The organism is Ghiorsea bivora (assembly GCF_000744415.1).
Classification (GTDB): Bacteria; Pseudomonadota; Zetaproteobacteria; order Mariprofundales; family Mariprofundaceae; genus Ghiorsea; species Ghiorsea bivora.
The window spans coordinates 1-115,343 of the sequence record NZ_JQLW01000007.1 but is presented as its reverse complement, the minus strand read 5'-3'; the positions used below and the strand labels follow the sequence as shown (position 1 = coordinate 115,343).

At 42.1% G+C, this 115,343-nt stretch carries 129 protein-coding genes, 1 tRNA gene, 1 other RNA gene and 1 pseudogene (1 of these 132 running past the window's edge); 52 read left to right on the top strand and 80 right to left on the bottom strand.

Translation table 11 applies throughout. From position 1 onward, the window contains the following. Positions 1-1,068, bottom strand: the 5' portion of a protein-coding gene (locus DM09_RS05020; RefSeq protein ID WP_038248154.1) for an HlyC/CorC family transporter. 225 nt of this gene lie to the left of the window's left edge; only the first 1,068 of its 1,293 coding nucleotides appear in the window; its start codon is at positions 1,066-1,068; its stop codon lies beyond the left edge, outside the window. 13 nt (positions 1,069-1,081) lie between these two features. Then, positions 1,082-1,894 (bottom strand): cytochrome c biogenesis protein CcsA, encoded by an 813-nt coding sequence (gene ccsA, locus DM09_RS05015; protein WP_038248152.1) that lies wholly within the window; start codon positions 1,892-1,894, stop codon positions 1,082-1,084. Positions 1,895-2,001: 107 nt separating this feature from the next. Between ccsA and DM09_RS05010 the strand changes: the two genes are divergently transcribed. The 3 genes from DM09_RS05010 to DM09_RS05000 are packed head-to-tail and all read left to right on the top strand — an operon-like array spanning position 2,002 to position 5,716. After that, positions 2,002-3,321, top strand: coding sequence for a dicarboxylate/amino acid:cation symporter (locus DM09_RS05010; protein ID WP_038248149.1), 1,320 nt, complete (start codon positions 2,002-2,004; stop codon positions 3,319-3,321). A 1-nt stretch (position 3,322) separates the two neighbouring features. Further along, positions 3,323-5,170 (top strand): dihydroxy-acid dehydratase, encoded by a 1,848-nt coding sequence (gene ilvD, locus DM09_RS05005; RefSeq protein ID WP_038248147.1) that lies wholly within the window; start codon positions 3,323-3,325, stop codon positions 5,168-5,170. A 6-nt stretch (positions 5,171-5,176) separates the two neighbouring features. Then, on the top strand, positions 5,177-5,716 hold the full coding sequence (locus tag DM09_RS05000) for a YaeQ family protein (RefSeq protein WP_038248145.1): 540 nt from the start codon (positions 5,177-5,179) through the stop codon (positions 5,714-5,716). Here DM09_RS05000 and DM09_RS04995 read toward each other — a convergent pair. From DM09_RS04995 to recA, 8 genes are all read right to left on the bottom strand, one after another. Further along, a complete protein-coding gene (locus DM09_RS04995; RefSeq protein ID WP_038248143.1) occupies positions 5,713-6,228 on the bottom strand; it encodes a sugar O-acetyltransferase in 516 nt (171 codons plus the stop codon). The genes DM09_RS05000 and DM09_RS04995 overlap by 4 nt on opposite strands. 3 nt (positions 6,229-6,231) lie before the next feature. Beyond that, positions 6,232-7,515, bottom strand: coding sequence for a M18 family aminopeptidase (locus tag DM09_RS04990; protein WP_038248141.1), 1,284 nt, complete (start codon positions 7,513-7,515; stop codon positions 6,232-6,234). Then, entirely contained in the window at positions 7,512-8,447 is a 936-nt protein-coding gene (gene asd / locus DM09_RS04985; protein ID WP_038248139.1) for an archaetidylserine decarboxylase, read from the bottom strand. Before asd ends, DM09_RS04990 begins: the two co-directional genes overlap by 4 nt. A gap of 193 nt (positions 8,448-8,640) precedes the next feature. Beyond that, positions 8,641-9,513, bottom strand: a complete 873-nt coding sequence (locus tag DM09_RS04980) for a hypothetical protein (RefSeq protein ID WP_038248137.1) — start codon at positions 9,511-9,513, stop codon at positions 8,641-8,643. A gap of 2 nt (positions 9,514-9,515) precedes the next feature. Beyond that, positions 9,516-10,769 carry a site-specific DNA-methyltransferase gene (locus DM09_RS04975; RefSeq protein ID WP_232507756.1) on the bottom strand — a complete coding sequence of 418 codons (1,254 nt, stop codon included), beginning with the start codon at positions 10,767-10,769 and terminating at the stop codon, positions 9,516-9,518. Positions 10,770-10,956: 187 nt separating this feature from the next. After that, positions 10,957-13,569 (bottom strand): alanine--tRNA ligase, encoded by a 2,613-nt coding sequence (gene alaS / locus DM09_RS04970; RefSeq protein WP_038248136.1) that lies wholly within the window; start codon positions 13,567-13,569, stop codon positions 10,957-10,959. Continuing rightward, positions 13,566-14,054: a regulatory protein RecX gene (locus tag DM09_RS04965; RefSeq protein WP_232507755.1), complete on the bottom strand. Its 489-nt coding sequence runs from the start codon at positions 14,052-14,054 to the stop codon at positions 13,566-13,568. Before DM09_RS04965 ends, alaS begins: the two co-directional genes overlap by 4 nt. Continuing rightward, the gene (gene recA, locus DM09_RS04960; protein WP_038248134.1) at positions 14,038-15,069 is read right to left on the bottom strand and encodes a recombinase RecA; all 1,032 of its coding nucleotides are present in this window, start codon (positions 15,067-15,069) and stop codon (positions 14,038-14,040) included. The genes DM09_RS04965 and recA overlap by 17 nt, the downstream gene beginning before the upstream one ends. A 169-nt stretch (positions 15,070-15,238) precedes the next feature. Between recA and DM09_RS04955 the strand changes: the two genes are divergently transcribed. Then, positions 15,239-15,673 (top strand): DUF4399 domain-containing protein, encoded by a 435-nt coding sequence (locus DM09_RS04955; protein WP_232507754.1) that lies wholly within the window; start codon positions 15,239-15,241, stop codon positions 15,671-15,673. A 175-nt stretch (positions 15,674-15,848) separates the two neighbouring features. Here DM09_RS04955 and DM09_RS04950 read toward each other — a convergent pair whose 3' ends face one another. The 5 genes from DM09_RS04950 to DM09_RS04930 all read right to left on the bottom strand — a co-directional run bounded on the left by DM09_RS04950 (position 15,849) and on the right by DM09_RS04930 (position 20,208). Continuing rightward, positions 15,849-16,475, bottom strand: a complete 627-nt coding sequence (locus DM09_RS04950; protein WP_038248133.1) for a FecR domain-containing protein — start codon at positions 16,473-16,475, stop codon at positions 15,849-15,851. Beyond that, positions 16,468-17,946, bottom strand: coding sequence for a sensor histidine kinase (locus tag DM09_RS04945; protein ID WP_038248132.1), 1,479 nt, complete (start codon positions 17,944-17,946; stop codon positions 16,468-16,470). Before DM09_RS04945 ends, DM09_RS04950 begins: the two co-directional genes overlap by 8 nt. 7 nt (positions 17,947-17,953) lie before the next feature. After that, on the bottom strand, positions 17,954-18,664 hold the full coding sequence (locus tag DM09_RS04940) for a response regulator transcription factor (RefSeq protein WP_038248129.1): 711 nt from the start codon (positions 18,662-18,664) through the stop codon (positions 17,954-17,956). Between the two features lie 111 nt (positions 18,665-18,775). Continuing rightward, positions 18,776-19,492, bottom strand: coding sequence for a spondin domain-containing protein (locus DM09_RS04935; protein WP_051938167.1), 717 nt, complete (start codon positions 19,490-19,492; stop codon positions 18,776-18,778). 11 nt (positions 19,493-19,503) lie between these two features. Next, complete coding sequence (locus DM09_RS04930) at positions 19,504-20,208, bottom strand: spondin domain-containing protein (protein ID WP_038248126.1); 705 nt, start codon at positions 20,206-20,208, stop codon at positions 19,504-19,506. Positions 20,209-20,607: 399 nt separating this feature from the next. Here DM09_RS04930 and DM09_RS04925 point away from each other — a divergent pair, with 399 nt between their 5' ends. Beyond that, complete coding sequence (locus tag DM09_RS04925) at positions 20,608-21,447, top strand: DUF4396 domain-containing protein (protein WP_038248125.1); 840 nt, start codon at positions 20,608-20,610, stop codon at positions 21,445-21,447. A 59-nt stretch (positions 21,448-21,506) separates the two neighbouring features. On the opposite strand, the gene msrB is transcribed toward DM09_RS04925, so the two are convergent. The 15 genes from msrB to DM09_RS04850 all read right to left on the bottom strand — a co-directional run bounded on the left by msrB (position 21,507) and on the right by DM09_RS04850 (position 34,550). Next, on the bottom strand, positions 21,507-22,586 hold the full coding sequence (gene msrB / locus DM09_RS04920) for a peptide-methionine (R)-S-oxide reductase MsrB (RefSeq protein ID WP_081881102.1): 1,080 nt from the start codon (positions 22,584-22,586) through the stop codon (positions 21,507-21,509). A gap of 94 nt (positions 22,587-22,680) precedes the next feature. Further along, positions 22,681-22,866 carry a hypothetical protein gene (locus DM09_RS04915; protein WP_038248124.1) on the bottom strand — a complete coding sequence of 62 codons (186 nt, stop codon included), beginning with the start codon at positions 22,864-22,866 and terminating at the stop codon, positions 22,681-22,683. Then, entirely contained in the window at positions 22,863-23,240 is a 378-nt protein-coding gene (queD, locus tag DM09_RS04910; protein WP_318024142.1) for a 6-carboxytetrahydropterin synthase QueD, read from the bottom strand. Before queD ends, DM09_RS04915 begins: the two co-directional genes overlap by 4 nt. Before the next feature lie 6 nt (positions 23,241-23,246). Next, positions 23,247-23,636 (bottom strand): Mth938-like domain-containing protein, encoded by a 390-nt coding sequence (locus DM09_RS11350; RefSeq protein WP_081881114.1) that lies wholly within the window; start codon positions 23,634-23,636, stop codon positions 23,247-23,249. A gap of 18 nt (positions 23,637-23,654) precedes the next feature. Beyond that, a complete protein-coding gene (gene secF, locus DM09_RS04900; RefSeq protein ID WP_038248122.1) occupies positions 23,655-24,599 on the bottom strand; it encodes a protein translocase subunit SecF in 945 nt (314 codons plus the stop codon). Positions 24,600-24,608: 9 nt separating this feature from the next. After that, positions 24,609-26,165: a protein translocase subunit SecD gene (secD, locus tag DM09_RS04895; protein WP_038248121.1), complete on the bottom strand. Its 1,557-nt coding sequence runs from the start codon at positions 26,163-26,165 to the stop codon at positions 24,609-24,611. A gap of 29 nt (positions 26,166-26,194) precedes the next feature. Continuing rightward, a complete protein-coding gene (gene yajC / locus DM09_RS04890) occupies positions 26,195-26,602 on the bottom strand; it encodes a preprotein translocase subunit YajC (protein ID WP_232507753.1) in 408 nt (135 codons plus the stop codon). A 36-nt stretch (positions 26,603-26,638) separates the two neighbouring features. Continuing rightward, positions 26,639-27,760, bottom strand: a complete 1,122-nt coding sequence (gene tgt, locus DM09_RS04885; protein WP_038248120.1) for a tRNA guanosine(34) transglycosylase Tgt — start codon at positions 27,758-27,760, stop codon at positions 26,639-26,641. A gap of 9 nt (positions 27,761-27,769) precedes the next feature. Beyond that, positions 27,770-29,638 (bottom strand): molecular chaperone HtpG, encoded by a 1,869-nt coding sequence (gene htpG / locus DM09_RS04880; protein ID WP_038248118.1) that lies wholly within the window; start codon positions 29,636-29,638, stop codon positions 27,770-27,772. A gap of 95 nt (positions 29,639-29,733) precedes the next feature. After that, positions 29,734-29,919, bottom strand: coding sequence for a DUF2065 domain-containing protein (locus DM09_RS04875; protein ID WP_038248116.1), 186 nt, complete (start codon positions 29,917-29,919; stop codon positions 29,734-29,736). A gap of 9 nt (positions 29,920-29,928) precedes the next feature. Beyond that, the gene (gene hflC / locus DM09_RS04870) at positions 29,929-30,804 is read right to left on the bottom strand and encodes a protease modulator HflC (protein ID WP_038248113.1); all 876 of its coding nucleotides are present in this window, start codon (positions 30,802-30,804) and stop codon (positions 29,929-29,931) included. After that, on the bottom strand, positions 30,804-31,910 hold the full coding sequence (hflK, locus tag DM09_RS04865; protein WP_038248112.1) for an FtsH protease activity modulator HflK: 1,107 nt from the start codon (positions 31,908-31,910) through the stop codon (positions 30,804-30,806). Before hflK ends, hflC begins: the two co-directional genes overlap by 1 nt. A gap of 81 nt (positions 31,911-31,991) precedes the next feature. Further along, positions 31,992-32,726: a DUF1573 domain-containing protein gene (locus DM09_RS04860; protein WP_051938165.1), complete on the bottom strand. Its 735-nt coding sequence runs from the start codon at positions 32,724-32,726 to the stop codon at positions 31,992-31,994. Next, positions 32,711-32,965 carry a succinate dehydrogenase assembly factor 2 gene (locus DM09_RS04855; RefSeq protein WP_038248109.1) on the bottom strand — a complete coding sequence of 85 codons (255 nt, stop codon included), beginning with the start codon at positions 32,963-32,965 and terminating at the stop codon, positions 32,711-32,713. The genes DM09_RS04860 and DM09_RS04855 overlap by 16 nt, the downstream gene beginning before the upstream one ends. After that, the gene (locus DM09_RS04850) at positions 32,955-34,550 is read right to left on the bottom strand and encodes an adenylate/guanylate cyclase domain-containing protein (protein WP_269764227.1); all 1,596 of its coding nucleotides are present in this window, start codon (positions 34,548-34,550) and stop codon (positions 32,955-32,957) included. The genes DM09_RS04855 and DM09_RS04850 overlap by 11 nt, the downstream gene beginning before the upstream one ends. Positions 34,551-34,688: 138 nt before the next feature. Between DM09_RS04850 and DM09_RS04845 the strand changes: the two genes are divergently transcribed. Together DM09_RS04845 and DM09_RS04840 are read left to right on the top strand one after the other, a co-directional pair. Beyond that, entirely contained in the window at positions 34,689-35,141 is a 453-nt protein-coding gene (locus tag DM09_RS04845; RefSeq protein ID WP_038248106.1) for a DUF1841 family protein, read from the top strand. Beyond that, positions 35,141-35,476, top strand: a complete 336-nt coding sequence (locus tag DM09_RS04840) for a hypothetical protein (RefSeq protein WP_038248104.1) — start codon at positions 35,141-35,143, stop codon at positions 35,474-35,476. Before DM09_RS04845 ends, DM09_RS04840 begins: the two co-directional genes overlap by 1 nt. 2 nt (positions 35,477-35,478) lie before the next feature. Here the strand turns inward: DM09_RS04840 and DM09_RS11550 are convergent, their stop codons facing one another. After that, positions 35,479-35,628, bottom strand: a complete 150-nt coding sequence (locus DM09_RS11550; protein ID WP_157753602.1) for a hypothetical protein — start codon at positions 35,626-35,628, stop codon at positions 35,479-35,481. Positions 35,629-35,705: 77 nt separating this feature from the next. Here DM09_RS11550 and DM09_RS04835 point away from each other — a divergent pair, with 77 nt between their 5' ends. Further along, the gene (locus DM09_RS04835) at positions 35,706-38,366 is read left to right on the top strand and encodes a PD-(D/E)XK nuclease family protein (protein ID WP_157753601.1); all 2,661 of its coding nucleotides are present in this window, start codon (positions 35,706-35,708) and stop codon (positions 38,364-38,366) included. A 75-nt stretch (positions 38,367-38,441) separates the two neighbouring features. Here the strand turns inward: DM09_RS04835 and DM09_RS04830 are convergent, their stop codons facing one another. From DM09_RS04830 to sixA, 8 genes are all read right to left on the bottom strand, one after another. Beyond that, on the bottom strand, positions 38,442-39,737 hold the full coding sequence (locus DM09_RS04830) for an adenylosuccinate synthase (RefSeq protein ID WP_038248097.1): 1,296 nt from the start codon (positions 39,735-39,737) through the stop codon (positions 38,442-38,444). A 61-nt stretch (positions 39,738-39,798) separates the two neighbouring features. After that, on the bottom strand, positions 39,799-40,770 hold the full coding sequence (locus DM09_RS04825; RefSeq protein WP_038248095.1) for an ATP phosphoribosyltransferase regulatory subunit: 972 nt from the start codon (positions 40,768-40,770) through the stop codon (positions 39,799-39,801). After that, complete coding sequence (gene serA / locus DM09_RS04820) at positions 40,767-42,368, bottom strand: phosphoglycerate dehydrogenase (RefSeq protein WP_038248093.1); 1,602 nt, start codon at positions 42,366-42,368, stop codon at positions 40,767-40,769. Before serA ends, DM09_RS04825 begins: the two co-directional genes overlap by 4 nt. 143 nt (positions 42,369-42,511) lie before the next feature. Continuing rightward, positions 42,512-43,597: a 3-phosphoserine/phosphohydroxythreonine transaminase gene (gene serC, locus DM09_RS04815; protein ID WP_038248091.1), complete on the bottom strand. Its 1,086-nt coding sequence runs from the start codon at positions 43,595-43,597 to the stop codon at positions 42,512-42,514. Positions 43,598-43,687: 90 nt separating this feature from the next. Next, a complete protein-coding gene (locus DM09_RS04810; RefSeq protein ID WP_038248089.1) occupies positions 43,688-44,122 on the bottom strand; it encodes a hypothetical protein in 435 nt (144 codons plus the stop codon). A gap of 259 nt (positions 44,123-44,381) precedes the next feature. Continuing rightward, positions 44,382-44,672 carry a DUF3467 domain-containing protein gene (locus DM09_RS04805; protein WP_038248087.1) on the bottom strand — a complete coding sequence of 97 codons (291 nt, stop codon included), beginning with the start codon at positions 44,670-44,672 and terminating at the stop codon, positions 44,382-44,384. Then, positions 44,669-45,472, bottom strand: a complete 804-nt coding sequence (gene mazG, locus DM09_RS04800; protein ID WP_038248084.1) for a nucleoside triphosphate pyrophosphohydrolase — start codon at positions 45,470-45,472, stop codon at positions 44,669-44,671. The genes DM09_RS04805 and mazG overlap by 4 nt, the downstream gene beginning before the upstream one ends. Next, positions 45,462-45,947 (bottom strand): phosphohistidine phosphatase SixA, encoded by a 486-nt coding sequence (sixA, locus tag DM09_RS04795; protein ID WP_038248479.1) that lies wholly within the window; start codon positions 45,945-45,947, stop codon positions 45,462-45,464. Before sixA ends, mazG begins: the two co-directional genes overlap by 11 nt. 55 nt (positions 45,948-46,002) lie before the next feature. Here sixA and map point away from each other — a divergent pair, with 55 nt between their 5' ends. From map to DM09_RS04725, 14 genes are all read left to right on the top strand, one after another. Then, positions 46,003-46,761, top strand: a complete 759-nt coding sequence (map, locus tag DM09_RS04790) for a type I methionyl aminopeptidase (RefSeq protein WP_038248081.1) — start codon at positions 46,003-46,005, stop codon at positions 46,759-46,761. A 6-nt stretch (positions 46,762-46,767) separates the two neighbouring features. Then, on the top strand, positions 46,768-48,063 hold the full coding sequence (locus tag DM09_RS04785) for a tetratricopeptide repeat protein (RefSeq protein ID WP_038248079.1): 1,296 nt from the start codon (positions 46,768-46,770) through the stop codon (positions 48,061-48,063). A gap of 6 nt (positions 48,064-48,069) precedes the next feature. Next, positions 48,070-49,167, top strand: a complete 1,098-nt coding sequence (locus tag DM09_RS04780) for a 4-phosphoerythronate dehydrogenase (RefSeq protein ID WP_051938161.1) — start codon at positions 48,070-48,072, stop codon at positions 49,165-49,167. Continuing rightward, positions 49,164-49,589: a tRNA (adenosine(37)-N6)-threonylcarbamoyltransferase complex ATPase subunit type 1 TsaE gene (tsaE, locus tag DM09_RS04775; RefSeq protein WP_081881101.1), complete on the top strand. Its 426-nt coding sequence runs from the start codon at positions 49,164-49,166 to the stop codon at positions 49,587-49,589. The genes DM09_RS04780 and tsaE overlap by 4 nt, the downstream gene beginning before the upstream one ends. Beyond that, positions 49,586-49,924, top strand: coding sequence for an arsenate reductase (locus DM09_RS04770; protein ID WP_038248077.1), 339 nt, complete (start codon positions 49,586-49,588; stop codon positions 49,922-49,924). Before tsaE ends, DM09_RS04770 begins: the two co-directional genes overlap by 4 nt. Then, positions 49,921-50,553, top strand: coding sequence for an alpha/beta hydrolase (locus tag DM09_RS04765; protein ID WP_038248075.1), 633 nt, complete (start codon positions 49,921-49,923; stop codon positions 50,551-50,553). Before DM09_RS04770 ends, DM09_RS04765 begins: the two co-directional genes overlap by 4 nt. Further along, positions 50,550-51,134 carry a transglutaminase-like domain-containing protein gene (locus DM09_RS04760; protein WP_038248073.1) on the top strand — a complete coding sequence of 195 codons (585 nt, stop codon included), beginning with the start codon at positions 50,550-50,552 and terminating at the stop codon, positions 51,132-51,134. Before DM09_RS04765 ends, DM09_RS04760 begins: the two co-directional genes overlap by 4 nt. A 53-nt stretch (positions 51,135-51,187) precedes the next feature. Continuing rightward, positions 51,188-51,568: a succinate dehydrogenase, cytochrome b556 subunit gene (gene sdhC / locus DM09_RS04755; RefSeq protein WP_232507751.1), complete on the top strand. Its 381-nt coding sequence runs from the start codon at positions 51,188-51,190 to the stop codon at positions 51,566-51,568. Beyond that, on the top strand, positions 51,565-51,951 hold the full coding sequence (sdhD, locus tag DM09_RS04750; protein WP_051938160.1) for a succinate dehydrogenase, hydrophobic membrane anchor protein: 387 nt from the start codon (positions 51,565-51,567) through the stop codon (positions 51,949-51,951). Before sdhC ends, sdhD begins: the two co-directional genes overlap by 4 nt. A gap of 2 nt (positions 51,952-51,953) precedes the next feature. Then, positions 51,954-53,741, top strand: a complete 1,788-nt coding sequence (gene sdhA, locus DM09_RS04745) for a succinate dehydrogenase flavoprotein subunit (RefSeq protein WP_051938159.1) — start codon at positions 51,954-51,956, stop codon at positions 53,739-53,741. Between the two features lie 76 nt (positions 53,742-53,817). Beyond that, positions 53,818-54,525 (top strand): succinate dehydrogenase iron-sulfur subunit, encoded by a 708-nt coding sequence (locus DM09_RS04740; RefSeq protein ID WP_038248071.1) that lies wholly within the window; start codon positions 53,818-53,820, stop codon positions 54,523-54,525. Between the two features lie 3 nt (positions 54,526-54,528). Further along, a complete protein-coding gene (locus DM09_RS04735; RefSeq protein WP_081881099.1) occupies positions 54,529-54,810 on the top strand; it encodes an HP0495 family protein in 282 nt (93 codons plus the stop codon). 124 nt (positions 54,811-54,934) lie between these two features. Continuing rightward, complete coding sequence (locus DM09_RS04730; RefSeq protein ID WP_038248068.1) at positions 54,935-55,540, top strand: DsbA family protein; 606 nt, start codon at positions 54,935-54,937, stop codon at positions 55,538-55,540. A 70-nt stretch (positions 55,541-55,610) separates the two neighbouring features. Beyond that, entirely contained in the window at positions 55,611-55,832 is a 222-nt protein-coding gene (locus DM09_RS04725; protein WP_038248066.1) for an addiction module protein, read from the top strand. Positions 55,833-56,139: 307 nt separating this feature from the next. Here the strand turns inward: DM09_RS04725 and dinB are convergent, their stop codons facing one another. The 4 genes from dinB to truC are packed head-to-tail and all read right to left on the bottom strand — an operon-like array spanning position 56,140 to position 58,755. Continuing rightward, positions 56,140-57,219: a DNA polymerase IV gene (dinB, locus tag DM09_RS04720; RefSeq protein ID WP_038248064.1), complete on the bottom strand. Its 1,080-nt coding sequence runs from the start codon at positions 57,217-57,219 to the stop codon at positions 56,140-56,142. Positions 57,220-57,256: 37 nt separating this feature from the next. Then, entirely contained in the window at positions 57,257-57,619 is a 363-nt protein-coding gene (locus DM09_RS04715; RefSeq protein ID WP_038248061.1) for a hypothetical protein, read from the bottom strand. A 2-nt stretch (positions 57,620-57,621) separates the two neighbouring features. Further along, the gene (locus DM09_RS04710; protein ID WP_038248058.1) at positions 57,622-57,993 is read right to left on the bottom strand and encodes a peptidoglycan-binding domain-containing protein; all 372 of its coding nucleotides are present in this window, start codon (positions 57,991-57,993) and stop codon (positions 57,622-57,624) included. A gap of 12 nt (positions 57,994-58,005) precedes the next feature. Continuing rightward, a complete protein-coding gene (gene truC / locus DM09_RS04705) occupies positions 58,006-58,755 on the bottom strand; it encodes a tRNA pseudouridine(65) synthase TruC (RefSeq protein WP_038248055.1) in 750 nt (249 codons plus the stop codon). 72 nt (positions 58,756-58,827) lie between these two features. Here truC and DM09_RS11065 point away from each other — a divergent pair, with 72 nt between their 5' ends. From DM09_RS11065 to DM09_RS04690, 3 genes are read left to right on the top strand one after another with little or no spacing between them, the layout of a single operon-like run. Continuing rightward, positions 58,828-59,385, top strand: coding sequence for an acyloxyacyl hydrolase (locus DM09_RS11065; protein ID WP_051938158.1), 558 nt, complete (start codon positions 58,828-58,830; stop codon positions 59,383-59,385). Beyond that, positions 59,382-59,651 carry a VF530 family protein gene (locus DM09_RS04695; protein ID WP_038248051.1) on the top strand — a complete coding sequence of 90 codons (270 nt, stop codon included), beginning with the start codon at positions 59,382-59,384 and terminating at the stop codon, positions 59,649-59,651. Before DM09_RS11065 ends, DM09_RS04695 begins: the two co-directional genes overlap by 4 nt. 12 nt (positions 59,652-59,663) lie before the next feature. After that, positions 59,664-60,335, top strand: coding sequence for a spermine/spermidine synthase domain-containing protein (locus DM09_RS04690; RefSeq protein WP_038248047.1), 672 nt, complete (start codon positions 59,664-59,666; stop codon positions 60,333-60,335). Between the two features lie 170 nt (positions 60,336-60,505). Here the strand turns inward: DM09_RS04690 and secB are convergent, their stop codons facing one another. From secB to DM09_RS04580, 24 genes are all read right to left on the bottom strand, one after another. Continuing rightward, entirely contained in the window at positions 60,506-60,982 is a 477-nt protein-coding gene (secB, locus tag DM09_RS04685; protein WP_038248045.1) for a protein-export chaperone SecB, read from the bottom strand. A gap of 99 nt (positions 60,983-61,081) precedes the next feature. Continuing rightward, entirely contained in the window at positions 61,082-61,303 is a 222-nt protein-coding gene (locus DM09_RS04680) for a hypothetical protein (protein ID WP_038248043.1), read from the bottom strand. Beyond that, positions 61,300-61,905, bottom strand: a complete 606-nt coding sequence (locus DM09_RS04675) for a methyltransferase domain-containing protein (protein ID WP_038248041.1) — start codon at positions 61,903-61,905, stop codon at positions 61,300-61,302. Before DM09_RS04675 ends, DM09_RS04680 begins: the two co-directional genes overlap by 4 nt. Positions 61,906-61,999: 94 nt before the next feature. Beyond that, positions 62,000-62,098 (bottom strand): hypothetical protein, encoded by a 99-nt coding sequence (locus DM09_RS11855; protein WP_232507771.1) that lies wholly within the window; start codon positions 62,096-62,098, stop codon positions 62,000-62,002. Positions 62,099-62,114: 16 nt separating this feature from the next. After that, positions 62,115-62,381: a hypothetical protein gene (locus DM09_RS11545; protein WP_157753600.1), complete on the bottom strand. Its 267-nt coding sequence runs from the start codon at positions 62,379-62,381 to the stop codon at positions 62,115-62,117. Continuing rightward, complete coding sequence (locus DM09_RS04670) at positions 62,378-63,184, bottom strand: hypothetical protein (RefSeq protein WP_157753599.1); 807 nt, start codon at positions 63,182-63,184, stop codon at positions 62,378-62,380. Before DM09_RS04670 ends, DM09_RS11545 begins: the two co-directional genes overlap by 4 nt. Positions 63,185-63,188: 4 nt before the next feature. After that, a complete protein-coding gene (locus DM09_RS04665) occupies positions 63,189-63,980 on the bottom strand; it encodes a sulfite exporter TauE/SafE family protein (protein WP_232507750.1) in 792 nt (263 codons plus the stop codon). Between the two features lie 381 nt (positions 63,981-64,361). Continuing rightward, positions 64,362-65,054 carry an MBL fold metallo-hydrolase gene (locus tag DM09_RS04660; RefSeq protein ID WP_038248035.1) on the bottom strand — a complete coding sequence of 231 codons (693 nt, stop codon included), beginning with the start codon at positions 65,052-65,054 and terminating at the stop codon, positions 64,362-64,364. A 69-nt stretch (positions 65,055-65,123) separates the two neighbouring features. After that, positions 65,124-65,543, bottom strand: coding sequence for a rhodanese-like domain-containing protein (locus DM09_RS04655; RefSeq protein WP_038248033.1), 420 nt, complete (start codon positions 65,541-65,543; stop codon positions 65,124-65,126). A gap of 4 nt (positions 65,544-65,547) precedes the next feature. Beyond that, positions 65,548-65,859, bottom strand: a complete 312-nt coding sequence (locus DM09_RS04650) for a rhodanese-like domain-containing protein (protein WP_038248032.1) — start codon at positions 65,857-65,859, stop codon at positions 65,548-65,550. Between the two features lie 79 nt (positions 65,860-65,938). Next, positions 65,939-66,328, bottom strand: coding sequence for a rhodanese-like domain-containing protein (locus tag DM09_RS04645; protein WP_038248030.1), 390 nt, complete (start codon positions 66,326-66,328; stop codon positions 65,939-65,941). Positions 66,329-66,406: 78 nt separating this feature from the next. Beyond that, positions 66,407-67,051 (bottom strand): Crp/Fnr family transcriptional regulator, encoded by a 645-nt coding sequence (locus DM09_RS04640; protein WP_038248028.1) that lies wholly within the window; start codon positions 67,049-67,051, stop codon positions 66,407-66,409. Between the two features lie 20 nt (positions 67,052-67,071). Continuing rightward, positions 67,072-67,467, bottom strand: coding sequence for a rhodanese-like domain-containing protein (locus tag DM09_RS04635; RefSeq protein ID WP_038248459.1), 396 nt, complete (start codon positions 67,465-67,467; stop codon positions 67,072-67,074). A 3-nt stretch (positions 67,468-67,470) separates the two neighbouring features. Next, positions 67,471-67,686 (bottom strand): YgaP family membrane protein, encoded by a 216-nt coding sequence (locus tag DM09_RS04630; protein ID WP_038248026.1) that lies wholly within the window; start codon positions 67,684-67,686, stop codon positions 67,471-67,473. A 33-nt stretch (positions 67,687-67,719) separates the two neighbouring features. Further along, positions 67,720-68,025 (bottom strand): ArsR/SmtB family transcription factor, encoded by a 306-nt coding sequence (locus DM09_RS04625; RefSeq protein WP_198401652.1) that lies wholly within the window; start codon positions 68,023-68,025, stop codon positions 67,720-67,722. Positions 68,026-68,226: 201 nt separating this feature from the next. Continuing rightward, complete coding sequence (locus DM09_RS04620; RefSeq protein ID WP_038248022.1) at positions 68,227-68,988, bottom strand: methyltransferase domain-containing protein; 762 nt, start codon at positions 68,986-68,988, stop codon at positions 68,227-68,229. After that, on the bottom strand, positions 68,989-69,639 hold the full coding sequence (coq7, locus tag DM09_RS04615) for a 2-polyprenyl-3-methyl-6-methoxy-1,4-benzoquinone monooxygenase (RefSeq protein ID WP_051938156.1): 651 nt from the start codon (positions 69,637-69,639) through the stop codon (positions 68,989-68,991). Between the two features lie 40 nt (positions 69,640-69,679). Beyond that, positions 69,680-70,384, bottom strand: a complete 705-nt coding sequence (locus tag DM09_RS04610; protein WP_038248020.1) for a M48 family metallopeptidase — start codon at positions 70,382-70,384, stop codon at positions 69,680-69,682. Positions 70,385-70,395: 11 nt separating this feature from the next. Further along, complete coding sequence (locus DM09_RS04605) at positions 70,396-71,145, bottom strand: SDR family NAD(P)-dependent oxidoreductase (protein ID WP_038248018.1); 750 nt, start codon at positions 71,143-71,145, stop codon at positions 70,396-70,398. Further along, complete coding sequence (gene hisJ, locus DM09_RS04600; protein WP_038248016.1) at positions 71,142-71,972, bottom strand: histidinol-phosphatase HisJ; 831 nt, start codon at positions 71,970-71,972, stop codon at positions 71,142-71,144. The genes DM09_RS04605 and hisJ overlap by 4 nt, the downstream gene beginning before the upstream one ends. Beyond that, a complete protein-coding gene (locus DM09_RS04595; RefSeq protein ID WP_051938155.1) occupies positions 71,969-74,485 on the bottom strand; it encodes a hybrid sensor histidine kinase/response regulator in 2,517 nt (838 codons plus the stop codon). The genes hisJ and DM09_RS04595 overlap by 4 nt, the downstream gene beginning before the upstream one ends. A 22-nt stretch (positions 74,486-74,507) precedes the next feature. Next, complete coding sequence (locus tag DM09_RS04590) at positions 74,508-76,037, bottom strand: methyl-accepting chemotaxis protein (protein ID WP_081881095.1); 1,530 nt, start codon at positions 76,035-76,037, stop codon at positions 74,508-74,510. A 72-nt stretch (positions 76,038-76,109) separates the two neighbouring features. Beyond that, positions 76,110-76,577: a chemotaxis protein CheW gene (locus DM09_RS11060; RefSeq protein WP_051938153.1), complete on the bottom strand. Its 468-nt coding sequence runs from the start codon at positions 76,575-76,577 to the stop codon at positions 76,110-76,112. Then, positions 76,577-78,784 carry an ATPase, T2SS/T4P/T4SS family gene (locus DM09_RS04580; RefSeq protein ID WP_038248014.1) on the bottom strand — a complete coding sequence of 736 codons (2,208 nt, stop codon included), beginning with the start codon at positions 78,782-78,784 and terminating at the stop codon, positions 76,577-76,579. The genes DM09_RS11060 and DM09_RS04580 overlap by 1 nt, the downstream gene beginning before the upstream one ends. Before the next feature lie 259 nt (positions 78,785-79,043). Here DM09_RS04580 and DM09_RS04575 point away from each other — a divergent pair, with 259 nt between their 5' ends. The 6 genes from DM09_RS04575 to DM09_RS11780 all read left to right on the top strand — a co-directional run bounded on the left by DM09_RS04575 (position 79,044) and on the right by DM09_RS11780 (position 85,050). Next, complete coding sequence (locus tag DM09_RS04575) at positions 79,044-80,237, top strand: lytic transglycosylase domain-containing protein (protein ID WP_051938151.1); 1,194 nt, start codon at positions 79,044-79,046, stop codon at positions 80,235-80,237. Beyond that, entirely contained in the window at positions 80,207-81,877 is a 1,671-nt protein-coding gene (locus DM09_RS04570) for a peptide-binding protein (protein WP_038248013.1), read from the top strand. The genes DM09_RS04575 and DM09_RS04570 overlap by 31 nt, the downstream gene beginning before the upstream one ends. A gap of 8 nt (positions 81,878-81,885) precedes the next feature. Further along, complete coding sequence (xseA, locus tag DM09_RS11055; RefSeq protein ID WP_051938149.1) at positions 81,886-83,220, top strand: exodeoxyribonuclease VII large subunit; 1,335 nt, start codon at positions 81,886-81,888, stop codon at positions 83,218-83,220. After that, a complete protein-coding gene (locus tag DM09_RS04560; RefSeq protein ID WP_038248011.1) occupies positions 83,217-84,047 on the top strand; it encodes a M23 family metallopeptidase in 831 nt (276 codons plus the stop codon). Before xseA ends, DM09_RS04560 begins: the two co-directional genes overlap by 4 nt. Positions 84,048-84,138: 91 nt before the next feature. Further along, positions 84,139-84,534, top strand: coding sequence for a response regulator (locus DM09_RS04555; protein WP_038248009.1), 396 nt, complete (start codon positions 84,139-84,141; stop codon positions 84,532-84,534). Then, entirely contained in the window at positions 84,535-85,050 is a 516-nt protein-coding gene (locus DM09_RS11780) for an SPOR domain-containing protein (RefSeq protein ID WP_081881093.1), read from the top strand. Positions 85,051-85,065: 15 nt separating this feature from the next. On the opposite strand, the gene ffs is transcribed toward DM09_RS11780, so the two are convergent. Beyond that, positions 85,066-85,163, bottom strand: an RNA gene (gene ffs / locus DM09_RS11335) — signal recognition particle sRNA small type. An 89-nt stretch (positions 85,164-85,252) separates the two neighbouring features. Then, a tRNA-Ser gene (locus DM09_RS04545) sits at positions 85,253-85,340 on the bottom strand. Between the two features lie 147 nt (positions 85,341-85,487). Here DM09_RS04545 and DM09_RS04540 point away from each other — a divergent pair. The 7 genes from DM09_RS04540 (at position 85,488) to DM09_RS04510 (ending at position 92,945) form a co-directional block, all read left to right on the top strand. After that, complete coding sequence (locus DM09_RS04540) at positions 85,488-86,144, top strand: adenylate/guanylate cyclase domain-containing protein (protein ID WP_051938147.1); 657 nt, start codon at positions 85,488-85,490, stop codon at positions 86,142-86,144. Positions 86,145-86,149: 5 nt separating this feature from the next. Continuing rightward, complete coding sequence (locus tag DM09_RS04535; protein WP_081881092.1) at positions 86,150-86,980, top strand: YihY family inner membrane protein; 831 nt, start codon at positions 86,150-86,152, stop codon at positions 86,978-86,980. Between the two features lie 20 nt (positions 86,981-87,000). Then, positions 87,001-88,131, top strand: a complete 1,131-nt coding sequence (locus DM09_RS04530) for a THUMP domain-containing class I SAM-dependent RNA methyltransferase (RefSeq protein WP_051938146.1) — start codon at positions 87,001-87,003, stop codon at positions 88,129-88,131. A gap of 20 nt (positions 88,132-88,151) precedes the next feature. Next, a complete protein-coding gene (locus DM09_RS04525) occupies positions 88,152-89,993 on the top strand; it encodes an O-antigen ligase family protein (RefSeq protein WP_038248000.1) in 1,842 nt (613 codons plus the stop codon). Positions 89,994-90,079: 86 nt separating this feature from the next. Further along, on the top strand, positions 90,080-90,700 hold the full coding sequence (locus DM09_RS04520; protein WP_051938145.1) for an OmpA family protein: 621 nt from the start codon (positions 90,080-90,082) through the stop codon (positions 90,698-90,700). A gap of 5 nt (positions 90,701-90,705) precedes the next feature. Beyond that, positions 90,706-91,974 (top strand): O-antigen ligase family protein, encoded by a 1,269-nt coding sequence (locus DM09_RS04515; RefSeq protein WP_038247999.1) that lies wholly within the window; start codon positions 90,706-90,708, stop codon positions 91,972-91,974. Next, a complete protein-coding gene (locus DM09_RS04510; RefSeq protein WP_038247998.1) occupies positions 91,971-92,945 on the top strand; it encodes a glycosyltransferase family 9 protein in 975 nt (324 codons plus the stop codon). The genes DM09_RS04515 and DM09_RS04510 overlap by 4 nt, the downstream gene beginning before the upstream one ends. On the opposite strand, the gene DM09_RS04505 is transcribed toward DM09_RS04510, so the two are convergent. The 8 genes from DM09_RS04505 to DM09_RS04470 are packed head-to-tail and all read right to left on the bottom strand — an operon-like array spanning position 92,935 to position 99,782. Beyond that, positions 92,935-93,684, bottom strand: a complete 750-nt coding sequence (locus DM09_RS04505; RefSeq protein WP_038247997.1) for a glycosyltransferase family 2 protein — start codon at positions 93,682-93,684, stop codon at positions 92,935-92,937. The genes DM09_RS04510 and DM09_RS04505 overlap by 11 nt on opposite strands. Then, on the bottom strand, positions 93,677-94,777 hold the full coding sequence (locus DM09_RS04500) for a glycosyltransferase family 4 protein (protein WP_038247995.1): 1,101 nt from the start codon (positions 94,775-94,777) through the stop codon (positions 93,677-93,679). The genes DM09_RS04505 and DM09_RS04500 overlap by 8 nt, the downstream gene beginning before the upstream one ends. Beyond that, positions 94,774-95,319: a hypothetical protein gene (locus DM09_RS04495; RefSeq protein ID WP_038247993.1), complete on the bottom strand. Its 546-nt coding sequence runs from the start codon at positions 95,317-95,319 to the stop codon at positions 94,774-94,776. Before DM09_RS04495 ends, DM09_RS04500 begins: the two co-directional genes overlap by 4 nt. Next, positions 95,316-96,476 carry a sialidase family protein gene (locus DM09_RS04490; RefSeq protein ID WP_038247991.1) on the bottom strand — a complete coding sequence of 387 codons (1,161 nt, stop codon included), beginning with the start codon at positions 96,474-96,476 and terminating at the stop codon, positions 95,316-95,318. The genes DM09_RS04495 and DM09_RS04490 overlap by 4 nt, the downstream gene beginning before the upstream one ends. Positions 96,477-96,515: 39 nt before the next feature. Continuing rightward, positions 96,516-97,091, bottom strand: a complete 576-nt coding sequence (locus tag DM09_RS04485; protein ID WP_038247989.1) for a methyltransferase family protein — start codon at positions 97,089-97,091, stop codon at positions 96,516-96,518. Beyond that, on the bottom strand, positions 97,088-97,831 hold the full coding sequence (locus tag DM09_RS04480) for a DUF3108 domain-containing protein (protein WP_051938144.1): 744 nt from the start codon (positions 97,829-97,831) through the stop codon (positions 97,088-97,090). Before DM09_RS04480 ends, DM09_RS04485 begins: the two co-directional genes overlap by 4 nt. A gap of 11 nt (positions 97,832-97,842) precedes the next feature. Beyond that, positions 97,843-98,859, bottom strand: coding sequence for a lipopolysaccharide heptosyltransferase I (gene waaC, locus DM09_RS04475; protein ID WP_038247988.1), 1,017 nt, complete (start codon positions 98,857-98,859; stop codon positions 97,843-97,845). Then, positions 98,856-99,782, bottom strand: a complete 927-nt coding sequence (locus DM09_RS04470) for a family 16 glycosylhydrolase (RefSeq protein ID WP_081881090.1) — start codon at positions 99,780-99,782, stop codon at positions 98,856-98,858. Before DM09_RS04470 ends, waaC begins: the two co-directional genes overlap by 4 nt. A gap of 83 nt (positions 99,783-99,865) precedes the next feature. Here DM09_RS04470 and apbC point away from each other — a divergent pair, with 83 nt between their 5' ends. The 8 genes from apbC (at position 99,866) to DM09_RS11655 (ending at position 106,127) form a co-directional block, all read left to right on the top strand. Continuing rightward, positions 99,866-100,717 (top strand): iron-sulfur cluster carrier protein ApbC, encoded by an 852-nt coding sequence (apbC, locus tag DM09_RS04465; protein WP_051938140.1) that lies wholly within the window; start codon positions 99,866-99,868, stop codon positions 100,715-100,717. A 224-nt stretch (positions 100,718-100,941) separates the two neighbouring features. After that, the gene (locus tag DM09_RS04460; protein ID WP_038247986.1) at positions 100,942-101,154 is read left to right on the top strand and encodes a hypothetical protein; all 213 of its coding nucleotides are present in this window, start codon (positions 100,942-100,944) and stop codon (positions 101,152-101,154) included. 198 nt (positions 101,155-101,352) lie between these two features. After that, the gene (locus DM09_RS04455) at positions 101,353-101,685 is read left to right on the top strand and encodes a YnfA family protein (protein WP_038247984.1); all 333 of its coding nucleotides are present in this window, start codon (positions 101,353-101,355) and stop codon (positions 101,683-101,685) included. Between the two features lie 33 nt (positions 101,686-101,718). After that, the gene (locus DM09_RS04450; RefSeq protein WP_038247982.1) at positions 101,719-101,925 is read left to right on the top strand and encodes a hypothetical protein; all 207 of its coding nucleotides are present in this window, start codon (positions 101,719-101,721) and stop codon (positions 101,923-101,925) included. 59 nt (positions 101,926-101,984) lie between these two features. Then, the gene (locus tag DM09_RS04445; protein ID WP_038247980.1) at positions 101,985-102,755 is read left to right on the top strand and encodes a glycosyltransferase family 32 protein; all 771 of its coding nucleotides are present in this window, start codon (positions 101,985-101,987) and stop codon (positions 102,753-102,755) included. Between the two features lie 7 nt (positions 102,756-102,762). Beyond that, entirely contained in the window at positions 102,763-104,064 is a 1,302-nt protein-coding gene (locus DM09_RS04440) for an APC family permease (protein WP_051938136.1), read from the top strand. Positions 104,065-104,464: 400 nt separating this feature from the next. Next, positions 104,465-105,928 (top strand): NAD(P)/FAD-dependent oxidoreductase, encoded by a 1,464-nt coding sequence (locus DM09_RS04435; protein ID WP_038247978.1) that lies wholly within the window; start codon positions 104,465-104,467, stop codon positions 105,926-105,928. Positions 105,929-105,962: 34 nt separating this feature from the next. Continuing rightward, positions 105,963-106,127 carry a hypothetical protein gene (locus DM09_RS11655; RefSeq protein ID WP_198401651.1) on the top strand — a complete coding sequence of 55 codons (165 nt, stop codon included), beginning with the start codon at positions 105,963-105,965 and terminating at the stop codon, positions 106,125-106,127. A gap of 183 nt (positions 106,128-106,310) precedes the next feature. On the opposite strand, the gene DM09_RS04430 is transcribed toward DM09_RS11655, so the two are convergent. Continuing rightward, complete coding sequence (locus DM09_RS04430) at positions 106,311-108,233, bottom strand: M48 family metallopeptidase (protein WP_038247976.1); 1,923 nt, start codon at positions 108,231-108,233, stop codon at positions 106,311-106,313. Positions 108,234-108,244: 11 nt separating this feature from the next. After that, on the bottom strand, positions 108,245-108,841 hold the full coding sequence (locus DM09_RS04425; protein WP_038247974.1) for a LemA family protein: 597 nt from the start codon (positions 108,839-108,841) through the stop codon (positions 108,245-108,247). A 179-nt stretch (positions 108,842-109,020) separates the two neighbouring features. On the opposite strand from DM09_RS04425, the gene DM09_RS04420 reads away from it, so the two are divergent. From DM09_RS04420 to recO, 4 genes are all read left to right on the top strand, one after another. Next, positions 109,021-110,226: an NAD(P)/FAD-dependent oxidoreductase gene (locus DM09_RS04420; RefSeq protein WP_318024146.1), complete on the top strand. Its 1,206-nt coding sequence runs from the start codon at positions 109,021-109,023 to the stop codon at positions 110,224-110,226. Positions 110,227-110,424: 198 nt separating this feature from the next. Next, positions 110,425-111,559, top strand: a protein-coding gene (gene prfB, locus DM09_RS04415) for a peptide chain release factor 2 (protein ID WP_232507749.1) whose coding sequence is annotated in 2 segments (ribosomal slippage) — positions 110,425-110,499 and positions 110,501-111,559 — 1,134 coding nt in all. Because the reading frame shifts where the segments join, the coding sequence is not laid out codon by codon here. Beyond that, positions 111,552-112,496 carry a GTPase Era gene (gene era / locus DM09_RS04410; RefSeq protein ID WP_232507748.1) on the top strand — a complete coding sequence of 315 codons (945 nt, stop codon included), beginning with the start codon at positions 111,552-111,554 and terminating at the stop codon, positions 112,494-112,496. The genes prfB and era overlap by 8 nt, the downstream gene beginning before the upstream one ends. A gap of 6 nt (positions 112,497-112,502) precedes the next feature. Beyond that, positions 112,503-113,183 carry a DNA repair protein RecO gene (gene recO / locus DM09_RS04405; RefSeq protein WP_038247971.1) on the top strand — a complete coding sequence of 227 codons (681 nt, stop codon included), beginning with the start codon at positions 112,503-112,505 and terminating at the stop codon, positions 113,181-113,183. A gap of 113 nt (positions 113,184-113,296) precedes the next feature. On the opposite strand, the gene istB is transcribed toward recO, so the two are convergent. After that, a complete protein-coding gene (gene istB, locus DM09_RS04400) occupies positions 113,297-114,031 on the bottom strand; it encodes an IS21-like element helper ATPase IstB (protein ID WP_038247969.1) in 735 nt (244 codons plus the stop codon). Positions 114,032-114,197: 166 nt separating this feature from the next. Here istB and DM09_RS04390 point away from each other — a divergent pair. Both DM09_RS04390 and DM09_RS04385 read left to right on the top strand, forming a co-directional pair. After that, positions 114,198-115,037, top strand: a pseudogene (locus DM09_RS04390) (IS3 family transposase); the annotation flags it as partial. 63 nt (positions 115,038-115,100) lie between these two features. Next, on the top strand, positions 115,101-115,343 hold a 243-nt coding region (locus tag DM09_RS04385), incomplete at its 3' end, for a transposase (protein ID WP_038247531.1).

Genomic DNA, 115,343 nt, shown 5'->3' with positions numbered 1-115,343 from the left:
GATATTTGCCGTGCTACCCACCACCCAAGAGCCATCAGGTTGCACCCAAACATCAGTAGGCGGTGCCACATCGGATTCATCCACAATTTCGCCAACAATTTCTTCAACAATATCTTCTAAGGTAATCACGCCTTCAATATCACCAAACTCATCCACCACGATTGCCATGTGCAAATGTTTGCTTTGAAATTCAAATAGTTGAGCCAAAGCATTACGGTTTGTTGGGGCATAAGGTGGATTGGTCCAAATCAAAGCGCGGGATAAGGGTGTTTGAGACTGGCGTATTTTAAGTAAATCACGCAGGTGAACCACACCCAACAAATTATCTTGATCACCATGATACACAGGGTAACGTGAATGCGGATGACGAATCGCATCTTCCACACAAGCTTCTACTGTTTTTTCAGCATCCAACATAATCACATCTTTACGCGGGGTCATCAAAGACTTAATCGGAATATCATGCAGTTGCAGCGCACTCATCAACATTTGTTCACGGGCTTTATCCAGCACACCACTTTCTGCACTCATATCAATCATGGCAGCAAGCTCTTGATGATTAAATGCCAATTCTTGGTGTTCTTTCACTTTAAGGGCGCGTTGTAAGAACTTGATACCTAACATTAATAAGGATACCACAGGTGAAAACAAACGTTGGAACCATGTGAGTAACATTGCCACCTTACAAGCAATGGTTTCAGCATGAGCAACAGCAATGGTTTTGGGTAATACTTCGGCAAAAACAAGCACAATAATGGTCATGGCGATGGTAGCATACAAAATACCAGCCTCACCAAAATAGGTTAGGAAAACAGCTGTCGCAAGACTAGAGGCTGCAATATTAACAAAGTTGTTTCCAAGCAGGATAGACGCAAGCATACGTTCTGGCTTTTCCAGTAAGTGCTCAGCATATTTTGCACCTTTGCTACCTTTTTTTCGCATAATACGCAGTCGAACACGTCTTGCCCGCGTTAGTGCTGTTTCAGAGCCTGAAAAAAATGCGGAAAGCAAAAGTAATAAAAAAAGTACCCCTAAAATATAGGGTAAAGCATGTTCAGAAAATGTCATAATGCGTTAATGTTCAAAGCATATCTTTAATGATTTTAACACCAAAGTATGCTAAAATAAGGGTAACATAAGCAAACAGCACCATTTTACTGCCCCGATTATGATGCCAAGCGCCTTTTTTACGCAGATGATATAAAGTCATCAAGGTTAACCAAGCAAAAATAGCCAATAAAACTTTATGATTGACCAGTGCGAAATGGTGAAGTTCAACCCATTGCCATGCTAAACCCGTTAAAATACTAAGTCCTAGTAACCAAATAGCCCAACGAACATGGGCAAACAAATAGTTGTTAATATCCATCAATGAAGGCATAGCTTGCACAAAAAAACCAATCTTTTTCTGGGTTAAAGCTCTGTCTAAGAGCAGTTGCATCACTGCATATAAGGCAGCCATGGTCAACATGGCATAAGCGACCACAGACAACAAAAGATGCCCTGTTTCTAGGAATGAATAAGCTTCCACCCATTGTTCTGATGCAGATTCATGTGTAACAGCGAGTAAAAATAATGAGATGGCTGTAAGCGGAAGTAATAATAGCCCTAAACCGCGGACTTCATGTTTCCACATACCAAGTAAATATAAGTTTTGCACCAGCAAAATGGTAAAACCAGTCACCGTTGTTAACGTTAGTACTAACCCTGTCTGTGCAATAAAACCAAGCTCTAAAATAGCAATAAGCGTGCAAACAATTGAGGCTCCTACAAGTAGGCTTATATTCCGTTGCGTCATCACGCCACTGCCGCCAGCACGCATACACACCAGAATCAACCAAGTTGCCAGCAAAGATAAAATACCCGCAGAAATAAACATTACATTAGAAATCATAAGCGACTTCTAACCAAAATCAGGTGTCATATCAATGCCTTGTGATACACCTTGCATCTTACACTTTATCTTATCATCGTTTGTGTTCATTTTTGTAGGTGGTAATCATGGGTAATAAAACAAGTATGACCAAAAAGATATTGCGTGGCATGTTGCTGGGGCTTGTTCTTGGCAGCCTTATCAATATCTTTGCTCACGATATTACTTGGGTTCAAGATTATTTGGTGATGGGTGTATTCCATGTTTTGGGTGCGATGTTTATCAGTATGCTCAAAATGTTGGTCGTGCCACTGGTCACCTTCTCATTGATTTGCGGCGTAGTTGGTATTGGTGACATTGGTAAACTCGGTCGCGTAGGCGGCAAAGCCTTCGCTTATTATATGCTCACCACCGCTTTAGCGATTACGCTCGCCATTGCCTTGGCAAGCTTCTTTGCCCCAGGAGAAGGGTTTGAGTTAGCAGGTGCAGCAAGTTCATCGTTTACGGCTCCCGAAGCCCCACCTTTTACCCAAGTCTTGATTGATTTAATTCCATCTAACCCAGTGGCGGCTTATGCCGAAGGAAATATGTTACAAATCATCTTTTTCACGATTCTTTTCGCTTCATGCATGCTTATGGTGGGCAAAGCTGCTAAGCCGCTGATGGACTTATCCGAGCGCATGAATGAAGTGATGATGCAAGTGGTGAATGTGGTGATGTATTTGGCACCGCTTGGTGTGTTTGCACTGATGGCAAAAACATTTGCCCAACAAGGCATTGATTTGATTATCCCTATGCTGGGTTATTTTGGTGTATTGGTGCTTGCCCTGCTTCTGCATGTTTCAGGCACTTTAATGCTACTATTAAAACTATTTGGCAAGGTCAACCCCATCACCTTTATGAAAAAAATGAGCACAGCTCAAGTTTTCGCTTTTAGTACATCAAGCTCCAATGCCACCATCCCTGTCACCCTGCAAACCGTTGAAAAACGTTTGGGTGTGGATGAATCCATTGCATCGTTTACCGTACCCTTTGGCGCAACCATCAACATGGACGGCACTGCCATCATGCAAGGTGTCGCCACAGTGTTCATCGCTAATGTGTATGGTGTTGATTTAGGGTTAACGGGTTATCTCACCGTGATTGGCATGTCTGTATTGGCATCCATTGGCACAGCAGGTGTACCTGGTGTAGGTTTGATTATGCTTGCCATGGTATTCAATCAAGTGGGTTTGCCCGTGGAAGGTATTGCGCTCATCATCGGTGTGGATAGATTGCTGGATATGATTCGCACGGCTGTGAATGTCACAGGTGATGCAGCCGTGAGCACGATTATCGCAAGAAGCGAAAAAGGCTTGGATATGTATGTGTTTAACGACCCAAAAGCGGGAATCATCACGGATATTGATGTTCCACATGCAGTAACAAAAGAAAAAGAGGTGTATTAAAATGCCAGTTTACCGTTCGAGAACAACCACAGCAGGCAGAAATATGGCAGGTGCGCGCGCACTTTGGCGTGCCACAGGTATGAAAGATGGTGATTTTGAAAAGCCCATCATTGCTGTGGTCAATTCATTCACCCAGTTCGTGCCTGGACATGTGCATTTGAAAGACTTGGGGCAAATGGTTGCCCACGAAATTGAAGCTGCAGGTGGCGTTGCCAAAGAATTTAATACCATTGCTGTGGATGATGGTATTGCCATGGGTCATGGCGGTATGCTGTATTCGCTTCCTAGCCGTGAAATCATTGCCGATTCTGTGGAATATATGGTCAATGCCCATTGCGCTGATGCCATGGTGTGCATCTCCAACTGCGATAAAATCACACCCGGTATGTTGATGGCGGCATTGCGCTTAAACATTCCCGTGGTATTTGTATCGGGTGGCCCTATGGAAGCAGGTAAAGTGACCATCAATAACCGTGAAAAACATCTCGATTTGGTCGATGCCATGGTTATGGCAGCCGATGATACAGAATCCGATGAAGATGTGGCTGCTGTTGAGCGCTCTGCATGCCCAACATGCGGCTCATGCTCAGGTATGTTTACCGCCAACTCCATGAACTGCCTTGCAGAAGCTTTGGGTTTGGCATTGCCAGGCAATGGTTCGTTGCTGGCAACACACAGCGACCGCCAAGCGTTATTCTTGCAAGCTGGGCGAACCATTGTGGACATCACTAAACGTTATTACGAACAAGATGATGCTTCAGTTCTCCCCCGCTCTATTGCTACGTTTGAAGCCTTTGAAAATGCTATGGCATTGGATATTGCCATGGGCGGTAGCACCAACACAGTGCTTCATTTATTGGCAATTGCCCAAGAAGGCGAAGTTGATTTCACCATGAAAGATATTGACCGCATGAGTCGCAAAGTACCTAACTTATGTAAAGTTGCGCCTGCGGTACAACATTATCATATGGAAGATGTACACAGGGCTGGCGGTGTGATTTCTATTCTTGCTGAATTGGATAGGGGCGGTTTGATTCATCGTGACATCCCCACTGTTCACAGCAAAACCTTGGGTGAAGGTTTGGATGCCAACGATATTGTGAATGAAGCCAACACTTCTGCCCGTGAAATGTATCGCGCAGCACCCGGTGGTATTCCAACCCAAGTCGCATTCTCCCAATCGGAACGCTGGAAACATTTAGACACCGACCGCGAAAATGGTTGTATTCGGAGCATGGAACATGCCTACTCCAAAGAAGGCGGGCTTGCCGTGTTGTTTGGTAATATTGCCGAGCGTGGTTGCATTGTAAAAACCGCAGGTGTGGATGAATCCATTTGGAAGTTTAATGGCACAGCCCGCGTTTTTGTGTCCCAAGATGATGCAGTATCAGCCATTTTAAATGATAAAATCAAAGCAGGAGACATCGTGATTATCACCTACGAAGGCCCCAAAGGTGGTCCTGGTATGCAGGAAATGCTCTATCCTACCTCTTACCTTAAATCCAAAGGTATGGGCAAGGTTTGTGCGCTTTTAACTGATGGTCGCTTTTCAGGTGGCACATCAGGTTTATCCATTGGTCATGTCAGCCCAGAAGCTGCCGAAGGTGGTGCCATTGGTTTGATTGAAGATGGTGATACCATTGAAATTGATATTCCAAATCGCTCGATTAATTTGGCTATTTCTGATGATGAGTTGAAGCAACGCCGCAAAACCATGGATGCCAAAGGTGCTGACGCATGGAAACCTGTGGGTCGCAAACGCCAAGTATCCAAGGCACTTAAAGCTTATGCGGCTTTAACCACATCAGCCGATAAAGGTGCTGTGCGCAACTTAGAGCAGTTAAAATAATCATAGGTGGCAATCAAATCAACGATTTATAAAGCTGATATTCAGGTGTCCAATATGGACACCTATTATTTTGAAGAGCACAGCTTAACCCTAGCCAAACACCCTTCTGAACATGAATCACGCATGATGACGCGGCTTTTAGCCTTTGCCTTGAATGCCCATGAATATATGGCATTCACCAAAGGTTTATGTGCAGAAGATGAGCCTGATTTATGGCAAAAAAGCCTAAGTGATGAGATTGAAGTATGGATTGATTTGGGGCAACCTGATGAAAAGCGCATTCGCAAAGCATGTGGTCGCGCCAAACAAGTTATCATCTACAACTACAACTACCGCAGTGCTTTAACATGGTGGGAGCAAACCAAGGATAAGCTCACCCGCTTTGATAATTTGAAGGTGTTTGTGCTCACCGATGAGGTTGTGGCAACTATGGGTGAAATGACAAAACGGAATATGCAGTTGCAATATACCATCCAAGATGGGGAGACGCTGCTCAGCGATGGTGAACATTCATTGGTGATTGAGCCTGAAAAACTTCATATTTAATAGTAGGTTGTAAACGCTGAAATATCCTTGCTCACCACAGCATTGGCACCCACAATAACACCTTCGCCAATGTTTACACCTGAAAGTATTTTCGCCCCGCCACCTATCCAAACATTGTCACCAATATGTACAGCTTTGGCGAAACAAATGCCCTTTTTTCGTTGCTCGGCATCTTTGGGGTGGTCAGATGTATAAATATGCACATTCGGACCCAACAACACATCATCACCAATGATAATGGGTGCTGCATCAAGCAAAATACAATTAAAATTGGCGTAAAAGTTGCGCCCGACTTCAATATTCACCCCGTAATCACACTGAAACCCAGGCTCCAGCACAGCACTGCCCACAGCTTTAAATAACCGTGTAATATGCTTCATATTTCCAGCGCTGGGATGTGCATTGTATTTCGCGCAAGCCAATCGCGCAGATGCTCTTAATGTTCTTAAATCCGAATCTAAACAATCATAGTTTAGCCCTGCGACCATGTTCTCAAATTCAGACACACTCATGCTTTAGGCTGCAAAGTATTGCCGCAACACTTGATACAAATAAGCCGCATCTTTTGTGCCCCCAAGTTCACGAATCGAGTGCATGGCAAAGGTTGGCACACCTACATCCACAGTGCGCACGCCCAAGTTGTTGGCAGTGATTGGACCAATGGTGCTGCCGCAACCCATATCCGAGCGCACCACAAAGGATTGCACAGGCACATCCGCTTGTTCGCACCATTGTTTAAACATGGCAGAAGTCTCGCTGTTGCTGGCATAACGTTGATTGGCATTGATTTTAATCACAGGGCCATCATTGATGATTGGGCCATGGTTGGCATCATGTTTATCGGCAAAATTGGGGTGAACAGCATGAGCATTATCCACAGAAATCATTACACTGGCTGCCATCAAACGTGCAAAAGCCTCGTTATCCCCAGTTAAGCGTTGCAACACCGACTCCAAGAAATTGCCTTGCGCTCCCGCCGCCGACACACTGCCCACTTCTTCATGGTCATTGCATACAAGAAGCGTGTTCTGGCTGTTATCGTCATGTATCAAAGCCATCAGCCCCGTATAACAGCTTAATAGGTTATCCAAACGCGCACTGGCGATAAAATCATCATTCAAGCCCACAATGGCTGGCGGTTGAACATCATAAAAGCTTAATTCATAGTCCAATATTGATACTGCTTTGCTGGATTCTTTGTTTAATTGTTCAAGCAATAGGTCATTCAAGCTTGTTTTGTTATCCGATACCCGCATCAACACAGGCGGTAAATGCTGTTGTTTATTGATGCTGCGCTTATCGTTGGCTTCCCTATCCAAATGAATGGCAAGGCTTGGAATCACCGCAATGGCTTTGTTCCAATTCACCAATTCATGAGCCATGTTGCCCGCTTCATCCACATAACTCACCCTGCCCGCCAATGATAAATCGCGGTCAAACCAAGGGTTGAGCAACACCCCGCCATAAGTTTCAACACCAAGCTGCAAATAGCCTTGTTTGATGATTTCAGGATTGGGTTTCACCTTTAAACACGGGCTGTCTGTATGCGCCCCCACCATGCGAATCCCCTGCTCCAGCAATGGCTGCTTGATGTCAAAAGCAACAATGGATGAATCATTGCGGGTGACAAAATAACGCCCTTGCACCTGCTTTTCTTGGACAAACCAAGCTGCTTGCTCATCCAAACGCTGAAAACCCGCATTTTCGAGGGTGTTCACCATATTTTGCACCGCATGAAAGGGTGTGGGTGATTGCTGGATAAAATCCAATAAGCCAGTCGTAAATGCTTTGTGTTTCATGCTTTCCCCTGAGCTATCGCTTCTGCCACCACATCACCAAGCTGGATATAGGTTTCAATGCCTTGTTTGGTGTTGTCTAAAATATCCTGCGAAGGCGACCATTTCCCCTTCTCGCCACACAAGACCACCGTGCTTCCACCAAACAGAAAATAACCTTTTTCATCGCCTTTCTTAAACGGTTTGGATTCATCAAAGGTTTGCACGATTTTACCCACGCAAGTCGCACCCACTTCGATATAGGCAAGCTTACCAAAGTGTTCTGTATCTAAAATCGAGACACGGCGTTCATTTTTGATAAAAATATCTTGCCTGTATTTAAGTGCCAATGGATTCACCGAATGTAAATCACCGGGAACAGTGAATGATTTCAGCGTTTTGCCATCATCAGGATAATGATAGCGGTGATAATCCACAGGGCAAAGCCGCGCAATCATCAGCGGGCCACCGATAAAGTCTTGGGCGAGTTCTGCATCGCCAATGAGGTCAATCGCGCGCAACATCGAACCTTTGACAGGCACAGTTAAATCATCCGTCATGTTTGCATGAGCAAAGTATCGTGCCTCAGCAAATGCACCCATCTCTTGTGGGTTGGTGGTGAAGGTTCGTTGCCCTTCTTTGAACTTGCGAATAAAAAACTCATTGAATGAGCGATACGATGTTTCAATCGGATTATCTTGAAGCGAGCCTTTTTGATATTGCTCAATCGGGATTTCAAAGTTTTGGATAAATGGTGCGACCTTTTGCCCAGACTTCACACTATCTTGTGATTTTCCATAAAACCGACTAAACATTTTACTGGCAATCAAAGGTGCTAAAAGCCGCCCAATGGGATTACCATAAGCAAACTTAACCGCCCCATCGCCATAGACTTTTTCAATCACTATCTTATTTTCATAGCGGCTAAATACTTGAATTTCAAAACCTTGGCTCATTTAGGATAATCCTTTATCAACGCGATACTTCAATGTTGAATCATAGTGTATAATTTATTCAACATAATCCATTTCCTTTGACCTTTTATACAGACCTTGCCCTTGTTCGGAGGTATCAACCTGATCGTGGGTAGCAAAAGCCTTATCCCCTTTCTGCTTAATTACTTAGCTTGGTCAGCCCTAAAAGCAAGAGTTATTTCACAATACTCATTAAAAAATCAGAAGCAAATTCATTTGATGAGAATTCCCCAGAAATATTATCTCCATTAGAGTACCTGACTTGAACAAAAATTTTCATTAGCTCTGCCCCTATAGAGCTCAATTCGGCGTCAAAGTTATCTAAGTAGTTAATAGCATCATCAATCGTAGGGAAAGTATTATTAGCACCATATAGTGGTGCAATAATTATTTGTTGGACTTGTCTATCAAGTGCAGCAATTAGCTTTTCTTTGAAAGAAGAAACTTCCTTATCACTTAACTCAACTATTTTCTGGAAGACTTGTTCATATTGACTGAAAGACAACTTTTCTAATGCTACAACTATTTTCTGTGCTACATCATCTGGAGTCTTTTCCCCATACTTAATATCCACATTTACAGTGGCGAATGCTGAGACTATATCCTCATATTTAAAATAAATTGTTGCAAACCCACATGAATTCAATTGTGTAATTGATGGCTTCGTATAATCACCTGCAATCACCGCACCTAAAAAAGGCTTGTGATACTTGTATTTTTCAGCAATAGGAAGAACTGCACCTTGTATTTCTTGGGCTTTATTTTTGGAATGTTTGGTGTAACGACGCCAAGCAATTTCGATAATAGCTACTGGAACTCCAAGTACAGCATCGGAGCCACCCCTTTCTATAACAAAGTCTAAATCATGTTTATTTCCATAATTATCGTGCCATGATACCTTTTTCCCTCTTCGTGCTGTACGTTCTTTTCCAACCACATCTAAATATAATTGTCGTTGAGTACATATCTGACTAAGTTGAGGTTCAAAATGCTTTTCTATGAATTCACCAATCATTTGTCCCAATTTATGTACAGGAGCTTTTGCCATTGTTAACCCTCCACCCAAAGTCTTCCTTCATGCAAAGGAACTGTATGGGTTCTATTTTTCCATTTAATATTTCTGTCTCGTAGCTTCTCAAATTTAAAACTTTTGAAGCCACTAGCTAAAGCTAATTCACCAAGCCACCTTTCTGCAGGAACATAAACACCATATGGAGCAGAGTCTCCAATCACAAAACATACTCGAGCCCCATCTTCCATAACTGCTCTAGAGTTTTTCCATATTTTGGCAAGGTCAAAGAAGTAAGCTGCTACCATAGTGTGATAAGTTTTCCTACCGCCCTTGGTTAAACGAACTTTTTCTAATTCTCTTGCTACGGGAGCTAACTCATCAATAATTGGTTCCAATAAAGGTTCGCGTAAAATATCATCAAGAACAACTTTATCGCCTGCAGAATGCTGCGAGCATGAACGCATAATTGTTGGTCTCACAGCCGATTTTAAATCACCCCACCCTTCAATTTCACCCCAGAATGTCATTTCTAATCTAGTAGCATCAGCGTAATCATAATTATTTGGGTAAGGTGGAGATGTAATTAAAAGATTGCATAGAGGGATACTTATTTTATCTCTAACATCCTGCTCACATATATGTGCTGAATTTACCCATTTATTATCTTTAGCATATTTCATATCTAATGCCATCAGCTCTGCTTTAGCCAAAAATGCCTCATACACATTTAGCACTTTTGATTTGGTTTTATTAGGTAAAATATATTGCCACTGTGCAGTACCAACGTTACTACATGCTCTCAATATCGAAGTTATGTTTAGGTGTACTAATTCCCAAATGGGGTTTTTAGTTGCTAACTTTTCGTATGCAAGCCTCAAGTTATCTAATAAACTTAGAGTCTCAAAATCATAACACTTCCCAAGAAGCTTTGACTCATCATACCGTTTAGTTTTTATCTTACTTTTACGAGCTTTTTCTATGACAAGTTGACACGCTTCTTTAAACTCCAACTCATTCAAATACCAGAGATTCTTTGTTTGAGCAATTCTAGCAACAAAAGGGTGTCCATCGAACCCAAAGGATTCATTTCCTGTAGCACATGCGGCTAAGGCTGTTGTTCCAGAGCCTACAAAAGGGTCAAAAACTTTTGCTTTTTGGTTAGTATCCTCTTCAAACCTTCTTATTTCGCTCTCTACCCATTCAGCTGAAAAACCTGCTGAATACCGAAACCATCGGTGTATAGGCAACTTCATGTTACCTGAAAATGTTCCAGAACGCGCTTCTTTTTTCAACTATTCAACTCTCTCTTTAAATCAACTTTAGACGGAACCTTAAGCTCCAGTGACACATTGTTCAATTCAACATCAGCTTTGCACATCATTGGCCTTATCAGTAACCCCTCGGATAAGGCACCTAATCCAGCGACAAACCATAAAACCAAACACTTGCACTCTCCTCAAGGCACAAGAAAAAATGCAGTTATTTCAGCAAGTTACAAGCTTCCGACAAGGCTTCTTTGAGTTTAGAAGGTTCAGTACCGCCAGCCATCGCGAGGTCGGGTTTACCGCCGCCTTTACCGCCGCATATTTGAGCGACTTCACGCACGATTTGCCCAGCGTTGTATTTATCCGTTAAATCCTTGGTCACACCTGCGACCAATTGCACTTTTTCGCCTTTGATTTGCCCAAATACAATCACGCCAGACTTGAGCTTACCTTTGGCTTTATCCATAAAGTCGCGCATGTCTGCCACATCTTTGACTTCGGCAGTAAGCAGCTTGATACCATTTACATCTTGGGCTGTGGCAATCAAATCATCCAACTGACCAGTGGAAGCCTTGGCTTTCACCGATTGCAGCTCTTTTTCGGCATCTTTAAGCTTGATTTGCAAGGTTTTGATGGCATCCACCACTTCATTGGGGCGCACTTTGACCAAGTTCGCCGCCCTATTCAGCGCATCGGCATCCGCCACAAAGGATTGATAGGCTGCCTCACCTGTCACCGCTTCAATACGGCGCACACCTGCGGCAATACCTGCTTCGGACACAATACGGAACACACCAATATCACCTGTGCGTTTCACATGTGTGCCACCGCAAAGCTCAGTTGAAAACCCAGCAGAGACCACACGCACTTCATCACCATATTTCTCGCCAAACAGTGCCATGGCACCTGATGCCACGGCTTCATCTTGGGTCATCAGCTTGGTTTCTACGGCATCATTCGCCCAAATCGCTGCATTCACCCGCGCTTCAATGATTTTGCGCTCATCTTCGGATACAGGTTGATGATGGCTGAAATCAAAACGTAAGCGTTCATCCGTAACCAATGAACCAGCTTGTTTCACATGCTCACCCAATACATCTCGTAACACTGCGTGCATCAAGTGGGTTGCTGTATGATTGCGGGCAATGGCATCGCGGCGCGCACCCTGCACTTCAAACACGGCAGTATCGCCCACGCTGAACGAACCTTTGCTCACTTTACCGATATGCACAAACAGGTCAGATAGCACTTTTTTGGTGTCGGTGACCACAAACTCGGCATCTTTGTTGCGAATCACGCCTGTATCACCTGTTTGACCGCCTGATTCGGCATAAAATGGAGTTTGATTGGCAATCAGCCAGACTTCATCACCTTCTTTGGCAACATCCGCAGCTTTGTCACCTGCAATCAAGCCAGAAATCGCACCTTCGGCTTGAATCGTGGTGTAACCCAAGAAATCGGTGGCACCGTGTTGCTCACGAATCTCAAACACAGCCTTGGGTAATGCCGCTTCGCCAGAGCCGCCCCAAGCAGCCCTTGCCCGCTCGCGTTGTTCATTCATGCAGACTTCAAAACCATCCATGTCCAAATGAATATTCTGACCTTTAAGAATATCGGCGGTTAAATCGGTGGGGAAACCAAAAGTGTCATACAAGGTAAACAGTGTTTTACCGGGAATTGTGCCGCCCTCACCTGCATCACTTACGGCTTGTTCCACCAACTTCAAACCTTTATCCAAGGTTTTGATAAAGCGTTCTTCTTCAATGCGAATGACTTGCTCGATATTGCCCTGCGCTTCTTTTAGCTCTGTAAAATGGTCGCCCATTTCATCGACCAAGGCCTGCACAAGCTTATACATAAAGGCCTGTTTCATGCCCAATAAACGCCCATGACGGCAAGCGCGGCGCAAAATACGACGAAGCACAAACCCGCGCCCTTCATTGGATGGCAACACGCCATCAGCAAGCAGGAAAGATACCGAGCGCAAATGGTCTGCAAGCACACGAAGTGAAACATCTTGTTCATCGCTATCGCCAAGTTTGATGCCTGTGACTTTACTCGCTGCAGCAATCAGGTTTTGAAACAAATCAATGCTGTAATTGTCGTGCGTACCTTGCAATACCGCTGCGACACGCTCCAAGCCCATGCCTGTATCCACAGAAGGTTTGGGCAGCGGGTTTAAAGTGCCTTCTGCATCCCTATCATACTGCATAAACACAAGGTTCCAGATTTCCACAAATCGGTCGCCATCTTCTTCGGGTGTACCCGGAGGCCCACCCCACACATGCTCACCGTGGTCATAAAAAATTTCCGAGCAAGGTCCACAAGGTCCCGTATCACCCATGCTCCAGAAGTTATCCTTGGCACCAATTCTAGCGATTTTATCTTCAGGGATACCCACGCCTTTTGTCCATAAATCATAGGCTTCATCATCATCTTCAAAGACGGTGACAAACAAACGGCTTTTATCGAGTTTTAATTCTTCAGTTAAAAATTCCCATGCAAAGTTGATGGCATCCTCTTTGAAATAATCACCAAAGGAGAAATTACCCAGCATTTCAAAAAAGGTGTGATGACGAGCGGTATGCCCAACATTTTCCAAATCGTTGTGTTTACCACCAGCGCGCACGCACTTTTGGCTGGATGTGGCGCGAACATAAGAGCGAGTCTCATCACCCAAGAAAACATGCTTAAACGGAACCATGCCCGCATTGGTAAACATCAAAGTCGGGTCGCCATGTGGCACCAGCGAACTTGATTCAACAACCTCATGCCCTTTGCTTGCAAAATAGCCAAGAAACTTCTTACGAATTTCCGATGTTTTCATGTTGTCTCATCCTCATTGTTCATCACCTGCAAAATGGTATGAATATCATACCCCTTGTTTTGCAAGTATCGCATTTGTCGCTGCCAAACACGTTTATCGTGTTTGTATAACCCTGTTGGGTCACGTTTATCCAATACTTCTTTGCATGCAGCCCAAGCGTCAAACCCTTGTTCTGCATCGATTAAAGCAGTTTTAAGAGCTACCGCTTCAGCACCCTTCTGCCGTGCTTTTTGCGCTGCAAGCCATGGTGTTTCACCTTTTTTAAGCCTAGAGCGCAAAAAGGTTTCCGCATAGCGCATTTCACTCAAATAATCATATTGTTTTAATAGCTCGATAACATCATCAATAATAATATCATCATAGTTTTTTTTACTTAACTTCTCGCGCAACTCGTGTTCATTATGTTCACGAATTCCTAAGAAACGAACAGCTGATTTATAAGCTTCAAGCTGTTCTTTCTTAATGGCATTATTCTTTTGTGACACTCGGCTTTTCTAAGCTAAATTTCATTTCTGGTAAACCCAACTCTTCACGCACTTTGCTTTCAATATCATTCAATAAATCAGGGTGGTCTTTAAGATATTGAATCGCATTATCACGACCTTGCCCAATACGCTCAGTGCCAACGGCATACCAAGCACCACTTTTCTTCACATGCCCATATTCCACACCCATATCAACCACTTCACCGACATGTGACACGCCTTCACCATACATAATGCTGAATTTTGCCAGTTTGAATGGTGGTGCCATTTTGTTTTTGACTACTTTTACTTTGGTATCATTACCCAACACATCTTCACCTTTTTTGATGGAGCCCGTACGACGTACATCAAGGCGAACCGATGCATAAAATTTCAGTGCATTACCACCTGTTGTGGTTTCAGGGTTGCCAAACATCACACCAATCTTCATGCGCAATTGGTTGATGAAAATGACGGTAGTATTGGTACGAGAAATAGCTGATGTAAGTTTACGCAAAGCTTGTGACATCAAACGTGCTTGCAAACCCATGTGTGAATCACCCATGTCACCATCAAGCTCAGCACGCGGTGTTAAAGCTGCAACCGAATCGATAACCAAAATATCCAAAGCACCTGAGCGGGTTAACATATCCACAATTTCCAAAGCTTGCTCACCGCAATCAGGTTGCGATAAATAAAGGTTGTCCACATCCACACCCAATTTACGTGCATAATCAGGGTCTAGGGCATGTTCTGCATCAATAAATGCGGCTTTACCACCTGCTTTTTGTGCTTCTGCCACGGCATGAAGCGCCAAAGTTGTTTTACCTGAACTTTCAGGACCATAAATCTCAACAATACGACCACGTGGATAACCACCTATGCCGAGGGCAGCATCCAAAGCCAATGAACCAGAACCAATCACTTCCACGTCTACATGCGCTTTATCACCCATGCGCATAATGGTGCCTTGTCCAAACTGCTTTTCGATTTGCGCAAGTGCTGTTTCTAACGCTTTTCCTTTGTTATCTGCCATGGTGTTGCCCCTTGTTTCATCATTTAAACTGTATCTATATCTGCGAAACTTAACACCCAAACTCACCCTTTACTAGGTACATCAACAAAAGAATAAGCATACGAAGTTTGTGTTTATCTTTTCATGGTTTCAGCATACTTTACCAGCAGCAACAAAAAAGGAGATTCATATGAAATATTGGTTCACACTTCTCGCACTAACAAGCACACTCTTCATCAGCAGCATGGCGCAAGCCGCATGTCAGCATGAAGGCGTATGTAGTCAGTCATACACATTAGGTCCACAATTTATCAGCCCCAAAGATGGTGATACCGTCTCTAGTCCTTTGCTTGTGAAAATGGGCATCAAGGGCATGAGAGTACACAAAGCGGGGGAAATCATTGAAGGCACAGGACATCATCACTTAATCATTGATGGCGCTTATATTCCTGAAAATGAAGTGGTGCCTGCTGATGATAAACATATCCATTTTGGCAAAGGGCAAACGGAAACCACCATCAAACTCAAACCCGGCAAACATACCTTAACACTTCAGTTTGCCGATGGTCATCACCAATCATATGGTCAAGTGATGAGTCGCACGATTCATATTACGGTAAAATAAGGGGTTAGGGAATCTCTGAACAAGTCATGAACGCATATATTGTGTCCAGTGCATCCAAACTCTGCGTTGTGCAGTTTAAGCAATAGCCGTGCTATTCCATGCAACTCACGCCTTGATGTTGAATACCCTGAAATACAATGTATTTCATCCAGACTTATTCAGGGCTTCCTTAGCATTAAAATTCCACTTTATTGTTGGCATGAGCGTCAACGGTAAAGGTGGATGGTGGCGTGCGTTCGGCGAGTGCTTCAAGCTCAAATAGGTCTTGGCTTACATGTCCAACCATGGCGGGTGTGGAAAAGCTGTGGGTGTGATGATTCAAGGCAACCACTTGATGGTATTCAGCATGAATATGCGCCACATTATCTATATCGTTCACATCTGAAAAATCTATATCACCATAACATGTGCACAAATATGTTTGGTCGTGATCCACATTTAAAAATACACCCGTACCGCGCACACCCAACACTGCAGTTTTTGTATGGATGGTTTTGGCTGTGTTCCGTTTAAACACAGCCAAAACAGAGCCGAAAAATACATTTAAAGTAAAGTTTTCCGTTTGTTCAGGCAATGCCAAACGCGAACGCCCACCCATACGATACACACTGCCATCGAGTTTCATGATAATCCGCGCTTTATCACCCGTAAGCACCTCATCACTAAAGTGAATCGGTGTATCTTTGGATGCTAAATGACCATTAATCAGCACAGGGCCTTTAAGAAGGTAAATCTTACCATCAGCAGCAAGGGCTGTTGATGCATACGACAAACATAATGTGAAAAGTATCGTTTTAAGCATGGTTGTGCTCTCCTGTATAAAAAAGTCTAAATGTGAAACGTGTACCATGGTTTAATGTACTTTGCACTTGGATATGGCTTTGATGAAGCTCCAAAATACGCTTCACAATCGCCAAGCCAAGCCCAGAATGCTCATCACCACGATGGGTATTGTTGCCTTGGTACAAAGGGTCAAAAATATGCGGTAAAATATCTTCCTGTATGCCACATCCTGTATCAGCAAGCTCAACCTTCACATACATATCATGCTTTTCCAATGATACAGTAATCACATCACCCTTTTTAACATAACGCAAAGCATTACCCAATAAATTCTCAAACACCCTTTGAATCAAGGCAATATCCGCTTGCACCAAGGGCATATGTGTATCGCCTTTCATCACCAAAGATACACCCCTATGTTGTGCGCCAGCTTCATATTGCTGCAACATATCTTGCACCAATTCAGGCAAAGCAAAGGGTTCAATTTGTGGTGCTGAATCTAAGGTGTCCAATTTTGCCATTTCAAACAGCTCATCAATTAAATGCTTCAGCCTATCACTAAACTTAATCGCCCGCTCAGTATATGCATGGCGTTGTTGTTCATCCAAACTGTCTGCTTTCATTTCAAGGGTTTCCAAATAGCCATGTAATGCTGCAAGTGGTGTGCGTAAGTCATGAGAAAGACTGGCGAATAAGTCACGGCGTTTGACATCCTGTTTGGATATCTGTTCAAACTGTTGCACGGTTTGTTTTGCCATTTCTGCCACATTACGCTCAAGTTGACTTAATTCATCCTTGCCTTCTGATGCTTGAAAATCAGGCAATGTTCTAAATTCAGATTGACGAAATGCATCCACCTGTTGGGAAAGCTTACGTAAACGACGTGTAATCGGATAAAACACCAATAAACCAACTACAAGGCTGACAAACAAGGCAATGCTCACCACCCAAGCACCCAAATATAATAATTCTTTATCCCTAGCCAACTGTTCTACAGCATCATATTGCTCACCTCTCAAAATCACATATAAATAACCACTGGGATTATCCGTCATGGGGATGGGTGTCACTGAAAAAACTTTTTGCCTATCCAATGAACGAGGGTCGTCACCGAGCAAGGGGAAACTTGCATTCTTTTGTAAAAATGCACGAATAGGTTGAAGTGAAACATGGTCGCGTTTTACTTGCCCGGGGTCTGCGGAATAGGACAAAACCTTACCCTGCAAATCCAATAAATAAATTTCAATGCTTGGATTCACCGTCATATATGCCATAAACATATCCTTGAGTGCTTGTTTATCCAATGTGTTTTCATGCACAAGATTGCGTTCATTCACCAATGTTTTTGCAAGGTTACGATTTAACAATTGTTCGGCATATTGGGTATTTTTCTGCACGGTGGTAAACATAAATACACCATAAATCAGACCAACCAGCCCCAAAGCCAGTGTCAGCGTAAGCGCAAGGCGTGCATAAAGTGTATGTATCATGGTCAATTCACCGTTTACTGTCGCCAAATTTATAGCCCACGCCCCAAACCGTAAGAATATATTCAGGATTGGCTGCATCTTGCTCCACTTTCATACGAAGGCGATTGATATGGGTGTTGACGGTATGGTCATAGCCTTCAAACTGATAACCCCACACATGGTCAAGCAGTTGGCTACGGGTAAACACTTGCCCGGGGTGTTTGGCAAAATACACCAATAAATCAAACTCTTTGGCGGTTAATTGAATTTCTTTGTCTGCAATGAAGACTTGCCGTTTAGCCAAATCGATGGACATATCCCCCACTTGCATGGTGTTATTTTGCTTCACATTCTCTTGAGATTTAATCAAGGCATCCACGCTACGAAACTGCGCTTTAATGCGCGCCAGCAGCTCAGGAATACTGAATGGTTTGCTGATATAATCATCAGCGCCGACTTCTAAACCCACCACGCGGTCAATTTCAGATGTTTTGGATGTAAGCATCATAATGGGAATGTATTTACCGCCCTCACGCATCTTTTTGCACACCTCAATACCATCCATCACAGGCAACATGATGTCCAAAAGCACAAGGTCGTAATCATTTTGTTCATAAAGACGCAAGGCTTTGCCGCCATCGCCTGCAATATCTGATGTACAACCCATATCTTGCACATGCAAGGCAATTAAGCTTGCAAGGTCTGCGTTGTCTTCCACGATGAGAATCTGTTTGTTCATATCACTCCAAACTATGCCTAATGTTTATAAAGTAGTCTTGTTTTGGTTTTATGATCTTACAAACCACGAAGCGGCACCAATAAAAATTGATGCCGCTTCATATCATTGCTTTTAACTTACTCTACGGATAACAACTTTTAGTGCTGGATTATCAAACCGATGTTTGTCCATCAAGCCTGATGTGGCTAAACCATCATCCACAGTCACAACACCGCGATGAATGCTGATAAAGCCCGTGTCATCACGCACTGCATCAAAACCCGTCCCGCCTGTGCCTGGCATGGTTGCTGCTGTTTCAGTGTTGGCTTCTGTGCCTGCATCAAACACGGCTAAAAATGCAGATGTTGATTCACCCACAGCCAAGGTTGAAATATCCAAACCTTGTAGGGCTGCAAAACCATCATTGGTGTTCACCAGCATACCTGCCACGCTTAATTGCAAACCTGCCGAATCAGTCACATTTGCCATCAATGTTTCCGATGCAGCAGGCATAATCGCACCTGCCCCACCCACTGATGTTAATACAGAAGCGTGGGCATTGGCTTCACTTAGCAACATGACATTGTCACCACCTTCAGCCAATTTTTCCAATGCTAGGCTTGCTGAAGTTCCCAACATACCCATATTGTAACCTGAGGTATGCAGAACAACGGCAACGGGTGCAATCGCTTGTGCCCCCGTGAGATTGGTTAAAGTGATTTCATACGATGCAGGGGTTGGTGTAGTTGTACCACCACTGCTTGGCGTTGTTGTGCTAGAGCTGCTACAACCATAAAGCGCAAGACCTAAGGTGATGGCTAAAATATTGATACTTTTATAAGTATTCATCATCATCTCCCTTACTGCACAGTGACAACAATTTGTGCCACAGGGTTTAACCAGCGGTGAACTGTTGTATCCAAATCACTGATGCCAGCCGTTGGATTTGTATCACCAATGATGCCACGGTGAATATGTACGGTTGTATTGGCATCCACTGCGGCAACGCCTGTACCACCCGTGCCATTAGCAGCACCCGGGTCAGCAGGAATACCCAAAGTGTTCGGCGCACCACTACCCGCAACAATAAGTTCATTATTGGCTTCAGTACCAGCATCATAAGCATTGGCAAAGAACGTGTATGTGCCTGCGGCTGTGGGCACCATGATACTATCCAAGCCAACAAAGCCATCATTGGTAGGTAAAAGCATACCCACCACCGATAAGTGTGTGTTGGCTGCGGCTGTGTTGGTGAATGTTGCCGTTGCAGTTGCACCCGGTGCCATTGGCGTAGCATTGGCTGCTGCAATATCAGCGCCAACTGCCATAAGGTCTGTTGTTAACCCCGCTGTATCGCCACCTTCAGCCATCGCTTGAAGATTGGCTGATGCAGCCATACCCGGTGTATAAAGGTGTGTGGTTGATGGTGCTGCGGTGACAAGCAACGGTGTGAAATAGATACCATTCGTCAAATTGGTCACGGCAACAGTAAAGTTTTGTGCAAAAGCACTTTGGCTAATCAACAAACCAAGTGCCATGCCTGCAAGTGTAATATGTTTTTTCATGATTCCTTCTCCTTATTTTTATTGCCCCTCTTTGGGAACGCAGCTATTAACGCATGGAGAAGTCACACGGTTATCACCAACTTATCACATTTGTATCACGTGATAACTAAGTCTAATAGTTTGCATAGTTAGGATCGATATGACTAAGTAATTATCGTAACAACTATATCACCATGTTTAAAGGGAGCTTTCACAACAGGTAATACCTATTGCCGAGCATTACATGGAAAAAGAAGCAATAGTGAAAAAAGTTAAGTACATGAATAAACTTCACTTTTTTATATTCATTTTATGCAAACACAGAAGGGTTAATCTGCAGCGTTATATGCGGTACATTGACATCATAACTTTACTCACCCATATTTATGATCATTAACAATAAAATTAAGGTGAATCAAGATGTTATCAGGTGTAATGCTACTATGGTTTATTCTTACGGCTGCTTCAGTACTATTTGTTGCAATCGATAGCATTAAAACTCCAGAGTCGCCAGTATTAAAATGGGGGTTTATATTACTCACAGCCTATACTGGGCCAATCGGAGCGTTTTTATACATACTAGGATGTCGCGAACCACTACCTGGATTACACGAAAAATACACGGCAACACTTTGGCGCCAAGTATTAGGTTCAACTATGCACTGCGTAGCTGGCGATGGCTTAGGAATATTAGCTGGCGCTATACTTGGCAGTATAATTCATTTATCTAAACCAGCAGAAATTGGTCTTGAATACCTTCTGGGATTTGGCTTCGGATGGACAATATTTCAGGCTTTGTTTATGAAAGAGTCGTCAGGTGGTTCGTTTTATAAGGCTCTAAAAAATACATTTATACCTGAACTGGTTTCAATGAATTATCTCATGGCAGCTATGGTACTCGTTACATCATTTGGCATGCGTATGGTACCTGAAAGTAGTAGCCTAATATCAATGGAGTTCTGGTTCATCATGTCGATGGCATTATTGATAGGATTTATTGCAGCTTATCCGATAAACTGGTGGTTAGTTTCCAATCATATGAAGCACGGTATGATGACGGTGCGACTAAATCATAGTGATGATGTAAATATGCAAGAACATTCAACACCTAGCCATTCAAGTCATACTGAAACAAGAGACGAGCATAAAAATGAGAAGCATGTGGACAACGTATCACGCAGCATGATTGTGTTTATGGTGACTATGTCCTTTGTCGTTTTTGGTGCTAGCGTAACGACTGTCTTAACGTATGGAGTATAAACAATATTCGTATCTACTGTCTAAAAAGTAATCACACTCAGCACTTGTAAACTACGACGTTATTTAAACGAAGTTAAGAACTGACCATAACCTTCTTTTTCAAGTTCACTCACAGGAACAAAGCGCAAGGCTGCGGAATTGATGCAGTAGCGCAGGCCTGTGGTTTCGCTTGGACCATCGTTGAACACATGCCCAAGGTGCGAATTACCCTGTTTGCTGCGCACTTCGGTGCGGGTGCTAAATAAGCGGCGATCAACCTTCTCAATGATATTCTCTTTCACCAATGGGCGGTCAAAGCTAGGCCAGCCAGTGCCTGATTTGAATTTGTCTTTGGAGCTAAACAACGGCTCACCCGATACAATATCCACATAAATGCCCGCTTCTTTATTATCCCAATAGGCATTGTTAAATGGTGGTTCTGTGCCCTCTTCTTGGGTTACTTCATACTGTAACGGTGTAAGTTTATCTTTTAAGTCAGCCATTTTTTTATGCTCTCCTCGGTCTTTTCCCCAAATTTTATCCAAATATTGGTCACGACCTGAACCTTTACGGTAATACCAATAACGTAAGGGATTCTTTTTATAATAGTCTTGATGATATGTTTCTGCCATATAAAAGGTTTGTGCTGGTTTAATGGGTGTCACAATCGGTTTAGAAAACACCCCACTTGCTTCTATCTTGGCTTTAGAAGCTTCAGCAAGGCTGTGTTGTTTTTCATTCAAATAAAAAATGCCCGTTGTGTATGCATATCCCCTATCCACAAACTGACCACCAGCATCGGTAGGATCAATTTGATGCCAAAACACATCCAAAAGTTTTTCATAACTTGTTTGTGCAGGGTTATAAGTAATTTCAACCACTTCCAAATGCCCACCTGACATATAATTTTGGTAGGTTGGATTTTTGATATTGCCCGTGCTGTAACCAGAAACCACAGATTTTACACCATCAAGCTGCTCAAATGGTTTTTCCATACACCAAAAGCAACCACCAGCAAAAATCGCTTTTTCTGTATTGGACATTGTTCCCATCATACTACCTTTTGCCATATCATCTTTGGCAGTTATGAATGTAGGTAGGGTGAGCAATAGAAGCGCAATACTTATCAAAACAATTGTATAGTTTCGGACTTTATTCATCACAGTTCACCTTCTTTTTTAAGATGTGACCAGTGTAAGGCATAAATATCACAAATTTATCACTCTAAAGTAACCATGTGATGTGATGTGATGATTAATAAGCAGGTCGTCCATTGGGTGAAACTTGTTTGTCACCTTCTGCGACACCCACTGCATCTACTGCATTTTGTTCATATGGTTTTTGCGTGTGTTCGCCTTTTTCAACTTTGATAGGTTCCACACTATCGCTACAAGCTGAAAATAGCACCAATAACGCAGCTATAAGCAAGATTCTTATCATGGCCAATACGTCACTTTAGCGGTGCATGTTTCTGAAATTTCAACACGCGAAATTTTAAGGCGATCATTTTCCAAGCGTTTGACCATTTCTTTATACAATTCAGCTGCCACATTCTCACTGGTTGGGTTAATCACATCAAATGGTGCTACATCATTTAAGTTATAATGATCCCAGGGATCCAAAGCTGCTTTAAGCTCGGTTTTCATGATTTTGTAGTCTATGCCCATACCAAGCTCATCAAGCTCACTACAACCCACATACAAGCGCACATGCCAGTTATGCCCGTGCAAACGCGCACAATCCCCAGCATAACCACGCAACTGGTGGGCTGCTGAGAAATGGGTTTCAATCATCAGTTCATAACGTGGCATCATGCAGGATTAACCTCGAACATTGGGCAAAAGCATGGCTGCTGCAATATCACGCCCTTCCCCAACCAAAATATTAAACGTACGCGCTGCCGATAATGAATCCATACATTCAAAACCCACATGCAAATCAGCCAAATAATCCATCACATCATGACTGGGAAATGCAGTGCGTCTGCCCGTACCAATCACCAAAACCTCCGGTGTATGTGTTTCAAGCCATTTCAAGTCAGCAATGGTTAATGTTGAAATATCTTGTTTTAACCAAGGTGTATGCACTTCACCTTGATGAAAATAAAAACTAGCCTCAATTTTATCAGGACCCAGTTGAAAAAAGGTGTCCCCATAAGCATGAAATATACGCTGTCCACTTTCGAGATCTGGGGTAATATCCCCTTGCATGGCTGTACCTAACATAAATTAAGGGCGGTTTTCCAATTCTTTTAGCTCTTCTTCGGACATTTCAAACTTGCCTTCTAATGCCAGCATAATGGGTGATGCAATAAAGATGGATGAGTATGTACCCACGCCAATACCAACCAATAAAGCAAATGCAAAGTTGTGAATCACTTCACCACCAAAGAAATACAATGAAAAGACCACAAGCAACGTGGTTGCTGAAGTCATCAAAGTACGAGCCAGTGTTTGGTTAATAGATTGGTTGCACACCTCAACCTCATCCAAAGGATTCTTTTTCTTTTTATTGGCTTCAAAGTTTTCACGGATACGGTCAAACACCACAATCGTATCATTCAGCGAATAACCAAGCACGGTCAGCAGTGCTGCAACCACGGATAAAGAAAACTCCAATTGTAAGGCAGAGAACACACCAACCACAATAATAATATCATGCAAAATTGCCGCATCTGCACCCAAAGCAAAACGCAACTTAAATCTCACCATAACATAAATTAAAATACCAATTAATGTATAAAACACAGCCATCATACCTGCTGTTTTCAGCTCTTCACCCACTTGTGGACCAACAAACTCAACCCTACGCATTTCAACTTGGTCTGCACCAAACTTGTCTGTTAATGCATCTAAAATTGCAGTGCTAATGGCTGAAGCTTCAACACCCTCTTGGTTTTGCACTCGAATCAAGATTTCTTCAGGTGAACCAAACTCTTGAATCACAGCTTTCCCATAACCAGCAGGCACTAGAGCCTGACGAATATCAGCTGTTTTTACTTGTTGATGAAACCGTACTTCAACCAATGTGCCACCTGTGAAGTCGATGCCCAAGTTCAAACCTTTAAAGGCAATCAATGCCAAAGAAACCACAATCATGAACACAGAGAACGTGAGTGCTTTTTTACGGCTGGCTAAGAAGTCAATGTTAATGTCAGGACGTATAAGTTGCATAATAACCCCTTAGATACTTAATGTTTTAATATTTTTTTGCTTGCGGTACATCAAATATGTAATCGCACGTGTCACCACAATCGCTGTAAACATTGAAGCCAAAATACCAACGCTAAGTGTCACAGCAAAACCTTTGATTGGTCCCGAGCCAAACTGGAACAATACAACAGCGGCAATAAGCGTTGTAATATTGGCATCCATAATGGTTGAAAATGCTTTATCGTAACCACCATCAATGGCGGCAAGTGGCGTTTTACCATTGGTGATTTCTTCGCGTATACGCTCAAATATCAGCACATTGGCATCCACCGCCATACCAATGGTTAATACGATACCTGCAATACCGGGTAAGGTTAAGGTTGCACCAATCATGCTCATGGCTGCAGCAATCAATACAATATTAAATGCCAAGGCAATATTGGCAAAAAGACCAAATAAACGATAATAAACCAACATGAAAAGCAAAACGGCAACAAAACCATAAAGAATCGAGTTTAAACCTTGGTCAATGGAGTCTTTCCCTAAGCTAGGGCCAATCGAACGCTCCTCCACAACCTTGATAGGCGCAGGTAGTGCACCTGCACGCAATACAATAGCAAGGTTACGCGCTTCTTCAGTCGTAAATGAGCCCGTAATTTGTGCCGTACCACCTGAAATACGCTCTTGAATCACAGGCGCTGATTGCACCACACCTTCAAGCAAAATCGCAAAACGTTTCTTAACATTTTCCTTGGTTAAACGGTCAAACTTGCGTGCACCCTGATTGTTAAACTTCAAGGAAACTGCAGGCTGATTGCTTTGTGAATCAATGGTAATCCGCGCCATAGTCACGTCTTTGCCTGACAGTTCTGTCCGTTTTTTCAATAAAATGGGGCGACCATCTGCAAAGTATGCAATCATGTCACCTGGAGGAACGCGGCCAGCTACCGCTGCATCCAAGTCTCCCTTTTCATCCACCAATTTAAAATCAAGCTGCGCTGTTTGCCCAATAATAAGCTTCGCATGCGCTGAATCTTCATAACCTGGAATTTGCACCAAAACACGTCTATCACCTTGGCGCATAATCACTGGTTCCGTAGTACCCAAAGCATCCACACGACGACGAATCACTTCAATCGTTTGTTCAATGGCATATGATTTAATTTCTTTGGCTTCACTTGCAGAAATTGTAAATACAAGGGTATGATCATCGGTTTGTTCCATGTCATAACCCACCAATAACTTACGCAACAGCTTTTTGGCTTTCGCTACATCATCAGCTTTTTTAATCACAACGCTAACTTGTGTCGCATTGCTATCCAATTTTCTATAGCGGATTTTTTCTTCACGCAATGAGCGTCGAATCATATTGATATTATCGGAGACTTGTTGTGAAATCACCTTCTCAATATCAACATCAACCACAAGGTGAATACCACCTTTCAGGTCAAGCCCAAGGTTTAATGGTTGGCTCAGAGATGCAGGCCACCAACTGGGTACTGTTGTCACATTCGGGGCTGTCCCCATCACAGCACCAACCAGCACTGTAATAATCAACCAAAATTTCCAAGGTGCATATTTTTGCATGAGCTTGTCCTTAACCTTTTATAGAAATATTACTTCCCTTTTTTATCTTTCTTATCTTTTTTATCTTGTGTTTTAGGGCTTTCTTGCAAACCAGCAATCGTATCTTGCTTGGTTTTAATAATCACACCCTCAGTTATCTCAACCATAGCCACACCATCTTTTACATTGGTAATGCGACCATAAATACCACCACCCGTAACCACTTTATCACCTTTTTTAAGACCTTTAATCAGCTCAGCATGTTCTTTCATACGTTTTTGCTGCGGGCGAATCAAAAGTACCCAGAAAATGACCATAATAAGAATCAATGGAATCAATGAGGCAAAACCACCGCCGCCGCCTGCGGCTTCAGCATGCGCTAAATTTGCTGGTAAAAGCGTAACAGCAAATGCCAATACTGCTTTTGAAATCATATTTTGTAATGTTGATGTCTTCATTTTCATTCCTTTCTTACCTTAATATATTGTTCTAACTTACTGATTGCGAAAGGTTTTTAAGAACCCATCACGAAACTCTGGCCAACGTTTTTCTTCCAATGCCATACGTGCTCTTTGCATAAGATCACAATAGTAATGAAGATTATGCAAGGTATTCAACCTCGAACTTAAAAGCTCTTTCGCCATAAAGAGGTGGCGAAGATACGCTCTAGAAAAGTTTTTGCATGTATAACATGTGCAAGTGTCCATAATCGGTGTTTCATCGGTTTGGTGTTTGAGGTTTTTGATGTTGATTTTACCATGGTCGGTAAACAATGTGCCATTGCGTGCATTTCGACTGGGCATCACACAATCAAACATATCAATGCCCCTATCAATGCCTTCAATAAGGTCATCAGGCGTACCTACACCCATCACATAATGCGGCTTATCTTCAGGCAAATATGGGGCTAATGCATCCATCATGGCCATCATCTCTTCTTTGGGTTCACCCACGGATAAACCACCAATAGCAATGCCTTCAAAATCGATTTCAGCAATGGCTGCAAGACTTTCTTTGCGTAAATCAGGGTACATGCCACCTTGGACAATACCAAATAAGGCCTGGGTATCGTTCACTGGCAAATGCTCGCGGCAATCTTTTGCCCAACGCATAGACATTTCCATGGATTCGCGAGCTTCATCATAAGTGGCTGGATATGGCGTGCATTCATCGAACGCCATCACAATATCGCTGCCCAGTTTACGTTGGATTTCCATGCTTTCTTTAGGGCCTAAAAACCAACGCGAACCATCAATATGCGATTGAAAACGTACACCTTTAGGTTCGATTTTACGCAAATCCCCCAAAGACCACACTTGAAACCCACCAGAATCGGTAAGAATAGGTCTATCCCACGCCATAAACTTATGCAGCCCACCCATCTTTTCCACGATATCTGCACCAGGGCGCAACATCAGGTGGTAAGTATTACCCAAGATGACTTCAGCACCGATATCATCAGTTAAATCAGCAGGTGTTAAGCTTTTGACTGTGGCTTGTGTACCTACAGGCATAAAAACAGGTGTCTGCACTTTGCCATGTGGCAGGGTCACCTCACCTCGACGAGCAAAACCTTGCTCATCTTTGGCGATGATTTTAAATGAAAGTGCAGACACCTATATCAACTATGAAACAAGCAATGCATTGATTTTACGTACAAACCCTGCTGGATCTTCAGGCAATGCACCTTCAGCAAGTACGGCTTGATCAAACAAAATGTCCGAATAATCGGCAATTTTGTCTTTAGAGCGCATTTTTGCCAAACGTTTGACCAAATCATGTTCAGGGTTGATTTCAAGAATAGGTTTTACGGCTGGTACATCTTGCCCAGCCTGCTTCAAAATACGCTCCATATTACCTGAAATATCAAAATCATCGGCTACCAAACAAGCTGGTGAAGCCGTCAAACGGTCGGTAGTACGCACGTCTTTCACTTTATCACCCAAAGCTTCTTTAAGCTTTTTCACAGCTGGTTCAGCCGATTTTTTTGCCTCGTCATGTTCTTTTTTGTCTTCTTCAGCGTTGTCACCAATGCCCGACAAGTCTAGCTCACCTTTAGCAATAGACTTCAATTCTTTACCATCAAATTTGTCTAAGTGACCCACAAGCCATTCATCAATACGGTCTGCCAACAATAAAACTTCAATGCCTTTTTTACGGAAAATTTCCAAGTGTGGGCTGTTTTTAGCAGCAGTTAGGTTTTCTGCTGTAATATAATAAATATCTTCCTGCCCTTCTTTCATACGCTTAATATATTGGGCAAGGGTAACGGTTTGCTCATCATTTTCTGTGCTCGAAAAACGCAACAATGATGCGATTGTTTCTTTGTTTTTCTCATCTTCAATCACGCCTTCTTTCAAGCAGTTACCAAATTCTGCATAAAACTCAGCGTATTTATCTTCTTCTTTGCTTGCCAAGTCTTTAAGCCAGCTTAACACGCGTTTGGTAGCACCTTTTTTCATTGCAGTCATGGCTGGGCTATGCTGCAAGATTTCGCGGGAAACATTTAGTGGTAAGTCTGAAGAATCCATCACACCACGTATAAAACGCAAATAACGCGGCATCAAATCTTCAGTAGCTTCCATGATAAACACACGTTTAACATAAAGTTTCACACCATGTTTAGCTTCAGCTTGCCATAAATCAAACGGCGCACGTTTTGGAATATAAAACAACAAGGTATATTCATATTGCCCTTCAAGACGTTGATGGATATGCGCCAAGGGGTCTTCAAAATCATGGGCAACATGTTTGTAAAAATTGTTATAATCTTCATCAGAAAGCTCTGATTTGGATTGTGCCCAAAGTGCAGAAGCTTGATTCACTGTCTCAATTTCAGGCTCTTTGCCCTCTTCTGCTGGTTTAAACATACGAATGGGGAATGGAACATGGTCGGCATATTTATTGATAACCGAACGAAGTTTCCAATCATTTAAAAACTCTTCTGCTTCATCACGCAAATGAAGTACAATTTCAGTACCACGTTGTTCTTTATTAACGGTTTCAATGGTAAACTCACCATCACCCGCTGATTCCCAACGTACCCCGTGTTCAGCCGTTAAACCCGCTCTACGCGTGGTTAATGTCACTTTATCGGCAACCAAAAATGATGAGTAAAAACCAACACCAAATTGACCAATCAAATGAGCATCTTTTTCTTGATCACCTGACAACTGACCAAAAAACTCTTTGGTGCCTGAACGTGCAATCGTACCTATATTTTCAATCACTTCTTCATGGTTCATGCCAATACCATTATCACGAATGGTGATGGTTTTAGCATCTTTATCAAATTCAACAAATACATGTAAGTCCGAATCACCTTCAAACAAGGCATCATCAGTGGTTGCTTCAAAACGAAGTTTATCCGCCGCATCCGATGCATTAGAAATCAGCTCACGCAAAAATATTTCTTTATTGGAATAAAGGGAGTGAATCATCAAATCCAAAAGTTGTTTCACTTCTGTTTGGAAATTCATGGTTTCTTTCGACATGTTTACCTCTATGCGTTTGATATTAATATAAATCAGAATATGTAATGTCTAGATAGTGTTACGGAAAAGCTTTTTCAAGCCCTGAAATGATTTTTTTAGTGTCTAACCCACCACACAATCATCCAACCCACTGCCAATGCGCAAAAACCCATAAACCGAAGAGAAGAAACGGGCATTTGTGGAATATTCTTCAGCATATTAATCATAGTTTGAGGAAAGAGTGCATAAAGCACCCCTTCCAAAACCAAGACCAACCCTAAAGCTGCCCATAAATCGTTCATGCGGTTTTCTTATTTCGATGTTTCGAAAAATCTAAAGAATTCAGAGTTGGGTGATAGCACCACACGGCTTTGTGTAGCCATAGACTTCCTGTAAGCTTCTAAAGAACGCGTAAAAGCATAAAACTTAGGATCTTTTTCATAAGTTGAGGCATAAATCTTAGTTGCTTTCGCATCCGCATTACCCTTAATGATTTCAGATTGTTTATATGCATCAGCCAATAAGAACTTACTTTCTTTATCTGCAGTTGCGCGAATCTCTTTAGCAGCTTCTTCACCTTCAGAACGGTATTGTTTGGCAATACGCTGACGTTCAGCTTTCATACGACGGAATACAGAGTCCGAGTTTTCAGCAGGTAAATCAGCACGTTTAATACGCACATCAATCACTTTCACACCAAGATTTGCAACTTCTGCATCTGCCAAATCGCGAATCGACACCATCAATGCAGCGCGTTTATCGCCACCTTCACCACCAGTTACAATTTCATGCAAAGTATGTTGACCAAGCACTTCACGCACTTTTGCACCCACCACATCTTGCATGCGAGATTCCACACGGTTACGTGTTTTCGCCACCTGATACACTTTAAGTGGGTCTATGATTTTCCAGCGTGTAAAGCTATCCACGATAATTTTCTTTTTATCTTTGGTAATCACTTCATTGGGAAGATCATCGCTGGCAAGCAAACGCTTATCAAAAACGACCGTGTTTTGCCAAGGTAGTTTCCAGTGCAAGCCAGGGTTAGTAATTGCACCATCACTTACGATATTACCAAATTGCATCACCAACACTTGGTCGCGTTGATCCACAATAAATGCACTGCGACTAACAAAAATAAAAATTGCTGCAATAACTACACCTGTTAACAATTGTTTAGGACTCATTATTTTACCTCCACTTTGCCAGCACTATTCAGAGGAAGGTATGGCAATACTTGCCCTGCTATTTTAGAATCAATAATCACTTTATCAGCACCTGCCAGTACTTCTTCCATGGTTTCTAAATATAAACGCTTGCGAGTAACTTCTGGTGCTTTTTTGTATGCTTGAAGCAAACTGTTAAAGCGGTCAGCTTCACCAATTGCACGGTCTTCCGCTTCTTTGGCATAGGCTTCAGCTTCAAGAATTTTCTTCTTAGCTTCACCACGCGCATTGGGAATTACACCATTGGCATACGCCTGAGCTTCGTTTTTCGCGCGTTCTTTATCTTCTCGCGCACTCGCCACATCTTTAAACTCTTTGCTCACGCGCTCAGGCGGTTGCACGTCTTTTAAGGTGACCGTGGTGACACGAATACCTGCATTATATGCATCCAGTATTTTTTGGATACCAATACGCGTTTCTGCTTCAACCTCCGCTTTTTTATCGGTCATCACATCATCAATCAAAGTGCTGCCAATGACTGCACGAATAGAGCTTTCCGCAGCATCCCTAACCGTTTGAATGGCTTGGGTTGCATCAATTTCAAACAAATACTTTTGAATATCTGAAATTTTGTATTGCACCACGAAAGAAATATCCACGATATTTTCATCTTTGGTCAACATCAATGATTCTTGATTCATTTTTCGTGTGCGACCATCTGCAAATGCACGGAAACCAATGGTTAATCGTTGAACAGATAATGTTGGAATCTTTTCAATGGTTTCAATCGGATAAGGAAGGTGCCAGTTCAAACCTGGGCTACGTGTATCCACATGTTGCCCAAAGCGAAGCACCACAGCTTCCTCATCGGCTTCAACTTTATAAAAACCAGATGCAAGCCATGCTACAAAAGCCACACCAATCAGTGTTATAAGCATACCTTTGCTTACCTCAGGAGAGCCACCATTATCTCCACCTTTACCGCCGCCAAAAAAACCACCAAAGCGGTCATTCAAGTCTTTTAAAACCTTGTCTAAATCAGGAGGTGTTTCTTTGTTTCCCCCACCTGATGAACCCTTGGGTTTATTTCCCCATGGGTTATTGTCTTGATTTTGATTCCAAGGCATACTTATTCTCCTTCACACTATAAAGCGCAGCAATACGTTGCGCAGTGTAGCTTGCTCAGCTGCGATTGCATCAACCTATTTTTATTTTTGTACGGACTCAGGCAAAGACACTAACCATTTGCTAAGTTCTGTGATTTGCTCTGGCGTTAAGGGGCCACCATTTTTTTGTGCAAATCCTGGCATTTGCGGTCTACCCACACCATCACTAATGATAGTTTTTAAAGCTGACAACGAAGCATAACCTCTTAGTTTTGGTGCATATTCACCCTCAGCATCAACACCATGACACATCGCACAGCCAACAGCATATAGTTTTGCAGCGGATTGTTGTTTCACCAAAGGTTCGAAATGACACGATGCACACTTCCCATCAAAAATACCTTTAATTTTCCGGTTTAAACTTAAGTGTGGGTTTTCAACCACGTTAAACGCTAACAAAGCTGTTGCTTCATTTCCCAACGAGTCTTTCACTGTAATTGACTTTTTAATATTCGACTGTTTTGCAGTCGTGTCCACGGTTACCCGCAACTGTGTAAAATCATTGGGCATAATCACAAAACTATCAGGTTCTGCTGCTGTACAACCACATGATGTCTGTATATCCACCAGCTCAACAGGCTCTGAATGATTATTGCGAACAAGAAATGTCACAACAGCAGTCTCCCCCTCTTTAATATCACCAAGCTGATATACTTCAGGCTGGATATGCAACAAGGGTAAAGGCTTATCAGTTTGCGCTTGAAACGACTCTTTTTGCTCAACACAGGCAAGCAAAATACTAGCAACAACACATAAAACAGTTAAGACTTTAACCATGGTTTTAAGACCTCTGGTATAGCTAAAGCCCCTGTTTGCATGGCTAACAAGTCGGGAACCTCATACATTAATATTTCTTTTATCGCCACAAGCACTTCAGCGTTTTCTGTATGTATAGCAAGAAACAACGGTGCTAACCAAGCATCCAATTCTAACATGCCCTGCCTTCGCAAGCGATATTGCAATTGGCGCATAAGCCGTTCTTTTTCTTCTTTACTTAGTTCTTGTTTATTCTTCATCCAAAGTATCTGTTTGGCTCCTACCATGCATTGCTTTGACCATATACGCTTGTACTTGTCCATCAATACCTTTGATACTGGCTGGAGCCAATTTGTCACATTCCACCTTACACTGCACACCCACCATGGTAGCTTTACTGGCCACAACTTCACCCGCCCTAGCCATACCCGTTAATCGTGAAGCTATATTTACTGCATTACCAATGCATGTATATTGCATAGTTAGACTTGAACCAATCGAACCGACAACCACTTCCCCACTATTGATACCAATGCCAACAGGGATTTCCGCCTGTCTTTTCAAGGCACGTTCTTTGTTCCATGAACGCAACATGGTCTGAATTTCCAAGGCGCAAGCAACCGCAGAGTCTTCTTGTCTTTTCATAGGTATGGGGGCACCAAATAAAATCATGACCTCATCACCAATAAACTTATCGATGGTACCGCCATATTTAAAGACAATATTCACCACACGTTCAAAATATTGGTTTAACATATTCACCACAATAGCAGGTGAAACCTTTTGACTCATAGGCGTAAAACCACGAATATCCGCAAACATAATCGTCACCTGACGAAGCTCTCCCGCTTTACCAATTTTCAGTCGCCCTGAAACCAGCTGTTTCACAATACTTGGTGATAACAAACGTTCAAACTGAGCTTGCGTTTTGGCCTCTCTTTCAATTTTTTGTGACAAACCAGCATTGGCCACTGCCATCGCAACATATGCCACAATACCGCCCAAAAGCTGCAAGTCTTTTTTAACAAATGCACCTTGACCTTTGCGCAAATCAAGCTGTACCGCTCCAATCACTTTGTCATTATGAATAATCGGCGAACACATCACCGATTGAATCCCCATTAAAACCAAGGATGAAGACTGTGCCAACTCACCAGCATGCGAGTCATCTGATAACAATACAGCAGACTTGGTTGACTTCACCTCATTAAGCACAGTTTGTGAGACCGATACCTTCCCCCTATTGTTACCCAGTGTTTTAACAGCTCTTGGCTCAAACTCACCTTGAGGGTTAAGCAACAAAACCACACAACGGTCTGCCATAAACATACTTACCAATTGTTCTGTGATTGTATTCAATAACTTACGAATATCTCGTTCTATCCCAATGCTTTGCAGTAATTCCTGCCCCATACGCAGCTTTTCATAGTCCACGCGTAATATTGAGGCATCATGGACTTCATTCTCAGGCAAAAAACGCCCCACTTCAGCAATATCAACACGCTCTGCATATTGCGTTTGTTGTGGATCAAACTGTTCAAACTTAACCAAGCTACTCACATCATCAAATTCAGATTCTTTAAATGTGACAAGCACTGTACCAACACGTATTTCATCACCATTTTTAAATTCGTGTTCATGGATACGCAACTCATGAAAGTAGGAACCGTTAGAGCTACCTAAGTCTTCATAAATGAAGGTTCCATCCACTTCGCGAATGATTGCGTGATATTTGGACACGACATTGCAAGTAAGGCGAATTGTATTGCTTGGGTGCCTACCAATCGTTACGGATCCCTGTAAAGGAATTTCGCACTCATTTCCATTTTCTTGAACAACTAACATTGCCATATGCCATAGCATAGACGTTCAAAAGCTTCTTGCACAATAAATTTTCACGAAACATGAGATGACAAACATGTTTTTGCAGTTTACGCTTCAACACACAGCTAAAACAATAACATATAAAAGGAAAGTAATGATATGACAGAGGCAAACAATCAACCCAGCAGGGAACAGTTGAGAGCACATCGTCAAATATTTTGGGATGCTTGGCAAAAGGCACAGGCAGACTTACCGCTTAATGCATTGGAAGTTCGTATTGCTAGGGTGATTGCAATGCATCCAGAATACCATCATTTTTTCAATGATATGGACACTTTCCTAGAAAGAGATTTTCAAGTCGATGATGGCATGAATCCTTACCTTCATTTATCCCTTCATCTGGCAATTGAAGAACAACTGGCAACCAAACATCCGCCAGAAGCAGCAAAACTCATGGAGCATTATATGCTGAATTTAAAAAAAGAACGTCATGAAACATTACATGTTATTTTAGAAGTGTTGGCGGAAACGGTTTATCAATCGCAACGTACAGGACAAGAACCAGACCCTGAAACTTATGCAGGGCAACTTCGCGTGTTGATGCAAAGCTAATGCGTTATTTATTCCTAACATTACTCGGTTTTTTTGGCCCTGCTTTATTGATGCTTTTATTACGCCTTACATGGTTTTATATGCGTGCAAAATGGCTGAAAAAGCTTTCAAAAAAACAACACGAACCTGAGATTATTGATGTTACGCCTATTCATAAAAAACGCATCAGTAAACCTTTTATTTTCCTTTGGCTACTGATTAGCATTCTTTGCACAGCCTTTTTAGTTTGGCAAATTGATGACACCCCAGCGCCAGAACAAACCTATATACCAGCTCACATTGACGCTGAGGGAAACTTTGTGCCAGCACAAGTCTTCAAAGAAAAGACCAAATGAAGTTAGGCTTTAAATATTTGGGTTTTTTCTTGGTCAGAATTATCTTTTTCTTGCACAATGCTCGTACCACATTTGGGGCACTCATAAACCTCAGCTTCTTCAGCTTCAAACTTTTCCTTACAACGTGGGCAACTGACTTTAACTTCGCTCATTTTCTCTCCTTATCTTTGGGGAAATACCTGTCTCAACCCGTTCTCACCTTTAAGCAACCATGATTGAAGACCAAAACATGACAAATTGCAAGCCTATATCTGTGACATACAATGCATTTTCACAAATTCCTGCTTCCAAGCTTTACGCAACATTAAACAATCAAAGTATTCTTATCACATCCAACCAGCGATTGGCAAGGTTTCGTCTACAGGCTTTTGAAAAACAACAGCTAAAGCTTGGCAAAACAGCATGGGAAACACCACAAGTTTTACCATGGTCAACTTGGCTGCGCCAACAATGGACTGATGCCAATATTGGTTTATGGCTCAACAAACAGCAAGAAACGTTATTATGGCAAACATGCATAACCCAAGACCCACAAGTGCATGTACTCAACCCCAAGGCATTAAGCAAACAGGCTATGGATGCCAGACAAATATTGGCAGACTTCCACATTGACCCCAGCTGTTTACAATATGCAGGGGAAGAGCACCTTGCTTTATGGCGCTGGCAGCAAAACATTCAAGAAAAAACTGAGCACTACCTTGCTTTCCAAATCCTCGAGGCACTGCAACAAACTCAGGTGACAGGCTCACAAACCCATATTGTATTGGATGGTTTTGATAGCTTTAGCCCAGCCCAAGTCCGCTACCTTGAACATTTACAACAACAAGGTTGCAGCATTAATACCGTCACCAATGACCAACCCAAAGCAGTCATTTCATTGTTTAAATATCAAGATGAAGAGGTTGAAATCAGACAAGTTTGTCAACAAATCAGGAAATACAACGTGCAACACCCTAAACATACCATTGCCGTACTTATACCCAATTTAGAGCGCATTGCCCCCACCATTCGCCAAATATTTTCTGAAGAACTTGCGCCTAGCTTAAGTTTAGAAAGCAATGCCGATGAACAAGGCGCATACTTCAATATATCTTTGGGTTCACCACTTGCCAATCAGCCGCTTATTCAAACGGCATTGCATTTCCTGCGCTTAACCCAACAATACAGCCTAGACTTTCAAGGTATAAGTCAGTTCTTACTTAACCCATATGTTCAAGGTTATAATGAAGAAGCCAACCAACGTACAGCTTTTGATGCCTTCTTACGGCAGCAAAACCAATATAACCTAAACACTGAGCAACTACTTAACTTGTGCCAAGAAAGTGATGTTGACCTCAGTCATTTGATCCACACCCTTGAATGCATCTTACAACAGCAACAAACATTAAAAAACGCGCCTCACAAACAACTATTATCCCAATGGCTTAGCCTAAGCGAGCCATTCTTGGATAGTATCTTCTGGAATAGCCAAAGCTTTACGCTGCCCTATGAAATAGCACAGCATGAGAACTGGAAAACATTGATAAGCTCCTTACCCGCCTTGGATGACTTTTGTGGTTTCATCACTTGGTCTGAAGCATTATCACATATACAAGAACATGCATTTGAACATGTTTTTCGCCCCGCACCAGGGCTTGCAAACATTCAAATCATGGGGTTACTTGAAGCCGCCAATTTGTCCTTTGACCATGCATTTGTGCTTGGTATGGATGATGCAACATGGCCACCTGCTGCCAAGCCTCACCCACTCATTCCTTTTGATATACAAACGCAATACCAAACACCCCATGCCAATAGCGAACGCGAATGGTTGTATGCGCAAAGCGTGTGGCAACATATTCAGCATATTGCACCCACATTATCGGTAAGTTATGCAAGCCTCAAAGGTGGGCAAGAGGTACAAGCCTCGCCATTTGTTAAACATATTACAGAGCAAGCGGGTTCAAACCATGATTCCAGTCGTTATGCATTAGACCTGCAACAGCATCAGGCATCTACATCCAACATTGCTGATACAATGTTAGCGATAACAACAGATGAAAACATAAAAGGTGGAACGGGCATCATTAAAGCGCAATCGGCATGTCCTTTTCAAGCTTTTGCCCGCTATCGATTGCGTTTGCGCGGCTTAGAAACACCCACGCTGGGTTTAACCGCTGCAGAGCAAGGCACTTTATTACATGCTGCCCTAGAATACTTTTGGAAACATGCCAAAAACTCAACCACCTTACTTCAATATATCAACCAAGATTCTTTAGACCAACACATCCAAGCTGCTGCAGCCCATGCTTGGTCAGCCATCAAAAGGCTTGTACCACAAGATATAAAAACCTTGGAAACCAAGCGTTTACAGCAGCTTATGCAGCAGTGGTTACACTTTGAAAGCACACGCGAACCATTCACAGTCACAGGTTTTGAATTTGAACAGACTGTAACATTGGGTACATCTTCACCCTTGGTATTACATACCAAAATCGATAGAAGTGACAAAACCGCCAGTGGTCATCATATCATTATCGACTATAAAACAGGCTTGGTTTCAGCAAACAAAGCTTTGGGTGATCGCCCCGATGAACCCCAATTACCCATTTATTATATGGCATCTCAAGCAAGCAACAGCCAAGTCGATGTTTTAACTTTTGCGCAAGTGCGTAATGGCGAAGTGAAATTTGAGGGTTTTAGTCAAGACGCTGACATATTACCCAAACTTAAAGCCTACAAACCACGTAACGACCAACCTGAAGACTGGCAAGCCTTAACCGAACACTGGAAAGACACTTTAAACAATCTAGCCGATGAGTTTATGGCTGGTGAAGCCCAAGTAAGCCCAAAAAATGCGCAGGCTTGCACCTATTGTGAGTTTGATGGTTTATGCAGAATAAATGAATAGTTAAATACGCTATACAACACACAAATTCTTTTATTAACACCATTCCTACACTAGCAGGAATGGTCAATTGTTATATTATAAATGACAAATATGGTCGCGGTCGGGGCCTGTTGAAAGCATCGTGATTGGGCATTCACAAACTTCTTCAATGCGTTTTAGCAAGGCTTTTGCCGCATCAGGGAGTTGTGTGATGTCTTTCAAACCAAATGTACTGTCTGACCAACCTGCTAAGGTTTCATACACGGGTATGCATTCTTCCAAAGCTTTGGCGCATGCTGGAATGGATTGCAGGCGTTCACCATTGCGTTCATAACCCACACATAATTTCACTTCTTCAAGTCCGTCTAATACATCCAGTTTGGTAATCGCTAAACCTGTTACACCATTGATGCGCACTGCATGTTGTACCACAACAGCATCAAACCAACCTGTTCTACGCGGACGACCTGTGGTTGCACCAAACTCTTGGCCTTTTTCTGCCATGTGTTTACCTGCATTTTTGTCATCGCACATGCCATCGGCATTGTATAATTCTGTTGGAAATGGACCTGCACCCACGCGTGTGGTGTATGCTTTACAAATACCAAGCACTTCATGCACTTCTTTTGGCCCCACGCCAAGCCCAGCAAGGGCTGCACCTGAAACGGTATTGGATGAAGTTACAAATGGATAAGTTCCATGGTCAACGTCTAACATTGAACCTTGCGCACCTTCATAAAGAATGTTTTTACCTGCTTTGATGTTCTCATGCAAAATCAAAGGCACATCGGCAGCCAGTGGCAACAAACGCTCACGCGCTAGGTCTAATGCTTCAACTACATCTTCTTTTTTAACGGCTTCCGCACCCAAAAATTCAACCAACATAAAGTTAACGTACTTCAGGTTTTCATCAATGCGCGCATCCAAGTCATCGGATATTAAATCCACAAGGCGAATACCACGACGCGCTGTTTTATCTTCATAACATGGACCAATGCCGCGCCCTGTTGTACCAATTTTACCTTTGCCTTTGGCGGCTTCTCTGGCTGCATCCAAGGCTCGGTGATAAGGAAGAATAAGCTGGCAACGGTCTGAAATGCGAAGCCTTTCATTCACAGGAATACCGGCTTTAAGCAACATATCCAACTCTTCAACCAAGCGGAATGGGTCAACCACTGTACCATTACCAATCAGGCTCAGGATATTTTCATGCAAAATACCCGATGGGATATGATTTAAAACGGTCTTTTGGTCGCCAATCACCAGTGTATGTCCTGCATTTGGTCCACCCTGAAAACGGGCTACCACATCCATTTTTGGCGCAAGCAAGTCAACAATCTTACCCTTGCCTTCATCACCCCATTGAATCCCAATCGCTACTGTGTTTGTCATGTCTTATCCCTATCTATTCTTTCAAACTATTACTAAAACGTGTACTAAATATATGATACTATCAATCAGTGTATGATGTGTTGTCCAGCCAAGCCCAAAGGTCAAAGCTAAAACCAGTGGCTGGCATATCTCTGCCGTGGGCTGCCATCATTTGGTCATACCTACCACCATGCAACAAAGCATGGGATGAATTATTGGCAAACCCTGTAAACACCATGCCACTATGGTATAAGAAACGCGGTGTTACTGCGGCATCAATCACCACACTTACTTCACCTGAGAGTTTATCATTCACTGTATCCACCAAGTTTAATAACTCATCAGCTGCAACCGTAAATGTTTCATTCATTTGCGCCTTTTGTGCGCGTAACCAATCGGCATCGCCCTGCCCTGCTGCCAAAGCCATCAAAGCATCTTTCACCACATCAGCCAATGGCTCTGTCTCTAAATAATTCGCCATATCTTCAGGAGAATGACGCGCAAGCAATTCAACCCAAGTTTCCAAGGATGTATCACTTTCTTCAACCAAGGCTTGAATCAATCCCATGTGCCCTACTTGCAAAATCGCACCATCAAAACCAGCGGCTGCCATGGATAATGCTGCCAAATGCATCACTTCCACATCGCCTTCTACACCTGCAAGACCCAAACATTCTACACCTGTTTGCCACTGCTGGCGTGAACCCGTGCGCACATCGGGGCGTGCCAACATCACAGGCCCTGTATAATGAAGTTTAAGCACAGGTTCGTGGCTTAAGCGGGTTGCTACAATGCGTGCAATCTGCGGTGTCATATCAGGGCGAATCGCCAATAAACCAGCGTCCGCAGGGTCAGAAAAGACTACGGTTTGGTCGGCAAGGAAACGACCTGCACCTGAACTTAAGGCTTCTGGGCGTTCAACCAAGGGTGGAATCACCTCAGAAAAACCTGCTGCTGTATAAATTTCAAACAAACGAAATTGCAGCCGACGAAGTGCCATCGCACGCCCACCAAATGCATCCTCAAGACCAAGGATAGGTTTTAATACACTCACAATGCCTCCAAGGCAACATAACGCACTGTGGTTATGTTTTCTAAACGCTCTAATTTTTCAATCACTTCGGGTGCAGGTTCAGAATCAATGGATACCAATGCCAATGCCCCGTCCATATCTTCACGGCGACCCAGACGGAAGTCGCCAATATTAATGTTTGCCGCAGCCAATGTAGCGCCAATATCTGCAATCACACCAGGTTTGTCTTTGTTTTCGATAAACAACAATCTGCCTTGCGGTGTCATCTCTAACTCACATTTATCAATGCTCACCAAACGTGGATTGGTGCCATCAAACACCGTGCCTGATACACAACGGTAACCCTCATCGCCATACACTTCCAAGCGCATTAAGCTGGAAAAGTGGTCGGATGTTTCGCTCGCCACCTCTTCAAGTTCAATGCCACGCTCTTTGACCAACATTTGCACATTCACCGCATTCACTTCATCCATACTATGCGACATCAAACCTTGTAAAATCGTGTTCAAAATGGGTGGGCGATTCAGTTTACTCACTTTACCTTCAAAACGAATCACAATTTTATCATAACCTGGGCGCATCACCTGCCCCATAAACTGACCCAATGAAGCCGCAAGCCCCATAAATGGTGCCAAAGCCTTGGCTTCTTCTTCGGACAACGATGGTACATTCACCGCATGAGTAATACTGCCTGTAAGCAAATAGTCCGACATTTGTTCAGCCACTTGCACAGCTACATTCTCCTGCGCCTCATCACTACATGCCCCGATATGAGGCGTAAATGTAACATTATCCAATTCAAACAAACGATTTTCTTTGGCAGGTTCATTTTCATACACATCCAAAGCCGCAGCACGCAAATACTTGGATTTACAAACTTTATACAAAGCCTTCTCATCCACAATGCCGCCACGCGCACAGTTGACCAAAATCGAACCCTTTTTCATCTTTTTCAAAATATCCGCATTAATCAAATGGCGTGTTGCATCAATCAACGGCACATGAATGGTTAACACATCAACCAAAGATGCAAGCTCTGCCACCGTTGCTACTTTGGTCACACCCATCGCTGCTGCTCTATCATCAGAAATAAAAGGGTCATAAACATAAACGGACATGTGCAAACCTTTGAGGCGGTCGCATACAATCGCGCCAATGTTTCCTGCACCAATCACACCCGCTTTTTTGCCCGTAAGCTCCATGCCCATAAACTTAGACTTTTCCCATTGTCCAGCCCGTGTTGAGGCTGTCGCTTGCGGGATTTGACGCGCCGCAGCTACAATATGTGCTACTGCCAATTCTGCAGTCGTAATCGTATTACCAAAGGGCGTGTTCATCACCACCACACCACGACGTGAGCAAGTTTGCACATCAATATTATCCACACCAATGCCCGCCCGACCAATAACTTTTACATTGTTTGCCGCAGCCAGTAAGTCACCTTTAAGTGTGGTTGAAGAGCGCACGGCAATACCATCATAGTTGCCTGCAATTTTGATTTGTTCACCCACCGACAGCCCAGGTTTATAATCCACTTCAATGCCATGAGATTGAAAAACCGAAATGGCACGTTCGCTCATTTTATCGGCAATCCAAACTTTGGGGCAAGATGGTTTCATCAATGATACTCCGTTAGCCATAGGTGTGGTGTATGCAACCTCATCAGTTTGAGAAAATCAGCAACGGATTGCGGCGAAAGCCTATAAGCTTAGGCTCATAGGTCAAACGAAATAAACACGACTTAGATGAAAGTGCAAAGCACTTATACTGCTTGATGCTTTGCAAACGATTGCATATATGCCACCAGCGCATCCACACCCTCTTCTGGCATGGCATTATAAATACTAGCGCGCATACCGCCCACAGAGCGATGTCCTTTGAGGGTGATTAACCCTTGCTCGGCTGCACCTTCTAAAAATACCGCATCCAAATCTGCATTCGCCAATGTAAACGGTACATTCATCCAAGAGCGATGTTGTTTGGCAACGGGGTTGGCATAAAAACCACTATCATCAATGGCTGCATAAAGTTTGGCTGCCTTACGTCCATTGATTTCACCCATAGCTTTAAGACCACCTTGCGCTTGAATCCATTCAAACACCAAACCCGCCATGTACCAACTATACGTTGGTGGCGTATTATACATCGAACCATTATCAGCATGGATTTTGTAGTTCATCATAGCTGGTGTTTGGGCTGAAGCTTTGCCCAACAAATCTTCGCGGATAATCACAATGCACAAGCCTGCCGGGCCAATATTTTTTTGTGCACCTGCATAAATCATAGCAAACTTAGACACATCAATTGGACGAGAAAGGATGGTGGATGACATATCTGCAACCAATGGCACGTCGCCTGTCTCAGGAATATAATCAAATTCAACACCACCAATGGTCTCATTGGGTGTATAGTGCACATAAGCAGCATCAGGATTTAATACAAGTTCATCTTGGCTAGGCACAGTTGTAAACCCACCTTCCGATGTATCAGCAGCAACATTCACATCACAGTATCGCTTAGCCTCTGCAATCGCTTTTTTCGACCACATGCCTGTATTAATATAGTCCGCACTGGTTTTATCACCCAATAAATTAAGCGGAATCATCGCAAACTGCGAAGACGCACCACCTTGTAAAAAAAGCATCTTATAATGATCAGGAATAAGCATAATCTCGCGTAAATCTTGCTCGGCTTTGCCTGCAATGGACATATACTCCTTACCACGGTGGCTCATTTCCATTACCGACATGCCAGAGCCATGCCAGTCCAACATTTCCTGTTGCGCACGTTTGATAACCGCAGTGGGTAACATCGCAGGGCCTGCGCTGAAATTAAACATTCTTGTCATGGTATTGCGTCCTTTTATGTCAGTTTAAAGCGGGAAGATAGCTAGAGTTTAAGGGTTTCTCAATGTGTAAATATATATACGCTTAAAACCTTAAGGTGTTACCACAAGTTTATAATCAGGTGTTGGGTTTAACGGGCAAGAATACACATACTCACCCGCTTTAAGTTTGATCTGATAATCTTTGTACCCACCTGTTTGGATTCCGCCACCAGAGGTCGAAGGCAGCGTTAACCTAGCCAAACCTACCCCTCTCAACCAAAAACCCAATACATAAGGCACATCATCATTAAACACGCGAATTTTATAAACACCTTCTTTTAGCCTTAACACATTGGCTTTCTGCACCCGTTGTTTACCCGTTTTTGCATTCAATGTTTTGCAGGCAGCATAAGTATTGGCTTGATAAGCTTTATCCCCACCTTCAGCTTCAACAAACTGACATGCAGTTTGATGCAAAGTAATGGCTTCAACAGCAAAAAGCACACTAGGATTTAACAACAACACAATAAATAATAAATGTTTCATCTGAACTCCTTTGGTGTTCAGTCGCGCTTCAAGTGCTACTCTTACAAAACATGGTACTTGCACAATTATTTATCATTACAGTAAATAGAAGCGCACTTCATTCATCACAGAGAACACGAAGGACACAGAGCAAAGATAGCTTGGTCATAAAAAGTTCCATTGTTCTTTAAAAGCAGAAAAACAAATAAATCATATTGCTAAAACACTTTTCCTCTGTGTTCTTCGTGTTCTCTGTGATGAAAAAATAATACAGCCCTTACTAATGCGCAGTCGTTCCTGCTGGCATATTCACTGCCACGGTTTTGATTTCACCAAACTGGGCTTCATATTTGGCTACATTCTCCATCAATGCATTGGCAATACGCTTGGCATGCCCTGGTGAGACAATCACACGGCTATTGACTACACCTGCAGGTGGTGTGCCTAAGATGAAATCCAAGATAAATTCTTCTTGGGTATGTGCCACCAACATTTGATTGGCATATTTACCACTTTGTACTTCTTGTGGCATGGTTATTTGTATCTCTTGGGTTTTGTTTTCTTCACTCATTTTAGTTCATCCTTGGCTTGTTGATAAATATCTTCTAGCGCATCTATATTTAAATCTTTGAGTTTTATGTTTTGATTTTCGGCAATGGCTTCCATGCCCCTAAAGCGTTTATCAAACTTGCGGTTCGTGCGCATCAAAGCTTGCTCAGGGTCAACGCCCAATTTTCGAGCGTAGTTAACCAGTGAGAACAACACATCACCAAACTCGTCTTCAATCTTGCGCTTGGCTTCTTCACTGCCATCAGATGCATTGATTTCATGCTCAAGCTCGGCGACTTCTTCTTTAATTTTATCAGTCACGCCATCTAAGTCAGGCCAATCAAAACCAACTCTTGCAGCACGTTGCTGTTGTTTAGCGGCATAACTCAAGGCAGGAAGCGGCGGAACACCATCCATCAAGCTTTTACGTTCTGTGTTTTTCGCATCTTTAAGCTGCTCCCACTGCTCGTTGATGTCATCAGGGTTGGCATCAGCAAATACGTGAGGGTGGCGATAAATCATCTTCTCAATCAAAGTGTCAAACACATCCGCCAAATCAAACTTCTCTTGTTCTTTGGCAATCACAGCATAAAAAGCAATTTGAATCAGAACATCGCCAAGCTCACCTTTTAAGTCATCCCATTCATCGGTTTCAATGGCTTTTTCCACGGCTTCCAACACTTCATGCGTCTCTTCCAAGGTGTATTTGCGTAGGGATTGCAGGGTTTGTTTTTTATCCCAATCGCATTCCACGCGCAGAATATTCATCAGGCTATCCAACCTATCAAAAGGGTTGTTTAAATTACGAACTCTATGCGGCATTATCACCTTCTCTATAATACATATTCGGGTTGATATGAAAAATGCATTGCCAAGCATCATCTGTTTTTTCTAAGCAAACAACACCCGCATTTTGAAAGCGGATAGGTTGTTTATCCATATACTTACAAAGCAACAATGAAGCAAGCCTTGGCAGGTGCGGCAAATGCCCAACGATTAACACATCATCAGACATCGCGTTTAACTTCGCTGCCCATACTTGTGCATCGGCATTGGGCGATAAGTCATCGGCTTGCATGGTTTCACCCTTCAAATGCCAAGCTTCGGCAAACATTTCAGCCGTTTGTTTGGCTCTTAACTTACCACTATGAAACACAAATTTTGGTTGCGGCTGCACAAACAAACTCAAAAAGCCTGCAGTGCGTACAACATCTTCACACCCCTGCGTAGATACACCACGTTTGGGGTCTTGCGCTTCATCCAAAGCCAAAGCGTGTTGAACAAGATAGATTCGCATGTAAGCTTCTCCCCACTTCATCATCAATCAAGCCTTACGATACAGGGGAACAACCATGGTTCAATTAAAAACTGCAGCAGAAATCGAAGCCATGCGCCCAGCATGTCAAGTTGCTGCCAATACTTTGGTGATGATAGAGCCCTATATCAAACCCGGTATTACCACCGATGAAATCAACCAACTTGTCCACGATTACACACTAAAACAAGGTGGTATCCCTGCCCCGCTCAACTATCGCGGTTTTCCCAAGTCGGTATGTACATCAGTCAATCATGTGGTTTGCCACGGCATTCCTGATAAGAAAAAGCTGAAAGATGGCGATATTATCAATGTGGATGTCACCACCATTATTGATGGTTGGCATGGCGATACCAGCAAAACATTTTATGTAGGCAAACCCAAAGTTCGCGCCCAAAAATTGACTGAAGTTGCCCGTGAAGCCTTACAAATCGGCATTGATGTGGTCAAACCAGGTGCAACATTGGGTGATATAGGCTATGCTATTCAAAGCTTTGTTGAAAAGAACAGATTTAGTGTGGTTAGGGAGTATTGTGGGCATGGCATTGGTCGTGTTTTCCATGAAGATCCACAAGTGGTTCACTTTGGCAAACAGGGTGAAGGCATGGTGATTAAGGAAGGCATGGTCTTTACCATTGAACCCATGGTAAACGTAGGCAAACACCCCGTAAAAGTGCTCAACGATGGGTGGACTGTGGTTACCCGTGACCGAGGTTTATCCGCACAATTTGAACACACCATTGCTGTTCGTAAAGACGGTGCTGAAATTTTAACATTACCAACAACCAAGGGGTAAAATAACATGAAAAATGTATGGATGTTCATCACAGTTTTAACTTTAACTTTATCACCCATATGGGCACAAGCGGGTTCCAATATAAAAAGGCCTTCTTTATCTGAAAAAGAAGTATCCATTTTACATTTAAACCTTATCCGCAACCACTTTGAAGCCTCAGCACACAAACGTTCGTTCTTTTCATCCAGCTCTGAGTTAAATGATACCTTATTACAAGATATTGATTTATTTCTTAACCAATACAACCACTTACCCATTGCTGCTGATGCTTTATTTCTCAAAGGTCGCATCCTATTAAACCAAGATGAAGAAGAAAAAGCAGCCGTTACATGGTTACAAGTTTTGTATGAATACCCTCAATCAGAAACCGCTATCAGTGCCAAACAGCGCCTGCTTATTTTAATCGAAAAAGATTGGGATGACTATACGAAGGAAATCACAGCTATCATCAACCATAAAATCAAAGGTGAAAAAACCTCTCGTTTGTTAAGTCTTATCAAGCAGCTTTATAAAATTGATGACAAAAATCTAGATAATGCTTTGGCTGATTTACAAATCCAATTCCTTTCACGTTTCCCCAACTATCCTTATGTTGATGAAGTACAAATTTTATACGCACATAATATTGCAACAACATCAGCCAAAAGTGGTGTATTTGCTTTTGAAAAACTGCTCACCTTATACCCCAACAGCGCATACCGCGCTGAAGCTTTGTTAGCCACGGCAGATCTGCAACAAAAAGAATTGAAACAATATGATGAGGCAGTGACTAATTACAAAAAGCTTATTCGTGAATATCCACGTCATACATTGGTGAAACGCGCATACAAAAACCTTGCTTTGATTCAAATGAAACATCAAAAAGATTATGCAGGTGCAGTGCAAAGCTTAAATAAAATTGTCCAACTTTTCCCCAAAGATGAAATGTCACTTTGGGCACTGCAAACAGCAGCAGACCTACAAGAGGGAAAACTTAAAGACCCCTTTTCTGCGGTACAAAGCCTAAGAAAACTGGCGAAAATGTTTCCTAATTATGAAAAAGAAGCTGTAAAAGCTTTAAAAGATGCCGCAAAAATTGCGCGCAAAAAATTAAAAGACAATAATTTATACACACAAATTTTACAACAAGTGGTCAAAGACTTCAGTAAAAGCGAAGCCGCACCGCGTGCATTGTATGACTTGGCAGACTTCACTGAAAAGAAAATGAACAACCGTAAAGATGCACAAAATTATTATTTACAATTAATACGCCAGTACCCAACTCATAAACTTGCTGAAAAAGCACGTAAACGCCTTTACTAAACAGGCATGACCACGCCATTAACCATTATCGCAGATAGTAATATCTGGGGCGTGAATGATGCCTTTCAAACATTGGAAGGCTTGAACATCTCGCTGCGCACATTACCATTGCAACAAATCGATGCTTCGCAATTAAACACAGCGGATGTATTGCTTACGCGCTCTGGCATTCAAATTGATGAAGCTTTATTGCACAATTCTCCTGTTCGTTTTGTGGGCACAGCAACCATTGGTGATGACCATGTGGACAAGCTTTATCTACAATCCCAAGCCATCACCTTTACCTCAGCAGCAGGCAGCTCCACCCAATCGGTAGTAGAATACATGCTGACTGTATTTTTCACTTTAGAAAACATGGGTAAACTATCGTTTTCAAAAGATAAACTTGGCATTATTGGCGTGGGTCGCATTGGTTCATTATTAAACCAAGCATGTGGCAAGCTGGGCTTAGAAACCTTGTTAAATGACCCGCCTAGAGGTTTAAATACAAGCCTTGATGATGCGTTGGAAACAGCCGATATTTTAACCCTGCACACCCCACTCACCCATGATGGTGAACATGCCACCCATCACTTGCTTGATGCAGATAAACTAAGCCAATTTAAGGGCAAAGGCATTATCAATGCAGGGCGCGGTGCGTGTATTGATAATCAAGCATTGCTGGATTGGCTGAATCAAGATGTTGAACGTTTTGCAGTGCTCGACTGTTGGGAGAATGAGCCTAATATCTATTTGGACTTGCTTAACCATGCCCAAGTATTGATTGCCACCCCACATATCGCAGGGCATTCGTTAGACGGAAAAGCAGCCAACACTTATTTTATTTACAAAGACTTATGCGACTTTCTTCAAATATCACCCACTTGGAGTATGCAAGCAGCATTACCTGATATTGCGGTTGGCGCACTTTCAGCAAACATGAGCAAGTCCGAGCTGGCACTTGCCATGTACCCCATCGATGCGGACACGCAAGCCATGAAACAAGCAGGCAAATCGGACAACTTTAAGGCATGGTTTTCCAGTTATCGCAAAAACTACCCTGTACGCCGCGCATGGGATAAAGTATTGGCAATTCACAATTTAGATAAGGAACTTTTCTTTTGACACAACATATTCAAAATGAAGCAGCCATGGTTGCCTTGGCAAAGCAGTTGGCAGCAGATGTGCAAGCTGGCGATTGTTTTGCATTGCATGGCAATTTGGGGGCAGGCAAAAGCTTTTTGGCACGAGCCATGATGCGCGCCTTGGGTGTGACAGATGAAGCATTGCCCAGCCCTACTTTTGCCATTATACAGGAATATGATGCGGCTAACGGCTTAAAAATCGCACATATGGATTGGTATCGTTTGGAAGATGCTTTTGATGTGGCAAACCTTGGTGTGGATGAGTTTTTTAGTCCGCCGTGGCTCACCTTGATTGAGTGGAGTGAACGCGCCCCTGAGCTACTGCCGAGACACACCAAACACATTCATATTTCATTAGATGAACAAGATATAAACGCTAGGTTTGTGAGGATAGAAACATGATAAAAATGTATGGTATACCCAATTGCAACACCATCAAAAAAGCCAAGGATGCACTTGCAGCCAAAGGTTTAGACTTTGAATTTCACAACTACAAAAAAGATGGCATTGATGCAGGCACACTTGAATCATGGTGCAGCCAAGTGGGTTGGAAAACCCTATTAAATCAGCGTGGCACAACATGGCGAAAATTAAGCCCTGATGACAAAGAAGTCATCAACCAAGATAAAGCCATTCAATTGATGTGCGTGTATCCATCCATGATTAAACGTCCTGTGTTGGTGGTTGGTGATAAAATCATTGTTGGTTTTGATGAAGCGGTGTACGCTGAACTATGACTGAACACCGCCCCGAAAAACTTTTGCTGCAAGGTCCTGTGGGGCAAATTGAAGCTTTATATCATCAAGGTGAAACGGGTAAACCCGCGATTGTGGTTTGCCATCCTCACCCCGTCTATGGCGGCACGATGCGCAATAAAGTGGTATATTGGATGGGTAGAGCGTTTGAGGATATGGGTTATTCTGTGTTGCGCTTTAACTTTCGTGGCGTGGAAAAAAGCGAAGGGCAATGGGATGAAGGCGTGGGTGAAGTCAATGATGTGACCGCCATGATTGATTGGCTGGAACAAAAGACCCCTAAAAGCCCGCTTTATTTAGCAGGTTTTTCCTTCGGCACTTATGCAGGGCTAAAAGCCGCAAGGAAGGACACTAGAATTAAAAAAATGCTCGCCGTTGCTCCTGCGGTAAACCTTTGGTCATTTGACTTTATGTTGGGCGAAACACGCCCTGTCACCATCATCCAAGGCACAACTGATGAAATTGTGCCGTTTGCACAATCCAAAACCTTTGCCCAAAAGCTCAAGGCATCGGGCACCCCCTTGCAATGGTATGAAGTGCAAGGTGCAGGACATTTCTTCCCACAGCATTTAGAAAAGCTGCAAGAGCTTTGTAAAAGTATTGAGTCATGAAAGCATATTTAGAAGCAAGTGAATATATTGATTGGCAAACACCTAATATATTAAATAAAGCAAAAGAACTTGCCCAAGATTTATCTAACCATCAAGATATAACCAAAACCTGCTTTGAATTTGTACGTAATAATATAAAACATAGTTGGGACGACCAATTAAACCCTGTCACCTGTAAAGCCTCAGATATTTTACAGCATGAAACAGGCTACTGCTTTGCCAAAAGCCTCTTACTGGCAGCCCTGCTTCGCGCAAATCATATTCCTACAGCACTTTGTTACCAAAGATTAACCATTGAAGTAGGAAAACCGCCATTCTCTTTACATGGTTTTAATGCTGTGTTTTTACCTGATTTTGATTGGTATCGTATTGATGCGCGCGGAAACAAAAAAGATGTTGATACGCAGTTTATACCACATCAAGAACAATTGGCTTTTGATACAGTTTATTCTGGTGAAATCGACTTCTCTCAACGCTTTGCAAAACCGCTAGATATTGTTGTTCAATCACTCACCAAAAATAAAAGTTTTGAAGAATTCGCCAATAATTTACCCGACCTAAAAGGTTTAACACAATCTTGACTGTAAAACCCTCTTGTGATTTTTTCGACCAAGGCGTATAATGTGTCTTCTCTATGGAAATGAATAAACAACAGCCCCCTCTGAGCCCTCGCCTGAGCATTTATCGCTGGCGATTAACGATGATTGCCAGCTTGGCACATCGCGCAAGTGGTTTATTCCTTGTGTTGGTAATTCCTGCCGCTTTTTGGCTACTGCTTACCATGGCACACAATAACATTGCTTATATAGTTGGGGTAAGTTGGCTGCAAAGCAGCACTGGCACTTTTCTTTTATGGCTAACATGTGTTGCCCTATTTTATCATTTTTTTAATGGCATTCGCTTTTTATTATTGGATATTGGTAAAACCAATTCCAGACAAGCCATGCGACTGTCTGCCAAGTTGGTGGTATGGAGTACAGTCCTTGTAGCCATTGTTTTGGCGGTGAAAATATGAACAAAGATTTGGGTGCAGCGCAAACTGGCTTCCATGATTGGTATTGGCAGCGCATCAGTGCGGTAGTATTGCTTTTATCTATCCCCGCATTAATGCTTTTATTACTGCTCACTTACAATGGAAACATTGCTTTCTCGCAACTCTATACTTGGCTAACTCTCCCTATCAGCAAAAGCATAAGCACCCTATTTTTATTTGCGTTGCTTACCCATATCTGGACAGGTCTCAAAGTTATCATCGAAGATTATATACATACCACAGGTCAACGCATCGTAGTGCTGAATATTTTATTCATCAGCCTGCTTGGCTTTGCTGCGTATATGACCTATCACATCTGGGCTGAGCTGGTGTACACCTTCGGCTGCATACCCTGTGGAGCGTAATTATGGCATATTTATCCACGGATAAAGTTGAACATCATCATCATGATGTAGTGATTATTGGTGCAGGTGGCGCGGGTATGCGTTGCGCATTGCAACTGGCTGAAGCGGGATACCGTGTGGCAGTGGTGTCTAAGGTGTTGCCCACCCGCTCGCATACCGTAGCAGCCCAAGGTGGCATGAATGCAGCTTTGGGTAATATTGTATCCGACCATTGGCATTGGCATATGTATGACACGGTCAAAGGCTCAGATTATCTGGGCGACCAAGACGCGATTGAATATATGTGCCGCGCAGCCCCGCAACTGGTGAAAGAGCTCGAGCATCAAGGTGTGCCCTTTTCTCGTAATGATGATGGTAAAATTTATCAACGTGCATTTGGCGGTCAATCTCGAGAGTTTGGCGAGGGAGGGCAAGCCAAGCGCACTTGTGCCGCAGCAGACCGCACAGGTCATGCGATTTTACATACCATGTATCAACAAAATATCCGCGTTGGCACCCATTTTTATGAGGAGTTTTTTGCTTTGAATCTGATTATGGAAGATGGGGCATGTCATGGTGTGATGGCTTGGGATATAAGCAAAGGTGAATACCATTTGTTTCAAGCCAAGGCTGTGATTCTAGCCACGGGTGGTGCAGGAAGAATATTTAAAACCACCACCAATGCCCATATCTGTACAGGTGATGGCGGTGCATTATGCCTTGATGCAGGTTTACCGATTGAAGACATGGAATTTTTCCAATTCCACCCTACAGGCATTGCCCATGTAGGGCCATTGATTTCTGAAGCAGTTCGCGGTGAAGGCGGTTATTTACTCAACAGCGAAGGCGAACGCTTTATGGAGCGTTATGCACCTACAGCCAAAGATTTAGCAAGTCGTGATGTGGTCAGCCGCGCCATTGCCTTGGAAATCCGTGAGGGTCGAGGCTGTGGTCCCAACAAAGATTTCGTTTTACTTAAATTAGACCATTTGGGTGAAGAAAGTATTCTAAAAAAACTCCCCAATATACATGAGTTAGCACTAAGATTTGCAGGTGTAGATTGCACCAAAGAACCTATTCCCGTACAACCGACAGCCCACTATACCATGGGTGGTATACCCACTAACCGCCATACCGAAGTGGTCACCCAAAATGGTGATGAAGAAAATAAGGTCGCAGGTTTATTTGCCATTGGTGAAGCCGCATGCACATCAGTACATGGCGCAAACCGTTTGGGCGGCAATTCATTGCTCGAAATTGTGGTGTTTGGCAGAGCATGTGGTTTACGTGTTATGAAATGGCTTAAAGAACATCGTTACCATAAAACCATCAGCCCTGATGCTTGGCAAACAGGTGTAGAGCGCGTGGAACGATGGCTTAACAGCGATAAAGCTGAAAGTAATATCGCCGAAATTCGAGCAGAAATGCAAGACATGATGCAGACCCATTTCAGTGTTTATCGCACCGAAGAAGTAATGCAAGAAGGTGTTGCATCCATTGAAGCTTTAAGCAAACGCATGGTCGATACACATATTCAAGATAAAAACCGTGTCTTTAACACTGAATTGGTTGAAGCACTAGAGCTGGAAAACTTGATGAGCCTTGCCCGCGCCACAGCTGCCAGTGCCGCTGCACGCAAAGAATCACGTGGTGCACATGCCCGTGATGATTATCCAGATCGCGATGATAAAATATGGATGAAACACTCTCTGGCAACCGTTCAAGGTGATACTGTAGAAGTTAATTATAAACCTGTGCGAACAGTTCCAATGACAGTGGAAAGTTTCCCACCCAAGAAGCGGGTTTACTAATGCACATCGTCATCTTTTTGAAACACTACTACTCCTTCTCCCTTCGAGGGGCGAAGGCTAGGATGGGGGGTGTTCAATGAAAACAATCCAATTAAACATCTACCGCTACAACCCCGAAGTCGATAACAAGCCTTATATGCAAAGCTTTGAAGTGCCTGTGGAAAAACAAGGCATGAAGCTTTTGGATGCGCTCAACTATATCAAATGGAACCTCGATGGTTCGCTCACCTATCGCCGCTCATGCGGTGAAGGCGTGTGTGGTTCGGATGGTTTGAACATCAATGGTGTGAACGGCTTGGGTTGTATCACCCCTATTGAAGGTTTGAAACAACCCATTCAAGTGCGCCCATTGCCAAGTATGGATGTGATACGTGATTTGGTGGTCGATACCACGCACTTCTTCGACCAATACAAACAAGTCAAACCTTGGTTACAATCCAATACCCCAAGACCAGAGCATGAACGCCTGCAAAGCCCCGAGGAGCGCGCAGAGCTTGATGGAAGCTACGAATGTATACTTTGCGGTTGTTGCACCACGTCCTGCCCTTCTTGGTGGTGGAGTGGTGATAGGTTCTTAGGCCCTGCTGCATTATTACAAGCCAACCGCTGGCTCAAAGATTCACGTGATGATGCCGCTGGCGAACGCTTGGATGATTTAGAAGATTCATTTAAACTGTATCGCTGCCATCAAATCATGAATTGCATGGAAGCATGCCCTAAAGAATTGAATCCCACCAAAGCGATTAACGACATCAAACGCAGTTTGGCAAAAAGAAAAGTATAAATCATGAGTGTAGAACAAGAACCCAATGCAGAATTATGCATGGAATTTCCATGCCATTTTCCACTCAAAGTAATGGGTACAAACAATGACTCTTTTGAAAATGACATCGTGATCATTGTGCGCAAACATGTACCCAAGCTTGGTGAAGCTGCGGTACAGTCCAAACCCAGCAAAACAGGTAAATATCTTGCACTGACCATTACTTTCACTGCCGATAGCCGTGAGCAGCTTGATAAACTTTACAGCGAACTCAATGCTCACCCCGATGTAAAGATGACGCTTTGATGAACTTCAAACGTTCGTCACTCCCGCGAAGGCGGGAGCGAAGCAACGACCGTAAGAGAAATTCATCCATTTATACTGATGCCTTGGTGGATACCCGCCTACGCGGGTATGACGGCATAGAATAATGGCAACCTTATACTACATCCACGACCCCATGTGTTCATGGTGTTGGGCATTTCGCCCCGTATTCACCGAGCTTTTAAACAAGCTGCCTGATGATATAGATGTAAAATACCTTGTCGGCGGTCTTGCCCCTGATTCAAGCGAACCCATGGACAAAGCCACGCAAGCCATGATTCAAAAGCATTGGCGCACCATTCAAATCAAAGTACCCAACTCCCAGTTCAACTTCGGTTTCTGGACAAACAACACACCTCGCCGCTCCACATACCCTGCTTGCCGCGCAGTGCTTGCTGCCAAAGCCATCAACCCCAATAAAGAGGATACCATGATATTCGCCATTCAGCAGGCGTATTATCTGAATGCCTTAAACCCATCGGATGATGATGTGTTAATCGAATGCGCTGCATCCATTGGTTTGGACACAGCTGTCTTCGCACAAACACTGAACAGCCCCGCCACCCAACAGGCGTTACAAGAGAACATCCAAAAGAGCCAAAGCTTGGGTGTGTATAGTTTCCCAAGCCTTGTGTTAGAAGAAAATGGTCGATTCAAACCCATTACCATTGATTATAACCATGTTGATAATATCCTATCTCAGTTTCAATGATGATATTTGACAGCCTCCTACTTTTCCTATCAGATAAGCCTTGTTCAAACTTACACACTGGAGGTTCAATATGTCCGCTCAACTCAAACAAGTGATTCAACATATCGAAACCCTTTCCTCCGATGAAAAAGCCTTGGTAGCGCACTGCCTTATTTCTTCGCTAGAAACCAAACATGATGACAATGTGGATAACGCATGGGGCGAGTTGGCACAAAAGCGGCTTGCTCAGCTTGAATCGGGAGAAACACAAGGCGTACCTTGGAGTGAAATTAAAACGAATATTACGCAATAATGCCTAAGCTTCTTTTTCATCCTGATATTGCGCATGAAGTGAAAGCTTCATACGACTGATATCAAGAGCAGGCTCAAGGATTGGGTGATGATTTTCTCAATGAATTGGAGCTGCTTATGAAACTATTGAAGCAATGCCTCATACTTGGCCTAAATTTCAACAGTATTTTCGTAGGTTTTTATTGAATAAGTTCCCTTTCTCTATCATTTATCACTTAACGCCAAACACGATTTATGCGGTAACCATTATGCATCACAGCCGAAAACCATATTATTGGGAAGGCCGCTTACCCAAAAGATAAGTAACGTTAAACGCCTAAACCCAACTGCACATCAGCCTGCTTAGCTCCTTCACCTTGTTGGTTAAACCCACTCACCGTAAACCCCACTAGCCGTACAGGTTTGATGCCTGCTTGGGTATTTGCCAGCAGTTTAGGGATAAGTGTTAAGGCTTGGGTTTGGCTGATGATGTTTGGCTCTGTTTTACTGCGGGTGACCTGTTTAAAATCAGCGTATTTTACTTTGATGGTGATGGTTTTACCTTGCAGCTTGTGTTTGTTCAAACCCTGAAACACAAGTGCTGCCAACGCTTTGAAGTGACCAAGCAACACATCCACATCCTTAATATCTTGGGCAAAAGTGGTTTCTTTACCCAACGATTTGCATTCTCTAAAGCTTTTGACTGCCCTTTCATCAACGCCTCTGGCGATGTTGTAGTAATACGCAGCAGACTTGCCGAAATGCGGCTTTAAGTCGTCCAAAACCCATGTTTTGAGGTCTGCACCTGTGTGTATGCCTAAAGCTTTCATCTTTTTGGCTGTGGCTGGGCCAACACCGTAGAACTTCTCTATGGCTAAGGCTTGCACAAAAGCTGCGCCCTGCTTGGGTGTGATGACATATAAACCATCGGGTTTATCCATATCCGATGCGATTTTGGCTAAGAATTTATTGTAGGACACGCCTGCCGATGCAGTTAAACCTGTATCCTGCTTAATCTCGGCTTTGATGGCTTGGGCAATCTTGGTGGCGATACCATCAAATGCGGCGGTGTAGCTCACGTCTAAATATGCTTCATCCAAGGATAAAGGTTCCACTTGCGCTGCATAACGCCAAAACACCTCACGAATCTTTGCCGATGCTTCCCGATAAGCTTCAAAACGCACAGGCACAAAGATGGCTTGCGGACAAAGGCGATAGGCTTGCGAGCATGGCATGGCGGAATGAATGCCAAACTTACGCGCTTCATAGCTACACGCCGCTACCACACCTCTTGAATTGGGTTTGCCACCCACAATCAGCGGTTTACCACGGTATTCAGGATTATCCCGCTGCTCAACGGATGCGAAAAAGGCATCCATATCGACATGAATAATTTTACGTTGTTTCATAAAGACCTACGCGGGAATGACGAATTGAGGCACACATTCAAACCAACTCAGGAATTTCTACTTCAAGCATATCTTTATCACCCATAGGTAGCTCGGATACACATAATAAAGTGAATACCTTCAATCTTGATAATGCGGCTTTTTGTGCTTGGGTTACATATTCAATATTATGAATTATAACAATAACTTGCCCTGATAAAGTTAAAGTTTCTTTGAACCAACTACCCCACTTATTTTGCTCACGTTTAAGGTCAATTTTCTGCACTTGAACACCCGCTAACAGTGGCAACATATCTTCCAATGTTTGCCGCCGTCCTCTCCCGTGTGGTGCGTATAAATTGACAGATTCCCCTGCTAATAAATGGTCAGCAAGCTGTTTCATAAAGGCAGGGCGTAACATGTTTAAATCAAACTGCTCGGTGTCACTTTGTTCTTTTCTTTATCCCATTCTTCTTGGCTGAACACACCTTTAGCGGTGAGCAAACGCACCAAAGCATCCAACTCTTTTTGGTTGCTTGGCATCATCTTACTTTTGCTTGGTCTTTCATCATCCGCAGGCGCTGGCGCACCGCCTGACATTTGTTTCATCAATGCCTCATCCACAATACCTGTTGGTTTTAAACCCTGCTGCTTTTGAAAGCTTTTGACCGCGTCGCGGGTATCCACACCAAACAATGCCTTTTGGTCTTTAATCTCATAACCCATGCGCTGCAACACCGATTGCAGTTGGCTAATACTTTTACCACGCATAAAGATTTTTAATGCTCGTGCCATGTGTGTCTCTCCTTAAACCTTATCCGACCAACGCAAACGCTGAAGCACGCTTGTAAAAACATCATCCAAACCCGCTTCAATACATATCTTCTCATAGGATACAGGATGCTCAAAGCTTAGAGATGTTGCAGCCAGCAGCAAGCGATGACAGTTCATCTTATCTCTAAACATCTGATTATGTTTGCCATCACCATGCGTAGTATCGCCCACGATGGGATGAAAGATATGTTTAAAATGCCGCCGCAATTGATGTTTTCTCCCTGTTTTTGGTGTTAAACGAACCAGACTATACCTTGAAGTATTATAACGCCCTACTGGCTCATCAAGCTCAACCGTGGCAAGCCGCTGATAATGTGTTACCGCATCTTGTGGCGCTTTATCCTGCTTGGCTTGTTTGTCGCTTTTTTTATCCAATTCTTCTTTGAGGGCATAATCGATGATACCGCTTTCATCCGTGAAACCGCGTACTACGGCAAGGTAAGTCTTTTCAATGGTGTGTGCTGCAAACTGTTCACCCACTTGTTTGGCGGTGTCAGGGTTTAAAGCAAACAAAAGCACACCCGATGTCGGTTTATCCAAGCGGTGCACAGGGTAAACATGTTGCCCGACCTGATTGCGCACCATTTGCAGGGCAAAGCGGGTCTCATGTTTATCAATCATGGAGCGATGCACCAACAAACCCGAAGGTTTATGCACTGCAACCAAGTATTCATCAGCATATAATATATCCAACGCTAGTTCTTTTGTCTGATGAAGTAACATAGGCAAAGCTTATGTCGAGCTGATTCAATTAAATAGTAGAATTTTATAACATCAGCTTCATGATAACGACTTATGAAAATGAAAATACGCCAATTAATCTCCTTGTATTGCTTTGTATGCCTAAGTTTAACTTCCCCTAACTTAGCCAAAGCCGCCAGTTTCATACCTCAAGAAGTTGCCGTAAGTTATGGGCATGGCATTGATGTGAATCAGTGGCTACAAATTGATTTTATTCAACATGTCACACCACCTTTACATATTTTAGAAGAATATTTACATGAACCCTATTTGGACATTGGTATTGCCAAAAGCTGGTGGGATCGAAGCAATGAAACGGCATATCATCTTTCAGCAAACCTTATGGTACGCAGTCAAAGTATAAATACCGAAGCAGGCAATTTCTTTTTTGAAGCAGGTTTTGGGCCTCACCTATTTTCACGCCCTGCAAAAACCAACCGCTTAGATACCGCTTTTGAATTCAATTCGTTTGTTGGTGTTGGTATTGAGCTCAACAGTGAGTGGTCTTTCATTGCTAGGGCTAGACATTTATCCAATGCTGGCATTACAGAGCCTAACGCAGGGGTAAACCTTTATTTATATCAACTCCACTATAGGTTTCAACAACCATGAATCAACGCACTCAGCAAGACCCTATGCACGGCAAAACCCTGAAAATGATATTGGAAGAACTGGTATCATACTATGGCTGGGGTGAATTGGGCATATATGTCAAAATTCGCTGCTTTAATATGAACCCATCCATCAAATCCAGCCTCGCTTTTTTACGCAAAACACCATGGGCAAGAACCAAAGTTGAAGCTTTATATAAAGAAATGTTGGATGAGAAGAATGGTAAGCCAAAAGCAAACAACAGCCCATGGCCAGATGTTGAGTAAACAGGATAAAAGATGAGACCATGGAAACTATTGGATAGTACCACTGTTGCTGGTGAAGCACATGATATGAAGTTATATCAACGGGGTGATGAGTATTCAATCAAAACAGGTTATTCCGAATTGATGAACAGCCGCATGCATTCTTCTGAGGATATTCTAGCCGAGCTTGGTTGCAAACCTATTCGCCACAAAACCGATGCCCATATTCTCATTGGTGGTCTGGGTATGGGTTTTACCTTGGCTGAAGCATTAAAACATTCACACAAACAAGCTAAAATTACGGTCGCAGAGCTTGTGCCCGCCGTGATACAATGGAATCAAAGCCATCTCGCAGCACTTGCAGGGAACCCATTGCAAGACAATCGTGTTTCCGTGTTTCAAGGCGATGTGGGGCTGCTGATGCGTGACAACAATAATGAATACGATGCGATTTTGCTTGATGTCGATAATGGACCAGAGGGTTTAACGCGCCAAGAAAATGGTACTTTGTATAGTCTCAATGGTCTTAAAGCTGCGAAAAAAGCTTTAAAACCTAAAGGTATTTTTGCTGTGTGGTCTGCATTTCCTGAGCCACGTTTTACCAAACGTATGAAACAAGCTGGTTTTCAAACCACAGAAGTCCCATGTCGTGCGCATAGTAAAAAAGGCAGTAAACATATGGTTTGGTTGGGTGTGAACGCTTAAGGAAGCGTTGATTTATTCAGTGCTTCCGTACAGCCCGTCCATGGGCTGCCAAATCAATAGCGTAAGCGTTTGACTTGTAAGAGAAAGGAAAACCGCGCTTTTCCTTTCTCGACCTGATTTTTGGCAGGATGCCGATAAATCAGTATCTCCTTAATTGCACCCCACCACGATTATTGTACAGTTACGTTTTCTTTTTCTTTGACCTCTTGCAGCTTGGCTTGATACAATGCATTAAAGTTTACAGGCTCAAGCGTAAACGGCATAAACCCACCATCTACACTTAATTGACTAATAATTTGGCGTGTATATGGAAAAATAATCGTTGGACAATCCACATTCAAAAGCAAAGGAATGTGCTCTTCAGGAATATTATGGAAGAAAAATACGCCTGCCTGTTCTACTTCAATTTCAAACACCAATTTATCCGACTCTTGTACCCGAGTTTCCGCATTGATTTTAATGATCACTTCCCAATGTTCATCGTTCACCTTGCGATGCGATAAATCCATGCTCATTTTCACTTTAGGCTGCTTATTGGCTTCAGCAAACACCTCTGGAGAATTTGGATTTTCAAAAGAAATGTCTTTTACATAAATCCTTTGTAAATTAAAGATTGGTGTATCATCTGTTGCTTGTTGTTCAGCCATGTTTCCCTCTCGATATGATTATTGGACGAAGCTTAGCAAATTTTATGCTTAAAACTATTTTGTATTTCAAAATAGTAAAACAAGAGCCTTTCATAAAGACTACTTTTCCTTTTGTGAAAGGAAAAATTTTGTTACCAGCAAAATCATGGGTAACAAATGCCAAAATAAATCGAATATATCCAGTGGTTTACTAAGTTTACCTGCCATAAACATATCAAACTTTTGCACCAAATGTGGCTCAGCTTGAAAAGGTGCAAATGCCATAAAAACAGCCATGATGAACAACAATGGATACGGTAAACTCTTGATAAAACTCTTCATGTTTTCTTCACCAAAATATAACCCAGCTCAAAACGTGGTGACACACTATCTTTGCCACGTTCTGTCATAAAAGGAGGTCCTTCTTGCCAATGCCACAGTTCATCAGGAAACAACTGCTTAACATCCATCAAATCACAATGAAATGGAGGGCCTCCAACATCACCTGTTTGCATCAAATTTAACAACAACTTTCCATTGGGTTTTAACCAGCCATGGACAGCTTGGGCATACTTTTCACGTTCTGAAGGGGCAATGGCACATAAACATGTTTGCTCATACACCACATCAAAACGTTCAGCGGCTTCATAGGCAAAAATATTTACACATGCCGTGTTGGCTTTTACGGCTTCATCTTTCAACCTTTGCTCAAGATGGCTGATGGCAGAAGGAGCGATATCCAAGGCTGTAACTTCATAACCAAGCCTCGCCAGCTCAAGCACTTCATAACCACGGCCACAACCAGGAATCAAAACGCTTTTTACACGCTTGAATGCACCTTTAGCCATAAAACTATGCAATGCAGGACTAACTTCTCCTCTATCCCAACCCGTATCTTGCGCTTGATATAAGGTTTCCCAGTCTGGTATGTTCACAATTGACATTTTTAAATCTCCTAAAATTATTTGGGAATAAAAGCCCCCGACCTTTTGCTAATAGTCTGCATTATCAGGGTGTTCCGCTAACATACGTTTCTCTTCAAGCTTTGAGCCTATGATAAAATATAGGCTTACAACCAGAACAAAGTAAAAGCTGACCATAGTATGCCCATAAAAACAACATAAATCCTATATACATGGGGTGACGAATATATTTAAACACGCCTTGTACAATTGTCAGTTTGTTGCACTGCTTTTTTCAAGCCCAAGAATACCGCACCATCAATAGGCTGCAATACCGCCAAAACAATACAGCCAGACAAACGTGGCAGCACCCCTACCCGTAAATAAAGCAGCCTATAATGGTGTATTTGCAAGCCAAACTGATAGGCATACTTTTTGACCGCTTGGCTTACCAAAAGACTGTGTACCGCCGCAAACGCAAACGTGTAGAGCCAAATAAGTAAGGGCGTTGGGCTCACTTAATATTTTTCGGCTCGGTTTGTCCCAATGCTGGATAAAACACCAGTTTAAACACACCATCATTGGCATCAAAATGTTTACCTGCAAACATCACTTCACGCAAAGTTTTTATATCATCTGCATTGAAGTAAACTGATGACACCAAGTGTTGTTTACCTTGAACCAAGCGATATAACTGATGCTTAAAGCGAATACCACCATTGGCACGGTTAACAATCGTGTAGTTTACTGCGTATGGATGTTCACCCAGCTTATAAGTTGCCAACAGTGTATTGATGTTTCTCTCTTTCAACACGACAGAACGAATCACCTGAAATCCCCACTTAGGCACCAAGGTATCTTGGAAAAAACGTTCTTGAGTTAAATCTTTGGTTTGCAAATGCCCTTTTTTATGCCCAGACCACACAAATTGAATATCTACAGGCTCACCATCAATATCTACCTTAAAGCCAAACACACCTATTTGCTTCAAAAAAGCCAAGCGGTTCAAGGCAAAAAATAAATAACCAAGCTTATGCCCCTGCGCATCTTTAACTGTAATATCGAGATTGGTAGGATAGGAGCGATTTGCCGCAAGTTTCTTATATTGCATATCCAAAACATAAGCCTTTCCCCCCTTGCTTCTAAAATTCACCACAATATGAGTTTTGCCTTCACCAATATCACTTAGCGCAAGCCGCTCTTGCGTATTAAAAGCTGAGCCTTGAATATGCAGAGCAAAAGGATATGTAGCGGCATAAGCCCATTGACCCCACAATTGGCTCCACAATAAACTCAACAACAAAGGTAGTATCCATTTCATGTTATCAGCCCTCAAATACTTCACGAAGTAACATCGCAATGCCCATAATCAATACAAAATAGCCAAAGATAGGTTTAAGTTTATTACCGTCAAGGTTACGACTCAAGCGCTCACCAATAAGTGCACCAATAATCGATAAACCGGTAACTTCAAACAATAAAACCCAATCAATGACCATGCCTGATTGAATGTCACCAATAAATCCTAAGATAGATTTAAAGGCAATAATCATCAATGATGTACCCACGGCCTCTTTCATACCCAAACCTGCAAGCACAACCAAAGCAGGAATAATTAAAAAGCCACCACCTGCACCAACAAAACCTGTCACAGAACCTACAACCAACCCTTCAACAGCAATCAAAGGTAAATTCAGCTGTTTTTTCTCACCTGCGGTATCAACTTTTGAAGGTTTAATCATTGCATAAGCTGCCATAATCATAATCACTGAAAAAACAATCAATACCAGCGCATCTTTACTCAAACTATAATCACCAAAATTGGCAATATGTTCAGGAAGCGCAGGCATAAGTAACAGCCGCACACTATAAACACCAATAAAGGCTGGGATAGCAAAAATAAAACCCATTTTAAAGCGTATCAAATCTTTTTTATAATAAGAATATGCACCAAAAAGAGCTGTAATACCCACAATAAACAAAGAATATGCTGTCGCTTCAGAGGCTGAGACACCCATCAAAAATACGAGGATAGGTACCGTTAATATCGAGCCGCCAGCACCAAATACACCCAGTGTCATGCCCATAAACACAGCACTTATTAATCCAAAAATCATCATTGTTTCCATTGGTTTATACTCTCACTATATCAATTATTTTTTTAGAAAAAGCGGGATTGTTATATAGATAACAACCCCGCTTATGTATCCAAGAAAGCGCTTAAATTATTCACCTAGTTTTTCGCCTTTAAGCAATACATCCCAATAGAACTTGGAAGTACATACTCACCTACAATAATAATTGTATGTTTCACGCTTCCCTCCTCCATTTTTCCTTGGGAAAGCTCTAAACAAGTCCAAATAATGTAATTTGGGTTCGAAATATTCAAAGTCTAGGTGTAAAGCGCACGTCATAGCTAGGTTATTAAGAAGGTTTACAGCGCACAATACAAATTGATGACTGTTCAGAGCCTTCGTAGTTCAAGCCCCTCTTTGTTATTAACCTTGCCCTTCAATCAAACCGCAAACCTGATTTGCAGGCACTGCTTTTTGAATGTGTTTAGGCATAGGCAAGTTTAAATTGTTCATCAAATCGACAAAACCCTTACGCCCTAACTTCACCCGTGGATTGAGTGTTTTTTCTTCGGCAATGGTAGACATGGTCATACCTTTATAATCATGACCTGGATAAACTTCTTTTTCATCTCCCAAAGGGAAAATCTTTTCAGTGATTGAGGTATATAATGTGTCCGCATCACCTGCTTGGAAGTCTGTACGTCCACAGCCTCGGATAAACAATGCATCACCTGTAAACACTTTGTTTTCGCACACAAAAGTTAAGCAGCCTGATGTATGACCTGGTGTCGTTAATACTTTGACTTCCAAGTCACCCAGCTTAAGCACATCATTATCATTCAAATGAAGGTCAGCACAATCAACGTTTTCCGATGCTGCCACGCCTGTTTGACAACCTGTGCGTTCACGCAACATGCCTGCACCTGTAATATGATCAGCATGTACATGTGTTTCCACTGCATACTTTAATTTCAAACCAAGCTCTGCAATCAAAGCAGCATCACGCTCCACCTTTTCCAGTACCGCATCAATAATCAATGCTTCTTTTGTAGCTTCATCTGCTACAATATAAGTATAAGTCCATGTTGCTTCATCAAACAGTTGTCTAAAAATCATGATTATCTCCTTATGGATATGTTTATTGCATAAAAAAGGCAGCCTACGTATTTGTAGGCTGCCTTATGATTATTTTTCTACGGGGTAACCCGCTTTACGCCATCCAGCCATACTTTCGGGTAGATTTTCAACATGAAAACCTGCTTTGGCTAACATTGCCGATGCCTTGGCTGCCCTGACACCTGCTTCACAATAAACATAGAGTTGTTTGTTTTTAGACAACTCATTCATGCGCATTGTAATATCTGAAACAGGAATATTCACCGCACCGGGAACATGACCAGCCTTATATTCTTTAGCCGTGCGCACATCAACAAATGCAAAGGGTATCTGCGTGTGTTTGCCTTGGCTCCAATGTTGATACGCATGAGTAATCGATGCATTTTCATAACCTTCTGCTGTCACTTCACCCATACCACAAGCCGTCGCTTGTGTTGAAAATAACAACATCACCGCAAACACCGCGATCATTTGTTTTTTGATAAACATGCTCTTATCCTTGTGTTGTTGGATAGCCTGCTGCTTCCCACGCTATAATACCACCCATCACATTGGTTATATGTTTATAACCTTTTTGCATCAATAATCTTTGTGCTTGTCCAGAGCGCGCACCAGACCGGCAACTTAGATAAATATTTGCATCCTTGGGTAAATCCAATGTATCAATTTGGTCCAAGGGGTGGTTTTTTACCAATACACAATCTGCTCGTAGTGCTGCAAACTCTTCTGGGGTTCGCACATCAACCCAATAATCAAAATCACCTGTTTCTACAACATGATGAAAATCTTGTACTGAAATTTCCACGTTTTTCTCTCCTTCTTATGCAAAGATATGCTAATATTACAGGCGTATAATTATATTAGCAATAGTTAATATAATTATACTACTTTTCTGTTGGTAAACCAGCTGAGCGCCAACCACGCATACTCGCTTTCATACTTAATACATTGGTATAACCTTGGTTAACCAAAAGTTCAGCAGCGCGAGTCGCTCTAACCCCAGACTCACAATAGACAACAATCTTTTTATCTTTAGGAACTTCATTCAGCCGATTGGCTAATGTTTGAACAGGAATAAGTTTAGCATGAGGAACATGCCCGCTTTGGTATTCCCCTGGCGTACGCACATCCAAAAAGATGGTACCTTTATCTTGATCTTTTACCAATTGATAAGCATCCGTCACAGAAATAATACTGTAACCTTGTGGCTCACCTTGGTCACAAGCCGACAAAAATAATGATAATAACAATACAACAAATATATTACGCTTCATATGACACCTCTATCATCGCTCAACTATTAAAACAGCTTGCGTATCATAAACATGCGCATCAATTGTTCAGTGACAATGTTACCTTGGAGCAGCAACAAGGTTTTGCAAAGCCTCAATATCTAATATTTGAACTTTGTTTCGACTTAAGTTAACCCAAGTCTTTCGCTCAAAATCCTTGAGTAAACGGCTAATTACCTCACGCACAGTACCAAGTTCAGTGGCAATTTGTTTATGCGTACAACAAATTAAACCCTTATTTTCTTGTTGATATTTGAGTAGAAATTTTGCCAACCGCACATCCATACGTCCAAAAGCCACATCTTCTAAAAGTGCCATCAAATCTGAAATGCGCCGCCCAATATTTCGCATGACACATTGCCTAAAACTAGCGGACTTAATCAGCATCTCATCAAATGCTGAAATGGATAACACAAGCATCTCAACATCTGTCTCAGCAACACCCTCGGCGGAATATGGCTGTTTACCCAACACACAGATGGTTGTAAGCATACAGTTTTGCCCTTCTTCAACACGATATAGAAGAATTTCTCTACCATTGGGGTCATTTTTCTGCACACGAATGGATCCAGATGTTACCAATACATATGTATTACACGCATCACCATCATGAAATATAACTGAGCCAGCAGGCACACTCACCGTATTGGCACCCGCTTCTTGCATCAGCCATAAAGCATCATCACATTCAAAAGCTTGAGGCAAACTAAACGACCAACTTCAAATCACTTTCTTGGCAGTTGCGCAGCGCACCAGCTGCCAAAACCACCCGCAAAATTATAAACATCTTTATGACCCGCTTTTGCCGCTATGCTCGCTGCCATGGATGAACGCATACCTGATGCACAAATCAAAATCAGCGGTTTATCTTTGGGTATTTTATGCATTTTTTGCTCAAACTCATTGAGTGGAATATGAATGGCATTGGCAGGTCGCCCACCATTCCATTCACCTGTTGAGCGCACATCCACCAAAGTATGTGCTTCATCAAAGTCAGGGTAAGCCCCTGCTGTCATCTTTTTAATGCCTAACATTTTTGGTCGCACCACCCTTGCATAAAGCATCCACCCGACAATCGCAAACGCAATAACGAGCGGTAAGTTATCTTGAACCCATGCCATCACTTAGCAACTCTTGCAAGCAGCTTCAGATTTAAGGCCAAGTTTTTTTAGGATAATGCCCATCAAACACCATTGGGTAATGCCTGATTGGAAAAGGTTAGCACCTACAAATAAGGTGAACCATAACCAAGTGGGTTCATTCAATGGTGCACCCGACAAAAATACGGACAACATGATAAAAAATCCTGCTACGATATGAATAATACGTTCTACTGACATTTTAATACTCCTTTTTTATTTCTTTATGATTATTTATCGACTGCAAACATCTGGACAATAAATGTTTTGCAACGCTTGTAATAAGGTCTCAAATTGTGGATTTGCAATACTATAATATACTTGCTGACCACGTTTTTCATGGTTCAAAATACCCATCATACGCATTTTTGATAAGTGCTGTGACAGATTAGACTGTGAAGAACCTGTGCGTTCAATCAAGTCGTGAACACAAAGTGGACCATCCATCAAATGACATAACACAGATAAACGCACTTCGTGCGCGATGGCTTTCAAACCTTCACTTGCTGTTTGTATTTGTTCTTTCGGTATCATTTCCATAACCCGAAGCATAAATGAAGATTATTATATTAGCAATAGATGATATAAGATGGTTTATTAACTGACTTAATGATTACCCAGAAGCTTTGTTTGCAACGAATTTAAAAGACATTGTAGCTATGCTTAGCAACAATGAATGAAAGATTTATTCCGAATAAAGAGGCAAGCAAGGCTACCATAGTATTTCATGAATCATCAGGTTTAGCTCTTTTGACAAACAAAATGAATATAACGACCCATATGTATATATGGCTCAACTTGTGAATACGCAAGCTCCATCGCAAGCACATCGGCATCTGATGTGTTTCCACCCCGTTTGATACCTACATAATCAGAAAAAACACGAATGCCACTTTGCTGAACAACAGTAAAACCATGCTCAGCAAGTTTCGACCTAACCCAAGCAGGTTTAACGGGGTTGGGTGGTGTTAAACCACCTTTCATACCTGAAAATTCTTTGTTTTTTATTTTATTAAAATTACCGCGAATAAGGTTATGAAATACCAAAGCATCCAAATTATAAAACATTAGTGACACAAAACTATGCTGCTGGGTCAGCTCTGCAAGCTTCTTCATCAATATTTCGGGGTGACTTAACCATTCTAGTACAGCATGACAAAGCACCACATCGTAAGCACGATTATCCAAGTCTTGAAATGCACCATGCTGCCATTCTATTTGATCAGCAACATTCATTTGCTCTGCTTGTGCTCTAGCCACAGCCAACATGCGTTCAGATATATCATTCATACAGACTTGGTGACCTTGCGCTGCCAGTTGCACACCCATTTGACCAAGCCCTGCCCCCAAATCAAGCACAGACAAACCACTCTTTCCCCAACGCGGCACAACTTGCTCTAAATCACGGTTGAGTACAGCAAGTCTTATTTTACCCTTTTGGCTACCATAAATTTTCTTTTGAAAATGTTCTGTTAAATCATCAAAGTTGGTATCAGCACTCATTTATATTTTTTCGGATAAACCTGTCATCACTTTGGATGTTAATTTCATACCTGATTTGACCACATTTGGCAACTTAGCAGCGCCCAAATCTTCTGCCAAGTGAGCATGACCCAGCTCATCGGTTTTCATTTGTTCGACGATGGCGCGGCTGCGTTTATCTTCTTCAGGTAAGTTTTGCAAATGCCCTTCTAAATGCGACACCACTTGGTATTCCGTTTCTGCTAAAAAACCCAAATTCCATCTATCTCCCACTGCACCTGCTGCCATGCCAATGGCAAATGAACCCACATACCACAACGGATCAAGTTTGGAGGGTTGTTCACCCAACTCTTGCAAGCGGGTTCTACACCAATTCAAATGATCAACTTCTTCATCGGAGGCTTGTTGCAGTTTGTCTTTCAATGTTGGGTCACGCGCAATTAAAGCTTGCCCATGATACAAGGCTTGTGCCGCCATTTCACCTGCATGATTGACCCGCATCAACCCTGCGGCTTTCTTTTTTTGTTCAGCGGACAAACTGTCTTCACCCACTTGCTCAGCTGGATACGCTCGGTATGCCGTTTGCGGGCAAAAAATATTGTTTAAAGCTTTATCAATATGCCCTATTACAGTATCTGCCAAGTTATATTGGCGAAAATCATCTTTTTTCATGGCAATATCATTACCTTTTCCTTTTTGTTATGCAAGCGCATCACAACTGCTCTGTCAGCCAAGCAGGGACATGTTTTGTATATTGTTTTAATAAACGCCTATTTTCTTTGTATTCAGGCTCAAACTTTTCGACCTCTGCCCAAAATGCTTTGGAATGATTGAGGTGCTTTAAATGTGCCAACTCATGCGTCAGCACATGCTGCACCAAAAAATCTGGCAAAAATAATAATGCTGCATTTAAGCTTATATTGCCTTTTGCCGAGCAGCTTCCCCAGCGTTTTTTTTGTAATCGAATACTTACTGACTGATAATCAAGCCCCATCACTGCTGCCGTTTGCGCTAAACAAACATTCAAATATAATTTAGCTTGTTGTTTTAACCATCGTCTTAAAGCACCTTGTAATGCTGCTTTGTCTTCAAGGTTGCCTATTAAAGTTAACGTATGCTGCTCTTTTGACGTACGCAACCTGCCTTTGCCCTCTTCATACTTAACCAACCAAGTTTGTGTTAAGGCAGGAAGATATATTTGCTTCGGCAACACAACGCTATGCTTAGATTTATCACCAATGGCTTGAAGATGTTTTAAAACCCACGCTGTATGCGTTTGCAACATATTCGATATACCTCGTTGCGACATCGTATGTGGCCAAACCAATACAACATCACCATATACATTAATTGTGATTCTAGGGCGTTTGGCTCGTTTGGATAAGCGTAGTTTCCATGCAAAGGGTGTATCTGGCACTGATATAAGTGTTATTTTCTAAGGTAATATGCCATCAAAGACAACGATAAAAATCGAGGCATTAATTTCTGAATACACCACAATAATTTGTGCCGCCAACCCGGAACACAATAACCACCACCCGCCTGCAATGTTTGTAGCGAAGCACTTACCACCTTCTCGGCTGATGTACTGAATGCACCGCCTTTACCTTTGGGTGCGCCAGATATATCCCTAAATCCTGTGGGTGAAGGACCTGGCGCCAAAGTGACGACACGAAGCTCTTGTTGATGTTCGGTACGAATGGCTTCACTCCAAAATGTCATCCCTGCTTTGACGGCGGCATACGTTGCCATATAAGGAAGCGGAGTCTCCCCGGCTAAGGAAGAAACGTTAATCATAAACCCTTGATTACGCTTTAATGTTGGAATCAATGCATGGGCAAGCATGACTGGCGCAATCAAATCTACGCGCAACACATCAACCTGCGCCACACATTCAGTTTCAGCAAAGCCGCCCCACACACCAAAACCCGCATTATTCACCAAACCATATACATCTTCTTTGGCAAGCGTATCGATCAAATCTTCTGTTTCTTTGCGTGAAGATAAGTCGGCAAACACAAACTGATGACGCTCTGGATATTCAAGCGCATCCAACGTGAGTTTTAAGCGGGCTTTATCGCGCCCATGCAATAACAAAGCATAACCTTGTTTTTCAAGTTGAATGGCAAACTCAATGCCAAAACCACCCGAAGCACCTGTAATTAATACAGTTTTCATACTTGCTCTACAAAGGAAAACATCTTGCGTTGACGCTTATGAAAACAAGCAACCTCTACAGCACCAAATTGATGTAATAGCTGCAAACAAGTCTGCATTGCATGACCAACTTCTGCTGGCGCATGTGCGTCAGACCCATAAACAAAAGGAATACCAAGCGCTACGGCTCGCTCAACCATTCCGACGTGCGGATAAATTTCTTTAACAGGCTTTCTCAAACCCGCAGAACTTATTTCTAGGGCGACATCTGCTTGTTTTACTGCTTGTAACATCTTATTTTCAGCTTCTAAAACTGCAACAGACCCTGTAGGTGCACGGTGACCGAATTTTTTAATCAAATCAGGGTGACCAATACTATCAAATAAACCACTTGCTGCCGACAGCTCAACCAATCTAAAGTAATCTATATAGGCTTGCTCAATGTCACAATGTTCAAATTGACTGACTTCATCAGGATTATCAAAACCCCAATCGCCAATAAAGTGAACCGAACCCATCAAGTAGTCCCAATCATAATAAGCGGCTAAATACTGGATATACGCCTCTGCGCCCTCATAATAATCCACTTCAAGCGCAGCCTTAATCAACAATTTCCCTTTAAATTTCTGCTGTGCTGCTTCAAGTTCTTCAAGAAAGGAATCAAGCTCAGATTCATCCATACGCCATGCTTTATCAAAACCATTGGGCATAGGAGAATGGTCAGACATGCCTATTTCTGTCAGCCCAGCATCTACTGCAGCTTGTGCATATTCATCAATTGTACCCTTGGCGTGATTGCAGCGAGGCGTGTGCATGTGGTAATCAGGCACAGGTAAAAAACGTGTCATTGTATGCTTTTAGGCTTATCAGTTGTCGAAGCAATACCCCTTTCTTCTACAAGCAGTGGGCCAACCAAAGCTTTCACTGTTGCAATAATGGAATCTGCATCGAGATGTTGTTTAACCAAGTATGAATCAGCACCAGCTTCAAGCGCCCGCAAGCGGTCTTCTGAGCTTTCTCGGGTTGAAATCACCATTATAGGCAAGTCTTCATATTGGGGCTGATTACGGATTTGGCGAACCAAACCAAAACCGTCCAAACGTGGCATTTCTAAGTCCGTAACAATCATATCATATGTTGAGGATTCTAATTTTTCCAACGCATCCATACCATCAATCGCTGTTTCAACCACAAAACCTAAGTTTTCAAAAATACTTTTTTCAACTTCTCTGGCAATAAGTGAATCATCAACCAACAATACATTAAAACGTAACTTATCTTCTTCTTTAAGTACAATATCTATGACTTGGTTTGGAGAGGTTCGACCCATTTCCTTGATACCATATGGCTCAAGAAGCATCATCACTGAACCATCCTCTACAATGGTGTTACCCATCAAACCTTGTGGTTGGTAACGCTTGATATATGGGTCTAAGTCATGCACCACCACTTCGCCATCACCCAACAATTCATCCACTAAAATACCAACAAAACCTTCAATGTGTTCGGCAACAATAATATAAGGTGTATCTGATAAATTCATATCACTGCCATACATCATAGGGCGTAAATCAACAATAGGCACTTGATGGTTATCATAACTTAAAAAGCGTTTACCAGCTACACCATGCGTAATATTTTTTTCGTTATAAACAATGGCTTGTTCGATCAGGTGGGTCAACATACCATAACGCTGTCCACCAATCTTAAACATCAATGCTTCTTGTACAGCAATACTAATAGGCACTGAAATAATAAAGCGCGTACCCTGCCCCACTTCCGAATGAATTTTAATTGAACCTGTCAGCTTACGAATAGCATCCTGAACAATATTCATACCAATGCCACGACCTGCCATCTCATCCACTTCTTTTAACGTTGAAAAACCAGGTCTAAAGATAAGCTCTAGTACTTCAGCTGAATCCATCAAATCAATCTCATCTTGCGTGGTTACCCCACGCTCAACAGCTGCCTTGCGAATAACATCAGGATTAATTCCACGACCATCATCGATAACTTCAATTTGTACTTCACTACCATTTTGCCGTGCAACAATCGTTACTTGCCCACTTTCGGGTTTACCTAAACGTTGGCGCTCATCACTATCTTCAATGCCATGTGCCACAGCATTATTCAAAAGGTGAATCAGCGGCTCAACCAATGATTCAGCCACGCCTTGGTCCATTTCAACGGATTTACCATCCACAACCAACTGCACACGTTTACCAATTTTAGATGCTATATCTCGTACAGCACGGGGAAAGGTTGCAAACACACTATCAAGTGGTCGCAACATAAGCGCTAAAACCTGATCCCTCAACTCCTTTAAAGTCAAACTTTGATGTTCAACCTGAAACCTTGATTCTTCCATCAATTGCTGTGTCTTGCGCAACTGATCTTCAATCAAACTATCCATCACCTTTAATGATGCCGCCATACTTGGTTGTTGCGCAAACTTATAACGCATCTGTTGCCATTCTCGTTTCAACAGTCGCAATCCCAACTGTGCTTCTTTGAGCTTTTGATCGCGTTGCCCGTGGCGACTTTGTGCCGTACTCATTTCAATAATATGGTGTGATAATGCTTCTAAGCGCTCTGCATCAACACGCAAGAAACGCCCTGAACTTTTTCGTTCACCCACGGCTTTTTTATCATCAAAGTTTGATACAGGCCTAAAAGGGGATTCTGACTCAAGTATTGGTATCTCAAAAACAGTTTCTTCATTAAGGCTGTCTACAATAGAGTCTTGCCCAGCCTCTTGCTCTTTTGATTCTGGAAAAGCAGATGCCAATTCTACATTAATATTGGTCAAACTTAGCTCATCATCAGCTTCAATATTTACATCAATGTGTTCGTGACTATTTGTTAAAGTTTCAGAATCTACGGCATTTAAAGCTTCTACTTCTTTAACCAAAGACGTTGCTAAGTCTTCTTGGGGCTTCTGGTCTGCTACAACCGTCTTTTCGCCACCTTTCTTCAATGCTTCGATCACCTCGGCAAACTTTACTTCAGCTGCTTTAGTATCAATAAGCTCAGGGTTATCAACATCTGCCAGGCGTTTTTCTAATAAATCATGCAAATCATATAAAAACTGTAGCGCCAAAGGCTGTTGCCAATCTCCATGTTCAATAAGGGCTTCCACCATATCTTCAAACACATGGGCAATGCGACCAATATCATTCACACCTAACATCAGCGCCGAACCTTTAATGGTATGGGCATCCCTACGCATTGCAACCAAACCAGCTTCATCCAAAGAACCTGATTCAAAGGCAACCAAGGCCTGATTAATAGCGCTTAAGCGCTCTCTAGCTTCATCAAAAAATGATGCGAGAAAATTCGATAAGTCAAAATCAGCCATGGTTTATAATTGAAAGACGCACTTAAACAAATTTCTTTAGTTCATCGGCAACAACGTTAAGTTGCCCTGCCGAATCACGTGATTTTTGCATCTGTGCAGCTGAATCTTGCAATAATGTTGAAATATCTTTCATGGTATCCACAAACTCCTGACTGCTTTCACTTTGCTGTTTGGTTGCAAGTGCAATCGTATGTACCGCTTTACTTGTTTTCACTGACATATCCTGCATACGCTCAAGTGCAACACCTGCACGGCGTGCAATTTCCACACCCTTAGCAACCTCTTCTAAACCTTCTTGAGTTACTTCAATCGATGCACTGGTTGATTGATGTACATCATTCACCACGATTTGAATTTCTTCTGTAAATTCACGGGCGCGCTCAGATAAGCGACGAACTTCACTAGCAACCACAGCAAAACGCTTACCAAATTCACCAGCCGCAGCAGACTCAATTGAAGCATTTAACGCCAACAGATGTGTTTCATCAGCAATCTCTTGAATCGAATCAACAGATTCAAGAATCTGCTCTGCTTTTTGCCCCGCATCCGTTACTTTTTCTGCAATTAAGGTTACTTCCTCACGAATTTTATCCATGTAACCAATGGCTTCATTCACCGCTTTCACACCTTCTTCTGCAGCATGAGATGTCGCCGAAGCTATACGTTCAACACTGGTGGCTGTTTGGGCAATTTTTGTTGATGCACCAGACATTTTACTCAATTCATCCGTTACATTAACCACGATATCTGCTTGGGTATTAGATGCTGTAGCTTGCCTATCAACAGACATCAAAATATCCTCAGATGAGAAAGCAACATTTTGCGCCGCACTACTAATATGATTGGTGATATTTGAGGTAAACAATCGGCTTAAGTAAACCAATAATAACAAAATAGCGAGAATGACCGCAATATTAATCCAAGTTAGCCATGACATTTGTGTTTCTTTAGCAACCACTTCTTGACTCAGCACTTGGCTAACATGGGTTGCAATCGTATTCACTTTATCTTGTCCTACAAATACCAAACTTTGCGCAACAATTGCAATACTACCAGCCTGATCAAAAGGAATAGCACCTGAAATAATATCATTTGCTAAGCTTCCCACTTCTGTCATTAAGTCTTTCACACTTTTAAGTTCTTTTTTATCTGCTGTTGATAAACCTGAAAACGCAGATACTTTTTTATATAAGTTTTGGAAGGCTGCATTGGCTCGTTTAACCTTTTGTACATCACCTTCATTTTGTGTCATAATATAATCATTCAATGGTAAAAGAACATTGGGTAAGGTAGCTCTAAATTTTTCAATTTGAACCTGCTGCCCGTAAATTACCGCTAAAGATTCCATGTTTTTGGAAGCCTGAAAGGATGTAAACAACACGGTTGCACCAAGCACAGCAAAAAACAAAACTGACCAAATCATATTGCGACGTGCTAGCGTTCGAATATTAACCTTGGCTTTTTCTGAGGTTTGGGTTTCTGATGTTTGGTTTTCCTCTTGTTCAGTACCTTCAACAATCTCTTCTGCCTGAACTTGCGTAACATCACTCATATTTCGTACTCCATTTCAATTTTCAAACTTCATCCACACTTACTACTTTTTTAACGGTTGGAAACAGTAACCTTATTCAAACAAGGCTTCAACGCGCAGAATAGGCAATGGTCCATATTTTGTCTGCAAAGTACCCTGAATATACGTTTTTTCCTTCGTTTTCTCAATATCAGTTGGTAAAATACGCAACAAATCCAAGACCTCTTCAACCCAGATACCCAAATGTACCCGGGCATGACGTAACAACAAGAATCGGCTAGCACTTGTTTCAGCTTGCAACTTGTGTGACAGACGTAATGTTTTACCAGGGTCAACAATGCAGAAAATTTGCCCTCTCGCATTGGTTACACCCAACAAATGATCGGGCGCCATAGGCACTGGGGTAAGTGAAAGTGGTCTGATAACACTTAACACGCTAGCCACAGGCAATAAGAACATCTCGCCATTCAAAACAACCCGCATATATTCAACCAATTCAGAATGTTCACCTACAGTGGCATCCTTAGCTGCTTGAAGCTTATCTAAATTTAGCTCTGCCATTATACCTGCCTCTGTTGGGCTTGTCTCACCCTTTCATACATTTGTAAAATTTTTCGGACACGTGCTTGCAACTTCATTGGCTCCACAGGTTTGATAATATAATCATCTGCCCCAGAATCTAGACCCAATACTTCATCATCTTCATCATGCCGCGATGTTAACATCACAACTGGAATATCATCATACTTACTTTGTCTACGCACTTCTTGGACAAACTCAGGGCCTGTCATATTGGGCATATCATAGTCCACAATTGCCAAAGCAACTTGCGGTAGCGCTTGTTTAAGCAAATCTAACCCTTTCCTCCCATCTTCAGCTTCAGCAATATCAAAACCTTCTGACTTTAAGATAAAACCAACTAGGCTACGAATACTTTTAGAATCATCAATTAATAATATTGTATTGCGTTTGGTATCTTCTTTTGGTGCAAGCTGCCCTTGATCTCTCGCCTCATTAGCTTGCCCCAAAGACATAAGGTTTCCATCACTGTCAATTCTATCTTGAAAACTAAAATCCTCAGGAGCTATCGATAGCCGTGTCACTTCTGCTACACTGGTTACACCTTGTAACACCTTATTCATACCATCTTCAAACAAGGCATACATACCTTCTTCACGACAGACTTGCATCAACTCTTGGTCGGATACACCGTTCGCAATGGCTTTCCGCACCCTATCGTTAACATAAAGTGTCTCATGCACACCACAACGACCCTTATAACCAATATTCAAACACTTATTACAACCCACGGGTTCATAAATCTCTAAATCTTCAGGCATATCATACTTGGCAATCATTTCAGACGTAGGTGTCGTCTTTTTCTTACAACTAGGACATAAACGCCGTGCCAAACGTTGGGCAACAATAATGTTTAAACATGATGATAATGCAACGGGGTCTGCCCCCATTTCCACCAAACGACTCACCGTAGAAGGCGCATCATTGGTATGTAAAGTAGACATCACCAAATGCCCTGTTTGCGCAGCATGTAAAGCAATATGGGCTGTTTCCTCATCTCGAATCTCACCCACCATCACCACATCAGGGTCTTGGCGAAGAATAGAACGCAATGCCGCAGCAAAAGTCATACCTGATTTGGCATTAACTTGCACTTGATTCAAACCTTTGATTTGAAATTCAACAGGATCTTCTACAGTAACAATATTTGTTTCTTCATCATTAATATGGTGCAAAAATGAATAAAGCGTAGTTGTTTTACCCGAACCCGTGGGCCCTGTGACCAGCACCGCCCCTGTAGGCCTTGTAATCGCGTCTCGAATACGCTCATCAGCCTTTTTCTCAAACGCCAACACATCCAAAGATAATGATAAGCCTGATTTATCAAGGATACGCATAACGATTTTCTCACCATGCATCGAAGGTAATGTCGAAATACGCATATCAAAACTTTTACTCATAAATTTCACACGAGTACGGCCATCTTGTGGCGTTCGTGTATTCGATATATCCAACTTGGACATAATTTTAATGCGTGAAACCAACATAGGATGTGCTTTATGCGGAAAACTCATCACAGAGCGCAAACGACCATCTACCCGCATTCTCACCAAACTTTTTCCATCTGCAGCTTCAATATGAATATCCGAACTACCAATTTGCATCGCTTTAACAATAATACCATTCACCAATTTGATAATTGGAGAACCTTCCGCACCTTTTTTTAGCGCATCTAGGTCTGAAGGTGCACTATCAGCTTCCGTATCATCTTCCTCAATAGAGGCAAAAGCTTGGGTATCATCCATATCCCCCATAACATCATCAAAAGATCCATATAATTCGCGAATTTTCTTTTGAATAAGCGTAGGACTTGAGAAAACAGGCCGCACACGTTGTCCCAGCTTAAATTGCAAGACATCTATACCTGCATAATCCATGGGATCTGCAGTTGCAATCACCATCTCACCTGCATTTAATGCAATCGGTACAAAGCAAAACTCTTCACACAATTCTTCAGGACACTTCTCTAGCAGCAAAGGCTCAACTTCAACCTGCATAGGGTCAATAAATGGCACTTTATAAACCTTCGCCAATGCCATCAAAAGTTTATCCCCGTCAATATCAGGAATATCTAAAAGACCAAGCAAAAGACCAGCTTTTTGCCCTTTGTTCCCCTTCATTGCTTCGGATATTTGCTCTTGTGTAACAAGACCAGTGGCAATTAATTGCCGCTGCTGCTTAAGAAGCATAAACCCTCCCATAGGTATCCTCATTAGATCGGGGTATACGATAATAAGGCATGGCTAGAATATCAAGGGAATCCCACCTCTTCCACTCAAAGCAAAAATAGATAGGTTGCGCCCCGTGCATCTTTTAACTTATTTCAATTCTACGCCAAAGCTGGCTCTAGCAACGTTTAGCGTCTGTTTCTTCGCACTTGTTGGTTGCGCCACAAAGAATCTACCGCATGCAACAACGCCACCACCAGTCCAAGAAACCAAGGTGACCGTGCCTGAAAAGCATACATCCCCCCCTCAAACTCAAGAAAAGAAAACTGTCGTCATACCAGCACCCTCTATTTTTTTGCAAGATCTTTCTCCTGCAGACATCGAACAAGTTAAAGCCGAAGCCAAACGTACACTATCACCTATTTGGCAACATATTGATGAACGCGCTCACCGCGTACGCTTTCGTGTAATTCAAGTATTAGATGAACTCCATGCGCCTCGCGAGCTTTTATATATTCCTGTAGCTGAATCCGGTTATAACCCCTATGCTTTATCTCCTGCAGGTGCTTTTGGTTTGTGGCAACTTATGCCTAAAACAGCAAAAGAATTGGGCGCACGTGATAAAAACGGACTTGATGGGCGTAGGCATATTGAATCCAGTACAAAAGCCGCCGCCACCTACCTTTTATCGCTTTATGAGCGATTTAACAGCTGGCCACTTGCGATTTGCGCTTATAATTTAGGGCCTTGGGGCGTACAACGCAGGCTAAACAAAAAGCCATGGTCACCAGCTATGGGGCTAGATGCCTTGCCTTTCCCTGGAGAAACCAAACATTATGTAAAACAAATCTTGGGCATGATTGCCTTAGAACAAGACGGGGAGCTACAATTTTCAGAAGCCTTAGCAACCCAAGACATACATATTCCTGCCCCCATTGACTTAAATCAAATGGAAAAAGTTTCGGGCTTAGCCAAATATGAAATCTTTCGTTTAAACCCCGCTTTTGATTATCAGCATTATATCCACCACGATGTTGTGGTTCACCTGCCCAAAGAAAATGCTGTTCGCCTTGAGCAGGCACTGCTCAACAACCCTAATATCTTCAAACCCAAATATATTACCATTAAAATTAAGTCAGGAGACTCGTTGTGGAAGCTAGCCAAAAGATACCACACCAGCATCAAACAGCTTCAACAGCTCAACCCTAAACTTAAAGGTGTACTGTCTATAGGTAAATCAATGACAGTGCCTGCATCTGGAAATATTTTTGCATCATCAAGCAAAGCCAACCCGCTGCTCGCCAAAGGTAGACGTATTCGTTACAAGGTTCGCAGTGGTGACTCGCTATGGACCATTGCCAAAAAGTTTGGCACATCCACCCGTGCTATCACCCGCATCAACCAAATGTCTGCCAACCAATTGTTACGCCCTGGAGATAGATTATGGATTGTCGCTCGATATCGACCAAGTTAATTATCATTGTTGTTTTGTTTGCTTTCACAGCGTGTAGCAACGAAAAAACAACAAATACTTCACAAACTACACCGACTGAGGCTGAACCAACAAGTTATCAGCCTGCACATGGTGGCCGCCTTATTGATGCTAGCATTGGCGATGCGACTAATCTTATTCCTATGATAGCCAGTGATGCCTCCAGCCATGACATTGCAGGTCAGTTGTATTTGCCGCTGCTTAAATACGATAAAAATCTTAATCTTGTTGGTCAGCTTGCGGAATCATGGGAAATTTCAGAAGATAAGCTCAGTATTATTTTCAAGCTTAAGCCCAATCTCAAATGGAGTGATGGTGAACCGCTCACCAGTGATGATTTGGTCTTCACACTTCAACTGATTCAAGATGATAAAACACAAAGCCCGTACAAATCAGACTATATGAAAGTAATATCTGCCAAAGCCATCGATCAACGTACATTTGAAGTCCGTTACAAAGAAATATTTTCCCCCGCACTTGCCACTTGGGCTTCATTGGCCATTTTGCCCAAACATGTATTTAAAGATGTAAACATTATGGACACCGATTTATCGCGCCACCCCAAAGCCAGTATTGGCCCCTACTTTCTTAAAGATTGGCAAACCCAACAAAGTATTACCATGACTGCCAACCCTAACTATTTTGCTGGTGATGTATGGATTGATGAACGTATCACTCGCATTATCCCCGACCCTGCCACCCAATTCTTGGAGTTAAGCGCAGGTAAGATTGATATGGCAAACTTAACGCCTACCCAATACACAAGGCTATTTGATAACAACCAACGCCTAAAACATGAATACAACCGTTATAAATACCTTGGTTTTTCTTATACATACCTTGGTTTCAATCTCACCCGAAAACCATTTGACGATGTTCGCGTGCGCCAAGCTTTAGCCTATGCCATTGACCGCCAAGAATTGGTAGATGGTGTATTGCTTGGTTTGGGTGAAGTATTGGCAACGCCCTACAAACCAGGTACACGCTGGGTCAATCAAAGCATTAAACCACGCCCATTTTCATTGCAGCACGCACAAACCTTGCTCACAGAAGCAGGCTGGACAAAAAAAGAAGGCCAAGATTATGTCAGCAAAAATGGCAAGCCTTTGTCGTTCACCATTCTTACCAACAATGGCAACAAAAAACGCGCAGACACGGCAACCATTATCCAACAACGCCTAAAAAGCATTGGTATTCAGGTAAACATTCGTTTGGTGGAATGGTCAGCATTTATTGAAAACTTTATCAATAAACGCGATTTTGATGCGGTCATTCTTGGTTGGTCGCTCTCTCCAGACCCTGACCAGTTCAATATCTGGCACTCCAGCCAAACGGGAGAACGTCAATTTAACTTTTTAAGCTACAGCAACCCCAAAGTCGATGAAGCTTTGGAGCAAGCAAGATTAACCTTTGATTTGGATCAACAAAAACAATGGTATGACATCATGCAGCAAGAAATTCATAACGATGTGCCTGTTGTGTTCTTATATGCAGGTTATTCATTACCTGCCATCCACAAACGTATTCAAGGTATAGAGGTTGCCCCTGCTGGCATTGGACATAACAGTGAGTTTTGGTATATTCCTAAACTGCTACAAAAAACCAGCATCACCGCTGAGTGAGCTTAAACATGAGTCAAATATTCACAGTTACCGAGCTTACAGCACGCATCAAACAAGTCTTGGAGCAAGGTTTTTCTCGTGTTGAAGTCACAGGTGAAATTTCACGATTGACCCAACCTTCGTCAGGACATTTATACTTCACCATTAAAGACAGTCATGCCGCCATTTCCGCTGTGGTTTGGCGCACTGCCGCCGCCCGCTTAAAAACCCGCCCCAAAGAAGGTCAAGCCTATGTATTTACAGGGCATTTAAGCTTGTATGAACCCAGAGGAAGTTATCAGCTTGTTGTCACAGACATCACACCGGTGGGTGCTGGTCGTTTGGCAGAAGAATTTGAACGGCGCAAAACTTTGTTTGCAGAACGCGGTTGGTTTGACGCCAGTCATAAAAAAGACATTCCAGCATTTCCCAAACATATAGGCATTGTCACTTCGCAAACGGCTGCTGCCTTTGAAGATGTGAAAAAAGTGCTCCATACTCGACCTGCATGGCTAAACATCACCCTATCACCTGCCATTGTACAAGGAGAAAGCGCTCCGCAAAGTATTGCTCAAGCTATGCAAAGATTACATCACCTCGCGGACAAACCTGATGTCATACTGTTGGTGCGTGGTGGCGGTAGTATGGAAGATTTGTGGTGTTTTAACGATGAGCGTGTAGTACAAGCTGTTGTTGATGCCGACATCCCCATTATTTCAGGCATTGGACATGAAATTGATACCACACTTGCCGACCTTGCAGCCGATATTCGTGCGGCAACACCATCCAATGCCGCAGAATTGGTTTGCCCAGGCACGGAAACACTGCGTCCGCAAGTACAACGCGCACAACACCGATTGCGACAAGCCATCAACAGCTACAAAGACGGTAAACACTGGACGTTAGAGCGTTATACCAATCAATTACACAACTATTACCGTCAAGGTTTACAACAAAAACGCTATCAAATTCGCCAACTACACACACGACTGCACCAGCATGAGCCCAACCAAGCCCTGCGTAACCAAACCCAGCAGTTTTACAACCTTAAACAACGTTTATTTGCGGCTGCACAACGCATTCCACCTCAACTTCGGCAACATCTTGCAGAGCAACAGCATTTATTACGTTTAGCATACCAAAACACCGAACAAACACATCGACAACAATGGCAAAAACGACACGAACAGTTGCTTGCCATGAACCCCAAACATGTACTTAAACGCGGTTATGCCATCACCACGGACAAGCAAGGTCACATCATCACAGCAGCCAAAAAACTGCAAGCCGGTGAAAATATATCACTGCACTTCCATGATGGTGTTGTAACAAGTACAATCAACAAGGTCATAAGGACAACATGAATATTTTTATTTTCACACTTCTATTGATGTTTACTGCCCCAGCTTGGGCTACAACTTACCAAGCCAAGCAAGGCGATGTATTGCGGATCCCTGCTCCTATCCAAGGAAGTAACCTACACGTACAGGCTTTTAATAAGAGCTGGCCAATTTATCAAAAAAATGGGCAATATATTGCCTGGATTGGCATCCACCTCAACACCAAACCTTCAACCTATGATATCCAATGGACATCAGGCAACTCGGCTTCTGTTAACCAAGTTTTAGATAAAATAGAAGTACAAAAAGGTGAATTTAGAATTTCGCATATCACGGTCAAAAAAAAGATGTCTTCTTTTGATAAAAAAGCCATTCAACGCATACGTGCTGATCAAGCAGCCATTAAAAAGGCATATAAAACACCGGTAAACATTCACAACAGCTGGCCAGCCATGATTTGGCCTGTAGAAGGTATTATTTCTACGCCTTTTGCAGCCCAACGTTATGTCAACGGTCATGCCCGTTCACCACACTCAGGCTTGGATATTGCCGCTCCTTTAGGCACACCTGTCAAAGCACCACTGGCAGGTAAAGTATTACTTGTTTCCAACATGTTTTTAAATGGAACTTTAGTTGCTATTGGTCATGGTGATGGGCTAACAACAGTTTATGCTCACCTCAACAAAGCTTTGGTCAAGTCAGGCGACATCGTACAACAAGGTGATGTGTTTGCTAAAGTGGGTAGCACTGGACGCTCCACGGGGCCGCACCTACACTGGGGAGTACACTTTTCTGGGGCTAAAGTTAACCCCAAAAGCATGTTAACTTTAAATAACATTCTCCAACCATGAAACAATAGCGTTTTCCCATTAAGCCTTGATAGATAAATCAGCATGCGTTAAGCTACTGCTTACGAAGTAGATGATGAGGTATTGGGGAACTATGAGTAAAGCATTGAAATTTTTAGTAATTGATGATGATGATACCGTACAAAGCATTGTTGCTGCTTTCATCAACCGCTACTTGGAAGAAAAAAACTTAACGGGTACAATCAAACGTGTCACAGACCCTGTACAAGGATTATTTGTACTGAACACACATGGTAATGAGTATGATGCTATCCTCTTGGATGTTCGACTGCCCAAACTAACAGGTGATGAAATTTACAATAGTCTTATTTCATTAGAACAAGACTTTATCAATCGTATCATGTTTGTCACAGGTTATGCCAATGATTTAGTTGCCCGTTTTCCAGATTTAGAGCTGAACATTTTAAACAAACCTTTCCGCTACCAAGATTTATCAGCACGTATCGATGAGCTGCTTAAATTAGACTAAGTGCCACCTGTCACAAAAAAAAACTTACTCACCAGTGCTGCTGAGCTCAAGTTCTTTATTGTTCTCGCTATAATCGCAACAATAGTTGTATGCGCAACAGTTGTTTGGACTATTTTTTTCTCAAAACCCATAAAAAACAGCTCATCCATTACACTTAACCAAAGCGTGTCCATCACTGAAAAGCCAAAAGGTTTACAACAGTCTCCCAAGCATATATTACGCACAAAAAACACAGAAGTTTCACACAGCAACAAAGCAATAATATCCAGTAACAACAAGATTATTATCGGTAAAGGTAAGTTTTATGTGCAAGTAGGTGCCTTTAAAGAAGTGGTGCGAGCCAGAACAACCTATGAAAAAATGCGAAAAACATATAAACGTGCGCAAATTATGCCTAAATCAGGTTTTTATGCCATATGGGTTGGCCCTGTTCGCAACAAACGAGAAGCTAAAATTCTACAAAAACAAATTTTAAAACACTATAAAATCAAAGGTTTCATCACTTCTGAAAAGTGAAAAAAAAGATGCCACCTGAGCTGGACTGATTCGCAACGCGACAATACTTCGCTGCCGCTGCTTCCTTCCGGACCTGACGGGGTTCACAAAGATTATCCGTGCGAGGCCCAACCCAGATGACAACTGGTGTCATTGCCTGCAATAGTTACCGCTAGCAATGAAAACTGGTTTATCATTCATCTAAAAACAATACACTAATCTATGGCGGAGAGAGAGGGATTCGAACCCTCGGTACATTGCTGTACACACGCTTTCCAAGCGTGCTCATTCGGCCACTCTGACATCTCTCCATCAGTGTATCATTATATCTTTGCGGCACTGTAGCGTCTCTTAGCGTAGTATCAAGTTTTCAGATAAAACCGCGATAGCGTTAAGGGCTTTACTTTACTTACCAGTATTGCGTAGACTGCTCACTAGATATTTGGAGAACACCCACCATGCAAACAGCTGATGCTAAAAACATTCCCTTTGCCTCCCTTTCAACATTTTTACCCAAAGAAACGGTTCAAATGTTACGAACGCATACTGGCAACTTACCGCAAGACCTCGCCTTTGAAGAAAAAATGACCATTTTATTCAGTGACATGCGTGGTTTCACTGCTTTAAGTGAGCAATATGAACCTCGCGATGTTTATCAAACAATTAATGCCAGCCTCGCTCTACAAACTAAAATTATTCATGAGTTTGGTGGTAGTATTAATAAGTTCTTAGGTGATGGTGTGCTGGCTTGTTTCTCTGGTGAGAATCGAAGTAACCGCGCTTTTAAGTGTGTACAAAAACTATTATTTGCCTTAGAAGAATTGGATAAAAACCCTGATTATTTACCATGTCATGTCGGCTTTGGTTTAAATGATGGTCTCGTCTTGTTTGGTTTAATGGGTGATGATACAAGGCGCGAATTTACTGTGATTGGTGACACAGTGAATACCGCCGCTCGTTTATGTGGTATCGCAGAGCCATTTAAAGCTCTGATGACAGAAAATTTTGTTGACAACATCACCGATGATGGTGTCAAAAAAGAATATGCCTTTGTCGAAAAAGCTCTTTTTAAAGGTAAACGGGATGCGATTCGTGTATATGCCATCTGCGTTTAATAACTATGCATAAAAGCTTGTTATTTTACTTGCAGGTTTTGACACGCAGCTATCAACACTTCTTACACACACAAAGCACACAGTTTTCAGCATCCTTAAGTTACTCAACCCTTCTGGCAATTGTCCCTCTAACAGTATTCCTAGTTTACCTTTCTTTACAAATAGAAATGTTCTCAGACTTGTTTGCACAAGCCAAAGCGCAAATTTTAACCCAACTATTACCCACAAGCCGAGTATCAATTGAAACATATTTAACACAGGCATCACAAAATATCACATCTTTTTCATACCTTTCCCTATGTATCATTTTCCTATCTGTTTTATGGTTATCGCTAGGTATAGAAAAAGCCTTTAACCATATTTGGCAAGTAAAAACACCCCGCCACCTACTGCTTCGCCTACCCGCGCATATCACTCTTTGGCTTTTTGCACCTTTCTTTATCATGATGTCTATCATGATTAGCACTTGGCTTACATCACTACCCTACCTCAGCAGCTTCCACCATCAGGTTCCAATATTTTCCTATATCATGCCTTGGGCAACCGCATCCTTTGCCTTATTTTTATTGTATTTCTTTGTACCAAACACCCAAGTACACGCAAAATATGCTTTTATTTCAGCCATGTTCATTGCTGCACTCTTCGAGCTGAGCAAATGGTTGTTTGCCTTATATATCACCAAGGTAGCCATGTATGAGAAAATATATGGTGCGCTAGCAGCCCTACCCATTTTTATGCTTTGGTTATATATTTTATGGCTTATCGTGCTCTGGGGCGTCTCATTAAATATTACACTTCAAACAAGATATCAATCCCAACGAGGACATACTGAATAATCTTCGCTATGATGCGAAGCATGGCACAACAACATCATTTTTTCGCAATCATATTACCAGGTCTTGAACGCATCGCTGCACGCGAACTTAAAGACCTCTCCGCACACAATATTAACATTGAATACGGCGGCATTAGCTTTACAGGAACCATGCAACTACTGCATCGTATTAACATCAGAAGTCGTGTTATCACACGTGTTTTGATGCGCCTACGCACCTTTCGCAGTATGACATTAGAAGGGTTAAAGTATGACCTTGAAAAAGTAGCTTGGCATTTGTTTTTAGATGAACAGAGTCAACTTGAAGTTGAAGTTCATACCCACCGCTCGCGTCTTAACCATTCCGATGAAATTGCGGACTTTGCCAAACAAACCATTCACCGATTGATGCCTAAAATAGGGTCAAACAACGCTGACACAAACAAAAAACACAGCCAAACACTGCATATCCGTCTTGATAACAACCGTGGAACATTAAGCTTAGACACATCGGGTGAACGCCTTGACCGCCGTGGTTACCGCTTAGAATCGGGTAAAGCACCGATTCGCGAAACACTTGCAGCAGCTATTTTGCAATGGGCGCAATGGCAACCAGAGCAAACATTGCTTACACCCATGTGTGGCTCAGGAACCTTTGCCATTGAAGCAGCAATGATTGCCACGCAACGCGCACCCAACCTCAACCACGATTTCTCATGTCTACACTGGCCCTCATTTAAAGAAAAAGATTTTTCTAAGGTCGCCGAACGATGCCAACAGATGGTAAAAGATATACAGCCCCATATTTTTGCTTCTGATATCAATGAAAGTGCCATCAATATTACAATGAACAATGCTAAACGCATGCAACTTGATGGACTTATCACAACCAGCATAATGGATATCCATCAGCTACAAAAACCAGAAACAAGCAACGGTGGTTTACTACCACTCAACCCTCCCTACGGCATGCGCATCGGCGAACAGCAAAAAACCTTATCGCTTTGGCATGATATTGGGCTACGCATACGCGAACAATTTGTAGAAGATGAAACATGGAAAACTGTGATTGTATGCCCTGACATCACACATGAAAAAGCTCTGAACCTTAAAATAAAACGACGCTTGCAGGTCATGCATGGCGGCAATAAAGTCACTATACTTCAAGCTTAATAAGCTGTTCGAGAGGGTATATGCAATATAAAACATCATTTTCGCATTCACCTTGGCTGGTGCTTATTGCACCCCTACTTGCTTTTCCTTTGATGATTAACATCAGGGTATTCCCCTTTGTTGCACCCAATGAAGAACCCAAATGGGCGGTATTAACCCTTTGTTTTCTCTGGATGGGTATTGCAGCAGCTTGGTTGTGGTTCAAACGTCCCTCACCACTGCTTATTCCCAAACCTACGCTTCCTAGCTTGGCACTACTTTTATACACCCTGATTCTTGCTGTTGGTATTTTTATCGGTCCGAACATGACAGAAGGTATGATTCGCTTTGCCTTTTGGTTTTTTTGTATCAGCATTTTACTGCTTAGCATATGGGCAACACGCCACGAACCGCAATGGATGAACCGATTGGTCTGGAGCTTATCCATAGGCTCATTCATTTTTTCAATCCGCTATTGGGAAAGTTATTTCTTAGACTATGGTAAACCCAATTATAATATTCATGTATTATTCTCACCGATTGGGCATGTGAATTTCACGGGTGATGTTCTCATCATCTTGCTGCCCATGTTAATCTGGGTACTTGCAACCCATAACAACGTTATTTTACGTGTGCTCAACTGGTTTTCAGTAACAACACTTGCAACCATTCTATTGGTTGCAAGTTCCCGTGGTGCATTGGGTGGGTTGTTTGTTGCTGTTATGATTATCTTTTTGATATTCATCAAACATTACAAGCACCTTTTGCTATGCAAAAAAGACTATGTGTTACCAAGCTTACTTATTGGCAGCACTTTTATCGCATCATTATTGATTTACAATGCACTACCCTACCATTACAGGGACTTAGCCCGTGTTTCAGCCTCTGCAGGACAAGTCGCGACCGAAGATGGGAAAATTGTTCTTACAGCTCAGGTGTTGCAACCACCTATGGTTGATATGTGGGTAGCTCTATCCCCTCTTTTGGGTGCACGAACATCTATTTTTGCGGCAACAACAGCCATGACACTGGACACCCCAGTTTTAGGTCAAGGTACCGGCAATTTTGCGTGGGTCTACCCCAACTATAGCAACCGCTACCCTGATTTTAGGGACTCATTAAGTAGTGCACGCACTTTTACGACCAACCCACATAATGTCATACTGCAAATTGCTTCACAAAATGGTATACCTGCCATGCTTCTTTTTATGAGCTTATTATTATATTTTTGGTTTCGCTTGCTCAAATCATCTTGGCAGCAGTGGAATCCACAATACATTACAGGGTTAGCAGCTGTCTCAGCCGTACTTTTTGATGCCATGTTTAATCATGTCTTTTTCAATCCTGCCAGCATGTTTGTTTTTGCCCTGCTTGCTGGTACTTGGTTGGGTTTATTACCTGCACAACATCAAAACACATTTCAAATAAAACCTAAGGTATTAAGTATTTTCAGTATCATGACAATTATTTTGCTTTGCATATGGCCAACACGTTGGCTTGTGTCGGAATGGTATGTTGGTCAAGCCATGGCACATGTGCGACAACCAGCACAAGAAATGCAATTTTATCAAAAAGCTTATGTTTGGGACAATGAGAACTTCCGTGCCGTATTTGGCATGGGGCAAGTTGCATATAAACAAAAAAACTATGCACAAAGCGCCAGATATTTTGAAGCGTTCCAAACATTTTATCCCTACAATCCGCCCGCACTGAACATGTTGGGTGCAGCATACATGAGCATGGGTCAATTTGAAAAGGCAGAAGTGGTATTTGAACAAGCCTTAAAAGTCTACCCAGGATTTAAGATGGTTGAACAAAATTTACAGCGTGTGCGAATGATTTTACTGCAACGCAAACGTCAAAAGAACACAGTTCAACCTTAGAAACTAGACAAACGCATGAAGCTGTGTAATTTACTCAAATACAACTATGTTATTATTCACTTAGCAAGACCAACAAGGGGAGCACTATGAAGCAATATATTGGTATCACTATACTCGCAATGTTCATTTTATCTGGTTGCCAAAGCATCAGTGATGAAGAGCTTGAAGCACTTCATGCTCGTGCTGCAAAAGCAGAGCAACTGCAAGCTGAAAACGAAAAACTCAAACAATCCAAAGCATCGTTACAACAGTCTGTTGCCGAGTTAAACAAACAACTTGAACAGGAAGTAACCGCCAAACAAGTATTGATTGAACAAAATGAACAAACAGGTGTCATCAAAGTTACCTTACAACAAGATATCCTATTTTCGAGCGGTTCATTTAAAATTGACCAAGCAGGTGCTGCAGATATTTTGAAAAAAGTCATTGAAAGTATTGATAACAATGATGGAAAAGTCATGTTACGCATTGTTGGGCATACAGATAACCTTCCTGTGGCAAAAAAATGGCGCAATCAATTCTCAGACAACTGGGACTTATCAGCTAGACGTGCTGGTGAAGTTGCTCGCTACCTTACTTGGGGCTTAGGTTTTCCTAGAGAAAATATCACCGTGGCAGGCAGGGCAGATGTTGAACCTGTTGCCAGCAATGATACGCCTGAAGGCAGAGCTAAAAACCGAAGAATTGAACTGTTTATCGAAAAATAATATTGATGACTAAAGTTGACCCAACTGCAATTGGGGTGCCGCCTTTTACCATAAAGGTGGCATCCTTTTTTTTATTTTTCGGCTTATTATTTTTCCCTTTTGCCATCGCTGCTAGCAATTTCTTCTTCGCATGTTTATTGATTACAGCGCTTTTTTATAGAAATATACTCAAACAAGGCTGGCAATTATGCTGGCAGGAATACAAACCCTTAACTATTGCTATTTTATTATTTATTGGCATCACATGCATAGGTACACTATGGAGTGATTTCAATGCTCTAGCTGTGCATAAAATTGGTAAACAGATCAATTGGTTGTTTGTGTTTGTGATTACGGGTCTTGTTTGTTTAAATCCTTCATTACGGGTTCAAGCATTTATTACCATATCGATTGCTTTAACTTTACACCTTATCATTTGTACACTGCAATACTTCGGTATGATTACCATCAATGGTCTAGGCAGCAATGCAGGTGATGCTGCAGGTTTTTTTGGACACTTATCCCTAGGTTTTATTTATGGTATTTGGTCGGGGGCTTTATTGGTCGCAGCAACATCCATGCGCAGACCTTGGCAAATCCTTTGTTATACCTTAGCTACATATGCTGTAATCACAGTATACTTGGCTCAAGGTAGAAGTGGTTATATTACGACCTTTGCCTGTTTAGCGTTGGTCATATTTAAAGTGTTTTTTCCACAAAACTTAAAACCAAAACTCATTATTTTATCAATACTCATTCTAGGTTTAGGGCTTTTTGCTTCCAACTATCAACCTACCCAAGAAAAAATTCAGCGTACCGTTACAGGTGTAAGTTCGTTCTTTGATGGTCATTGGGAAAACGTCGATATGCGCATTAAAATATGGCTGGTAAGCATTCAAATTTGGCAAGACAACCCTTTCTTTGGTGTAGGTACCGCAGGTTATCCCGATGCTGCTAAACAAGCTTTTATTGATCATGACTTATCCTACTTACATCTGACACCAAACGAGAAAAAGGTTTTTTATGGTCACCCACACAATGAATTCCTTTTTGCCTTATCTCGCTGGGGACCTATTGGGTTATTGATTTTAATCTACTTATGCTGGCAATGGGTACGAACAGGCTGGGTTAAAGATTGGCAACACGATACCATGAACGCTTACTTACTTACGGCAAGTGGTATCAGTGTTATTTTGCATGGTCTCACCGAACCAAGCTTAAATACACACTATGAAACTGTGTTTGCCATTCTGGTACTTGGTTTTGGGCTCAGTTCTTCTAAACAAGACCCATGAACATCCTTATTGTTCGCAATGATAAACTTGGTGATTTTATCACTGCCCTACCCGCTTGTTATATTCTCAAACAACATATGCCCGATTGCCATATCACGGTATTAATTTCACCCATCAATCAAAGTATTGCTGAGGCATGCAGTTTTATTGATAATGTATTGCTTGATACAGGCCAAAGCACCACGGCACTTGCCAAAGAACTACAACAAGGTGATTTTGATATTTCTTTCACCTTATTTTCGAACACACGTGTTGCCATAGCCCAATGGCTTGCTCGTATTCCCAAACGTATTGCGCCTGCTACTAAAGTCGCCCAAGTATTTTATAACCAACGTATCATGCAGCGACGTTCTCAAGTTAAAATGCCTGAATTTGCTTATAATATACAATTAATTCAGGCGGCATGTCCAGACATCAGCACCCAATACCCGCAACCTTTGCTGCAGTTTTCTCACCAAGACATACAAACAACCTATCAAACATTTTGTAAAAACTTAAGGGTACAACACCCCGTCATTGCTTTTCACCCAGGGTTTGGTGGTTCATCCGATGCCAATTGGAATATTGAAGAATACATTACGCTTGCTGAATCTATACAAAATTTACCAAATATTGACATCATTTTTACTTTTGGACCTGGTGATGAAGCGTTTCACCAAGCATTTATGGCAAAAAAGGGAGACCTCGCAGCCAAGACCTATACTTCACAAGGCAGCGTTGCTGACTTTTCCAAACTGATTGCATCATTTAAGCTTTTTATCAGCACTTCCACTGGTACATTTCATTTGGCTTCTGCTGTGGGTACACCCACCATGACCTTTTTTGCAGACTCATTATTCGCCTCAGATAAACGCTGGCAGGGTATTGGTGACAAAACTTTACAACACAATTATATGATTCCCCAAGATCCGCAAGAGCGTCAGAAACTCTTTGAAACTGTCCAAAAGGACCTACAACAACTTATTTCCTAGGATGATTTTTCTCATAAAGTTTGAGGTATTTCACTGTTGTACCTAAGCCGTGAAAAAAGGCAATGGTAAAACCTTCAAAACCACAAAAGATACCTTTGCGAAAGAAATAACTTTTAATAAATGCAAACACGCCACGACCTAAACCTGCAAAAATGGAAACATCCTTTTTACCTTGCATATCTTTGGCATAAATCTCCGAATAACTCTGAATTTTTACCAAAAAATCAGCCACACTATCAAAAGAATAATGCTCAATAGGAGCCTGTAATTTTTCCACTTTTAAACCTTTGGTTTGCACTGTCTCATGCACGGGTGCATCAGAAAAGTTGGCTTGACCGCGATGGTATAAACGCACAATATATTCAGGGTACCAACCGCAACATTTGATATGTTTTCCCCGATAATAATTATCCCGCTGCACCTGATAACATACCCCAGCATCCAAGGTTTTATTGCTTAATTCTGCTGCCAGATCTGAGCTAACCACTTCATCAGCATCAAGCGAAAACACCCAATCATGTGTCGCTAGCGTTGCGGCATGTGCTTTGGTTTTACCAAAGCCAAAAAATGCACCTTCAAACACTTTTACATTGTCAAAACCTTTTGCAATTTCCAATGTATTATCTGTGGAACCATTATCATAAATCACCACTTCATCAAATGCGCTCAAAGAGGTAAGGCATTGCGTAAGTTTACGTTCTGCATTTTTGGTAATCATTACCACTGAAATATCAACCATTTACAACCTCCTTAAGTCTGTTTACCAAAGTTTCAATATGCGCCTGCACAGCAAACTTTTCCTGCACCTTGATAAAAGCCTTATCTGCATATGTTTTGGCTTGTTCAGGGTTTAAGTAGAGTGTTTCTAAGGCTTCGAACAAACTTTGGCTATCACATGATTCAAACAACAGTCCTGTTTGTTTATCTTCAATGATTTCAGGCACCCCACCTCGATTGCTACCAATCACAGGCGTACCCACGCTCATGGCTTCAATCAATACCAAACCAAAGGTCTCTTCAATGGTTGCCAAGACCAATACATCACATGCCTGCATCAAACATCTTGGCTCATCCACAAAGCCAAGGAATAACATTTCATCTTGTAAACCTTGTGTTTTAACCCGTTCTTTCAATCCCTGTAAATAACTTTCCTGCATGGGATGCCCCACCACCAATACTTTAAAAGGTAAACCCTTAGTTTTTGCTATGCCTAACGCTTCTAGGAGTAAATCATGTCCTTTGTCCGCATCAATACGCCCTACCAAAGCAATCAAAAAATTTTTGTTTTCAGCATCATACAAAGCTCTTATTTGTGATACTTCTTCATCGCTAAATGGTGAAACACTATCAATACCCAAATAATTCACGGATATCTCAGGACGTACATCATCAGGAATAAAACGTTTTAAATCCAATGCCATGGTTTGGGTAATCGCCATGATATGATCAATATGTTGATATAAAAACCTGTGCAGAACACCATCTTTCATCGCAGGAAACTTCATATGCCGTGTAATCACCAATTTTGGTTTTCGTTTTGAAAAAAGCTTTGCCAACACAGCCAATGTTAAATCTTTATTCCAGTGCAAATGAATGATATCAATACCATTCATATCAATGATACTTGCAAGTTTCTTTGCCGCCAAACAAGGGAAATAGTGAACTTTCTTAACAAGTTCTATGGTATCGCAATGTATCAGTGGTTTTAATTTGGAATTCGGTGCAATCACACTCAATACCTGCATATGAGGCATCAAAGCATTACAAACATCCGCAAAATAAAGCTCTAAACCACCCTTATTGGGTGACAAACACAGTTCTAAAATTTTCATCTTAATAAACGCAGCAAAGCATAAAAGAAAATAAAAGGGTCAAGGAGATAGTCCCAGAGATTCACAGATTGTAAAAGCCCAACATTCCATGCCAATACAGCCAATAATAAAGTCGTCGCAAACACATAATACTGGCGTAAAAACAGCAATAAACTCAAACCTAGTACCATGCCAAGCATATAAACATTGGCATATCCCCAAACATAAGGGTCTAATTGTCCAACACCTAAAGCCAATGGATAAAATACCACACCAAACCCAACTACAGACCACAACATCAGCTTTCTTTCTTTCGTTGCAATCAACTTCTTGTCAAACAGTTTCACATACACGGCTGCAACAAGCAGAACTGTTGTGGTTAAGCTTAAATCGCCAGTTAAACCACGTAACCACCACACAGGGCTATACACAAAAGGATAAACTACAAAAGGTGAAATGATAAATAATGTAGCAACGTTAACTTTAATGCTGGCATCAAGACGCACCAGCCTCACCCATGCTAGGCTCAACCAGTAGAAAAACAGCGTAAGCCCTAATGTCATTGCACGCCTACCTGCTGTACGTCCATCTGTTGCATAACCTGATTTAACCATGCCCGATTAAATTGAACATGTTTAATGTTTTTTCGGTTTGCCGTGTAAAGCAAGTTCCACACACCATCTTTACCTTGTACAATCGCGGGGTATGAAAATGCTTGATGGTTTTTGCCTTGTTCAAACTGATAAACCACTTGCCAAGGTTTCTCCAAGTCGTGAGAAACAGCCAGCGTTAAGTCTTGTCTATGTTTCGGATTATGATTGCCCACCCAAATCCATAAATTTCCATCAACTTTCTCAACAATTTGTGCTGAATTGGGGTTGGGAAGGTCGGTTAATGTAAAATCTGACCAAGTTTTGCCTTCATTTTTACTTTTTAAACGAATCACTTTCCAGTCTTGGGTATGCGAACCTGCCCGCATAAACGCATAAACTTGTCTGTTTTTGCCTTGTACCAATGATGGTTGTATTCCGCCCCCATTGCCATACATTCGTACCTTTTCCATCACTTCACCCTGAGGTGAAACGCGTAACAACTCAGGGAGCTGTGCGGCAAACTCATGGTAGACGGGTAACAACATGCTACCATCTTGCATCGCATACATGGTATTACGAACCAGCGTACTCACATTGATAAATGGCGAAGTAATGAGTTTTTTTGGAGTATTCCAATGTTTGCCTAAGTCATCTGAAAACATCACATTTAAACTACTGCCCGCCCAACCACCATACGATACGGAGACAACATAAAGCCACATGCGCTGATGTTGGTCGATAAAAACCAAAGGATTGCCCAATTTACCAATATAACGTCCTACAGATGCTGCCAATGTTGGTACATCCAAGATTGCAGTAGGCGTTGTCCATACTTGTTGTGTTTGTTTAAAAAAGCTTTGAAAGATACGTACATCTTTTGCACCTTCTCTTGAACCACCAAACCAAAAAGCAACCAAATCACCCGATGGTAATACGGCTGTACTCACACTATGTGTAGAACCTTGTCCTGCATTGGGTATAAGCTGTTCACGATATAAGGGCGTGCTGCTTGTATCTTTAAATATGGGTGACCAAGCAATGCTCGACCACGGCTTTTGCGCTTGCACATGTTGCCAAGCCCCAAATGCGGCAACAAGCCAAAACGTAACAAAAACATATTTTGCCACGTTTGCTAAGCTAGAATTACAAGTCATGCACAGTGATTTTTAAGTATTTTGAAAGTAATAAATAGCATAAAAGATAGATAAACCCACAACCGTTCCAAACCAATGTTTGGGTTCTTTATGCCCAAGCATTAAAGCAAAAGAATACGCTTTTTTTGCTCTATCTTTCCATGGTGTTAAACGTGGGATAAACAAGGGTACATGTTTCGACCATTCAGCATACGACGCTCCAAACAAATCCACCATCCGCTCAGCTTCAATCTTAATCACAACAATATAAATCCAAACAAACAAAACCGCAGCTACCAAAGCAGGAACCAGCTGGTTTGCCATCACACAAAAACCAATAAACATGGTTGTATTAAATACATATAAAGGGTTTCGCGTAAAAGCATAAGGTCCCGTTGTCGCCAAAGCGGCATCTTTATCGATATAACCCAGCGCCCAAGTGCGACCCATTTCACCAAGAATCACAATAATCGAACCAAGGCATAACGATTCTAGCGTTGGCTGGGCAAAGAAGATAATGATAAGTGCTGCAATGCCCGTGAGGCGAGGTCTATGGTGATAAAAGAAATCATCATAAGGGTTCAAAGGTTTGTTTTTGTTTTCAGTCATGTTTTTGAATACTCCGTTAGGCGCACAACAATACGTCCAATCTTAATTTTTGCAGTAATTTTTAATGGAATGCGCCGCGCATCATTGGTCAGCCAAATTTTAATCACACCCACGCTGGTAAACACACCTTCTGTCTTCAACTCTGGCTGAATCACCAAACAATCAATACGTTTACCATCCAAACCTGTAATCTTCTGGTGTTTCAATAGCTTCACAATCACATCGTATTTCTTCTCAGAATCAAATACGGGAATAGAAATCGGCTTATCTTTGGTGGGCGGATGAAGGCGGGTTAAATAAAATGCATCCAACACACTCAGGTGCCCTGCTTTTACATCAAATGTTAAGTTTTTCTCATTGTTCTGGTATTGAACTTTATTTTCGCGCCATAAATATTCGATGCGCTTTTTGGTATGATTACCTTTTTCAAGTTGGTCTGTCCAAAATAAGCTGCTTTGCATCTTATCACCCAAACAAATACCTTCGGACACCAAGGTATCCCGTACTTTTTTAAACATATCAAAAAAGCCATTGGTTCGCGCAAAATTATGTACTTGGTAGCCATTATCTCCGTGCTGCGTTATTTTAACCTCCGCAGTACCTGCATTGATAAACTCCCAACCCACATCATATTTATAATGTTCACCGACAAAAGGAAAACAGTCAGAAGTCGCTGCCCATGTTGGCGTGGAAAACAAAAAAACAATCACAAATGCACAGTACCGACTTAATTTAGACATAAAACACACTCTTACCCTTCTATCAATCTATGCTCAATATTTGTAATACATTGTACAATTGCCTTGGCTTGAATCATGTCCATGCAAATAAAATTATCACAAGTCTTTTGAATACATGGACCACAGTCAGGGTTGGATTCTACATGAAAATCAAGCTTACCATGGGGCGCATTCCGTTCACGTGGTGTCGGCCCCCAAAAACTAATGGTTGGTGTATTTAAAGCTGCTGCTAGGTGTAAAATGCCTGTGTCTGCGGCAATCACAGCAAAACTTTGCTTAAAAAACACACATAATTCAGGTATAGTCAGTCGTTTGGTTAATACATAACCTAGACCTGATGCATTCAGTTGTTTGGCTTTGGCTTCTTCTTTGGCATTTCCCCAACAAAAAACAATTGCATAACCCTTTTCCTTCAAAGCTTGCCCAACTTGCAGCCAAGTTTGGTCTGGCAATTCTTTGGTCGCAAAAGAGCCACCCAAATTAAACACCACCCAAGGTTTCAAATCATCCAATTCAACAGGAAGTTTTGCCTCAAATGACTTATGAATCCGTGGCGGCTGATAAACAATAGGTTTATCCATCTCTTCATCGGACAACCACGGTGACTGCGCCACCCTTCTCACCTGCTGCACGATATTGATTTCATCAGGGTGTGCGGGTGCGGATGTTTCAAACCATGATGCAGGTTTTTCTCGAATCACTTGAGGGTCAAACCCATACACCTTAGAACAAATCAACCGCGCTAAAACAGATGATTTGATTAAACCTTGAAAATCCAAAGCCAAATCAAACTTTTCAGCTCGCAGTTGCTTTACTACACGGCGAACCTCATGCAATGGGTGTCCACCTTTGAGTGCAATCTGATGTACTTTGACTTCAGGCGGCAACACCTCTGTGACAAAAGCAAAGCGGCGATCCACCAGCCAATGCACCTCATCCACTTCAGGACGATTTAACACATCATCCAAGGCAGGAAGCGCATGAATAATGTCCCCAAATGCTGATAATTTTACGATTAAAACTTTCATCTAGCCTTGCACTTGAATAAACCCACCACGAACAAAGCAAAGCTCACCAAGATTTGCCACGACCAAGCTTGCCTTGACCAAATTTGAGTAATACACCCACCAGAAGCCGTATTTACTGATGTATTTGAAGCAGAATTGGACGATGAGTTTACACCCGAAACTGCTGGTACATAATCCACCTTATCCACATAACTATACAATGGTTGCTGATAAACATATATGCCAGACCAAGCGTCCACAGTTTTCGCAGCCCATAAATTGGTAAAGATTCGCATCGTAGATGTTGGCAAAGCCACATTTTTTACTTCATGTTTCACCACCCCATCCACCGACCAAGTAATATGTGTAGCATCCCATGTGATGCTGTAGTTGTGCATAGCCAGCGAAGCATCAAAACCCAAAGGTATCAAGGCTTCGTGCCCACCCACACCCGATACAAAATAATTAAACTGAACTTGGGTTGTATCCTTACCTAAAAACTCAATATCAATTTCATCATGGGGCTGATTATCACTTGCGCCTGTATATAAAAACAATCCCGTAACCACACCCGATGCCTTGGCAACTTTTGCCCGAAATGTTATTTGTCCAGCAGGCAGTAAAACTTGGCTACTATACTCCCCAGCCGCATACGCAGCACCCGAACATAAGGCTGCATTGTTCACACAAGGCATGTTATTCAACGTGAGTCGTAATGTATTAGCATAAATATCAACATGATCAGCCCGCCAGCCCACAGCAAACATTCCCCCATTGCTCCAACCATCAGAAATACGCCAAGTATAAGGGTCAATGCTATTCATTGTATCATGAATAGGCGCAGGTGCTGCCTGAACCTGTCCAAACCAAGAGAAAAATAACAGATATAAAAGAATACATGCTCGCATTGTGCAAAGATTAAACATCCCACTTAAAATAACCATGATTTTTTAATATGTACCCATGCCTTGAATAGGTTATGCTTCTGCCCTTATATACATTGAATCAAAGTTAAAGAGGCGAAATCATGGCTGGATGCGGAACAAAAAAAGTAGATGAAAGTGCAAAAAAGGCGATTCCCGGCATCAAAAGTATTATTGCTGTGGCATCAGGAAAAGGTGGCGTTGGTAAATCAACCACTGCGGTAAACTTAGCTGTAGCAATTGCACAAGAAGGTAAAAAAGTTGGTCTTTTGGATGCGGACATTTACGGTCCCTCCATGCCTAATATGCTTGGGCTTAAAGGACAAAAACCTATGGTGGATACGGGCGGACAAGTCATATTCCCGCTTGAAAACTATGGCGTAAAAATGATGTCCATTGGTTTATTGGTGCCTGATGAACAAGCCATGATTTGGCGTGGTCCTATGGTTGCTAGTGCACTGGGGCAGTTGCTTAATGGCGTGGCTTGGGGCGAGCTTGATGTCTTGATTATCGACATGCCTCCTGGCACAGGTGATGCACAACTTACATTATCACAAACCGTGCCCGTCACAGGCGCGGTGGTTGTCACCACCCCGCAAGATATTGCTTTGATTGATTGCGAGAAAGGCATTCGTATGTTTGATAAAGTGCATATCCCAACGCTGGGTATTGTGGAAAACATGAGTGTATTTGTATGCCCACATTGCAATGAAGAATCCCACATCTTCGCCCAAGGTGGTGCCGAGCGATTAAGCAAAGAATTTAAGACTGACATCATTGCACAAGTCCCACTGAATATAGCAATTCGCGAAAATGGTGATGCAGGCACACCCATCGTTGCTGCAAACCCTGAATCCAAAGAAGCTGAAATTTACAAAAACATGGCAAAAACTGTGATGGATAAAGTGGAGACGCTGAACAAACGTAAAATCACCATCCCTGTGATGTCGGCCTAAGCATGAAAGATCCTTGTTACATGTTTAACAAGGACAATCATGCTGTGGAAATCGGGAACAGTATACGCATTAACCCTCACGCTACTTGTTCACGTTTATACATTCGGTAGTCCTGAATTCATGGTCTATTCAGAACATGTCTGACAATATTTTTACTAGCAAAAAACAAAATAAAAGTGTATATTATTCTGATGCAGTACTGAATGTGTAATAGGAGGTATGTTATGTATGTCAGAAACCTTAAAAGTGGCGACTTGGCACAAATAGATAAACTTGCGGAATTAACCGATCCAACTGCAAAGTCCGTGACATTGCACTATTTTTCAGGGGAAGAAGTTGGTGAACCTGAACTTGTTGAAAAAAACGAGTTGGTTTTTCCATCGGGTGAAAAACTTCCTAAATGTTGGTTAGACCCACACTATCGCATCAGTTTTTAGCTTTGATGTTTAAACATCAAAGCTAAAAACATAGCTGCTTTAGGCTTATCGTCATATATTTGTTTTGGTGCCCAGCCACACACACGAAACGTTGTCTGCAACTTGCCTTTTTTTGACAAATTAGTGTAGTACAAAACTCCTATGTGTTAATTTTGTTCAATCAAATTAGAATAGGCTTTCTCACAACTAGGTAGGTATATGTTTGAACTAAAAACCATCAGTCTTTTTTTTATTACAGCCATCGCAGAAATAGTTGGCTGTTATTTACCTTACCTATGGCTCAAACATGAAAAAAGTATTTTTTTGCTCATTCCTGCAGCTATAAGTCTCTCATTATTTGTATGGTTATTATCTTTACACCCCACAGCTAGTGGTCGTATTTATGCAGCATATGGTGGCATGTACGTTTTTGTGGCAATCTTATGGTTATGGTTAATCGATGATGTTAAACCAACAACTTGGGATATTATAGGCTCTATCGTCGCATTAATAGGTATGGCAATTATTATGTTTACTCCAAAAAATATATGAACGCACTATCATGAAATTGACTGGGTGATTTAAATGGATGACACAACAACGCTATTTTTAGGACTATTCTTCGGCAGCATTGGTTTTGGTTTTTCTCTTTATGGGAAAAAGCAGCATAAAATCATACCCTTATTGACGGGTCTCACCTTGATGGTATTCCCTTATTTTGTGCCTAACCTTTACCTGCTTGCTGGCATTGGCATTACGCTGATGGCACTCCCCTATTTTTTTCGCCTATAATCTTTCGCTTTTTATATCACTTTAGCTAGGATATGCCCCACTAATATTGAGGAGCTTACATGCCAATTCATATTGTTGTTGCCAATCGGCTAATTAAAATTTTTGGCGCGTTGATTAAGACATTGAGCTACCCTTTTCATGCGGTGTTGCCCCACTATCGTTTTACCATCCCCGCATACAGCCCTGCCAAATGCAAGTCGAAAAAACAGCAAAAGATTCCCAAAGTGATTTGGCAAACCAATTTTACCAACAAAGCTGCATTTCCTGTGTATATCAACTATTTGTTTAACCGCTTGATGTCACTCTCTTATGAATACCGCTATGTTAGCACCGAAGCTCGCCTTGAATATTTGGAAGCCAATGCTTCACCTGAAATCGTTACTGCCTACAAACAACTCACCAATGGCGCAGCACAAGCAGATTTATGGCGCATGTTTGTGTTGTGGAAAGAAGGCGGTGTATATATGGACATTGATGCCCACCTTGTTTGGCCATTGGCTTGGCTCATCAAACCCGAAGACAATGAGCTGTTTCTCGTCAATAAACAACATTATACCAACTATCTCATTGCCGCTGCACCCAACCACCCGATTTTGAAAAAAACCATAGATATTATTGTGGATAACATCCAAAATCGTCGCGTTGACCAAGGCGTGTATTATTTAACAGGTCCTGTCACCTTTAACACCGCCATTGGCTCGCAAAAGCCCAACAGCCGTTTTTATCGGGTCACCTGCATCCAAGGTAGCTTCACCAACGAACATTTCCAATACATCGACCGCCCACGCAGCAAGTGGACACATGTTGATAACAAAGACCTGTTAAAATAATACAAGTTTGAATACAAAAACAAGAAATATTGGATTATTGGGTGCCATATCCATTGGCATTGGAGGCATGGTGGGCGGCGGGATTTTTGCCGTACTTGGTGAAGCCGTATCTTTGGCACATGGGGCAACGGCTATTGCTTTTTTGTTTGCTGGAATTGTCGCCCTTTTAACAGCTTACGCTTACAGTAAACTGTCCGTCACTTTCCAGAACCGTGGTGGTACGGTAGTTTTTATCGACCAAGCTTTCCAACACAACCTTTTATCCAGCAGCGTAAACCTGATGCTTTGGCTAAGTTATTTGGTCACCATCGCACTATACGCATCGGCATTTGCGTCTTATGGGCAAACTTTTCTGCAAGATAGCCCCACGCCTTTGCAACACCACTTTTTGATTACCATTGCTATTATTTTACCTGCAATCATCAATTTAATAAGCACGTCATTTGTGAGTAGGTCTGAATTTGTTATCGTATTGATTAAAGTCTCCTTGTTGATTCTTATCATCATATCAGGTGTGTTTTATATTGACCCAGATAAGTTATCCCCTAACCATTGGGAATCACCTCTAGCCATCGTTACTGCGGGTATGATTATTTTTGTTGCCTATGAAGGTTTTGAGCTTATTGCCAATGCCACAGAAGACATCAAATCACCAGAAAAAAACCTCCCCAAAGCATTCTTTGGTGCAACACTATTTGTGATCTTATTATATGTTCTTATTTCCTTGGTAACTGTAGGGGTTGTGCCTGAAGCACAACTTTTAGAAGCCAAAGATTATGCGCTGGCGATTGCTGCCAAACCAGCCCTCGGCAATATTGGTTTTACCATCGTCGCTATCGCAGCACTTCTTTCAACTTTCTCTGCTATCAATGCCACCATTTATGGTAATGCTAGGTTGGGTTATTTCCTTGCCAAAGAAGGCGAGCTGCCTCATAAACTCAGTATACTTAATAAAAATATACCCAGCTATGATATCATCGTTATTTCACTGCTAAGTATCGGCATTGCCAACACCATATCACTGAATGAAATTGCTATCATTGGCAGCGCGGGTTTCTTGCTAATTTTCACGATTGTTAATTTAGCAGCTTTCAAACTTCGCCATAAAATTCATGCACGAACAACGGTTCTCATTGCTGCTTTCACAATGAGTCTCGCCGCATTGCTAACGCTTCTCATTTATACCTACAATACCAACCCTAAAGCTATCATCGTATTTGCTAGCTTTATCACGATAGCCATACTTTTTGAACTTTTGTATGGTGTATATATTCGAAAGCACTTTTTCAAACGCAATTACCACGTATAAAGACTTTATAAGTATTGCAGATGTATGACTTTTTTACTACTCGTAAGACAAAAGGTCATCAAACACCTTAGGAAGTTCTGAGCAAGTCATGAACTCGCATCTTGCGTCCAGTGCACCCAAACGCTGTGTTTTGCGTTTGAGTTATAGCTTAGGCTATCCCATGCAACTCACGCCTCGCCTAAGAGCGCCTACTTTTGCTGATTTTGAATGCTCTGAATCATAATCTGCTTCATCCAGACTTATTCAGAGCTTCCCTAACTCTCTGCATACCTTGTTGTTTTTAAAAAGCTTTATCAAACAAGTACACAATACACCTAGTTTACTCAGCTGAATATACTTGACATATAAGTAATCAATAATATTCTTATTCCCTAACTTAACAAACGAGGTAGGTGTAAACATGGCAAGAGTAGTCATTTTAGGTGCAGGAATTTCAGGGCATACTGCTGCTCGATATTTAAACAAAAAACTTGGCAAGAAACATGAAATCATTGTGGTTTCACCCAATGCAACATGGAACTGGGTGCCGTCGAACATTTGGGTTGGCGTTGGTCAAATGAAAGAAGAAGACGTTACTTTCGACCTTGCTGATGTGTATAAAAAGAAAACCAATGTCGATTTTAGACAAGCCAAAGCGCTATCCATTCACCCTGATGGCAGCAAAAACAGTGAGAAACCTTTTATTACAGTTGAATACACCTTGGAAAGCAAAACTGGTGAACAAGAAAACATTGAATATGACTATTTAATCAATGCAACTGGACCCAAACTTAACTTTAGTGCCACTGAAGGTCTTGGACCTGAGCATGGGCATACTGTTTCGGTTTGTACACCTAGCCATGCCATTGAAGCCAGTGAAAAACTTCAAGCAACTATTGAATCCATGCGCAAAGGTAAAGAATGTACATTTGTCATCGGTACAGGACATGGCATGTGTACCTGTCAGGGCGCAGCATTTGAATACATTTATAATATTGAACACGTGCTTAAAGACGCAGGTGTTCGTGATAAAGCACGCATCGTTTGGCTGAGCAATGAATACGAACTCGGCGACTTTGGCATGGGCGGCGTGCATATCAAACGTGGTGGTTATATCACCAACGGTAAAACCTTTGCTGAATCGCTTATGGTTGAGCGTGATATTGAATGGATTACACGGGCACATGTATCTAGAGTTGAAGCTGGTAAAATTCACTATGAAATTCTAGATGGTTCAACCCATGAAATTGAATTTGATTTCTCTATGCTTATTCCACCATTTGCTGGTGTTGGTTTACAAGCTTTTAGTAAAGATGGTGAAGACATCACCAGTGACATCTTTGCTCCCAATGGTTTCATGAAGGTTGATGCCGACTACACACCTCGCCCCTACGAAGAATGGAGTGCTGGTGATTGGCCAAAACACTACCAAACACCAACCCACAAAAACATTTTTGCTATTGGTATCGCTTTTGCCCCACCCCATTTGATTAGTAAACCGATGCAAAGCGCAAATGGAACACCGATTAACCCCACACCACCACGCACAGGTATGCCTTCTGCTGCGATGGCAATTGCTGTTGCCAACAGTATCAGCGATATGATTAACAAGGGTACGGATGAGCCAACCCACCATGCTTCCATGGCTGAAATGGGTGCTGCTTGTGTTGCTTCAACAGGGGCAAGTATGTTCAGCGGTAGTGCTGCAACCATGACAGTATTCCCTGTTGTTCCTGATTTTGAGAAATACCCCGAACACGGGCGCGATATTGAACTCACCACGGGTGAAGTTGGTTTGGCAGGACATTGGATGAAGTCCCTTCTCCACCACACCTTTATTTATCAAGCCAAAATGAAACCTGGCTGGTCAATTTTACCAGACTAAGTTCATTCAAAAAAAAGATTCGCAGGAGAATAGCATGACCAGAAAAGTTACAAACAAAGAACCTTATCAACAAGCTTATTACCCGCCAGCACCAACAGGTTGGACACGATACATGCGTACCTCATTGCTATGGCAAGGTATTCGCTTTTTAGTGATTAATTATAAAATGCTTAAACTTATGATGAAGTCGCACCACTAAGAAGACAAAAACCAACTCGCTACTTCTTCTTAGGGAAGCACTGATTTATTCAGTGCTTCTGTACAGCCCATGGATGGGCTACCAAATCAATAGCTTAAGCGGTTGATTTGTAAGAGAAAGGGAAACCGCGCTTTTCCTTTCTTGCCCTGATTTTTGGCAGGATGTCAATAAATCAGCATCTCCTTAGTTTAGAAGCTGTGACGGGTTGATTCCTTCATAAAGCAAAGGCATTGGGCACCCCAACATCATCGAAATAAGGCGCATGGTTTCTAATTCTTCCGTGCTTACCAGCCCATCACTAAGCACACAATAAACAATAGCCTGCAACAACTTCTTTTTATCCTCAAAAGAACATACATTGAGTTTTTCCAATGCCTTGATGACATCTTTAAGGTTTGATTTTCCTATACCCTGTTTCACCTTTTCATTTGGAAATATCTGAGCCAAGGCTTTTGCCTTCATATGCCTAGGTTTATTCGTTTGATTCATACAACAAACCCTATCAAGCAGTATTTCAACCTCAGCCTTCATCCGCGCAATGGGAATATATGTGTTGGGTGACTTCTTACCCTTAAAACCAAAGCTATACAAAAAGTTTTGATACAATAAATATTCAAACAACGACACTTTTCTATTGGCAGCAATCAACTTTTTCAGTGTGTCTAAAAACACACACTGTTGCTCAGCACTCAATTCTGAAAGTTGGGGTGAAACAATATCTAAAATGGGCAATTTAAGTTCAGCTCGCATATTGGGCATCAAGCTTCGAATCCGTAACACCTCTGCCAAAGCTTGCGAAGCATCCAAAGTCGAAATCATTTGCATTTGTTGCCAAGATATTTCTTTATTGCTATCCAAGAGAAGGAAGTAGGTCATACATTTGGCAACAAAGGTATCACTTAATAAATCATGAATATCTTCGGGTATTTGTTGCATAAGATAGTGCGCCCGATTTAAATGCTGAGCATCAGGCTCCCCAATAGACTGCATCACTTGCTCTACATTCTGTTGCAATGTTTCTGCATTGGGTGGTGGCGAAAAATGGCTAATAGCAAAAGCTTGGTTTTTAGCCCGTACAGAAGGCTCATCAATCTTAGCAATACGCCCACGAAACCTTGGGTCAATACGTTGAATGCGGGATATAAGTGGCGGATGACTCGCCCACCAATTGCTTTTCCACCATACTTTTAGCGCTTCACCAAAAAACAAGTGGCTTACCTGTTGCATTTCAGGAAGCTGTAAGCGTGAGCCTGCTTGATAACCACCAATCACTTTCAGCGCATTGCCAATACCTTCAGGATTTCGCGTAAACTGCACAGCCGATGCATCAGCCAAATATTCACGCTGCCTAGACATGGCGGCTTTAATCATATCTGCAGCCAACATCCCCAACAGTCCCACTGCAAAAAACAATACTCCAGATAACATAATCACAGGATGTGACCCACGCATTCGCCCTGAATAACTCACCGATGAGCGCCCTGCAATCATCAAAATACCCACGTCAGAAATCATCGTAATACCATGCAATAAACCCATCATTTGCATTTTAAGCCCAGTGTCACCATGTAAAATATGACTAAATTCATGGGCAATGACACCCTGCAACTCATCTCGACTTAATACTTCCATAGCACCGCGTGTAACCGCAATCGCAGTATCATGAAACGCATAACCCGCCGCAAACGCATTGATACCACGTTGCTCTAAAATAAAAACTGCAGGTGTAGGCACACCCGATGCAATTGCCATTTCTTCAACAATATTCCGTAATTGCCGCTCAAGCGGGTCTTTGCTTGCCTTTAAACGCCTACCTCCCAACATCTGGGCTATCGCAATCCCACCACCCTGTTTTAATTGCCGAATTTTATACCAACTACCCATCAATATAAGTGAAACTGTGCTAAGTGATACCATGACAAATCGGTCAAACGCCCAAAACTGGGTGGGTACCGCCATATCACGCACCAACAAAGGCAATAAATACAAGGATAATGTCACAACTGCATATACAGCGACCACAATCGTTAACATCGCCACTGCAAATAACACATACAACCAAAATGTATTGCGTTTGGCAGCAGCTTGGTATTGGAAAAAATCCATTTACACAATCATTACAGAGAAATGCGGATTGGTTTTGCCTGTTCTGGGTTACTCAGTTCAAAATATACAGCTTCCCCAAAATTAAACATATTTGCAATCAACACGTCTGGGAATAATTGCCGTTGTGTATTGTAGTTCATCACATCATCATTATAACGCTGCCTAGCAAAAGCAATGCGATTTTCAGTGGATGTTAACTCTTCTTGAAGTTGAGCAATGGTTTCATTGGCTTTAAGCTCAGGGTAAGCCTCTGTCAGAGCATTAAAATTTAACATCGCCCCGCCCAAAGCTGATTCAGCAGTCAACAAAGATTGCATGGCTTGTGCGTTTGATGGGTCAGCCTTGGCAGCTTTCATCGCCGAGGCTGCAGCATTCCTAGCCGAAATCACTGCATCCAAGGTTTCACGCTCGTGGCTTAAATAAGCTTTTGCTGCTTCAACAATATTCGGAATTAAGTCATACCTACGGTTAAGTTGCACATCAATTTGTGAAAAACTATTTTTAAAAATATTTTTGTAACTCACCAAACGATTGTACATCACCACAATCCATACAACCAGCAACACAAAAATGCCTAAAAGAATAAGTGCCAAAGTGCCTAATGTCATAGCTAACCCCTTTTACCAACTTCCAATTACTTTCGAACAGTATAACAACAGGAAACAAAAAGTTAACAACTATGCACCTTGGAAAGAGGTGCGCTGGGTAATAAAAGCTTTGTCAAAGCTTTGTTTAAACCACTGTTTCAGAACATGTTTCCCATTGTGTATTCAGCTGTAAGTATTTTATATCGCTTGCTATTCAGTCTTTTATTGACCAAACTAAAACAATGCAAAAGTTTGATGTTATTATCATTGGCGCAGGACCTGCTGGGGCTATGGCTGCAATCGAGGTTGCAAAACAAGGTCTCAGTGTTGCAGTCCTTGAAAAACTTATTTTACCCCGTAGAAAAGTATGCGCCGGAGGTTTGGTAAAACGCGCAGTCAAACTTATCCCAAGTGAAATTAAGTACCCCATTGAACAGCAGTGCCATACAATCACCATGAAGGCTAAACACCTCAATATGCAATTTGTAGAAACACAAAAAGATTTGGTAACCATGGTTTGCCGTTCATCATTTGATGAAGCACTGATTAAACATGCTAGCGGTTTAGGTGTGCAAGTTTGGGACAATACAAACGTACTTCATATTACCCCAACTCAAAATAACATCATATTGGAAAGTAACCAAGGTGTATTCTCAAGCCAATACCTCATATTTGCAGAGGGCGCAATGGCAAAACTTAGCAACCAGTTTTGGAAAGATAACCGCATATTGCTACCATCGTTAGAAGCTGATGTTTACGCTTCAGACAAACAACTCAAAGCACATCAAAATGCTATGTTTGATTTTAGTGTCATACGTGGTGGTTATGCCTGGGTATTCCCCAAAGGAAACCACCTGTCTATTGGTTTAGCTGTTATGAACAAAACATGCAAAACACAACTGCAACAAGCCTTTGATGGTTATTTACAAACACTTGGTTTGACAGGTGCAAAGGTTGTAAACCGAAAAGGTTTTATCATTCCTTTATCTCCACGTTCTGAGCCTCTTGCCCGAGGGCGTATGTTATTGGTTGGTGATACCGCAGGTTTGGCAGACCCCATCACAGCTGAAGGTTTAACCTATGCTATTCAAAGTGGTCTTGGCGCAGGCAAAGCTGTTTCACAAGCATTTGAACATCCCGAAGAAGTTGTTAAAATATATCTAACACAAACAATTCAACCTATTTTAAATGAACTTCGTATTGCCCGTTTATTAGCAAAAGTTATATATCATCCGAATACAATGTTACGTAACATTGTATTTAAGCACTATGGTAATCGTTTGTGTACTGGCATGGCAGATTTAATCTCAGGTACACGGGACTATGCATCTAGCTTAGAAAAACATCCATTCTTAAAGAAAGTTATAAAAAAACTTCCGCATAAGCAGCAAATAGACAACGTTTAATTCTGAGGTAAAAGAACGTATTTTTCTTTTTTCAACAATGAGGCTCCTATTCATTAAAATATAAAATAAACCTTCATAAGCTATATACTCTGTTCTTTTTATAAACCCTAAAAAACACTGCCTGCTGTACATATATTGCTTTCAACCTTAAGCATAGTAGCTTTGCCAACCTTGCACAAATACATGTTGGAGTGATGAATGAGCGTTGAAGATTTAATTTCGGGTTTCAGAACCCGTGCCGAAGATTATAGCAGCCGATTGGATTCGCTGCGGAGGTCACTTTGACCTTGATACCAAGGTTGAAGAATTAAAAGAATTAGACGCACGAACCGAAGACCCAAGCCTGTGGGACAACCCCGATGAAGCACAAAAATTGATGCAAAAGAAAACATCCCTAGAGCGCACCATCAATGGTTTCAATAAAACATTAAATACGCTTGAAGAAGCATCGATGCTGTTTGAAATGGGCATGGAAGAAAATGACCAAGACAGTAAACTCGAAGCCGTTGCCGAAATTGATAAAGTACAAAAAGACATTGAGACCTTTGAGTTGGCACAAATGTTGGGCGGCGAAACCGATGCTGAATCCGCATTCCTAGATATCAACGCTGGTTCAGGCGGAACAGAAGCCCAAGATTGGGCAGAGATATTATTGCGTATGTATTTGCGTTGGGCTGAGCGCAAAGGTTTTAAAACTGAATTGATTGAATGCACGGCTGGTGAAGAAGCTGGTATTAAATCTGCCACGGTATCCATCAAAGGTGAATATGCCTATGGTTTCCTCAAAGCTGAAATTGGTGTACATAGGCTTGTTCGCAAGTCTCCTTTTGATTCAGGAAATCGTCGCCATACTTCTTTTGCCTCAGTATTTGCCTTCCCTGACATTGACCGTGATATTGATATTGAAATCAACCCCGCCGACGTGCGTGTAGACACTTACCGTGCATCAGGCTCTGGTGGTCAGCACATCAATAAAACCGATTCCGCAGTACGCATGACCCATGAACCATCGGGCGTAGTTGTACAGTGTCAAAGTGACCGTTCACAGCATAAAAACCGTGAACACTGTTGGAAAATGCTTAAAGCACGTTTGTATGAATTGGAAATTGAAAAGCAACAAGCTGAGAAACAAGGGCTTGAAGATACCAAGTCTGACATTGGTTGGGGGCATCAAATCCGCTCCTATGTACTTGATGCTTCGCGTATTAAAGATTTACGCACAGGCATGGAAACCAGCAACACACAAAACTTTTTAGATGGTGACATTGACGACTTCATCTCTGCAAAACTTATGGGTATTACCCGCGAGGGAGGAGCTTCCGACGATGAGTAAATCTTTAGAAGATATGATTAATGATGTACAAACATTTACCACAGACAATGAAGATTACCGCTGTGGTTCAGTCGCTCTTTTGGGGCGGCCTAATGTTGGTAAATCAACCTTAATGAACAAAATCATTGGTACTAAAGTTGCCATTGTCACACCCAAACCCCAAACCACACGGCATAGAATTCTTGGTATTCACAGTGATGAAAACGAACAAATTGTATTTGTGGATACACCAGGCATTCATAAAGGGTCGCAACAACTCAACCGCAATATGGTGAAAGTGGCATACACAGCTGCTGAAGAAGCCGATGTACTTTGCATTATGCAAGATGGCTCCAAACCCATGGATAGAGGTACGATGGCATTGATTGAGCGTTTTGCTGATGGGCGTTTGGATAAACCACGTATTCATGTCATCAATAAAATTGACCAGTCCAATAAAGATAGACTGCTGCCCCGCTTACAAGAAATTCAACAGCTTGACCCCAAAGCCGATGCTTATATACCTATTTCAGCTAAAAAAGGCTCTCAAGTTCCTGCTTTAGTCAAAGAAATCAGCAAACACTTGCCCAAACGTCAACCCATGTATGATCCTGAATGGTTTACCGACCAATCCCAGCGACAAATGGCTGCAGAATATGTGCGTGAGCAAGTATTTTTATCTATGTACCAAGAAATTCCCTTTCAAACAGCGGTAGACATTGAAGATTTTGTTGATTTGGGTGATAAAATTGAAATCACAGCAGTCATTCTCGTCGCCACAGAACGACATAAACCTATGGTGATTGGTAAAGGTGGCGAATTGATGAAACATATAGGCATCAAAACGCGCGAAGGTTTAGAAGATTTATTGGGCTGTAAAGTAAACCTAAAATTATGGGTTAAAGTCCAAAAAGATTGGTTTGATAAACCCGGTATTTTACACGAACTCGGCTTATAAATACCCATGGCAGAACAAAGGGACCACGCCCTTTTATTACGCAGTATTGCTTATAGCGATTCCTCATTGATTTTGCACTGCTTAACACAGCAGCATGGGCGTATAAGTCTTATGGCGCGTGGTGCAAGGCGAGCCAATAGTCCTTTTCGGGCAGCTTTAATGCCTTTACATGCCCTACAGCTGCGTTGGAAAGAACCTCGAACTGGCACCATGGGGACATTACTTGAAGTACAACGCTTCACCACGCTGCTTCCAGAGCCTATGATGCTGGCAGGGCAAACATTGTTAGCCACCGCATCCACCCTTTTCCCTGATGGGGTAAGCAATGGTTATGCAGAACTAAATCAAGCCTGTGCCCTACTCTCAGAGCGCCCTGAAGATGCTGGTTTATGTGCAGCAACTTGGGCTATGCTAGAACAATCAGGCTGGACTGGCGACTTAAACCATTGTTGGCACTGTGTAGAACCTGTTGACCTTAATCATGATATGTATTGGCGACAAGGACACTTATTGTGCGCAAATTGTGCCAAAGCAAATGGTTTTAAGCTTCACTCAGGATTTCGTAAAACCATTGCAGCTTTTATGCTTCAGCCCAATGTGGCATTGAATCATGAGCATATTACATTGTGGAAATTGATGATAAAAGATGTATTTAAAACCCATCAAATGCGTGATTCAGTCGAGTAAATATAGAATGGCACTTAAAAAGCCAGCCCACAATTATTAAGCAGACCAGCCTATAATTATTCAAAAAGCCATGCTGGTATCAAAAAAAGGGTGCCACCGGCACCCATTCCTAATTACACCTTTCGAGTTCGCATTGAATCGCCTTTTAACACAATTCGGTGAGAGCTTCCTGTGAGCCTATCAATAATTGCATCTGCTGCTGTAGGGTTTCCTGAGCTCAAGCAATCATGCCACTTCTCAACGGGCAACTGTGTGGTAATAATTGTTGATTTAAGCCCGCTTCGACATTCTGCAACTTCAAGTAACTCGCGCCGAGCAGATGCATCAAATTTAGTAAGCCCAAAATCATCTAGAATCAGTAAATCAAGTTTTGCAATTTGATTAAGTTTCCTAGCAAAGGTGAGGTCTTTATGTGAATCAGCTAGCTCTTCTAAGAGTAAGGGAATGCGATAAAATTTCGTTTTCAATCCTTTTCTGCAGGCTTGATTTCCGAGTGCACAAGCTAACCAAGTTTTACCAGCACCTGTCGCGCCTGTAATAATCATGTTTTGACCTCTATCAATCCAGTCACATGTACTCAACGATGCAAGAGCTGATTTATCCAAGCCACGCTTTGGGTTGTAGTCTATATCTTCCATGCACGCTTGCTCTCTAAGCTTGGCAGATCTTAATAGGCGCTCAAGGCGCTTGTTTTCTCGCCATGTTTCCTCATTGTCCAGCATGATTGCAATTCGGTCTTCGAAAGAGAGTTCTCGAAAGTTTGGTAACCTCATTTGATTTTCAAAGGATTGTTCCATCCCATGAAGCCCTAGTTGAACCATTTTTTGTTTTACTTGTTGTACGCTCATATTGAGCCTCCTTGATTAGTGGAAATATTTATTACCACGGATATTTTCATGACTGGATACCCCGTCATTTGTTAGTACTGAATGATTAGAAAGTTGGGTAATCCTCCCGAAAAATGTTTGAGTTTATAAGTAGAATTTTCTAGCAATCAAAACAGGAGATTTTACGATGAAGAAATCAAGGTATAGTGATAGTCAAATTATCAACATTTTAAAGGAAGCAGAGGCAGGGGTTCCTGTTCCTGAATTGTGCAGGACTCATGGAATGAGCAGTGCCACATTTTATAAATGGCGCAGCAAATATGGTGGTATGGATGCATCCATGATGTCTAGGCTAAAAGAGCTTGAGGAAGAAAACCGTCGTCTAAAAAAGATGTATGCTGAAGAACGCCTCAAATATGAGATTATTCAGGAAGCCATGGCAAAAAAGTGGTAAAGCCTTCTGAGCGTCGAGACATGGCAAAGGAGGCTGTTGCCAAAGGCAACGTTAGCATCCGTATGGCATGTTTGAGCTTTGTTGTTAGCGAGCGGTGTTATCGGTACCAACCAAAACTCAACACAGAAAACCAAGTGATAGCTGATTGGCTTATTCGACTTACGCATAATCAACGTAATTGGGGCTTTGGTTTATGTTATTTTTTTCTTCGTAACGTTAAAGGATTTGGCTGGAATCATACGTGTATATCGGATTTATAGGGAGCTTGAATTGAACTTGCGCATTAAACCAAAGAAGCGACTCTCAAGGGAGAAGCCCGAGGCTTTAGCCGTACCTGAAGCTATAAATGAGTCTTGGTCTATGGACTTTATGCATGATCAACTTAGTGATGGTCGAAGTTACAGGTTGTTTAATGTGATTGATGACTTTAATCGTGAAGGTTTAGCCATTGAAGTGGACTTTTCATTGCCTGCTACACGCGTGATTCGTGCACTGGATCAAATTATTGAGTGGCGTGGTAAACCCAAGAGTATTCGTTGTGATAATGGACCTGAATACATTAGCCATTTGCTGGAGACTGTAAATCCAACTGTGTAAATATTTCAAACAGCTAGAATGCTGACAGGAGTATTTATAATGAAGAAGAAAGACAAATATGACCCAAAGTTGGTCGCCTTAGCCAGTGAGTTGGCGAAGCATATGAAGACTGAGTCTGACATATCGAGCCTTAGTCAGCTATTAACGAAACTCACGGTTGAAACAGCCCTTGGTGCAGAGATGGAAGAACATCTTGGTTATGGTCATCATGAGCGTAGCGATACAAATAACCATCGTAATGGTTATTCCCGCAAGCGTTTAATTGGTGATCATGGTGAAGTT

Excerpts from the sequence above, each read along its gene's own strand:
- ccsA (WP_038248152.1), bottom strand. The coding sequence starts at position 1,894 with ATGATTTCTAATGTAATGTTTATTTCTGCGGGTATTTTATCTTTGCTG.
- DM09_RS05010 (WP_038248149.1), top strand. The coding sequence starts at position 2,002 with ATGGGTAATAAAACAAGTATGACCAAAAAGATATTGCGTGGCATGTTG.
- ilvD (WP_038248147.1), top strand. The coding sequence starts at position 3,323 with ATGCCAGTTTACCGTTCGAGAACAACCACAGCAGGCAGAAATATGGCA.
- DM09_RS04995 (WP_038248143.1), bottom strand. The coding sequence starts at position 6,228 with ATGAGTGTGTCTGAATTTGAGAACATGGTCGCAGGGCTAAACTATGAT.
- DM09_RS04990 (WP_038248141.1), bottom strand. The coding sequence starts at position 7,515 with ATGAAACACAAAGCATTTACGACTGGCTTATTGGATTTTATCCAGCAA.
- asd (WP_038248139.1), bottom strand. The coding sequence starts at position 8,447 with ATGAGCCAAGGTTTTGAAATTCAAGTATTTAGCCGCTATGAAAATAAG.
- DM09_RS04980 (WP_038248137.1), bottom strand. The coding sequence starts at position 9,513 with ATGGCAAAAGCTCCTGTACATAAATTGGGACAAATGATTGGTGAATTC.
- alaS (WP_038248136.1), bottom strand. The coding sequence starts at position 13,569 with ATGAAAACATCGGAAATTCGTAAGAAGTTTCTTGGCTATTTTGCAAGC.
- recA (WP_038248134.1), bottom strand. The coding sequence starts at position 15,069 with ATGGCAGATAACAAAGGAAAAGCGTTAGAAACAGCACTTGCGCAAATC.
- DM09_RS04955 (WP_232507754.1), top strand. The coding sequence starts at position 15,239 with ATGAAATATTGGTTCACACTTCTCGCACTAACAAGCACACTCTTCATC.
- DM09_RS04950 (WP_038248133.1), bottom strand. The coding sequence starts at position 16,475 with ATGCTTAAAACGATACTTTTCACATTATGTTTGTCGTATGCATCAACA.
- DM09_RS04945 (WP_038248132.1), bottom strand. The coding sequence starts at position 17,946 with ATGATACATACACTTTATGCACGCCTTGCGCTTACGCTGACACTGGCT.
- DM09_RS04940 (WP_038248129.1), bottom strand. The coding sequence starts at position 18,664 with ATGAACAAACAGATTCTCATCGTGGAAGACAACGCAGACCTTGCAAGC.
- DM09_RS04935 (WP_051938167.1), bottom strand. The coding sequence starts at position 19,492 with ATGAATACTTATAAAAGTATCAATATTTTAGCCATCACCTTAGGTCTT.
- DM09_RS04930 (WP_038248126.1), bottom strand. The coding sequence starts at position 20,208 with ATGAAAAAACATATTACACTTGCAGGCATGGCACTTGGTTTGTTGATT.
- DM09_RS04925 (WP_038248125.1), top strand. The coding sequence starts at position 20,608 with ATGTTATCAGGTGTAATGCTACTATGGTTTATTCTTACGGCTGCTTCA.
- msrB (WP_081881102.1), bottom strand. The coding sequence starts at position 22,586 with ATGAATAAAGTCCGAAACTATACAATTGTTTTGATAAGTATTGCGCTT.
- DM09_RS04915 (WP_038248124.1), bottom strand. The coding sequence starts at position 22,866 with ATGATAAGAATCTTGCTTATAGCTGCGTTATTGGTGCTATTTTCAGCT.
- queD (WP_318024142.1), bottom strand. The coding sequence starts at position 23,240 with ATGATGCCACGTTATGAACTGATGATTGAAACCCATTTCTCAGCAGCC.
- DM09_RS11350 (WP_081881114.1), bottom strand. The coding sequence starts at position 23,636 with ATGCAAGGGGATATTACCCCAGATCTCGAAAGTGGACAGCGTATATTT.
- secF (WP_038248122.1), bottom strand. The coding sequence starts at position 24,599 with ATGCAACTTATACGTCCTGACATTAACATTGACTTCTTAGCCAGCCGT.
- secD (WP_038248121.1), bottom strand. The coding sequence starts at position 26,165 with ATGCAAAAATATGCACCTTGGAAATTTTGGTTGATTATTACAGTGCTG.
- yajC (WP_232507753.1), bottom strand. The coding sequence starts at position 26,602 with ATGAAGACATCAACATTACAAAATATGATTTCAAAAGCAGTATTGGCA.
- htpG (WP_038248118.1), bottom strand. The coding sequence starts at position 29,638 with ATGTCGAAAGAAACCATGAATTTCCAAACAGAAGTGAAACAACTTTTG.
- DM09_RS04875 (WP_038248116.1), bottom strand. The coding sequence starts at position 29,919 with ATGAACGATTTATGGGCAGCTTTAGGGTTGGTCTTGGTTTTGGAAGGG.
- hflC (WP_038248113.1), bottom strand. The coding sequence starts at position 30,804 with ATGAGTCCTAAACAATTGTTAACAGGTGTAGTTATTGCAGCAATTTTT.
- hflK (WP_038248112.1), bottom strand. The coding sequence starts at position 31,910 with ATGCCTTGGAATCAAAATCAAGACAATAACCCATGGGGAAATAAACCC.
- DM09_RS04860 (WP_051938165.1), bottom strand. The coding sequence starts at position 32,726 with ATGGTTAAAGTCTTAACTGTTTTATGTGTTGTTGCTAGTATTTTGCTT.
- DM09_RS04855 (WP_038248109.1), bottom strand. The coding sequence starts at position 32,965 with ATGAAGAATAAACAAGAACTAAGTAAAGAAGAAAAAGAACGGCTTATG.
- DM09_RS04850 (WP_269764227.1), bottom strand. The coding sequence starts at position 34,550 with ATGTTAGTTGTTCAAGAAAATGGAAATGAGTGCGAAATTCCTTTACAG.
- DM09_RS04845 (WP_038248106.1), top strand. The coding sequence starts at position 34,689 with ATGACAGAGGCAAACAATCAACCCAGCAGGGAACAGTTGAGAGCACAT.
- DM09_RS04840 (WP_038248104.1), top strand. The coding sequence starts at position 35,141 with ATGCGTTATTTATTCCTAACATTACTCGGTTTTTTTGGCCCTGCTTTA.
- DM09_RS11550 (WP_157753602.1), bottom strand. The coding sequence starts at position 35,628 with ATGAGCGAAGTTAAAGTCAGTTGCCCACGTTGTAAGGAAAAGTTTGAA.
- DM09_RS04835 (WP_157753601.1), top strand. The coding sequence starts at position 35,706 with ATGACAAATTGCAAGCCTATATCTGTGACATACAATGCATTTTCACAA.
- DM09_RS04830 (WP_038248097.1), bottom strand. The coding sequence starts at position 39,737 with ATGACAAACACAGTAGCGATTGGGATTCAATGGGGTGATGAAGGCAAG.
- serA (WP_038248093.1), bottom strand. The coding sequence starts at position 42,368 with ATGAAACCATCTTGCCCCAAAGTTTGGATTGCCGATAAAATGAGCGAA.
- serC (WP_038248091.1), bottom strand. The coding sequence starts at position 43,597 with ATGACAAGAATGTTTAATTTCAGCGCAGGCCCTGCGATGTTACCCACT.
- DM09_RS04810 (WP_038248089.1), bottom strand. The coding sequence starts at position 44,122 with ATGAAACATTTATTATTTATTGTGTTGTTGTTAAATCCTAGTGTGCTT.
- DM09_RS04805 (WP_038248087.1), bottom strand. The coding sequence starts at position 44,672 with ATGAGTGAAGAAAACAAAACCCAAGAGATACAAATAACCATGCCACAA.
- mazG (WP_038248084.1), bottom strand. The coding sequence starts at position 45,472 with ATGCCGCATAGAGTTCGTAATTTAAACAACCCTTTTGATAGGTTGGAT.
- sixA (WP_038248479.1), bottom strand. The coding sequence starts at position 45,947 with ATGCGAATCTATCTTGTTCAACACGCTTTGGCTTTGGATGAAGCGCAA.
- map (WP_038248081.1), top strand. The coding sequence starts at position 46,003 with ATGGTTCAATTAAAAACTGCAGCAGAAATCGAAGCCATGCGCCCAGCA.
- DM09_RS04785 (WP_038248079.1), top strand. The coding sequence starts at position 46,768 with ATGAAAAATGTATGGATGTTCATCACAGTTTTAACTTTAACTTTATCA.
- DM09_RS04780 (WP_051938161.1), top strand. The coding sequence starts at position 48,070 with ATGACCACGCCATTAACCATTATCGCAGATAGTAATATCTGGGGCGTG.
- DM09_RS04770 (WP_038248077.1), top strand. The coding sequence starts at position 49,586 with ATGATAAAAATGTATGGTATACCCAATTGCAACACCATCAAAAAAGCC.
- DM09_RS04765 (WP_038248075.1), top strand. The coding sequence starts at position 49,921 with ATGACTGAACACCGCCCCGAAAAACTTTTGCTGCAAGGTCCTGTGGGG.
- DM09_RS04760 (WP_038248073.1), top strand. The coding sequence starts at position 50,550 with ATGAAAGCATATTTAGAAGCAAGTGAATATATTGATTGGCAAACACCT.
- sdhC (WP_232507751.1), top strand. The coding sequence starts at position 51,188 with ATGGAAATGAATAAACAACAGCCCCCTCTGAGCCCTCGCCTGAGCATT.
- sdhD (WP_051938160.1), top strand. The coding sequence starts at position 51,565 with ATGAACAAAGATTTGGGTGCAGCGCAAACTGGCTTCCATGATTGGTAT.
- sdhA (WP_051938159.1), top strand. The coding sequence starts at position 51,954 with ATGGCATATTTATCCACGGATAAAGTTGAACATCATCATCATGATGTA.
- DM09_RS04740 (WP_038248071.1), top strand. The coding sequence starts at position 53,818 with ATGAAAACAATCCAATTAAACATCTACCGCTACAACCCCGAAGTCGAT.
- DM09_RS04735 (WP_081881099.1), top strand. The coding sequence starts at position 54,529 with ATGAGTGTAGAACAAGAACCCAATGCAGAATTATGCATGGAATTTCCA.
- DM09_RS04730 (WP_038248068.1), top strand. The coding sequence starts at position 54,935 with ATGGCAACCTTATACTACATCCACGACCCCATGTGTTCATGGTGTTGG.
- DM09_RS04725 (WP_038248066.1), top strand. The coding sequence starts at position 55,611 with ATGTCCGCTCAACTCAAACAAGTGATTCAACATATCGAAACCCTTTCC.
- dinB (WP_038248064.1), bottom strand. The coding sequence starts at position 57,219 with ATGAAACAACGTAAAATTATTCATGTCGATATGGATGCCTTTTTCGCA.
- DM09_RS04715 (WP_038248061.1), bottom strand. The coding sequence starts at position 57,619 with ATGTTACGCCCTGCCTTTATGAAACAGCTTGCTGACCATTTATTAGCA.
- DM09_RS04710 (WP_038248058.1), bottom strand. The coding sequence starts at position 57,993 with ATGGCACGAGCATTAAAAATCTTTATGCGTGGTAAAAGTATTAGCCAA.
- truC (WP_038248055.1), bottom strand. The coding sequence starts at position 58,755 with ATGTTACTTCATCAGACAAAAGAACTAGCGTTGGATATATTATATGCT.
- DM09_RS11065 (WP_051938158.1), top strand. The coding sequence starts at position 58,828 with ATGAAAATGAAAATACGCCAATTAATCTCCTTGTATTGCTTTGTATGC.
- DM09_RS04695 (WP_038248051.1), top strand. The coding sequence starts at position 59,382 with ATGAATCAACGCACTCAGCAAGACCCTATGCACGGCAAAACCCTGAAA.
- DM09_RS04690 (WP_038248047.1), top strand. The coding sequence starts at position 59,664 with ATGAGACCATGGAAACTATTGGATAGTACCACTGTTGCTGGTGAAGCA.
- secB (WP_038248045.1), bottom strand. The coding sequence starts at position 60,982 with ATGGCTGAACAACAAGCAACAGATGATACACCAATCTTTAATTTACAA.
- DM09_RS04680 (WP_038248043.1), bottom strand. The coding sequence starts at position 61,303 with ATGAAGAGTTTTATCAAGAGTTTACCGTATCCATTGTTGTTCATCATG.
- DM09_RS04675 (WP_038248041.1), bottom strand. The coding sequence starts at position 61,905 with ATGTCAATTGTGAACATACCAGACTGGGAAACCTTATATCAAGCGCAA.
- DM09_RS11855 (WP_232507771.1), bottom strand. The coding sequence starts at position 62,098 with ATGTATATAGGATTTATGTTGTTTTTATGGGCATACTATGGTCAGCTT.
- DM09_RS04670 (WP_157753599.1), bottom strand. The coding sequence starts at position 63,184 with ATGAAATGGATACTACCTTTGTTGTTGAGTTTATTGTGGAGCCAATTG.
- DM09_RS04665 (WP_232507750.1), bottom strand. The coding sequence starts at position 63,980 with ATGATTTTTGGATTAATAAGTGCTGTGTTTATGGGCATGACACTGGGT.
- DM09_RS04660 (WP_038248035.1), bottom strand. The coding sequence starts at position 65,054 with ATGATTTTTAGACAACTGTTTGATGAAGCAACATGGACTTATACTTAT.
- DM09_RS04655 (WP_038248033.1), bottom strand. The coding sequence starts at position 65,543 with ATGTTTATCAAAAAACAAATGATCGCGGTGTTTGCGGTGATGTTGTTA.
- DM09_RS04645 (WP_038248030.1), bottom strand. The coding sequence starts at position 66,328 with ATGAAGCGTAATATATTTGTTGTATTGTTATTATCATTATTTTTGTCG.
- DM09_RS04635 (WP_038248459.1), bottom strand. The coding sequence starts at position 67,467 with ATGGCATGGGTTCAAGATAACTTACCGCTCGTTATTGCGTTTGCGATT.
- DM09_RS04630 (WP_038248026.1), bottom strand. The coding sequence starts at position 67,686 with ATGTCAGTAGAACGTATTATTCATATCGTAGCAGGATTTTTTATCATG.
- DM09_RS04625 (WP_198401652.1), bottom strand. The coding sequence starts at position 68,025 with ATGGAAATGATACCGAAAGAACAAATACAAACAGCAAGTGAAGGTTTG.
- DM09_RS04620 (WP_038248022.1), bottom strand. The coding sequence starts at position 68,988 with ATGAGTGCTGATACCAACTTTGATGATTTAACAGAACATTTTCAAAAG.
- coq7 (WP_051938156.1), bottom strand. The coding sequence starts at position 69,639 with ATGAAAAAAGATGATTTTCGCCAATATAACTTGGCAGATACTGTAATA.
- DM09_RS04605 (WP_038248018.1), bottom strand. The coding sequence starts at position 71,145 with ATGAAAACTGTATTAATTACAGGTGCTTCGGGTGGTTTTGGCATTGAG.
- hisJ (WP_038248016.1), bottom strand. The coding sequence starts at position 71,972 with ATGACACGTTTTTTACCTGTGCCTGATTACCACATGCACACGCCTCGC.
- DM09_RS04595 (WP_051938155.1), bottom strand. The coding sequence starts at position 74,485 with ATGGCTGATTTTGACTTATCGAATTTTCTCGCATCATTTTTTGATGAA.
- DM09_RS04590 (WP_081881095.1), bottom strand. The coding sequence starts at position 76,037 with ATGAGTGATGTTACGCAAGTTCAGGCAGAAGAGATTGTTGAAGGTACT.
- DM09_RS11060 (WP_051938153.1), bottom strand. The coding sequence starts at position 76,577 with ATGGCAGAGCTAAATTTAGATAAGCTTCAAGCAGCTAAGGATGCCACT.
- DM09_RS04580 (WP_038248014.1), bottom strand. The coding sequence starts at position 78,784 with ATGCTTCTTAAGCAGCAGCGGCAATTAATTGCCACTGGTCTTGTTACA.
- DM09_RS04570 (WP_038248013.1), top strand. The coding sequence starts at position 80,207 with ATGGATTGTCGCTCGATATCGACCAAGTTAATTATCATTGTTGTTTTG.
- xseA (WP_051938149.1), top strand. The coding sequence starts at position 81,886 with ATGAGTCAAATATTCACAGTTACCGAGCTTACAGCACGCATCAAACAA.
- DM09_RS04560 (WP_038248011.1), top strand. The coding sequence starts at position 83,217 with ATGAATATTTTTATTTTCACACTTCTATTGATGTTTACTGCCCCAGCT.
- DM09_RS04555 (WP_038248009.1), top strand. The coding sequence starts at position 84,139 with ATGAGTAAAGCATTGAAATTTTTAGTAATTGATGATGATGATACCGTA.
- DM09_RS04540 (WP_051938147.1), top strand. The coding sequence starts at position 85,488 with ATGCAAACAGCTGATGCTAAAAACATTCCCTTTGCCTCCCTTTCAACA.
- DM09_RS04535 (WP_081881092.1), top strand. The coding sequence starts at position 86,150 with ATGCATAAAAGCTTGTTATTTTACTTGCAGGTTTTGACACGCAGCTAT.
- DM09_RS04530 (WP_051938146.1), top strand. The coding sequence starts at position 87,001 with ATGGCACAACAACATCATTTTTTCGCAATCATATTACCAGGTCTTGAA.
- DM09_RS04525 (WP_038248000.1), top strand. The coding sequence starts at position 88,152 with ATGCAATATAAAACATCATTTTCGCATTCACCTTGGCTGGTGCTTATT.
- DM09_RS04520 (WP_051938145.1), top strand. The coding sequence starts at position 90,080 with ATGAAGCAATATATTGGTATCACTATACTCGCAATGTTCATTTTATCT.
- DM09_RS04515 (WP_038247999.1), top strand. The coding sequence starts at position 90,706 with ATGACTAAAGTTGACCCAACTGCAATTGGGGTGCCGCCTTTTACCATA.
- DM09_RS04510 (WP_038247998.1), top strand. The coding sequence starts at position 91,971 with ATGAACATCCTTATTGTTCGCAATGATAAACTTGGTGATTTTATCACT.
- DM09_RS04505 (WP_038247997.1), bottom strand. The coding sequence starts at position 93,684 with ATGGTTGATATTTCAGTGGTAATGATTACCAAAAATGCAGAACGTAAA.
- DM09_RS04500 (WP_038247995.1), bottom strand. The coding sequence starts at position 94,777 with ATGAAAATTTTAGAACTGTGTTTGTCACCCAATAAGGGTGGTTTAGAG.
- DM09_RS04495 (WP_038247993.1), bottom strand. The coding sequence starts at position 95,319 with ATGACATTAGGGCTTACGCTGTTTTTCTACTGGTTGAGCCTAGCATGG.
- DM09_RS04485 (WP_038247989.1), bottom strand. The coding sequence starts at position 97,091 with ATGACTGAAAACAAAAACAAACCTTTGAACCCTTATGATGATTTCTTT.
- DM09_RS04480 (WP_051938144.1), bottom strand. The coding sequence starts at position 97,831 with ATGTCTAAATTAAGTCGGTACTGTGCATTTGTGATTGTTTTTTTGTTT.
- waaC (WP_038247988.1), bottom strand. The coding sequence starts at position 98,859 with ATGAAAGTTTTAATCGTAAAATTATCAGCATTTGGGGACATTATTCAT.
- DM09_RS04470 (WP_081881090.1), bottom strand. The coding sequence starts at position 99,782 with ATGGTTATTTTAAGTGGGATGTTTAATCTTTGCACAATGCGAGCATGT.
- apbC (WP_051938140.1), top strand. The coding sequence starts at position 99,866 with ATGGCTGGATGCGGAACAAAAAAAGTAGATGAAAGTGCAAAAAAGGCG.
- DM09_RS04460 (WP_038247986.1), top strand. The coding sequence starts at position 100,942 with ATGTATGTCAGAAACCTTAAAAGTGGCGACTTGGCACAAATAGATAAA.
- DM09_RS04455 (WP_038247984.1), top strand. The coding sequence starts at position 101,353 with ATGTTTGAACTAAAAACCATCAGTCTTTTTTTTATTACAGCCATCGCA.
- DM09_RS04450 (WP_038247982.1), top strand. The coding sequence starts at position 101,719 with ATGGATGACACAACAACGCTATTTTTAGGACTATTCTTCGGCAGCATT.
- DM09_RS04445 (WP_038247980.1), top strand. The coding sequence starts at position 101,985 with ATGCCAATTCATATTGTTGTTGCCAATCGGCTAATTAAAATTTTTGGC.
- DM09_RS04435 (WP_038247978.1), top strand. The coding sequence starts at position 104,465 with ATGGCAAGAGTAGTCATTTTAGGTGCAGGAATTTCAGGGCATACTGCT.
- DM09_RS11655 (WP_198401651.1), top strand. The coding sequence starts at position 105,963 with ATGACCAGAAAAGTTACAAACAAAGAACCTTATCAACAAGCTTATTAC.
- DM09_RS04430 (WP_038247976.1), bottom strand. The coding sequence starts at position 108,233 with ATGGATTTTTTCCAATACCAAGCTGCTGCCAAACGCAATACATTTTGG.
- DM09_RS04425 (WP_038247974.1), bottom strand. The coding sequence starts at position 108,841 with ATGACATTAGGCACTTTGGCACTTATTCTTTTAGGCATTTTTGTGTTG.
- era (WP_232507748.1), top strand. The coding sequence starts at position 111,552 with ATGAGTAAATCTTTAGAAGATATGATTAATGATGTACAAACATTTACC.
- recO (WP_038247971.1), top strand. The coding sequence starts at position 112,503 with ATGGCAGAACAAAGGGACCACGCCCTTTTATTACGCAGTATTGCTTAT.
- istB (WP_038247969.1), bottom strand. The coding sequence starts at position 114,031 with ATGAGCGTACAACAAGTAAAACAAAAAATGGTTCAACTAGGGCTTCAT.